The sequence below is a fragment of the Mycobacterium sp. Aquia_213 genome (assembly GCF_026625985.1).
GTDB lineage: Bacteria > Actinomycetota > Actinomycetes > Mycobacteriales > Mycobacteriaceae > Mycobacterium.
Genome location: NZ_CP113116.1, coordinates 57,672 through 173,014 on the forward strand (window position 1 = coordinate 57,672; position 115,343 = coordinate 173,014).

At 66.7% G+C, this 115,343-nt stretch carries 92 protein-coding genes and 2 pseudogenes (1 of these 94 only partly in view); 38 read left to right on the forward strand and 56 right to left on the reverse strand.

Going from position 1 to position 115,343, the window contains the following annotated elements; genetic code table 11:
* From eccD to LMQ14_RS00315, 14 genes are all read right to left on the reverse strand, one after another.
* Positions 1-1,109, reverse strand: the 5' portion of a protein-coding gene (eccD, locus tag LMQ14_RS00250; RefSeq protein WP_267732888.1) for a type VII secretion integral membrane protein EccD. Its footprint begins 460 nt before the window's first position; the window shows 1,109 of its 1,569 coding nt (coding positions 1-1,109); it begins with the start codon at positions 1,107-1,109; its stop codon lies off the left edge, out of view.
* On the reverse strand, positions 1,106-2,938 hold the full coding sequence (locus LMQ14_RS00255) for a MinD/ParA family ATP-binding protein (RefSeq protein WP_267732889.1): 1,833 nt from the start codon (positions 2,936-2,938) through the stop codon (positions 1,106-1,108). Before LMQ14_RS00255 ends, eccD begins: the two co-directional genes overlap by 4 nt.
* A 106-nt stretch (positions 2,939-3,044) precedes the next feature.
* Positions 3,045-3,338 (reverse strand): WXG100 family type VII secretion target, encoded by a 294-nt coding sequence (locus tag LMQ14_RS00260; RefSeq protein WP_267732890.1) that lies wholly within the window; start codon positions 3,336-3,338, stop codon positions 3,045-3,047.
* A gap of 43 nt (positions 3,339-3,381) precedes the next feature.
* Positions 3,382-3,684, reverse strand: a complete 303-nt coding sequence (locus LMQ14_RS00265; RefSeq protein ID WP_420714588.1) for a WXG100 family type VII secretion target — start codon at positions 3,682-3,684, stop codon at positions 3,382-3,384.
* A 97-nt stretch (positions 3,685-3,781) separates the two neighbouring features.
* Positions 3,782-5,020, reverse strand: a complete 1,239-nt coding sequence (locus LMQ14_RS00270; protein WP_267732892.1) for a PPE family protein — start codon at positions 5,018-5,020, stop codon at positions 3,782-3,784.
* Between the two features lie 280 nt (positions 5,021-5,300).
* Positions 5,301-7,055, reverse strand: coding sequence for a type VII secretion protein EccCb (eccCb, locus tag LMQ14_RS00275; RefSeq protein ID WP_267732893.1), 1,755 nt, complete (start codon positions 7,053-7,055; stop codon positions 5,301-5,303).
* Entirely contained in the window at positions 7,052-9,337 is a 2,286-nt protein-coding gene (gene eccCa / locus LMQ14_RS00280) for a type VII secretion protein EccCa (RefSeq protein ID WP_267732894.1), read from the reverse strand. Before eccCa ends, eccCb begins: the two co-directional genes overlap by 4 nt.
* Positions 9,337-10,779 (reverse strand): type VII secretion protein EccB, encoded by a 1,443-nt coding sequence (gene eccB / locus LMQ14_RS00285; protein WP_267732895.1) that lies wholly within the window; start codon positions 10,777-10,779, stop codon positions 9,337-9,339. The genes eccCa and eccB overlap by 1 nt, the downstream gene beginning before the upstream one ends.
* Before the next feature lie 3 nt (positions 10,780-10,782).
* The gene (gene eccA / locus LMQ14_RS00290; protein WP_267732896.1) at positions 10,783-12,504 is read right to left on the reverse strand and encodes a type VII secretion AAA-ATPase EccA; all 1,722 of its coding nucleotides are present in this window, start codon (positions 12,502-12,504) and stop codon (positions 10,783-10,785) included.
* On the reverse strand, positions 12,501-13,112 hold the full coding sequence (locus LMQ14_RS00295) for a hypothetical protein (protein ID WP_267732897.1): 612 nt from the start codon (positions 13,110-13,112) through the stop codon (positions 12,501-12,503). The genes eccA and LMQ14_RS00295 overlap by 4 nt, the downstream gene beginning before the upstream one ends.
* A 35-nt stretch (positions 13,113-13,147) precedes the next feature.
* On the reverse strand, positions 13,148-14,026 hold the full coding sequence (locus LMQ14_RS00300) for an ESX secretion-associated protein EspG (RefSeq protein WP_267732898.1): 879 nt from the start codon (positions 14,024-14,026) through the stop codon (positions 13,148-13,150).
* Entirely contained in the window at positions 14,026-14,343 is a 318-nt protein-coding gene (locus tag LMQ14_RS00305) for a type VII secretion target (protein WP_267732899.1), read from the reverse strand. The genes LMQ14_RS00300 and LMQ14_RS00305 overlap by 1 nt, the downstream gene beginning before the upstream one ends.
* A 73-nt stretch (positions 14,344-14,416) precedes the next feature.
* Positions 14,417-15,655, reverse strand: a complete 1,239-nt coding sequence (locus LMQ14_RS00310; protein ID WP_267732900.1) for an EspA/EspE family type VII secretion system effector — start codon at positions 15,653-15,655, stop codon at positions 14,417-14,419.
* 342 nt (positions 15,656-15,997) lie between these two features.
* Complete coding sequence (locus LMQ14_RS00315; RefSeq protein WP_267732901.1) at positions 15,998-17,146, reverse strand: FHA domain-containing protein; 1,149 nt, start codon at positions 17,144-17,146, stop codon at positions 15,998-16,000.
* Positions 17,147-17,562: 416 nt separating this feature from the next.
* Here LMQ14_RS00315 and LMQ14_RS00320 point away from each other — a divergent pair, with 416 nt between their 5' ends.
* Positions 17,563-17,841 carry a WhiB family transcriptional regulator gene (locus LMQ14_RS00320; RefSeq protein ID WP_267732902.1) on the forward strand — a complete coding sequence of 93 codons (279 nt, stop codon included), beginning with the start codon at positions 17,563-17,565 and terminating at the stop codon, positions 17,839-17,841.
* A 161-nt stretch (positions 17,842-18,002) separates the two neighbouring features.
* On the opposite strand, the gene LMQ14_RS00325 is transcribed toward LMQ14_RS00320, so the two are convergent.
* Together LMQ14_RS00325 and LMQ14_RS00330 are read right to left on the reverse strand one after the other, a co-directional pair.
* Positions 18,003-18,452, reverse strand: a complete 450-nt coding sequence (locus LMQ14_RS00325) for a nitroreductase family deazaflavin-dependent oxidoreductase (RefSeq protein ID WP_267732903.1) — start codon at positions 18,450-18,452, stop codon at positions 18,003-18,005.
* A gap of 21 nt (positions 18,453-18,473) precedes the next feature.
* Complete coding sequence (locus tag LMQ14_RS00330; protein WP_267732904.1) at positions 18,474-19,310, reverse strand: NAD(P)H-binding protein; 837 nt, start codon at positions 19,308-19,310, stop codon at positions 18,474-18,476.
* Positions 19,311-19,418: 108 nt separating this feature from the next.
* Between LMQ14_RS00330 and sigI the strand changes: the two genes are divergently transcribed.
* Positions 19,419-20,303, forward strand: coding sequence for an RNA polymerase sigma factor SigI (gene sigI / locus LMQ14_RS00335; RefSeq protein WP_267732905.1), 885 nt, complete (start codon positions 19,419-19,421; stop codon positions 20,301-20,303).
* An 11-nt stretch (positions 20,304-20,314) separates the two neighbouring features.
* Here the strand turns inward: sigI and LMQ14_RS00340 are convergent, their stop codons facing one another.
* Positions 20,315-21,577: a MinD/ParA family ATP-binding protein gene (locus tag LMQ14_RS00340; RefSeq protein WP_267732906.1), complete on the reverse strand. Its 1,263-nt coding sequence runs from the start codon at positions 21,575-21,577 to the stop codon at positions 20,315-20,317.
* A 651-nt stretch (positions 21,578-22,228) separates the two neighbouring features.
* Between LMQ14_RS00340 and gltB the strand changes: the two genes are divergently transcribed.
* Together gltB and LMQ14_RS00350 are read left to right on the forward strand one after the other, a co-directional pair.
* Complete coding sequence (gene gltB, locus LMQ14_RS00345) at positions 22,229-26,812, forward strand: glutamate synthase large subunit (RefSeq protein ID WP_267732907.1); 4,584 nt, start codon at positions 22,229-22,231, stop codon at positions 26,810-26,812.
* The gene (locus tag LMQ14_RS00350) at positions 26,805-28,271 is read left to right on the forward strand and encodes a glutamate synthase subunit beta (protein ID WP_267732908.1); all 1,467 of its coding nucleotides are present in this window, start codon (positions 26,805-26,807) and stop codon (positions 28,269-28,271) included. The genes gltB and LMQ14_RS00350 overlap by 8 nt, the downstream gene beginning before the upstream one ends.
* Positions 28,272-28,613: 342 nt before the next feature.
* On the opposite strand, the gene LMQ14_RS00355 is transcribed toward LMQ14_RS00350, so the two are convergent.
* Positions 28,614-29,468: an LLM class F420-dependent oxidoreductase gene (locus LMQ14_RS00355; RefSeq protein WP_267732909.1), complete on the reverse strand. Its 855-nt coding sequence runs from the start codon at positions 29,466-29,468 to the stop codon at positions 28,614-28,616.
* A 51-nt stretch (positions 29,469-29,519) separates the two neighbouring features.
* On the opposite strand from LMQ14_RS00355, the gene LMQ14_RS00360 reads away from it, so the two are divergent.
* Both LMQ14_RS00360 and LMQ14_RS00365 read left to right on the forward strand, forming a co-directional pair.
* Positions 29,520-29,951: a hypothetical protein gene (locus tag LMQ14_RS00360; protein ID WP_267732910.1), complete on the forward strand. Its 432-nt coding sequence runs from the start codon at positions 29,520-29,522 to the stop codon at positions 29,949-29,951.
* Between the two features lie 75 nt (positions 29,952-30,026).
* A complete protein-coding gene (locus tag LMQ14_RS00365; protein ID WP_267732911.1) occupies positions 30,027-31,034 on the forward strand; it encodes a PHP domain-containing protein in 1,008 nt (335 codons plus the stop codon).
* A 9-nt stretch (positions 31,035-31,043) separates the two neighbouring features.
* Here LMQ14_RS00365 and LMQ14_RS00370 read toward each other — a convergent pair whose 3' ends face one another.
* The 3 genes from LMQ14_RS00370 to LMQ14_RS00380 form a co-directional block, all read right to left on the reverse strand.
* A complete protein-coding gene (locus tag LMQ14_RS00370; protein ID WP_267732912.1) occupies positions 31,044-31,802 on the reverse strand; it encodes a YoaK family protein in 759 nt (252 codons plus the stop codon).
* Between the two features lie 149 nt (positions 31,803-31,951).
* Positions 31,952-33,151, reverse strand: a complete 1,200-nt coding sequence (gene dinB / locus LMQ14_RS00375; protein WP_267732913.1) for a DNA polymerase IV — start codon at positions 33,149-33,151, stop codon at positions 31,952-31,954.
* Positions 33,152-33,174: 23 nt separating this feature from the next.
* Positions 33,175-33,816: a TetR/AcrR family transcriptional regulator gene (locus tag LMQ14_RS00380; RefSeq protein WP_267732914.1), complete on the reverse strand. Its 642-nt coding sequence runs from the start codon at positions 33,814-33,816 to the stop codon at positions 33,175-33,177.
* Between the two features lie 77 nt (positions 33,817-33,893).
* On the opposite strand from LMQ14_RS00380, the gene LMQ14_RS00385 reads away from it, so the two are divergent.
* Complete coding sequence (locus tag LMQ14_RS00385; RefSeq protein WP_267732915.1) at positions 33,894-35,363, forward strand: flavin-containing monooxygenase; 1,470 nt, start codon at positions 33,894-33,896, stop codon at positions 35,361-35,363.
* On the opposite strand, the gene rraA is transcribed toward LMQ14_RS00385, so the two are convergent.
* From rraA to LMQ14_RS00435, 10 genes are all read right to left on the reverse strand, one after another.
* Entirely contained in the window at positions 35,360-35,839 is a 480-nt protein-coding gene (gene rraA, locus LMQ14_RS00390; RefSeq protein ID WP_267732916.1) for a ribonuclease E activity regulator RraA, read from the reverse strand. The genes LMQ14_RS00385 and rraA overlap by 4 nt on opposite strands.
* Positions 35,839-36,285 (reverse strand): nucleoid-structuring protein H-NS, encoded by a 447-nt coding sequence (locus LMQ14_RS00395; protein WP_267732917.1) that lies wholly within the window; start codon positions 36,283-36,285, stop codon positions 35,839-35,841. Before LMQ14_RS00395 ends, rraA begins: the two co-directional genes overlap by 1 nt.
* A 105-nt stretch (positions 36,286-36,390) precedes the next feature.
* Positions 36,391-36,903 carry a copper resistance CopC family protein gene (locus LMQ14_RS00400; RefSeq protein ID WP_267732918.1) on the reverse strand — a complete coding sequence of 171 codons (513 nt, stop codon included), beginning with the start codon at positions 36,901-36,903 and terminating at the stop codon, positions 36,391-36,393.
* Positions 36,900-37,568 (reverse strand): YcnI family protein, encoded by a 669-nt coding sequence (locus tag LMQ14_RS00405; RefSeq protein WP_267732919.1) that lies wholly within the window; start codon positions 37,566-37,568, stop codon positions 36,900-36,902. The genes LMQ14_RS00400 and LMQ14_RS00405 overlap by 4 nt, the downstream gene beginning before the upstream one ends.
* Positions 37,569-37,583: 15 nt before the next feature.
* Entirely contained in the window at positions 37,584-38,240 is a 657-nt protein-coding gene (locus LMQ14_RS00410) for a DUF6474 family protein (protein ID WP_267732920.1), read from the reverse strand.
* Positions 38,241-38,362: 122 nt separating this feature from the next.
* Positions 38,363-38,761 (reverse strand): transcriptional regulator, encoded by a 399-nt coding sequence (locus tag LMQ14_RS00415; RefSeq protein ID WP_267732921.1) that lies wholly within the window; start codon positions 38,759-38,761, stop codon positions 38,363-38,365.
* Positions 38,762-39,216: 455 nt separating this feature from the next.
* A complete protein-coding gene (locus LMQ14_RS00420) occupies positions 39,217-39,909 on the reverse strand; it encodes a TMEM165/GDT1 family protein (RefSeq protein WP_267732922.1) in 693 nt (230 codons plus the stop codon).
* Positions 39,910-40,164: 255 nt separating this feature from the next.
* Entirely contained in the window at positions 40,165-40,698 is a 534-nt protein-coding gene (locus LMQ14_RS00425; RefSeq protein WP_267732923.1) for a peptidase, read from the reverse strand.
* Positions 40,699-40,892: 194 nt separating this feature from the next.
* A complete protein-coding gene (locus LMQ14_RS00430; protein ID WP_163791486.1) occupies positions 40,893-41,516 on the reverse strand; it encodes a superoxide dismutase in 624 nt (207 codons plus the stop codon).
* Between the two features lie 165 nt (positions 41,517-41,681).
* The gene (locus LMQ14_RS00435) at positions 41,682-41,837 is read right to left on the reverse strand and encodes a hypothetical protein (protein ID WP_169718189.1); all 156 of its coding nucleotides are present in this window, start codon (positions 41,835-41,837) and stop codon (positions 41,682-41,684) included.
* A 564-nt stretch (positions 41,838-42,401) separates the two neighbouring features.
* On the opposite strand from LMQ14_RS00435, the gene LMQ14_RS00440 reads away from it, so the two are divergent.
* Positions 42,402-43,448 (forward strand): DUF4328 domain-containing protein, encoded by a 1,047-nt coding sequence (locus LMQ14_RS00440; RefSeq protein WP_267732924.1) that lies wholly within the window; start codon positions 42,402-42,404, stop codon positions 43,446-43,448.
* A 4-nt stretch (positions 43,449-43,452) separates the two neighbouring features.
* A complete protein-coding gene (locus tag LMQ14_RS00445; RefSeq protein ID WP_267732925.1) occupies positions 43,453-44,277 on the forward strand; it encodes a glycerophosphodiester phosphodiesterase in 825 nt (274 codons plus the stop codon).
* Here the strand turns inward: LMQ14_RS00445 and LMQ14_RS00450 are convergent.
* The 3 genes from LMQ14_RS00450 to LMQ14_RS00460 form a co-directional block, all read right to left on the reverse strand.
* Positions 44,274-44,831 (reverse strand): ferritin, encoded by a 558-nt coding sequence (locus tag LMQ14_RS00450; protein WP_267732926.1) that lies wholly within the window; start codon positions 44,829-44,831, stop codon positions 44,274-44,276. The genes LMQ14_RS00445 and LMQ14_RS00450 overlap by 4 nt on opposite strands.
* A gap of 179 nt (positions 44,832-45,010) precedes the next feature.
* Positions 45,011-46,249, reverse strand: coding sequence for an LCP family protein (locus LMQ14_RS00455; RefSeq protein WP_267732927.1), 1,239 nt, complete (start codon positions 46,247-46,249; stop codon positions 45,011-45,013).
* A gap of 51 nt (positions 46,250-46,300) precedes the next feature.
* Entirely contained in the window at positions 46,301-47,089 is a 789-nt protein-coding gene (locus tag LMQ14_RS00460; RefSeq protein ID WP_267732928.1) for a DUF2470 domain-containing protein, read from the reverse strand.
* A gap of 94 nt (positions 47,090-47,183) precedes the next feature.
* On the opposite strand from LMQ14_RS00460, the gene pheA reads away from it, so the two are divergent.
* On the forward strand, positions 47,184-48,137 hold the full coding sequence (gene pheA / locus LMQ14_RS00465) for a prephenate dehydratase (RefSeq protein WP_267732929.1): 954 nt from the start codon (positions 47,184-47,186) through the stop codon (positions 48,135-48,137).
* Positions 48,138-48,140: 3 nt separating this feature from the next.
* The gene (locus LMQ14_RS00470; protein ID WP_267732930.1) at positions 48,141-48,827 is read left to right on the forward strand and encodes a histidine phosphatase family protein; all 687 of its coding nucleotides are present in this window, start codon (positions 48,141-48,143) and stop codon (positions 48,825-48,827) included.
* Here LMQ14_RS00470 and LMQ14_RS00475 read toward each other — a convergent pair whose 3' ends face one another.
* The 3 genes and pseudogenes from LMQ14_RS00475 to LMQ14_RS00485 form a co-directional block, all read right to left on the reverse strand.
* Positions 48,828-49,019, reverse strand: coding sequence for a hypothetical protein (locus LMQ14_RS00475; RefSeq protein ID WP_267732931.1), 192 nt, complete (start codon positions 49,017-49,019; stop codon positions 48,828-48,830).
* Positions 49,016-49,441: pseudogene (locus LMQ14_RS00480) on the reverse strand (metallopeptidase family protein). The gene LMQ14_RS00475 and the pseudogene LMQ14_RS00480 overlap by 4 nt, the downstream one beginning before the upstream one ends.
* A gap of 4 nt (positions 49,442-49,445) precedes the next feature.
* Positions 49,446-50,828 (reverse strand): septum formation family protein, encoded by a 1,383-nt coding sequence (locus tag LMQ14_RS00485; RefSeq protein ID WP_267732932.1) that lies wholly within the window; start codon positions 50,826-50,828, stop codon positions 49,446-49,448.
* Between the two features lie 111 nt (positions 50,829-50,939).
* Here LMQ14_RS00485 and serS point away from each other — a divergent pair, with 111 nt between their 5' ends.
* Positions 50,940-52,193: a serine--tRNA ligase gene (gene serS, locus LMQ14_RS00490; protein ID WP_267732933.1), complete on the forward strand. Its 1,254-nt coding sequence runs from the start codon at positions 50,940-50,942 to the stop codon at positions 52,191-52,193.
* Here the strand turns inward: serS and LMQ14_RS00495 are convergent.
* Positions 52,190-52,684, reverse strand: a complete 495-nt coding sequence (locus LMQ14_RS00495) for a DUF2834 domain-containing protein (RefSeq protein ID WP_267732934.1) — start codon at positions 52,682-52,684, stop codon at positions 52,190-52,192. The two genes, serS and LMQ14_RS00495, sit on opposite strands and share 4 nt — an antisense overlap.
* A 69-nt stretch (positions 52,685-52,753) precedes the next feature.
* Between LMQ14_RS00495 and LMQ14_RS00500 the strand changes: the two genes are divergently transcribed.
* Both LMQ14_RS00500 and LMQ14_RS00505 read left to right on the forward strand, forming a co-directional pair.
* Positions 52,754-53,389: a TetR/AcrR family transcriptional regulator gene (locus LMQ14_RS00500; protein ID WP_267732935.1), complete on the forward strand. Its 636-nt coding sequence runs from the start codon at positions 52,754-52,756 to the stop codon at positions 53,387-53,389.
* A 49-nt stretch (positions 53,390-53,438) separates the two neighbouring features.
* Positions 53,439-54,995 carry a phytoene desaturase family protein gene (locus tag LMQ14_RS00505; RefSeq protein WP_267732936.1) on the forward strand — a complete coding sequence of 519 codons (1,557 nt, stop codon included), beginning with the start codon at positions 53,439-53,441 and terminating at the stop codon, positions 54,993-54,995.
* On the opposite strand, the gene LMQ14_RS00510 is transcribed toward LMQ14_RS00505, so the two are convergent.
* The 3 genes from LMQ14_RS00510 to LMQ14_RS00520 are packed head-to-tail and all read right to left on the reverse strand — an operon-like array spanning position 54,992 to position 57,664.
* Positions 54,992-55,324 (reverse strand): hypothetical protein, encoded by a 333-nt coding sequence (locus LMQ14_RS00510; RefSeq protein ID WP_267732937.1) that lies wholly within the window; start codon positions 55,322-55,324, stop codon positions 54,992-54,994. The genes LMQ14_RS00505 and LMQ14_RS00510 overlap by 4 nt on opposite strands.
* A complete protein-coding gene (locus LMQ14_RS00515) occupies positions 55,321-56,871 on the reverse strand; it encodes a Rieske 2Fe-2S domain-containing protein (protein ID WP_267732938.1) in 1,551 nt (516 codons plus the stop codon). Before LMQ14_RS00515 ends, LMQ14_RS00510 begins: the two co-directional genes overlap by 4 nt.
* Positions 56,872-56,908: 37 nt before the next feature.
* Positions 56,909-57,664 (reverse strand): phosphotransferase, encoded by a 756-nt coding sequence (locus tag LMQ14_RS00520; RefSeq protein WP_267732939.1) that lies wholly within the window; start codon positions 57,662-57,664, stop codon positions 56,909-56,911.
* Positions 57,665-57,724: 60 nt separating this feature from the next.
* Between LMQ14_RS00520 and LMQ14_RS00525 the strand changes: the two genes are divergently transcribed.
* From LMQ14_RS00525 to LMQ14_RS00555, 7 genes are all read left to right on the forward strand, one after another.
* A complete protein-coding gene (locus LMQ14_RS00525; protein ID WP_267732940.1) occupies positions 57,725-58,492 on the forward strand; it encodes a lysophospholipid acyltransferase family protein in 768 nt (255 codons plus the stop codon).
* 6 nt (positions 58,493-58,498) lie between these two features.
* Positions 58,499-59,248, forward strand: a complete 750-nt coding sequence (locus LMQ14_RS00530; RefSeq protein WP_267732941.1) for a lysophospholipid acyltransferase family protein — start codon at positions 58,499-58,501, stop codon at positions 59,246-59,248.
* A 21-nt stretch (positions 59,249-59,269) separates the two neighbouring features.
* On the forward strand, positions 59,270-60,055 hold the full coding sequence (locus tag LMQ14_RS00535; RefSeq protein ID WP_267732942.1) for a lysophospholipid acyltransferase family protein: 786 nt from the start codon (positions 59,270-59,272) through the stop codon (positions 60,053-60,055).
* Between the two features lie 45 nt (positions 60,056-60,100).
* Complete coding sequence (locus tag LMQ14_RS00540; RefSeq protein ID WP_267732943.1) at positions 60,101-60,928, forward strand: HAD family hydrolase; 828 nt, start codon at positions 60,101-60,103, stop codon at positions 60,926-60,928.
* A gap of 157 nt (positions 60,929-61,085) precedes the next feature.
* Entirely contained in the window at positions 61,086-61,706 is a 621-nt protein-coding gene (locus LMQ14_RS00545; protein WP_267732944.1) for a hypothetical protein, read from the forward strand.
* The gene (locus LMQ14_RS00550; RefSeq protein ID WP_267732945.1) at positions 61,703-62,869 is read left to right on the forward strand and encodes a glutathionylspermidine synthase family protein; all 1,167 of its coding nucleotides are present in this window, start codon (positions 61,703-61,705) and stop codon (positions 62,867-62,869) included. Before LMQ14_RS00545 ends, LMQ14_RS00550 begins: the two co-directional genes overlap by 4 nt.
* A gap of 31 nt (positions 62,870-62,900) precedes the next feature.
* Positions 62,901-63,371 (forward strand): DUF350 domain-containing protein, encoded by a 471-nt coding sequence (locus tag LMQ14_RS00555; RefSeq protein WP_267732946.1) that lies wholly within the window; start codon positions 62,901-62,903, stop codon positions 63,369-63,371.
* 13 nt (positions 63,372-63,384) lie between these two features.
* Here the strand turns inward: LMQ14_RS00555 and LMQ14_RS00560 are convergent, their stop codons facing one another.
* The 3 genes from LMQ14_RS00560 to LMQ14_RS00570 form a co-directional block, all read right to left on the reverse strand.
* Positions 63,385-65,310, reverse strand: coding sequence for an alanine racemase (locus tag LMQ14_RS00560; RefSeq protein ID WP_267732947.1), 1,926 nt, complete (start codon positions 65,308-65,310; stop codon positions 63,385-63,387).
* 47 nt (positions 65,311-65,357) lie between these two features.
* Positions 65,358-67,016: an LGFP repeat-containing protein gene (locus LMQ14_RS00565; protein WP_267732948.1), complete on the reverse strand. Its 1,659-nt coding sequence runs from the start codon at positions 67,014-67,016 to the stop codon at positions 65,358-65,360.
* A 132-nt stretch (positions 67,017-67,148) separates the two neighbouring features.
* Positions 67,149-68,135, reverse strand: coding sequence for a PirG (locus LMQ14_RS00570; protein WP_267732949.1), 987 nt, complete (start codon positions 68,133-68,135; stop codon positions 67,149-67,151).
* Positions 68,136-68,387: 252 nt separating this feature from the next.
* Here LMQ14_RS00570 and glf point away from each other — a divergent pair, with 252 nt between their 5' ends.
* From glf to LMQ14_RS00625, 11 genes are all read left to right on the forward strand, one after another.
* Entirely contained in the window at positions 68,388-69,584 is a 1,197-nt protein-coding gene (gene glf / locus LMQ14_RS00575; RefSeq protein WP_267732950.1) for a UDP-galactopyranose mutase, read from the forward strand.
* On the forward strand, positions 69,584-71,473 hold the full coding sequence (locus LMQ14_RS00580; RefSeq protein WP_267732951.1) for a glycosyltransferase: 1,890 nt from the start codon (positions 69,584-69,586) through the stop codon (positions 71,471-71,473). Before glf ends, LMQ14_RS00580 begins: the two co-directional genes overlap by 1 nt.
* The gene (locus tag LMQ14_RS00585) at positions 71,466-71,987 is read left to right on the forward strand and encodes a phosphatase PAP2 family protein (protein WP_267732952.1); all 522 of its coding nucleotides are present in this window, start codon (positions 71,466-71,468) and stop codon (positions 71,985-71,987) included. Before LMQ14_RS00580 ends, LMQ14_RS00585 begins: the two co-directional genes overlap by 8 nt.
* Before the next feature lie 11 nt (positions 71,988-71,998).
* The gene (locus LMQ14_RS00590) at positions 71,999-72,910 is read left to right on the forward strand and encodes a decaprenyl-phosphate phosphoribosyltransferase (RefSeq protein ID WP_267732953.1); all 912 of its coding nucleotides are present in this window, start codon (positions 71,999-72,001) and stop codon (positions 72,908-72,910) included.
* Positions 72,897-74,891 (forward strand): terminal beta-(1->2)-arabinofuranosyltransferase, encoded by a 1,995-nt coding sequence (gene aftB, locus LMQ14_RS00595; RefSeq protein WP_324291093.1) that lies wholly within the window; start codon positions 72,897-72,899, stop codon positions 74,889-74,891. Before LMQ14_RS00590 ends, aftB begins: the two co-directional genes overlap by 14 nt.
* Positions 74,892-75,215: 324 nt before the next feature.
* The gene (ag85B, locus tag LMQ14_RS00600; RefSeq protein ID WP_267732955.1) at positions 75,216-76,250 is read left to right on the forward strand and encodes a diacylglycerol acyltransferase/mycolyltransferase Ag85B; all 1,035 of its coding nucleotides are present in this window, start codon (positions 75,216-75,218) and stop codon (positions 76,248-76,250) included.
* 161 nt (positions 76,251-76,411) lie between these two features.
* Positions 76,412-77,308 carry an esterase family protein gene (locus LMQ14_RS00605; RefSeq protein WP_267735719.1) on the forward strand — a complete coding sequence of 299 codons (897 nt, stop codon included), beginning with the start codon at positions 76,412-76,414 and terminating at the stop codon, positions 77,306-77,308.
* 130 nt (positions 77,309-77,438) lie between these two features.
* On the forward strand, positions 77,439-78,449 hold the full coding sequence (locus tag LMQ14_RS00610; RefSeq protein ID WP_267732956.1) for a cutinase family protein: 1,011 nt from the start codon (positions 77,439-77,441) through the stop codon (positions 78,447-78,449).
* A 314-nt stretch (positions 78,450-78,763) separates the two neighbouring features.
* A complete protein-coding gene (fadD32, locus tag LMQ14_RS00615; RefSeq protein ID WP_267732957.1) occupies positions 78,764-80,680 on the forward strand; it encodes a long-chain-fatty-acid--AMP ligase FadD32 in 1,917 nt (638 codons plus the stop codon).
* Between the two features lie 82 nt (positions 80,681-80,762).
* Entirely contained in the window at positions 80,763-86,018 is a 5,256-nt protein-coding gene (gene pks13 / locus LMQ14_RS00620) for a polyketide synthase Pks13 (protein WP_267735720.1), read from the forward strand.
* Complete coding sequence (locus LMQ14_RS00625; protein ID WP_267732958.1) at positions 86,018-87,589, forward strand: acyl-CoA carboxylase subunit beta; 1,572 nt, start codon at positions 86,018-86,020, stop codon at positions 87,587-87,589. The genes pks13 and LMQ14_RS00625 overlap by 1 nt, the downstream gene beginning before the upstream one ends.
* A gap of 28 nt (positions 87,590-87,617) precedes the next feature.
* Here LMQ14_RS00625 and LMQ14_RS00630 read toward each other — a convergent pair whose 3' ends face one another.
* The 3 genes from LMQ14_RS00630 to LMQ14_RS00640 are packed head-to-tail and all read right to left on the reverse strand — an operon-like array spanning position 87,618 to position 90,101.
* Positions 87,618-87,917 (reverse strand): hypothetical protein, encoded by a 300-nt coding sequence (locus LMQ14_RS00630; RefSeq protein WP_267732959.1) that lies wholly within the window; start codon positions 87,915-87,917, stop codon positions 87,618-87,620.
* Positions 87,914-89,686 (reverse strand): acyl-CoA dehydrogenase family protein, encoded by a 1,773-nt coding sequence (locus LMQ14_RS00635; protein WP_267732960.1) that lies wholly within the window; start codon positions 89,684-89,686, stop codon positions 87,914-87,916. Before LMQ14_RS00635 ends, LMQ14_RS00630 begins: the two co-directional genes overlap by 4 nt.
* Before the next feature lie 58 nt (positions 89,687-89,744).
* Positions 89,745-90,101, reverse strand: a complete 357-nt coding sequence (locus LMQ14_RS00640; protein WP_267732961.1) for a hypothetical protein — start codon at positions 90,099-90,101, stop codon at positions 89,745-89,747.
* Positions 90,102-90,542: 441 nt separating this feature from the next.
* On the opposite strand from LMQ14_RS00640, the gene LMQ14_RS00645 reads away from it, so the two are divergent.
* The gene (locus tag LMQ14_RS00645; RefSeq protein ID WP_267732962.1) at positions 90,543-91,862 is read left to right on the forward strand and encodes a hypothetical protein; all 1,320 of its coding nucleotides are present in this window, start codon (positions 90,543-90,545) and stop codon (positions 91,860-91,862) included.
* On the opposite strand, the gene LMQ14_RS00650 is transcribed toward LMQ14_RS00645, so the two are convergent.
* Entirely contained in the window at positions 91,859-95,080 is a 3,222-nt protein-coding gene (locus LMQ14_RS00650) for an arabinosyltransferase domain-containing protein (RefSeq protein WP_267732963.1), read from the reverse strand. The genes LMQ14_RS00645 and LMQ14_RS00650 overlap by 4 nt on opposite strands.
* Positions 95,077-98,394 (reverse strand): arabinosyltransferase domain-containing protein, encoded by a 3,318-nt coding sequence (locus tag LMQ14_RS00655; RefSeq protein ID WP_420714589.1) that lies wholly within the window; start codon positions 98,392-98,394, stop codon positions 95,077-95,079. Before LMQ14_RS00655 ends, LMQ14_RS00650 begins: the two co-directional genes overlap by 4 nt.
* Before the next feature lie 147 nt (positions 98,395-98,541).
* Here LMQ14_RS00655 and LMQ14_RS00660 point away from each other — a divergent pair, with 147 nt between their 5' ends.
* On the forward strand, positions 98,542-99,681 hold the full coding sequence (locus LMQ14_RS00660) for a BTAD domain-containing putative transcriptional regulator (protein ID WP_267732964.1): 1,140 nt from the start codon (positions 98,542-98,544) through the stop codon (positions 99,679-99,681).
* A gap of 3 nt (positions 99,682-99,684) precedes the next feature.
* On the opposite strand, the gene LMQ14_RS00665 is transcribed toward LMQ14_RS00660, so the two are convergent.
* On the reverse strand, positions 99,685-100,170 hold the full coding sequence (locus LMQ14_RS00665; RefSeq protein WP_267732965.1) for an SRPBCC family protein: 486 nt from the start codon (positions 100,168-100,170) through the stop codon (positions 99,685-99,687).
* Positions 100,171-100,404: 234 nt separating this feature from the next.
* On the opposite strand from LMQ14_RS00665, the gene LMQ14_RS00670 reads away from it, so the two are divergent.
* Together LMQ14_RS00670 and LMQ14_RS00675 are read left to right on the forward strand one after the other, a co-directional pair.
* A complete protein-coding gene (locus tag LMQ14_RS00670) occupies positions 100,405-100,644 on the forward strand; it encodes a hypothetical protein (protein ID WP_267732966.1) in 240 nt (79 codons plus the stop codon).
* Positions 100,645-100,686: 42 nt separating this feature from the next.
* Entirely contained in the window at positions 100,687-101,037 is a 351-nt protein-coding gene (locus LMQ14_RS00675) for a hypothetical protein (protein ID WP_267732967.1), read from the forward strand.
* A gap of 3 nt (positions 101,038-101,040) precedes the next feature.
* Here LMQ14_RS00675 and LMQ14_RS00680 read toward each other — a convergent pair whose 3' ends face one another.
* The 6 genes from LMQ14_RS00680 to LMQ14_RS00705 are packed head-to-tail and all read right to left on the reverse strand — an operon-like array spanning position 101,041 to position 109,503.
* A complete protein-coding gene (locus LMQ14_RS00680) occupies positions 101,041-104,307 on the reverse strand; it encodes an arabinosyltransferase domain-containing protein (RefSeq protein ID WP_267732968.1) in 3,267 nt (1,088 codons plus the stop codon).
* The gene (locus LMQ14_RS00685) at positions 104,307-106,370 is read right to left on the reverse strand and encodes a galactan 5-O-arabinofuranosyltransferase (RefSeq protein WP_267732969.1); all 2,064 of its coding nucleotides are present in this window, start codon (positions 106,368-106,370) and stop codon (positions 104,307-104,309) included. Before LMQ14_RS00685 ends, LMQ14_RS00680 begins: the two co-directional genes overlap by 1 nt.
* Positions 106,371-106,372: 2 nt before the next feature.
* Positions 106,373-107,137 carry a decaprenylphospho-beta-D-erythro-pentofuranosid-2-ulose 2-reductase gene (locus tag LMQ14_RS00690; RefSeq protein ID WP_267732970.1) on the reverse strand — a complete coding sequence of 255 codons (765 nt, stop codon included), beginning with the start codon at positions 107,135-107,137 and terminating at the stop codon, positions 106,373-106,375.
* Positions 107,138-108,529 (reverse strand): FAD-binding oxidoreductase, encoded by a 1,392-nt coding sequence (locus tag LMQ14_RS00695; protein ID WP_267732971.1) that lies wholly within the window; start codon positions 108,527-108,529, stop codon positions 107,138-107,140.
* Positions 108,530-108,561: 32 nt separating this feature from the next.
* Positions 108,562-108,984: a GtrA family protein gene (locus LMQ14_RS00700; RefSeq protein ID WP_267732972.1), complete on the reverse strand. Its 423-nt coding sequence runs from the start codon at positions 108,982-108,984 to the stop codon at positions 108,562-108,564.
* Between the two features lie 39 nt (positions 108,985-109,023).
* Positions 109,024-109,503: a GreA/GreB family elongation factor gene (locus LMQ14_RS00705; RefSeq protein ID WP_267732973.1), complete on the reverse strand. Its 480-nt coding sequence runs from the start codon at positions 109,501-109,503 to the stop codon at positions 109,024-109,026.
* A gap of 155 nt (positions 109,504-109,658) precedes the next feature.
* Here LMQ14_RS00705 and LMQ14_RS00710 point away from each other — a divergent pair, with 155 nt between their 5' ends.
* Together LMQ14_RS00710 and LMQ14_RS00715 are read left to right on the forward strand one after the other, a co-directional pair.
* Positions 109,659-110,687, forward strand: coding sequence for a methyltransferase (locus tag LMQ14_RS00710; protein WP_267732974.1), 1,029 nt, complete (start codon positions 109,659-109,661; stop codon positions 110,685-110,687).
* A 295-nt stretch (positions 110,688-110,982) separates the two neighbouring features.
* Positions 110,983-111,747: pseudogene (locus LMQ14_RS00715) on the forward strand (PPE family protein); the annotation flags it as partial.
* Between the last annotated feature and the right edge of the window lie 3,596 nt (positions 111,748-115,343).

Genomic DNA, 115,343 nt, shown 5'->3' on the forward strand with positions numbered 1-115,343 from the left:
TCGGTGAGACGGGCGGCCGAATCGGGCACCGACGCGATGATCGCCTGCCAGGTCCGCGTCTCTTTGTCTTCCGGGGCCTCTTCGCCGGCAATGGGATCGAGCAATTCGTCGTGTTCCACGGTCTCGCCGGGAGCCGGGATGGGCGGCAGGGCGATCCGTGCGAAGACGACAGTCAACTTGGCCGCATTCGTCACGGTGAACAAGCCGAACACGATCGCCAGCGCCGGCACCCATTGCTGCCAGCCGTAGCCGTACGCGAAGGCGGAAGCGGTCAGCGTGATCGCCGTGACCGCGGCAAACGACGCCAGCTCGGTACGGTGGCGGGGGCCGCCGCGCGTGATCAGCGTCAAGAACAAAACAGCCGCGGCGCCCGCGGCGAGCTGTGGCGGCCCAAACGAACTCGTCATTCCGCGTGGCCGCGGGATGGCCATCGCGACGGCCACCACGATCAACGGGAACGCCGTCGCCAGCAGGCTCTCCGAGAGGTTCGGATTCCGGTAGAACTTGTTGGCGGCCCAGCTGCCCATCAGGACAATCAGTCCCGCGGCGCCCAGCCCGATCGGCCACCACATGTGGTGGCCGTTAGCCACCCACGCCACGGCACCGATTCCGGTGATTGCCATTGTCACGACCGGAATAGCCACCCCGACAAAGCGATTCAATGCCGCCCGGTCGAACTCCGGCGATTCGTCAAGCACCGCGATCGCGTCGATGACGTCTTCGACGAGCGGGCGGTACCGCTCGGTGCGACTCACCGAGACCAGGGTCAGCAGCGACCCATCGACGATTATCGCGTCATCCAGCGATTGGTCGGCGGGCAGCGGTGGGGCGCCCGGGCGGGCAAACGTCCACGCCCCCTGTGCGGCGAAGTCGAAACCGGCCAGCACGTCCGCCGGTGTTTCGCCCAGGAGTTCAGCCAGCACCGCGACGGTGTCGTCGATATAGCTTTCGATCGGCGCCGTCGACGGCAGCACGACATCGGTCATCCGGCGGCCCGTGAGGATCGTTACCCGCGTGGTTGCGGGCTTGGCGGGGGCCGCGCCCGCGGCGGCTGGAGCGGCGGCGGCTCCCGCACCGGCAGCAGATTCAGTAGCGGTGGGCGCGCTCAACGACGTTCACTCCTGTCGAAATCATCGGACAGTGCGGCGGCTAGTTCCAGGATCCTACGCTTGTAGATGGGGTCGAGCAGGCCTAACTGGATCTCGGTGCCGGCCGCGATGTGCTTGTCCCAGGGCAACACGATGACCCGACCGGACTGAACATACTGCTCGAATTGCCGCGACAGTTCAGCGACGGCGATATTGGTTTCTCCCGGTGACACATGGTTGATCACCACACATGCGCGGGCCAGCAGATCCTGGTGGCCGTGATTGCGCAACCAGTCGATCGCCACCGCGGCTTGTCGGACGGCGTCGATCGACGCGCTGGTGACGATCACCGCGGCGGACGCCGTCGAGAGCACGCCACGGGTCACCGGGTCGAAAAGGCCGGCCCCGCAGTCGGCCAGGACGAGGTTGTAGAACCTCGACACCGCGTCGGATGCGTAGTGCCAATCGGCTTCGCTGAATGCGCGTCGCGCGGTGCTGTAGTCCTCTCCCGGAAGTACTTCCAGATTGACCGCATTCGCACTGGTATGCGCTCGGATATCGTTGTAGTGAGTTAAGTCTTTGTCGGCCAACAGATCTGCGATGGTAGCGCCGGACTGATGTCCGGCTCGGTCAGCGAGGTTGCCGCAACTCGCGTCGGCATCGAAGGCCAGAATCCGATCGCGCCGCACCTGGGCGTACACCGAACCCAGGGCGACCGTCACGGTCGTCTTACCGACTCCGCCTTTCAGGCCCAAAACCGCGATCTGATACGCACCGCGCGGGCTGCGGCGAATCCGATTCCGTAGATCCAAGTCGTATTTCTCGTCGCGAGACAGTCCCACGTTGATACGCGTCAGCTTGTGGACCCACCGCCGCCAACCTCGGCGCGAAACCATCCGGGTAGCGGACTTCTTCGCGGGCTTGACCCCGATATGGGCAGCCGCGCCTGTGGCGGCCTGGTCGCCGGCGGGGTGCGGTGGGGCGGAATCAGGTTGCACCGCAACGCGTTGCGTGGGCGGCAACTGCGGTGGGGCGGGATGAGCCGTTGGCCCGGGCGGATTCGGACGCGGCCGCGGCGGCGGACCAGGCTTCCCGCGCCGCTGCTGTGCATTGGCCCCATGGCCGTGCGGCGCGTTGGCGGTGGGGGCGCGTTGGGTTTCGGCGGGATCGCGAGGGGCCTGGCGCGCGCGGCGTGGCGGTGGGGGAGCAGGCGCTGGTGGGCGGGGTTCGATCGGCGGCGGTTTAGGCCGGGCCGGCGGCGGCTGGTTGTTCCAGTCGACCGGCATTGGGGGCCGGGGAGTTTCGGGTCGGGCCGGTGGAGGTCGGTCCTCCCAGTCGACGGGCATGGGCGGCGGCGTGTGGCCATTGGGCGGGGGTGGGCTCGCCGGCATCGGGGGACCGCTGGTGTCGAAGTCCGAATTCAGATCGAAGTCCGGTCCCGCCTCGGGGATCTCGACCCCCGCGGGGTGGGCGAAGAGGTCGTCGTAGCTGACCGGCATGGGCGGTCGCGGCGGGGCGGGCCCGGCCGGTGGGGGTGGTCGGGTCCCGTCGACCGGCATTGGGGGGCGGTGGGTTTCGGGCCCGGCCGCTGGTGGCTGGTCACTCCAGTCGACCGGCATGGGCGGCGGCTGGGTTTCGGGCCGGGCCGGTGGAGGTTGGTCAGCCCAGTCGACCGGCATCGGAGGGGGAGCCTCGGCGTGGGGCTTGGGTATGCCCGCCGGCAGGGGCGGCGCGGCAGCGGGCGAGTCGATGTCGAATCCAGCATCGATATCGAATCCCGAATCCGCTGCTGTATCCGGGATTTCGCCCCCCGCGGGCGGCTGAAAGAGCCGGTCGTAGTCGGCCCCCATGAGAACCTCTCAGATATTCAATTCAGACGCCGAAAACACGAGAAGAGGCGAGTTCTCCCTTTTGGTTGAACTCGCCTGATCCCGTGGTTTCGGCGTTGTTTGCGTTCTAACCGCCGAACATGCCGCTGACACCGTGCTCGGTGCTGGCCATCGCCGCACTGGCCTCGGTGATGGTGTGCGACAGCGACTGCAACGAGTTGTTGAGTTCGTCCGACTTAGTCTGCCAGTCGTTCTGCACGGCCTGGTAGGCCTCCGAACCGGTACCGCCCCACGCCTCGGCAAGCTTGGCGAGGGACTGCTTTCCTTCGTCGAGAAGACCTTGGACGGTCTGCACCGACGATGCGATGGAGCTCGCACCGGCCTCGATGCCGCTGAAATTCCATGACTGAGCTTCCGACATGATTTGTCTCCGTTTCTTTCTGATGCTGAGGGGTTAGGTGGGCTCAGAAGCCCATGTTGCCGGCGCTCGACTGCAGAGCGTTGGCCTGCTCTTCGTTCGCCCGCGAGTACTGCACGCCGGCCTGGCTGATCTTCTCGTGAATGTCGGTGAGCGCCTTGATCTGCGCGTTGCCGGCCTCTTGGAAGCGCTGCAGCGCCGACTGTGCCGCCGAGCCGGCCTGGCCGGTCCAGTGGCTGGCCAACTCGCCGCCGGTGTGCTCTACGCCCTTGATGACGCCCTGAAGCTCGCCACCGATCCGGTCGAAGTTCCCGGCCTCGGCGCTGAGGGTACTGGCATCAGTTTTCATTTCTGCCATGTTGAACTACTTTCTGTGTGCTCTGTCCTCGCCAAGTGCTGGCAAGTCTTCCGGCCCGGGCGGCCGGGAAGTCTGTTGTGGCGGATGCTCACCAGTCGTCTCCGTCGTCGACGCCGTGTAGCTCGTCGTAGTGGAGGTTGGTGCCTTCTTCTTCTTCGCGCGCAAGCGCTACCGGGGTTGCCATACCCTGCTTGGCGCCCGCGCCGGATTGTGCACCGGCGCCCGCACCGAGCGGCGCGGCGCCGGCTCCCGCCGACGAGCCGGCTCCGGCGCCGGCAGGCGCGAGGGCGGCGCCGGGCTTGTCGAGCAACGAGCTCATCATCGACGTGCGGGGCCCGCTCAGGCCGGAACCCGGAAGTGTCTCCGCGTGCATCAGTCCCATGCCGACGCTCGGTCCCGAGCCGCCCAGCAGCGGATGGGACGACAACGGCGGTGCCCCGAGCAGGCCCATCTGCGCGCCACCTTTACCGAGCTCGCCGCCGAGTTTGCCGCCGCCGACCGTGAGGCTGTCGCCCAAGGTTGAACTGCCCATGCCGCCGGACTGGCCGGCCATGGATGTCAGCTGCTGCAGCGGCTGCATGAGCTGCTGCATGGGTCCGCCGAGTTGCCCCAGCCCGTTCATCAACTGCGAAACCTGGTCCATCCCAGAGGGTGTGGGGGTGAGGTCGTCCGCATCGTCGGCGGCGTTCGATGCCGCCGCGAGTAGCGCCGAGGACCCCAACGGCCCGGGGTCGGCGGCCGTGTCGGACAGCATGCCGACCGCCGTGGCCGCCTCCGCCTCGGCAGCCGCGTCCATTCCGGGTGCGAGAATCGGCGTCATCTCGGGAAGGGGTTCGAAGACGGTGTTGGCGGCGGTTTCGGCGGCGTAGATGTCCATCGCGCCACCGGCCTGGTTCCACATCCGGACGAAGTAGTCCGTTTCGTTGAACCCGATCGGCATCGTGTTGATACCAAAGAAATTGGTGGCCGTCAGAACCGTAGTGGTGATCCTGTTCGTCGCGATCTCGGGCAGCGACGGCGTCATTCCCAACGCCTTCATGTATGCGGCGGCCTGTGCCCCGGCCTGCATGCCGCGCTTGCGCGCGGCCAGCGCGGCGGTCTGTAGCCACATCACCATCCGCGTGGCCGCGGCCGTCGCGCGCTCGCTGCCGGTCCCGGTCCATGCTCCAGAAAGAGCGGTCATGCTCGCGGCCAACTCGGCGGCCTCGGCCTCGAGACCGGCGGCCAGCGCCTCCCACCCCGCGGCGGCCTGGAGCATCGGCGAAGGACCCGCGCCGGCCATCAGCCGTGCGGTGTTCAGCTCCGGTGGCATAGCGTGCCACAGCATGCTCGGCTCCCTTGGTCGCGAGGTATGTGGTGCGTTAGTTCTTGCGGTCTGCTGCTACGCGAAAATTTCGCTCGCGGGAACAATGCGGGGTGGGTTGCATTTTGCGGGACCCTTCTCGAATTGCACGTGAACGAATATCAAATTCTGCGTGAACGCAGTCCATTTCTGTCGCAGTGAAAATCTTAATCGCACATTGCAGTCACCGGCGCGGTTTATCGCGGTTTCAATCCCGGCTCCCGTAATGGGCGTTGGGATAATCCTAACCGGCTGCTGCGGGTGGTCAGTGCAGTTCTTCTGGAGGGTCGATGTAGGCGGCTTGGATGATGTCCTTGCCGTCCGGCGAGACCAGAATTCCCTGGCCAGGGGGCCGGCGCTTCACCGCGAACTCCCTCGAGGGGAAGTCGGCCTTGTCGCCGGAGAGCAGCAGGGTAGGAGATCCCGCTCCGTAGGCCGCACCGACGAACTTGTCCATGGTCGACTTATACGCGTGGCTCATTTGGCAGGTGACGATGATGTGCAATCCGATATCGGAAGAGGCCGGCAATAATGGAGCCAACGGCATCATTGGTGGCATCCCTCCAGACGCACCCACGATCATGTGCCAATCGTCGACCAAAAGCACCAGATCGAATCCTGTCCACCATGACCGGGACCGCAACTGCGTGGCGGTCAGATCGGACGGCGGCAGCCGCTTTTGCAGGTTGATCGCGAGCGCTTTGATCGACTCGTCGAGCGACTGGGCATTGCGGTTGATCGCTCCCGCAGCGAGTAGATGGCTCTCCGGCACCGCGTCCAGAAGTCCGGACCGGTAGTCGGCCAACATGAACCGCACCTGGTCGGGGCTGTTGCGGGCACAGATGGCCCGGGCGATCGCGTGGGCGATGGTTGTCTTGCCCGACTTGGCCGCGCCGAAAATCAGGATGTGGTTCGCCGCGTACAAGTGGGCGTAAGCCGGGGTGAGGTCCGTCTCGCGGATGCCGACCGGAATCGTCCAGCGAGTGCGGTAGTCGGACTCCGGCCCCGGCGGTTCCGGGTCGAGTTCATACAGATGGATGCGCTCCGGCAGCACCCGGACCCGCGGTGCTTCCTCCGTGGTGTGGGACGCAATGTGGTTCACCGCAACGGTGATTGCCTCGACCAGACCATCGGTGCTGTGCACGCCGTCGAGCCGGGGCGCACCCATCATCAGGTGGTGCTTCTCGATCGACATTCCCCGGCCCGGTCGGTTCGCCGGGATATCCCGGGTGGCGCGGTCCAGCTGGGTGTCGTTGACGTCGCCCAGCCGGAACTCGATCTTGGTACCGAGGTAGTCGCGGACGCGCGACTTCAGTTCGGTCCACCGGGGCGTGGTGATGATGGTGTGGATGCCGAACGACAGGCCCTGCGCCGCCAGCGTCTGGACATTTCCTTCGAGGTCGGGGAATTCACCGACGAAAGCCGGCCACCCGTCGATGACCAAAAAAACATCGCCGAACGGGTCGGCTGCGACGGGTTGGCTGGGATCCTCGCGCAACTCTCGGTACATCGCGATCGAGCCGACCCGATGCTCCTTGAAGGTGGCTTCTCGTTGCCGCAGAACGGCTTGCACCTCCGCGATCACGCGCATGACCCGGTCGGGCTCCGATCGGGTTGCCACCCCGCCGACGTGCGGCAGGCTGTCGAGGTACATCAATCCGCCGCCGCCGAGGTCGATGCAATAGAACTGGACTTGCCGCGGCGTGTGGGTGACAGCGGCCGACAGCATCAGGGTCTGCAGCAGCGTCGACTTTCCGGTCTGCGGCGCACCGCCAATGCCGATATTGCCGCCGCCGCCGGAAACGTCTACGCCCCAAGGCTCTTGGAGATGCCGCCGCGGCTCGTCCATGATCCCGAGCGGAAAGTACAGCTGTTGTAGATTGGCGCGCTTGACCAGTTCGTCGACCGGAGTGGGATTGATCAGCGGCGGCAGCCACATCTTGTACGCGTGCGACTCCGCGGTGCTGAGTTGGTCCAGCACCACCTCGCTCAGCGGTTTCCCCTTCGAATCGACGCTCACGCCGGCACTCCCCCGCCAGCGGGAGGTGCCCCCACGTCTTCGAGATCGTCGAGTAGCGGAGCCGCGGTGAACGGTCGGATTTGCAAACCCTTGGCGCCAGCGCGCGGGCCGTCCACGGTTTCGGCCTCGCCGTTGGTTTCGGCGTGCACCGGCGGAACGTACGTGGCACCGGTGTACAGCGTGCTGAACTTGACCGGGTCCTCCATGCCGACCCGCAAAAACCCGACACCGCTTTCCTTGTTGGTGATGTACTGCGCCTCGGGAGTTCCGATCACCGACTTGGATTCATGAGAGCTGGTGGTGCGCAGCGCGATTCGGTAGGTCAGGTTGGGCTCCAATTTGTCGATCCGCGCGCCACCGGTCTGCAGCGACTGGGTGGCGAGCAGCAGATGCACCCGCAGCGAACGGCCGACGCGGCAGATACGGTCGAATAGCCCGACGAAGTCCGGGTGACTTTGCAGCAATTCGGCGAACTCGTCGACCACAACGAAAAGCGTTGGCAGCGGTTTGAGGTCGGCGCCGCGCTCCCGGTACTTCTCGTACTCGGCCACACCGGATAGCGCCCCGGTCGCACCGACCTGGATTCCGGCCTGGCGCAGCAGGTTCTGCCGGCGGTCGAGTTCGCCGGTCAGCACTTCACCCATGCGGCCGACGAGCTCGGCTTCCTCGGCCATGTTGGTGATGACCGCCGCCGTATGCGGAAGGTTTTCCATCCCCAGGAATGTCGAACCACCCTTGAAGTCGGTAAGCAGCAGGTTCACCTGGTCGGGGTGGGTTATCGCCACCAGCGACAGGATGAGGGTGCGCAGAAACTCGGACTTTCCCGACCCGGTGGTCCCGATCAGCATGCCGTGCGGCCCGCCGCCGAATTCGGCACCCTCCTTGATGTCCAGAGTCATGATCTCGCCGGTCTTGAGCTGGTGACCGAACGGGATCTTGAGGCGGTCGAGGTCCTTGTCGGCGAACATCTTCCACCGCGACGGCGTGATGTCCTCGACGCTTTTGGCGCCCACCAGCTGGTAGAACTCGGTCGCCACCTTCTTCTTGGGGCCGCCCGTGCTGGCCTTCTTGTCGATGATGGTGCCGGTGATCGACCACCCGGCCAGCTTTCTCGCGACGCGTGCCGCCTGCTGGGCCGACATGTGGTCGGTGCTCGCCGTCACTTGGCGAAACTGTTGGCCGGGCAGCCGGTCGTCGGCCGTCCCGTCCGCGGCCACCCTGATCCGGTAGTTCGAGCCGCGGTGGTTGCCCAGCGTGAACACCGTGACGCCGGCCCTGCCGTCGGGCGGGACCCCCGCCTTGCCGCCGGTCAGATCCACCACGACGACGTAGGGTCCGCCCGGCGTCGAATCGGGTGAGTGCGGACCGCGCGCGGCGAGATCGGACAGGCTTTCCGGGTGGGCGGAGATCATCCGAACCGGACCGGCCGCATCGGTGTCGGTCGGATGCTGCACGTGCGGAAGCCATTTCAGCCAGGCCCAGTCCGGATCATCCGGGGTTTCCGTGAGCACCCGGATCGCCAGCAGGTCCGGCGGATGGAACACCGCCAGGTGACAAATCATCGCCGTGAGCAGCCCCGCGGACCCCGCCGGGTCGCCGCCGATGGCGATGGTCGGAAATGTCCTGAGCTGCAACAGTTTCGGGCAATCGTGGATCAGACCATGGGTGCGCAAGAACTTGACCGCCCACATGTTGGCGACCGGCTCCAAATACGGCTGCGGTGCGGCAGTCGGACCCGCCAGCTCGCCGCCGACCGACGGCTTCATCAGCCGGTCGACCGCCGGCTGGTCACCGATCCCGATGCGGGTGGCGGCGTAGAAGTCGGCACTGGCCGGCCGCGACCACTGCCGGGGGGTGCCGATGATCGACAGCAGATCGTCGGGGTGGGGTGCGTGGTAGCTGAAGAAGGCGACCTGCGCGGTGGCAGACGACGTCACCCGGGGGCGAAGTCCGGCCAGATACCGCAGGTACTCCTTGCGGTCGGCGTTGATCTCGGGCACCTTCTTGCCGCCGCCGCCCCCACCGGCGCCCACCATGCTCAACGACATCATGATCATCATCAGCGGCGTCATCATCATGTACGGCGATAGCGCCTTGGTGCCGGTGAACACCATGATGCCGATCATCCCGAGCATGCACACGCCCATGACATAAGGCATAACCCGCTGGACAAAGCTGGGCGGGACATCGACACCGAGGTCCTCGGGCGGAACGACGGCGATCTCACCCGGCGTCAATCGAGGGCCGCGGGCGACCGATGGGGTGAACTTTCTCGTCGACATCAACCGGCTCCGGGCGCTGCGGGTAACTTTCGCGGACTCGGGTCGGCGGGCAGCGTGTCGTGCTCCAGCAGGGCAGCTTCTTTCGACAGCACCGGACCGTCGACCAGTAGACGAATGATCTCCCACGGCGCAGGTTTTGGCGACTGCAGACCCAGCGAGGCTGCTGCCTTCGCGTCGGATACCCCGTACCGAACGCCTTGCGGGTCGACGTAGTACAACGATTCGCCATACCGCGGATCCGGTGACTGCAGCTGCAAGTACTTGCCACCGTCGATGTAAACGGTTGCCGGGCCCTGGATCTGCTTGATGCCCTGGCCCATCAGCGCTGTCGGTATCGGCAAATGCCGACCGGTCACCACCGCGGTCCTGGGTGTCTGCTCGCCGGGCTTGCGTTCCCACGTCCAGCACAACACCGGTTCGTTCGGTCGATTGACGATCTTGATCGATTGGTCGGGCAGCGGTGAGTTGTACACGCGTTCGGGGATTCTGACGACCAGGCTCGATACCACCGACGGCGGCTCGACCAGTCCGTGTGACTGGACCGCGCGCAACGCCACCGCGGTATTGGCGTTGATGGGTGCGACGCCGTCGGGCAACACCACAAAATATTGCGGCCCCGATTGCGCGTGGATCTGGAATACCGACCCGATCACCAGAAAGTCCGGCAGCCCAAGGGTATTGGGGGCACCGTCTTCCGGAATCGGGCTCAGCTGCCAGGATCCGCCGTCGGGCAGCGCGTTGAACACCGCGGTGGACAACGGGCTCGGCTTGGCGTTCACGGGTATGCCCACCGCCGAGGTGAGGGTGCGGTCGGCCAGATCGGTGGCGTGCCGCCCGGTCGACGTGATGATCCAGTCTTTGCCCTGGTAGTAGGCCAGCAGGGCCTCGTTGGGCTGCAGCGCATCCACCGAGGGGTCCAGGGAGAGCGGCATCGCGATCACCGACGTCTGCACGGTGGGATTAATGGTCTCGGCCTTGCTGACGGTGTCGCATAACGCCCAAACCGACGCCGGATCCGACGAGACCGGGGTGGCGTAAGGAGCGCCGGGGATGCCGACCGTCTGGCCCTTGGGGAACTTGCTCAGCTCAGCCGATTTCACGACCGTGGGCTCGGCCGGATTGCCCAACACCAGCCGCGCGGAGGTCAGGTTGTAGACGGGGTGCAACTGCCCGGACACCATCAGAAACAGCTGGTTGGTCGCGCGGTCGACGAACAAGTTCCCGCCACTGAGTTTGCCCTGTGGCTTGAAGTACGCCATCGCCAAGGCGCCCACCAGAATCACCACCGAGATGACAATGCCCAGCGCGGCCGCCCGCCCGTAGAAGGACAACGGATCGTCGAACATCCGGGTGTCTCGGCGAACGATGGCATGCTCTAACCGCCGGAGCAGAAAGCGCCAACCACTCACCTGGACCTTGGTGGTAAGCCGAATACCCGCCATGCGCTACTCGGTGATGGCGAGACGTGCGTGCACCGAGGCCACCGCCTCGGCCATGTCTTCGCCGTTGATCTCGCGTAAGAAGTCCGCGTCGAGGTCCTCGAAGTCGACGGCTTGGGTCAGGCGCATATCACGGTATTGTTCCGCGGCTTCCACCATTTGTCGTGCGTAGCGACCGTTACCGGCGATATCGATCCCGGCCTTACCGCGCACAGTCCGCTGGCTGAGCAGCTTCGCCGCCTCCAGCAGGTGCTCGGCGGCCTCCACGCTCAACGCCGAGTCGTTGTGCTTTGCAATGACTTTCGCGATTTCGAGAATCTCCTCGGGGGAGTAGGAGTCGAATTCGATACGGGTGGCGAACCGGGACCGCAGTCCTTCGTTGGTCTCCAGCAGTCTATCGATGTCATTGCTGTAACCCGCGATGATCACCACAAGGCGATCGCGGTCGTTTTCCATCCGTGCCAGCAGTGTGTCGAGCGCCTCTTGGCCGAACGGGTCGGACCGCCCCTCTCGTTCCTGCACCAGCGTGTAGGCCTCGTCGATGAACAGCACGCCGCCCAGGGCGCGATCGATCGTCTTCGCGGACTTGACCGCTGACTGCCCTTCGTATTCGGCGACGAAATCCTTACGGGCCGTCTCGATGAGTTTCGGTTCCTGGATGACGCCCAGCCCCGCGAGAATGTTGGCCACCACGCGCGCGATCGTCGTCTTGCCGGTACCCGGCGGTCCGGTGAAGATCATGTGCTTGCTCGCCTGCGCGACCTTCATGCCGCGGGCGGCACGAACCCTCGCCATCTGGGTCGCGGCGCGGTATCGCTCGACCTGATCCTTGACCCGGGTGAGCCCGATCTGCCGGCGTAGCTCGGTCTCCGCCTCGACGAGCAGCTTCTCCCGCCCCGAGGTGTCGGCCACGACACTGCCCGCATCCCAGGGGTCGGTGCGGGCGGCGATCTGCTCGGCGCTGGTTGTCGCGAGGCGGTAAGACGGATCTTTCAGTGCCGCCGTAACTTTGGGGCTCGGGTGGGTAGTCTGCAGCCACTCCAACAGGGCTACCGCAGCGTCTTCGTTGCCCTGGCCGCGGCGGGTCATGGCCAAATACCAGGCGATGGCCTGTGCACACGCCTCACCCGCGGGTGAGGAGTTCGCTTCCGTGAGGCGGCGCTCGGCTTCCGTGAACAAACCGAGATTGGCCGCCGCGACCCCATGCGCGACGCTGGCGGCGGCAGCCAGAAATGTGTCCGGCCACTTGCCGGCGGCCCGTACTTCGTCGATGACCTCGGTCCAGCGCTGCCCTTCCCCGTAGACCACCGCCTTGGTCCACGACAACAGGTGCTCGGCACCGGCGCTCGGACTGGCTTCGACGGCTTCCAAGGCATCCGCGTAGTTGCCCTGCGACGCTTCGTTCGCCGCGAAACCGATCGTGATCGCCAACGGCGAATTGACCGGATAGGTGATGTCGCCGTACAGGCCGCCGATCGGAACCCGCGCGCCCAGGGCGTTCATCGAGACTTGGGCCGAACCCGACAGCTGCCCGAAGTGCTTGCGCGAATACCAGGCTCGGAACAGGGTCACCCGGTCGTTGTCACCGCACCGGATGCGGCCGATCCATGCGTCGCACGCGGTTTCGTCGTAATTCGTGATCTCGGTGAAGATGTCGAGCGCCCGTGACTCCGAGACCGGCAGCATGCCGACCGCACTTTCGAACAGGCCGGCCAGATGATCGGTCATTTATCGGCGGTGTAGCGCGCGGCGAAGACTTCGGCCTGCGCCGTCTCGGCCTGTTCCTCGGTCGGCAGCCGCATGCCGGTGTCCACGAAGTCACGGAGCAGCTGGGTGCTGTCCAACCCCATGTCGTTCAGCTCTTGCAGCCCCGCGTTCTCGGCGGCGCTCTCCATCACGTAGGTGCGCTGGCCGGCCAGCCCTTTTTGCCGGGCCAGTTCGGCCAGGACGACGATCTCGTCCGCGAGTTCGGCTTCGGTCAGGTTGGTCGCGGTCGGCGACAGCGTGACCCGCTGCGTCCGGCCATCGATGAGCGCCGACACCGACACCGTCTCGGGAGGGTTGGTCACGGTGAACTGCGGGCCGGCCTCCTCTTCGTCGTCTTCGTCCTCGGTGGCCTCGGTGGTCGCGGCGATGGCGTCCAGCTCGGTGTCGACCTCTTCGGGCTCGGTCGGCGCGTAGGCGTCCAGAGCCTGGACGTCGGACTCCTCGGCGCTGTCGGCGGCGGCGGAGAAGTCGAGCGCGTCCGCGTGTTCGTGGCCGTTTTCGTCGGATCCGGACTGATAGGAGGAGAAGTCCAACGCGGAGAGATCGTCGTGCTCATCATGCTGGGACATGGGATCCATCTTTCTGAGATTGGTTACGGCAGAAATCAGCTTCGGTAGGAGGCGTGGGTGTGATCGGTGTGCGCGGACTCGTCATCAGAAGTCTGATCGAGCCAGGCGCGCGAGGGAAGGAATTCCAGCAGTCCGTCTAGTGTCCGCTGCAGATTTTCCTGGCTGCCGGAGAGAAAACTTCCGTACAGCTCGCCGTGGACACGGCGGGGCAGCGACACCAGTCTGCCCAGCGGTGAGTCGAGGACGCCCGCGGCGACGTCGGTCTGTGTGTAGGTGCCGCCGGGGTGGCGCTCGCCGGCGATGATCTCCACCCAGCTATCCGGGTTGCCGACGATCTCCGCGTAGACCCGGGCCGTGGCCGGCGCGACGCCGAGACCGGCCAGCTGGGCCGCCGTGGTGCATTCGGCCAGTTCCGTTGCCACACCGGTCAAAGGCTCGACGTTGGCCGGCGTCGCCGGGCCCAGCACGGCGGTCACCATGCCCGCCAGACCCACTTGCGCCGCTACCAGTTGTAGCGCGATCAGCTCGTCGTGCCGCGCGGCTATGACGTGACGATCGCCCTTGCGGCACACCGCAAAACGCACCATCACGCCACCGCCCACGTCGCTTCGCCACCACCGGCCTTCCAGCGTCCGGTCCGGCCGGCTGAGGGTGTCGACGATTGCCGCCACCGTCGGGTGGACCTGGCCCAGTTCGTTCAGCACCCCTTGCGCGGTGAGGTCGCGCTCCACCTGTTCCCAGACGAGTTTGCGCAAGTCATCCTGCGGGATGTTCTGCCGGATCCCCAGCGCCGCAGGGAATTCGATCAGGTGCAGCCGGTCGGCGATCACCAGCATGCCGTCGATAGTCACCTCGACGCCGACGACGTCGTCAACAAGACCGGCGCGGCCGGCGGCGAGGGGACCGGAATTCATTATTTGTCGAGCAGTTGCTTGTTGAGGTTGCCAGCCAGCTCGCTGTCGACGCCTTCGTACGCCGCCTTGGCGCTGCGCAGCTTCGCGGCCATCAGGAGGCTGGCGTCGCCCAGGGCCTTGCCCGCGGTCTTGCGGATGCCCTCGATCGTGTCGAAGGCACCATCGGAGCACCCGCTGATGACGCCGTGGGTAAGCCAGCAGTTGCTTCCGGTTCCGTTCAGTGCGTCGGCGGCAGCCTGGGCATCCTTCTGCGCCGCTTCCTGTTTGGTCGCCAGCGTCTCGAGGATCGCCGGTGAGACGAGTAGGTTATTTGCCATTGGTCGGTTCTCCTTAACGTTTAATTTCTGCGCTATGGTGTTGGCCCGCAATGTATTTCACGGGCGAGTGATATCAGAGGACGCGCTCGCGACCAGCTGCGGCCGGGGCGGCAGCGGGTGCCGCGGCGGGGGCCGCGGCGTCGACGGGTGCACGCTCGGTGCCACCGTCTTTACCGGCGGCGGCGCCGGCTTCCGCGTCCTTCTTCGCGTCCTCTTCCTTCTGCTTTTCCTCGTCCGTCTTGCCGTCGTCCTTGACGTCGCTGACGTCGTGCGCCGCGACCGGGGCAGCGGCGGGCGCCGAGCCCTTTGCGGATTGGGCGAGCGACTGTATCTGTTGCATGCCCTGGCCGAGGGTCTGCCCGACCTGGTTCATTCCCTGGGACGCCTGCCCAATCTGAGCCAGGCTGGGCGGCGTGAACGCCGCGGGGGTGGGCGTCTTGTCGCCTGTCTTGGTCGTGGTGTCCTTCTTGGTGTCGGTGGTCTTCGCGGCGGCGGCCTTGTCGCTCGAAGCGCCCAGCAGCGCCTTCTGCTCCGGCGAAACCTTGTCGCCCGCCGCGGCGGCCAATTTGTTGACACTCGGCGTAGCCGACGCGAAGGAGTAGTCCGTCAGGCCGTCGGAAACGGCGCGGAAGCCGGACAGCTTGGACGAGGTGTCCGAGGCAACCTTGCCCTGGATCCTCCCGAAACTCCCCGCCAGCTGCGACGTGACGTCCTTGCCCAGCTGGACGTATTGCTGGCCCAGGGTCGCGCACTGGTTGGAGATGCTCATCGAACTCGACAGCGTGAGCATCTCGACGACGAAGACTGCCGCGCAGCACGCGAAGGCAGCAATGATCTGCCACGCCTGCGAGATGCCCGGGCCCGCGATCGGGATCAGGTACAGGGCCAGGGCGATACCCGCGGCGGCGGTCAGCACGGCCACGTTGACGGTGCAGCACAGGTGTGCCTGCTTGACCTCGCCCGCCTGCTTGCTGAGGTAGCCCTTCAGGGTCTGGTCGTACGTCTTGAACTTGTCGACGAAACCCTTGAGCGTGTTGACCTGGGCGATATAGGCCGTCGCCGCGTCGCCGCTCCAGTCCCGCGGATCCGGAATGCTCGCGGGGTCCAAATCTTTGAGGAACAGGTTGAGTTTGTCCGCGGCGGTGGAAACGGCCGAACCCGAGTTGGGCGTTCCGAATCCGTTGAGCAAGTCCACGATGGTGACGGCCAGCGCGGCGGCATCGACAATGGCCGTCGGCGTCGGCAGACACTTTGTTCCGCTGTCTTTCAACGCCTTTGCTAGGACCGCGTTCTGCTTACCCGCGTAGATCATCCCTTTACCGAGGATCGTGGCGGCGCTCGCACCAAGGTTGGCCCAGTCTCCAGCCGAGGCAGCAGTAACGCCAGATCCAAAACTCTTCACACACGTCGCTAAATCTGTTGCACCGTTTAGCCAAGCCACGTCGGTGTTTCCCTTCAAGCTCGCAGATCCTGTGCACCGATCCTGTGCACGGTAGAACGAGCCTAACAGCGCTCAGAACTGGTCCAGTGCACGAATTTTTCGGCTAGGCAACAGCTTCCACCACCCGGCGCTCGGCCGCCACAGTAAACATTGCGGCAAGGTTGCCGAAAAGCGAACAATGAGAATTTCCGGCGGCCGCAGCCGCGCCGAAATTTAGTTGATGTGGCCTATCAGCGTTTCGATCGCAGCCGTTACGTGCGCGGGTAACGGCTCCTCGTCCTCCGCCCGCACGACCATTTCTTCGTCGACGCCGGCCGCTTGTGCAATTTCCAGCGTCGAAAGGTTAGCCCGGCGCCGGGCCGCGTACAACCGCTGCGCCAGTGGCGCATCCGGGGCATTGGCCCCGAGGGTCATTAATTCGTCGCGGTGCCGGCGAACCGCGCTCAGCGCCTTGATTAGTTCGGGAGTGATTTGGCTGATCCGGGTCGCCCGGACGGCGATCGTCTCGAGCTGGCGCAGATCGGCGAGGATGGGCGCCGAGCGCTCGGTGAACTCTGGGTCGTCGGCCGGCGGCAGCGCGGAGATGGCCAGGCTGCAACCGTCCACGGCGGCGACGACCGCCTGAGCGATCAGCGACGCGGCGCCGTCAGCCGGTGGGTGGTCGGGCGCGGCGGGACCGTCGACCGGCGCGGCTGGCGCGGCGGGGTCATCGGCGATGGGCTCCCCGTGCCGCATTCGATCGATGGTTCCGGCCGGCCACTGCAGGACTTCCTCGAGCTTCGCGCGGGTCCGTTCGCGCGGCCAACTGCGACCCTTTTCGAAAGCAATCAGTGCGCCGGCGTTGATGATCCCGTCTGCCGCGAGGCTGCGCTGGCTGATGTCGAGTTCACGGCGGCGGGCGGCTGCTGCGGCTCCGGCGCGAACCACGCCGGGATCCAGATCGATCGACGCGATGTTGTCCCCCTGCTCATCGGAATCGTCAACCTCTTGTAGGTCAACGGATTTCGGCGGCCTGACGACTTCAAACGTCAGGACTTTCCCCGCGGTCGGGTCCCCGAACCGGACGGTCGTCTTGTCGGTGACCGTCACGGAGGTTTTTCGTAGTCCGTCGACGAACATGCCGCTCGGGCTGCTGTCGACGATGCGCCACTCCCCATTGGTGGCCTCGGCCCGAAGGTGCTCCTGCGAGATCTGCGGATCATCGATCTGCACACCGGCCTGAGGTTCTCGGCCGATGGTCACCACACCGCGTCCCGGCTCGATCGCGTGCGACCTGTCGCCGCTGTGCACAACCAGCAGAGCCGGCAGGGCAGTTGACGCGGCGCTGGACATCGTCGGTGATTCCTCGCTCAACTTATTCATGTGGCGGCGGGCTGTCCGCCATCAGGATTCTAACTGCTGCACCCGTCAAATCCTATCGCGCCGCTACAGTTCTGCGTCAAGTTGTTACGGAATGGGCCCGCACGCGGCCCCCCGGGGTAACCGAGCCGTAACCGGTTCACCGCTACAGTTTGGCCCGCGGCTTGGCGGACGCCGATCGGGCCGGCCGCACTTGTGGGCGTATGGCCAGGTCGGCCCCACCATTGGGGCACCGTTTCGCCGCCGTTATCCACCAGTTAAACCAGGTGAAGCTTGCGGCGCGTGTGATATCCACCGAAGCGCCAGCGTACGGACCGATTGAAAAGTAGAGCATCAAACTGTTGCATCGCGACAGTTAGTGCTATACCCTTTCGAGTCATAGGACGCAGAACTGCAACGCTTTCTGGAGGAACGTAGCGATGACCGCAACTCTGTACAACATCCCGTTGGGCGCTTGCACCCAGGACCCCGACCGTTGGACGACGGCTCCCGACGCCGAGGCAAAGGCCCTGTGCCGGGCTTGCCCTCGCCGGTGGCTGTGCGCCCGCGATGCCGTTGAGTCAGCCGGCGCCGAAGGACTGTGGGCCGGTGTCGTGATTCCCGAGTCGGGCCGGCCGCGCGCGTTCGCGCTGAACCAATTGCGCTCGCTGGCCGAGCGCAACGGATACCCGGTGCGCGAGACGGCCAGATCGGCCTAACCCGGACCTCCCGAGGCGTCCGCAGTAGAGCAACGTCCGGGATCCGATGGAAGCAGTTGCGCGGCTCCGTCTTTGGAGCACCCCACTCGGACAGCCCGGACCGGCGAACAGACAGCGCGAGAACCACTCAAGGTCCTCGCGCTGTCTTGCGCTTGGGGGCGCTACGGCGAAGTGGCCGGATCGAACCGGAAAACGGCGAGCCGGCCCGCCAGCGCCTCGAATTCGTCAGAGGTTCCGTCGCGCACCATTCCCGAGCGCTTCGCGAACGACACCCCAACCGGCACCTTCTTCGGGAACTCCCGCAGCACCGGGCGGGCCTGATCGGCGGTCAGTTCGACGATTCTGACTTCCCGCGATCGTCGGCCCCGGGCCAGCGTGCCGGCACCCGCGGCACGGGCGTTCGCCGCCCAGTCCGCGCCCGGGTAACCCGCGACCACGTAGAGGCCGCCCTGGAATTCAAACGGCGTCATCGGGGTGCTGCGTGGTTGACCCGACTTGCGGCCGGGCACGGTGAGCACCATCGCGGGGCCGGTCGGTATCCCCAGTCTTTGCACCGCCATCATCATTTTGTTCATGGGCTTGAGATAGCGCGGCGGCTGTGGTTCGGACATTTCGGAATCTCCTGTCGGGATCTAGTTGGTGTACAGGTCGCGGTGCTCAGACACCCACTGCGCGAAGGACTGTGGCGCTCGGCCGAGGATCTTCTCGGCGTCGTGCGTGACAAGGGCGGGATGGTCCAGCGTTTCGGCGAGCATGGCCGTATACGCGCCGCCGAACTCGGCGCCGAAACCCAAGTCGATGAAGCGTTGCCGCACCGCCTCGGCAGGAATTTCGCGGTACTGCAGTGGGCGCCCCAGTTCGGCACCGATGACCTCCACCAGCTCCGAGTTGGTCAGCGCCTGGGGACCGGTCAACGGAACCCGCTGACCGACAAGCTCATCGGTGAGCAGGGCGCGCGCCGCGACCGCCGCGATGTCGCTCTCGACGATCGGTGCGGTCGATGCCGCTGCGTACGGCCCGGCCACCACGTCGCCGGCGCGGATCTGCGCGGCCCACATCCCCGCGAAGTTCGTCGCGAAGACCGTGGGCCGCAGGCTCACCCACGCCAGACCCGACTCGACGGCGAACTGCTCGACCTCGCGGTTGCGGTCGCCGCGAAAGCGCGATGGCTGTCGCGAGAAGTCGTCATCGGCGTTGATCGCCGACAGTGCAACCAATTTGGTGACTCCCGCGCGCCGGCATTCGGCCACCACCTCGGCCAGGCTTTCGCCGAGTGCGCGGGAGTTCAGGAATACCGCCGACGCTCCGGGCAGCGCCTCGGCCACCGCGTCGAGCGCCTCGACGTGCGAGGGAAACCGGGCGCTGTTCGGGGTGCGGGTGATGGCGCGTACTCGGGCGCCCGCGGCGACGAGTTCGGTAACAAGGGGGCGCCCGACATTGCCGGTCGCTCCGGTTACGACGATGGTCATGGTGTTTCCTCCTGAAAGTCGAAGATCTTCATCAACGACGGGGGCGGAGGAGGGAAAGTTACAGTCGGTAACACGTAACTTTTTCCGGCCCCAGATCGTCGATGTCTTATGAACCAGTCGCAGCCGCCATCCGACCTGCTCGCCGATGCCTGGCGTCGGCACCGGCCCTATCTGGTCAATCTCGGATATCAAATCCTCGGAGACGTCGGCGACGCCGAAGATGTTGCGCAAGAGGCATTTCTGAGGTTGTCGCGGACGGGTCCCGGCGAGGTCGACGACATTCGCGGCTGGCTCACCGTCGTCACCAGCCGGCTCTGCCTCGATCAGGTGCGCTCGGCGCGAACGCGTTACGAGCGGTTGAGCCATCCCGACCAGGGCGTGCCCGGCACCGAGGTCGCAGCATCGCGCAGCCTAGATCCGGCGGATCGGGTCACCCTCGACGACGAGGTCCGCACCGCGTTGATGGAAGTGTTGCGTCGGCTCAGCCCCGGCGAACGGGTCGCGTTCGTGCTGCACGACGTGTTCGGTGTCCCGTTCGACACGATCGCCGAAACCGTGGGGCGCCCGGTCGGCACCTGCCGTCAGCTGGCGCGGCGAGCGCGCTCGAAATTCACTGCGGCACAGCCGAAGCGTAGTGATGTGGCCCCCGCCGAGCATCAGCTGGTCACCGAGAAATTCATCACCGCCTGTGCCAACGGCGACATCGCCGCGCTGACCGCTGTGCTGGACCCGACGGTCTGGGGCGTGGGCACCGTCCTTGCCGACCCGGCGCTCCCGCCGCAGATCAACCACGGTCCGCATGCGGTGGCCACCAACCTGATGCGCTATCTGGGGCCGGGAGTCACGCTGGTCAGCGGTCCCGCCGGGCAGGCGGTGGTGCTCGCCTTCGCCGAGCGCCGGCTGTTCGCCGCCATTGTGCTGACCATCCGCGGCCCACTCGTCAGCAAGATCGAGGCGATCGCCGACCCGTCGGCCCGGATCGCGGCCACCTGAGGCGCGAAGCGTCAGCCCTGCTGGCCAGTCGGACGGGCGGGGCTCGCCCCGAAAAACCCGGCGATCATCGCGGTGGCCTGCAGCAACTTACGCCGCGTGGGGCCCGCCATCTCGTGCGTCACGTCGATGACGCCGCCCGGGCGCAGATGAGGGTCGTAGGGCACCTCGACCACCGGCTGTCCGTGATCGACGAACTCGCGGGCCAGCAGCGCCCGGGTGCGTTTGTCGGCGTGCCCGTCGGAGTCGTTGAGCACCACGATCGTGTTGTGCAACAACTCGGTCATGCCCTGATCCGAGAGCCATTCCATGGTCCGCGCCGCCGCGGACGCCCCATCGGCCCACGGCGAGGACACCACGATCAGCGCATCCAGGTCGCGCAGGACTTCCTGGGTGACGGGTGAATCCATCGTCGAGCCGCAGTCGATGACCGAGATCGTGAAATGGCGGTCCAGCCGCGACGCCGCTTCTCGGTAGATCGCGGGATCCAGCACCCGGCGCGGACCGGATGCCGGTTCGCCGGCCAGCACATGCAGGCCGACCGAATTGCGGCCCACCCGCCCGGCCACATCGGTGAAGGTCTCGAGGTTCTTGTCGGCGGTCAGTTCCCAGAACGAACTCGTCGAATGCGGGTCGATCCGGCTGCTCAACCGGCCGAACGCCGTGTCGGCGTCGATCGCCACCACGTGATCTTGCCCGCGACGGAGCTCGGCGAACAGCGATCCGACGCTGGCGGCGACGGAGGTTTTCCCCACCCCGCCCTTACCCACGACGCCGACCTTGTGGCTGCCGCGGAAACCGGTCCGGATGGCGGCTTCGAATTGGGCGTCTTGGCGTTGTGCGGGCGACGGGCCCAGGTTGACGAGGCCAAAGGTGAGCAGCCGCAGGATGCGTCGCCACCCGGTGTCGGGGAGTTCGGCCCCGGCGATCGGCACGAGGGCGGTGTCGGGCGCTGACGGCGGGATGACGGGCGTGGGGGGAGGAACCGGCGGCGCGGCGGGGCGCCGCGGGGGAGGGGGAGCGACGTGCTGGCGCTGGGGTGCGACCGGCGGCTGACGCGGCGCCGGCGGGGGTGCCGCGGGCGGCCGCGGTGGGGGTGGCTGGGGTGCCTGGCGTGGCGGATACGGCGGCGGGGCGGGTCGCTGCTGCGATGGCGGGGCAAAAGCGGCGGGCGGCGCGCTTCGGTGGTCCCTGGAACGCGGCTCCGCCGGGGCGGCGGGGGTGCCGGGCCGGTCGGGCTGCAGACGGTCCCGCAGGAATTCGTCGCGCTCGTTCATGGGCTCCTCGGTGCCGGGCGATCGATCGTCGCGCGTTGGCCGGCCGCAGGGGTGATACCCGACCAGTATCTCCGCACGTTCTCCTAATTAGTACCGCGCAAACTCGGGAGGCCCAAAGGGGGTGCCAGTGCGACGTCCAAGGCCCCCGCAGGGCATGTCGGCGGGGCGTACGGGCGCGGTGACTGCCACGCCTTATCGCGATCTGTGGCGCCGGTGCGCGGGGCGCACTGTGATCTCGGCCATCCTGGTGCCGCTGCAAGGCGGGGGCCACAGCTAACTCGAGTAGGCGCCGGCCCTATCGGCGCGCTGTCCGGGTCTGCGCTGTCGCAGGCGAAGTGTCGGCGGTTGAAGTACATTTCTCAGGGTTATCGAAGGCCGCCTGCAGCGAATTTACGTCGGCGCTACCTGCCGGGTTAGACTTGACGAAGTTGGCATGTCAGGCGGTTTTTGTCATATCGTTTTACGACTTGTCGAGACCGGGTACACGCCACCGTTCAGCGCCGCACGGACGATTCCCCCATCGGACCATTTTCCGCTTGGGAGACAGCCAATCGACAAGACCGAAGGGGCCAGCCCGCAACCTCCGGGTGCGGCCCCGTCGGAGCCACTGAATATGGCCGCGCAGCGGTTCTGGTGAAGAGGCAGGTGCATATGACGCCCACGCGCGTTGGGTTGTATAACCCCGCGTTCGAGCACGATTCGTGCGGGGTTGCCATGGTCGTCGACATGCACGGCCGACGCAGCCGCGACATCGTCGAAAAGGCGATCACCGCACTGGTCAACCTCGAGCATCGTGGCGCCCAGGGCGCCGAGCCGCGCAGCGGTGACGGCGCGGGCATCCTGATTCAGGTCCCGGACGCCTTCCTGCGCGAAGTCGTGGACTTCGAGCTCCCCGCGCCGGGCAGTTACGCCACCGGTATCGCGTTCTTGCCGCAGTCGTCCAAAGATGCCGCGGCGGCCTGCGCCGCGGTGGAGAAGATCGCCGAAGCCGAGGGCCTGACGGTGCTGGGCTGGCGCAATGTGCCCACCGACGACTCGTCGCTGGGCGCGCTGTCGCGTGATGCGATGCCCACCTTCCGGCAGGTATTCCTGACCGGGGCCTCCGACATGACGTTGGAACGCCGTTGCTACGTGGTCCGCAAGCGCGCCGAGCATGAACTCGGTACCAAAGGCCCGGGCCAAGACGGGCCCGGCCGCGAAACCGTGTATTTCCCAAGCCTGTCCGGCCGGACGATGGTCTACAAGGGCATGCTGACCACCCCGCAGCTCAAGGCGTTTTACCTTGACCTGCAAGACGATCGGATGACCAGCGCGCTGGGCATCGTGCACTCGCGGTTCTCGACCAACACCTTCCCGTCCTGGCCGCTGGCGCATCCGTTCCGGCGCATCGCCCACAACGGCGAGATCAACACCGTCACCGGCAACGAGAACTGGATGCGGGCCCGTGAGGCGCTGATCAAGACCGACGTCTTCGGGTCGGCCGACGACCTGGAGAAGTTGTTCCCGATCTGTACCCCGGGCGCCTCGGACACCGCACGTTTCGACGAGGCACTGGAATTGCTGCACCTGGGTGGGCGCAGCCTGCCGCACGCGGTGCTGATGATGATTCCCGAGGCCTGGGAGCGCAACGAGTCGATGGACCCGGCGCGCCGTGCGTTCTACGAGTACCACGCGTCGCTGATGGAGCCGTGGGACGGCCCCGCGTCGATGACGTTTACCGACGGCACCGTCGTGGGTGCCGTGCTCGACCGCAATGGCCTTCGCCCCTCCCGCATTTGGGTTACCGAGGACGGCTTGGTGGTGATGGCGTCCGAGGCGGGTGTCTTGGACCTGGACCCGTCGACGGTGGTGCGGCGGATGCGCCTGCAGCCGGGCCGGATGTTCTTGGTGGACACCACTTTGGGCCGCATCGTCGCCGATGAGGAGATCAAAGCCGAGCTGGCCGCCGAGCACCCGTACCAGGAGTGGCTCGACAAGAACCTGGTTCCGCTCGAATCACTGCCGCAGGGTGAGTACGTACGGATGGCGCATGAGCGACTCGTCATGCGGCAGTTGGCCTTTGGATACACCTATGAGGAACTCAACCTACTGGTGGCTCCGATGGTGCGCACCGGTGCCGAGCCGATCGGGTCGATGGGTACCGATACCCCGGTCGCGGTGCTATCGCAGCGTCCCCGGATGCTCTACGACTACTTCCATCAGCTGTTCGCTCAGGTGACCAATCCGCCGCTGGACGCCATCCGCGAAGAAGTGGTGACCAGCCTGCAGGGCACCACCGGCGGAGAGCGCGACCTGCTCAGCCCGGACGAGTACTCGTGCCATCAGATCGCGCTGCGTCAGCCGATTCTGCGTAACCACGAGCTGGCCAAGCTGATCAACCTGAATCCTGACGACGAGGTCAACGGGCGCCCGCATGGCATGCGCTCCAAGGTGATTCGCTGTCTGTACCCGGTCGCCGACGGTGGCGCCGGGCTGGCAGCCGCGCTGGAAGAGGTTCGCGAGCAGGCGTCGGCCGCGATTGCCGACGGCGCCCGGGTGATCATTCTTTCCGACCGCGATTCCAACGAGCAGCTGGCCCCGATCCCGTCGCTGCTCGCCGTCGCCGGGGTACACCACCACCTGGTGCGCGATCGGACCCGCACGCATGTGGGTCTGGTCGTCGAGTCCGGTGATGCCCGCGAGGTGCACCACATGGCGATGCTGATCGGCTGCGGCGCCGCCGCGGTCAACCCGTACCTGGCGTTCGAGTCGATCGAGGACATGCTCGACCGCGATGTCATCGACGGGATCGACCGCGACAAGGCGTTGAACAATTACGTCAAGGCCGCCGGCAAGGGCGTGCTGAAAGTCATGTCCAAGATGGGTATTTCGACGCTGGCCTCCTACACCGGTGCCCAGTTGTTCCAGGCCATCGGGATCTCCGAGGACGTGCTCGACGAGTACTTCACCGGGCTGGTCTGCCCGACCGGCGGCATCACGCTGGACGACGTCGCCACCGACGTCGCCGCGCGGCACGAGCTGGCCTATCTGGATCGGCCCGACGAGCGCGCGCACCGCGAACTCGAGGTGGGTGGGGACTACCAGTGGCGCCGTGAGGGCGAGTACCACCTGTTCAACCCGGAGACCGTGTTCAAGCTGCAGCACGCCACCCGCACCGGCCAGTACAAGATCTTCAAGGATTACACCCGTCTGATCGACGATCAGAGCGAGCGGATGGCGTCGCTGCGCGGACTGCTGAAGTTTCGCGGCGACGTGCGCCCCCCGGTTCCCCTGGACGAGGTCGAACCCGCCAGCGAGATCGTCAAGCGGTTCTCCACCGGAGCGATGAGCTACGGCTCGATCTCCGCCGAGGCGCACGAGACGCTCGCCATCGCGATGAACCGCCTGGGCGGCCGATCCAACAGCGGTGAGGGCGGCGAGGACGTCAAGCGTTTCGAGCCCGACCCCAACGGGGACTGGCGCCGCAGCGCGATCAAGCAGGTCGCGTCGGCACGGTTCGGCGTCACCTCGCACTATCTGACCAACTGCACCGACATCCAGATCAAGATGGCCCAGGGCGCCAAGCCCGGTGAGGGCGGCCAACTTCCGGGGCACAAGGTGTACCCGTGGGTGGCAGAGGTCCGGCATTCGACGCCCGGCGTCGGTCTGATCTCCCCGCCGCCGCACCACGACATCTACTCGATCGAGGATCTGGCGCAGCTGATCCACGACCTGAAGAACTCCAACCCGTCCGCACGGGTGCACGTCAAGCTGGTCTCCGAGAACGGCGTCGGCACTGTCGCGGCGGGCGTGTCCAAGGCGCACGCCGACGTGGTGCTGATCTCCGGCCATGACGGCGGCACCGGTGCCACGCCGCTCACCTCGCAGAAGCACGCGGGTGCCCCTTGGGAGCTGGGGCTGGCCGAGACGCAGCAGACGTTGCTGCTCAACGGATTACGCGACCGGATCGTCGTCCAGGTGGACGGACAGCTCAAGACCGGACGCGACGTGATGATCGGTGCGCTGCTGGGTGCCGAGGAGTTCGGTTTCGCCACCGCCCCGCTGGTCGTTGCGGGCTGCATCATGATGCGGGTATGTCACCTCGACACCTGCCCGGTCGGCGTGGCCACGCAGAACCCGTTGCTGCGGGAGCGCTTCACCGGCAAGCCGGAATTCGTCGAGAACTTCTTCATGTTCATCGCCGAAGAAGTCCGGGAGTACATGGCGCAGTTGGGCTTCCGCACCTTCAACGAGGCCGTCGGCCAAGTGGGCGCGCTGGACACCACGCTGGCGCGCGCGCACTGGAAGGCGCACAAGCTGGATCTGGCCCCGGTGCTGCACGAGCCGGAGTCCGCGTTCATGAACCAGGACCTGTACTGCAGCTCGCGTCAGGACCACGGCCTGGACAAGGCGCTGGATCAGCAGTTGATCGTGATGAGCCGCGAGGCGCTGGATTCCGGTAAACCGGTCCGGTTCTCCACCACGATCAGCAACGTCAACCGCACGGTAGGCACCATGCTCGGCCACGAGCTGACGAAAGCCTATGGCGGCCAAGGCTTGCCGGATGGAACGATCGATATCACCTTCGACGGATCCGCGGGCAACAGCTTCGGCGCCTTTGTGCCCAAGGGCATCACCTTGCGGGTGTACGGCGACGCCAACGACTACGTCGGCAAGGGCTTATCCGGCGGCCGTATCGTGGTGCGTCCGTCAGACAATGCGCCGCTGGAGTACGTCGCCGAGGAAAACATCATCGGCGGCAACGTGATCCTGTTCGGCGCCACCAGTGGGGAGGCCTTCTTGCGCGGCGTGGTCGGCGAACGGTTCGCGGTCCGCAACTCCGGCGCCCATGCCGTGGTTGAGGGCGTCGGCGATCACGGTTGCGAGTACATGACCGGTGGCCGAGTAGTGATTCTCGGCCACACCGGGCGTAACTTCGCGGCCGGTATGTCCGGCGGTGTGGCCTACGTCTACGACCCCGACGAGGAACTGCCGCAGAACCTGAACACCGAAATGGTGGATCTCGAGGCCCCCGACTCCGATGACGTGGAGTTCCTGCACGGCATTATCCAAGCGCATGTCGACGCGACGGATTCCGCTGTCGGCCAGCGAATCCTGGCCGATTGGCACGGGCAGCAGCGGCATTTCGCCAAGGTGATGCCCCGGGATTACAAGAAGGTGTTGCAGGCGATCGCCCAAGCGGAGCGCGACGGCGTCGATGTCGGCAAGGCGATTATGGCGGCGGCGCATGGCTGATCCGAGTGGCTTCCTCAAGTACACGCATCGGGAGCTGCCGCAACGCCGGCCTGTCCCGCTGCGGTTGAAGGACTGGAACGAGGTCTACCAGGAGTTCAACGACGACACCCTGCGCGAGCAGGCGACCCGTTGCATGGACTGCGGTATTCCCTTCTGTCACAACGGTTGTCCGTTGGGTAACTTGATCCCTGAGTGGAACGACTTGGTGCGCAGGGGCCGATGGCGCGATGCGATCGAGCGGCTGCACGCCACCAACAACTTCCCCGACTTCACCGGCCGGCTGTGTCCGGCGCCGTGCGAGCCGGCGTGCGTGCTGGGCATCAACCAGGATCCGGTGACGATCAAGCAGATCGAGCTGGAGATCATCGATCACGCCTTCGACGAGGGCTTCGTCGAGCCGAAGCCGCCTACGCTGCTGACCGGGAAGACGGTGGCCGTAATCGGTTCGGGCCCGGCCGGATTGGCCGCCGCCCAGCAGCTCACCCGGGCAGGACACAGCGTCACCGTCTTCGAGCGGGCCGATCGCATCGGTGGACTGCTGCGCTATGGCATTCCGGAATTCAAGATGGAAAAGCGCGTCCTCGACCGTCGACTCGACCAAATGCGGGCTGAGGGAACCGAATTCCGCGCGGGCGTGGACGTCGGAGTCGACATCACCGCCGAACAACTGCTCGCCGACTTCGACGCGGTGGTGCTGGCCGGCGGCGCCACCGATTGGCGTGACCTGCCGATTCCGGGGCGTGAATTGGACGGCATCCACCAGGCGATGGAGTACCTGCCGTGGGGCAACCGCGTGCAGGAGGGCGACGACGTGCTGGGTCCCGACGGGGAACCGCCGATCACCGCCAAGGGGAAGAAGGTCGTCATCATCGGCGGCGGCGACACCGGGGCCGACTGCCTGGGCACCGCGCACCGGCAAGGGGCGGCCAGCATCCACCAGTTCGAGATCATGCCGCGGCCACCGGAGGCGCGGGCCGAGTCCACGCCGTGGCCGACTTACCCGCTGATGTACCGGGTCTCATCGGCGCACGAAGAGGGCGGCGAGCGGGTGTTCTCGGTCAACACCGAGGAGTTCATCGGCAAGGACGGGCACCTGACCGCACTCAAGGTTCACGAAGTGGCGATGCAGGACGGCAAGTTCGTCAAGGTCGAGGGCTCCGATTTCGAGCTCGAGGCGGACGTGGTGTTCCTGGCGATGGGCTTCGTCGGCCCGGAGAAGGCAGGTCTGCTCACCGACCTCGACGTGAAGCTCACCGACCGCGGCAACGTCGCGCGCGGCGCCGATTACGAGACCTCGGTGCCCGGCGTTTACGTTGCCGGAGACATGGGCCGGGGCCAGTCGCTGATCGTCTGGGCGATAGCCGAGGGTAGGGCGGCCGCGGCGAGTGTGGACCGGTATTTGATGGGGTCAACCGCGCTTCCCGCGCCCATCAAGCCGACGGCCGCACCGCTTCAGTAGTCACACCAGTCACACTAGAAACACGCCGGCATTCGCTCGGCGAGTCTGCGGCAGTTTGCCAGAACGCGGGTGTCTAATAACGACTTGTGCGCTTCGTCACAACGGAGTCACGGTTAAGCAGATCGATCGCAGGAGTGGGTCACTGTGCATGTGAAACCAGTACCTCGTACGCGGGTGGGGCGAATGGCCTGGTCGTTCTTTCGGCACCCCGTGAAAAGTCGCGAGTTTCCCGCTAAGCAAGAGCGCCTGGTTACCGCCCAGGAGCTGTTGCTGTTCGGGACTTAGTAACCGAATCTCTCTACCCACGGTTCCACGACGAGTTTGCTCGGCGTCACGGAGTCGTCATTTCGCCGACAGCAACCCCGAATCCCGGATCGCCTCGGCCAGCGGTTCCAGCACGGCCGGGTCGTGCGGCGGGGGCAGGTAGACGATTCCCAAGTCCAGCCCCTCGGCCCCCAGCCCGGCCGCCGTCTCGATGACCTGTCCGTAGTCGAGGTCGTCGCCGAGGCGAACGTGGGCCGACATGGTGATTTCCTTCGGGTCGCGCCCGATGTCCGCGCAGCGCGCCGCCAGCACGTCGCGCTTGCGGGTGAACTCCTCGGGCGTCCCGCCGGCAAAATTCCAGTGCTGGGCATAGCGCGCGGTCAGCGGCAGCGTGCGCTTCTCCCCGCTGCCGCCGATGCAGATCGGCGGGTGTGGGCGCTGCGGTCCCTTGGGCTCGTTGCGGGCGTCCTTGAGCTGGTAATACTTGCCGTCGAAGTTGGTCGTCTCCTGGCTGAGCAGGCTGATCAGCACCTGACAGGCTTCCTCGAACCGGTCGAACCGTTCCCTGATGCTGCCGAGTTCGATGCCGTAGGCGCCGGACTCTTCCTCGTTCCAGCCGGCACCGATCCCGAGTTCGAGCCTTCCGTCGGAGATCACGTCGAGGGCGGCGGCCATATTCGCCAGCACCGCGGGGTGCCGGTAATGGACGCCGGTGACCAGGGTGCCCAGCCGCAGCCGCTTGGTGGCCTGCGCCAGCGCGGTCAGCGTGGTCCACCCCTCCAGGCACGGGCCGGTGCTGTCGGAAAAGATCGGGTAGAAGTGGTCGAACGTCCACCCTGACTCAAAGACGTCGATATCGTCGGCGGCCTGCCAGACGGCGAGCATGCCGGCCCAGGTGGTGTTTTGCGGTGAGGTTTTGAACGCGAATCGCATGACACCGACGCTAGCCGAAATTTATGAAGCGCAACTAAACTCATGCGGACGATGACTGTTGGCCTCGGGATCGACACCAAGATCACCCTGCTGTCCGCCGGTCTGATCTTTTTGCTCGCCCTGGTTCTCGGGGTCTGGAAGTACCGGCAGATCATGACGTCGGAGGACCACCGGGCGCATCCCTACGTCGACATCGCGCACCGGGCGGCGTTGCTCTACTCGTTCGCGACCCTGCTGCTCGCGGCGTTCGTCGAACTCAGCGCCTGGCCGACGTGGGTCAACCTGACGGCGGCGATGGTCGTCGTGCTCTTCTTCGTCGGGGCGATCGCCGCCTATATCGAACACGGTGCGCGGCGCGACACCGTCAACCAATTCGAGCAGCCGGTGCGGGGGACCGGGCTGCTGATGGCCATGCTGATCGTCGGCGAGATCGGCGGTTTCGGGGTGGTTTTCGCCGGGTTCATCGTCGCCCAGTTCTGCTGAACGTGGCGGTTTGGCGGTGACCTGCGGCGCCCGGCTCCGCCGCGCTTGCAGTCACCGCGCAGGCACACTAGAGCCATGGACCCGGTAGCCGCTCTTCGGCAGATCGCCTACTACAAGGACCGCAGCCGCCAGGACCCGAAGCGCGTCATGGCGTATCGCAACGCCGCCGATATCGTCGAGGGTCTCGACGACTCCGAGCGCGAGCGTCACGGGCAGGCCAACAGCTGGCAGACGTTGCCCGGCATCGGGCCCAAGACCGCGAAGGTCATCGCCCAGGCCTGGGCCGGCCGCGAGCCCGATGCGCTGGTTGAATTGCGGTCTGAGGCAACCGATCTTGGCGGCGGCGAGTTGCGTACCGCGCTACGTGGAGACCTGCACCTGCATTCGAACTGGTCGGACGGGTCGGCGCCGATCGAGGAGATGATGGCCACCGCGGCGGCCCTGGGCCACGAGTACTGCGCGTTGACCGATCATTCGCCCCGGTTGACGATTGCCAACGGCCTGTCGCCGGAGCGGTTGCGCAAACAGCTCGACGTGATCGACGGGTTGCGGGACAAGTTCGCGCCGATGCGCATCCTCACCGGTATCGAGGTCGACATCCTCGACGACGGCAGCCTGGATCAGGAGCCCGAACTGCTGGAACGCCTCGACGTCGTGGTGGCCAGTGTGCACTCCAAACTGTCGATGGATTCGGCGGCGATGACCCGCCGGATGGTGCGTGCCGTCTCCGACGGGCATGCCGATGTGCTGGGCCATTGCACGGGCCGGTTGGTTGCCGGCAACCGTGGCATCCGGCCGGAATCGAAATTCGACGCCGAGAAGGTCTTCACCGCCTGCCGCGACCACGGCACCGCGGTCGAGATCAACTCCCGTCCCGAACGCCGCGACCCGCCGACCCGGCTGCTCAACCTGGCGCTGGAAATCGGCTGCGTGTTCAGCATCGACACCGACGCGCACGCCCCCGGCCAATTGGACTTCCTGGGTTACGGTGCCCAGCGCGCGCTGAATGCCGGCGTCCCGGTCGAGCGGATCGTCAACACCTGGCCGGCCGACAAGCTACTTGCGTGGACCGGATCCAACTAGGCGGACGGCTCAGGCCCGCGCCGCTTCCGCCGCCTCGGGAACGGGTTCGTCGCTGCCGCCACGGCTGTGTAGCACGTTGGCTCCGGCCACGATCGCGCAGGTGGCGGCCGGTATGAGCAGCGAGTAGCCGCCCAAGTGAACGCCGAACATGATCCCGGCGATGCCGCCGCCCAAGAACAGCACCAGCGTCGTCACGAGGATCGCGGCCTTCCACTTCTGGATCCCGTCTTGCCGGCTGCGGCCGAGCATCAGACCCAGGTCGGTGACGGTGCCGGTGAAGTGGGTAGTGCGGATCGCCATGCCGCGAAAACTGGAAGTCATCGCATTTTGCAAGCCGAGTGCGGTGGCGGCGAACATGGCCTGCACGGCGGTTTGCTCAATCCCCAGCTCGTTGATCTCCGCCTTGACGAAGGTATCTTCGACGCCGGCCGCGGCCAGCACGAGCAGCGCCGCCTCGGTGAAGAGCACGACGGCGTGGCGCGGGCCCGCCAGGGCTTCGGTGGGGGCGAGAACCGCCCCGGCCATGGTCGCGCCCGCCAGGAAGCCGAACAAGATCGCGGCGAGCACGTGGCCTTCATAGAGCCAGGGATTGGCCGTGTTCATGCCCAGCTGGGTGGTGATCGCGGTGAGGTTGCCGACCGGCAACGCCAAAATCAGCAGGGCTACCGCGTTGACGAAGCCCGCGGATAGCGCGAGTACCGCGCTATAACCGAGCAGGAGACCTTCGCGAGGCAGGCCGCTTTCGCGGCCTTTGTCCGGCGGCGGCATCGTGTTCAGTTACTCACTTTCGGGGTCGGTTTTTTGCCAGCCTACAAGCGGGCACTCGGGCCCGCCGGGCTCGCGCGGCATCTCAAACAAAGCTCTTATCATCGAAATAGCATGGGTCAGAACGGAATTGGTTGGGCGATGGACATCTGTCAGTCTGGTAGTCGCGGCATCTCTATACCCGAATCGCGCCCGATTAACACCCCGCGGGTCAGGGCGGATTTTCCGAACCGCTGGCGGATCTGGTCGACCGCGGCGTCTACCGCAAGCGACTCCTCCTGAAACGGCAGCATCAGCTGCTGGGCACCGCTGCGATCGATGCCCGACACCGCAAAACCGACCAGGGTCAACCCGCGTTGGGCGATCGCGGGTGTGGCCGACGCGACCAGCTGCCGGGCGGCGGCCAGGATGGGCTGCGTCGACGACGTCGCCCACGGCAAGGTGTGCGACCGGGTTGCCCGGGTGAAGTCGTCGAACCGCAGGCGCAGCACCACGGTGCGACCCGTGCGCCCGGCGCCGCGCATCCGGGCCGTGATGCGGTCGATCAGGTTGACCACGACCGCGTCGATCTCGTTGGGCGACATGCGATTTCCGGCGCGCCCCAATGCCCGCTGGGCGCCCACCGACCGGCGATGCACCCCGGTGTTGACCCGGCGCCGGTCGATATTGCGCGACAGCGCATACAACTGGCGGCCCATCGCGCCGCCCAGCAACGAGGCCAGCGTCGATTCGCTGAGCTCGGCGACATCGGCCACCGTCGTGATGCCGTAGCCGTGCAGCTTGTCGGCGGTCACCGCGCCCACGCCCCACAATCGGCGCACCGGCAACGGTCGCAGGAACGCCAGCTCGCCATCGGGCGCCACCAGCAGCAGTCCGTCCGGCTTGGCCTCCTGACTGGCGACTTTGGCCAGGAATTTGGTGCGGGCGATGCCGACGGTGATCGGCAGTCCGACCCGATCCCGCACGTCGACTCGCAGTTGTTCGGCGATCTGGACCGGCGTGCCGGAGACCCGCCGCAAGCCGCCGACGTCGAGGAACGCCTCGTCCACCGACAGCGGCTCCACGATCGGGGTGACGTCGCGGAACACGTCGAAGACCGCGTCGCTGGCGCGCGAATAGGCCGACATGCGCGGTGGCACCACGACGGCATCGGGGCATAGGCGCCGGGCCTGCCTGCCGCCCATCGCGGTGCGTACGCCGTAGGCCTTGGCCTCGTAGCTGGCGGCCAGCACGACGCCGCCGCCCACGATCACCGGGCGACCGCGAAGCGTCGGATCGTCACGCTGTTCCACGGATGCGTAGAACGAGTCAAGGTCCGCGTGCAGGATGGACGCATCACACCGCACGAACATATGTTCGCACGCAGGTGTGACAACTAGCCGGATTCGCCGTAGATGCTGCTGAGCCAGATGTGGGTGAGGGTGTCGACGACTCGCTCCACCTCCACCGCCGGTGTCTCGGCGGACAGCGCGGCCATCATCGTGCGTTCGTTCATCTGGTTCAGCGATGTCGCCAGGTCCGCGGCCGGGATGGTGTCCGGGGCGGCGCCGCGTTCCCGCTCGGCGGTGATCATCGCGGCCGTTTGGTCGATCCATTTCTGCATGAACCCCGACCACACCGTCCGCAGCTCCGAGCTGGTGGCCATCGCCTCGGTCGCGGTCCGGGCCACGGCACGGTGCGTGCTGAATTCGGTGAAGAACGCTTTGATGCCGTTGCGCCATACCCGGCGCGGGTCGGTCGGAAGCCGCATCACCGCACCGTCGAACTCGGAGTCGGCGCGCGCGATCACCGGCTCGAGCAGCGACAGCAGCACGGCTTCTTTGGACTTGAAATAGAAGTAGAACGTCGGACGCGAGATGCCAGCGCCTTTGGCCAGGTCATCGACCGAAATGTCGGCCAGCGAACGGTCTTCGAGCAACCGCTCGGCGGTCGCCAGGATCGCCTGCTCACGGTCATCGCCCGACGGGCGCAGGGAGCGGCGGCCGCGCAGGGCGCGAGTCTGGCCGGCAGTCGTCACGCCCGTTACTTTACACACGGTTGAGGATTTCGACAGTGTGTTGACTAGATCAACACCGCGTTGATAACGTGGCCCTCATGACTGAGCACCTGGACGTCGTCATCGTGGGCGCTGGCATCTCCGGCGTGAGCGCGGCCTGGCACCTGCAGGACCGCTGCCCGACCAAGAGCTACGCCATCCTGGAGCGCCGCGACGATCTCGGCGGCACCTGGGACCTGTTCAAATATCCGGGCATCCGGTCCGACTCGGACATGTTCACGCTCGGGTTCCGGTTCAAGCCGTGGCGCTCGGCGAAGTCGATCGCCGAGGGTGCCGACATCAAGGCCTACATCAAGGAAGCCGCGGTCGAGAACGGCATCGATCGGCACATCCGCTACCGCCACCGCGTGGTGAGCGGGGATTGGTCCGACGCCGACAACCAGTGGACCCTGACCGTCGAGAGCGACGGCCAACAGCACGAGATCACCTGCTCCTTCTTGCTGGCCTGCACCGGCTACTACAACTACGACGAGGGATACTCACCGGCGTTCCCCGGCGCCGAAGATTTCGGGGGCACCATCGTCCATCCGCAGCATTGGCCGGAGGACCTCGACTACGCGGGCAAGAAGATCGTCGTGATCGGGTCCGGCGCGACCGCGATCACGCTGATCCCGGCCCTGGTGAATTCCGGCTCGGGCCATGTGACGATGCTGCAGCGCTCGCCGACCTACATCGGCTCACTGCCCGGGGTCGACCCCTTCGCCGAGCGGGCCAACCGGCTGCTGCCGGAGCGCTTGGCGCACATCGCAAATCGCTGGAAGGCCATCATCTTCAGCACCTTCCAGTATCAGCTGGCCCGTAAGCGCCCCGCCTACATGCGCAACCTGCTGATGACGATGGCGCAGCGACGCCTGCCCAAGGGCTACGACGTGGAGAAGCACTTCGGGCCGAGCTACAACGTGTGGGACCAGCGGCTCTGCCTGGCTCCGGACGGCGACTTCTTCCGGGCCATCCGGCACGGCAAGGCCGACGTCGTCACAGACACCATCGAGCGGTTCACCAAAAACGGAATCAAGCTCGCCTCGGGCGAGGAACTGCAAGCCGACATCATCGTCACCGCAACGGGTTTGAACATGCAGTTGCTCGGCGGGGTGCAGCCCACCCGCAACGGCGAGGCCTTCGATCTGACGTCGTTGATGACCTACAAGGGCCTGATGTTCTCCGGGGTGCCGAACTTCGCGATCACCTTCGGCTACACGAACGCGTCCTGGACATTGAAGGCCGACCTGGTCTCAGAATTCGTCTGCCGCTTGCTGAACTACATGGACGCCAACGGCTTTGACAATGTGGAGCCGCAGCGTCCCGGCAAGGACGTCGACGAACTGCCGTTCATGGACTTCAGCCCCGGCTACCTGCTGCGGTCGGTACATTTGCTGCCCAAGTCGGGATCGCGCGAGCCGTGGCGGCTCAAACAGAACTATCTGCTCGACATGCGCACGATCCGCCGCGGCAAGGTCGCCGACGAGGGCCTGCGATTCGCGAAAAAGCGTGCGCGAGTAACGGTTTAGGCGCTAACGACGACGATGCCGTCGTCGTCGCTGTAAGCGATCTCTCCGGGCGTGAACGCCACGCCGCCGAGGCTGACCTCCACGTCGCGCTCGCCGACGCCGCTCTTGCCGCTCTTGCGGGGATTGGTGCCCAGCGCCTTGATGCCGATGTCGATGCCGCGCAATGCGGCGGCGTCACGCACCGCGCCGTTGATGACGAGCCCGGCCCAGCCGTTGGAGCGGGCGAGTTCGGCGATCAGGTCGCCGACCAGCGCGCTGTGCAGCGAGCCGGCGCCGTCGATCACCAGCACTCCGCCCGCACCCGGTTGTGACAGTACGGATTTCAGCAGCGCGTTGTCCTGAAAACAACGCACGGTGCTGATCGGTCCGGCGAATTCGGTACGGCCGCCGAACTGGCGGAACTGAAGATCACAGCTGCGTACGTCGGGCCCGATGCGGTCGACGAGATCGGCGGTTGCCTCGAACGACACGCTCATCAGCGCCGCCGCAGCTGCCGGATCAGCAGGATCGCGAGCAGGCTTAGCGCGACGGCGATCACCAGCGGTAACGACGACTGGCCGGGTGCTGATTGCGGAATGTTCGTGGAGACTGGGTTGTTGGCGCCGTCCACTGTGGACTTCGCTTGTGCTGCAGCATCTTTAGCGGCGGCGGAAATTTCACCATTGGGCTCGAGCATGGGCTGTGGAGTCTGCTGCGCGTCCGGCGGCTTCGGCGGTGCGGGCGCAGTGCTTTTAGCGGGTGCCTTCTTTGCGGGTGCTTTCTTCGCGGGGGCCTTCTTTGCGACGGCCTTTTTCGCGGGTGCTTTCTTCGCCGGTGCTTTCTTTGCGGGTGCTTTTTTGGCGGCCTCGGCGGGGGGCGTGTGCTCCGGCGGCGTCGCTGCGCCGTTGGTTTCGCTGTTGGGTTGATCTTGAGGGTCTGCCATGCGGCCGCTCCTTCGCAGCTTTCTCCCGGCCATTTCTAGCGCCGCCAAAAGTTACTCGGACCCCATCATGCCAGCACGGCTGATCAAGCCTTGCCGGCCAGCCAGTCAGGGCTTGCGGCGCAGCGTCCACAACAGGCCCGCGCCGACGATCACGACGGCCACCGCGACGAACGGCCAGACGGGGATGCCGTGGCCGGCGTCGCTGGTAGCGGCCGCGGGTCCCGGTGTGCCGGTACCGGCCACTGTCAGCCGAAACGACCACGACCCGGACACCACATGGCCATCGGCGGACGTCACCCGGTAGTTCACCGTGTAGGTGCCCGTCGGTCCGAGCGGGCGCAGCGCGATGCCGACGACCGCGCCCTGCACCGTGGTGTCACCGGTGGACCAGACGTTGCCGTCCGGTCCGACGACGGTCATGGCGGCGAAGGTGGTCTGCAATCGCTCGTTGAAGGTGGCGCTGACTCGGTCCGGACCGGTCGCGAGAACCGCATTGTCGGCGGGCTCGGCGGACACCCGGGTGGCATGCGCCGACGCGACTTGTGCCGTCAGCGTCGCGGTCAACAGCATGGCGGCGAGCAGCAGGCCCGCCCAGGCGACGACGGCCAGCCGGGTCATGTCCTGGGACGGCGGACCAGCACCAGGGCGATGCCCAGCGCGGCCACGACCAAGGCGGCTCCGCCCAACACCCGCGCGATGTTGTCGCCGGACGTCGGTGCGCCGTGGTCGGAGGGCATGCCCGAATGGTGGTGCTCGTGCGGGGCGCCCGACCCGGCGCCGAGTGTCAGCATGGGTGCCGGATGCTCGGGCTCGCCGCCGTCGGGCAGTGGCTGCTGGTCCCATTTGACGACCGACCCGTCGGCATAGGTCTGGGTGGCCGGGAAGCTGACGGTATCGGTGTCGGGCAGTTTCACCGAGATCCGGAACAGCGCGAACTGGTCGGGACCGATGCCGCCCCCCGGCGCCGCGGTCCAGGTCACCGAATGCACGGTGCCGGCTGCCGCGTCGCGGTCGAGCTTGGCCGTCCACCCGGGCATGGCTTCGGTGCGCGCGGACGCGACATTGGGCAGCGTGACGGTCAGCGCCGTGGTTGCGGCGCCCTTGTCGGATTCGTTGGGCACCTGAAAGGTCACGATCGCCATGGCGCCGCGGGCAGGGTTGTCGCTGCTGGCATGGACGTGCGCCCAGGCCGGCGCGGTGGTGCTCGCCGCGCCGACGTAAAGCGTGGCGGCAGCCGCGACGACAATCAGGGCGCGCGGAATCAACTTGTCGCGGAATGGCATGTCAGAACACTACTTTCAGGTCAATCCGAGCCGAGCCATCAGATCTGCTTCGATGCCGTCGAGTTGCGATGAGATCGCCGAGTGCGCCGCGCGACGGCGCGCGGCCGGCATGTTCTCCGCGGCGGTGACGGCCGCCGACAAATCGGTGAGCCGCTCGGAGATGGCTGCCACGAACTGCTTGGTCTCGGCGTCCTTGGGCTTCTTGTCCAGCACCATTCGCAGGGACTTTTCCGAGCCGGCGATCCGCGCCGACAGCTGGGCGCCATGCCCGGAGAACTGGCCTATCTGCGCCAACGGGATCCCGAGTTGATCCGCGCGACGCTGGTCGATCAGCGCGCGAGCGGCCATCGCGGCCCGGTAGATCAGCGGCGTCAGGATCGGTGCCAGCAGTCGCGACACCGTCAACACCCGCCGGATCCGCGTCGGCGACAACACCTTGCCCTCGCGCGCCGCCTTGAGCTCGGTCTCGGCGACTTTCAACGCCGTGCGGTCGGTGTCGCGTTGCGATTTGAGCTGCGCCTTGAGGACCTTGTCGGCCGCGCGTCGATCGGCCCTGAACCGGCGCGCCTGGTTCTTGGCGGCGAGCTTGGCTTCCAGCTTGGCGCGGGCCTTGATCGCGCGGGCCTCGGCACGACGCGTAGCGCGGGTCTTTCGCTTGCGAAACAGGCCCATTCCCGGCCGCCTCCCGGTGTCTCGTGGACTATCGCTGTCGCGTGTACGCGATCCGTGGAGCCAACCCTAATCGGAACAGGCCGACGGCAGCCCAACAGGGCGGGCTGCGCTCGGGTAACCGGCTAGGCGTCGAGGTGTTCGGCGCGGCGCAGTTCGTTGACGCGCTCCACGATGTCCTGCTGGGCCTGGGCGGACAACCCTACGGCGCGCAAGGCGATGCGGCGGACACCGTCGTCGCGCAAGGAGGACATCCAGACCAGCTCCTTGTCGAGCTTCTCGTAGTACTCGTCGTCGGTGAAGTAGGCCGACTTGATACGGAAGAAGTTGGCCAGGGCGGCCATGGTCGCCGACGACGGGTTCGTGCGATTCCCGGAGCGTAGCTGCGACAGGTAGGGAGCCGACATCGTGATGCCCTCCGCCTTGAGTGCCGCGATCACCTCCGCGGAGGTGTGCGGCCCCCGCCCGGGTGGATACACCGTGTCGAACAAGCGGTTCAGGCGGGCGGAAAACGTCGTGCTCATCGATATGACCTCCACTGGGCTGTAGAAGTGAAACTATTACCTAAGTGTATTTGCTGACCATGGTAGCGAGTGTTTGAGTCCGCAACCAGGTGCAAAGGGGGGCGGGTTCGCTGGTGGCCTCCCCCGAGTTCGCTCAATCCACACTTGACGAGCGTCCAACTAAATGACGGCAGTGTCCATAAAGCGAACAAAACTCACAGGTTATCCGCAGAAAGCAAGTCTGGTGTCGGGGTGCGTCCGCGATCCGGGGAGGGGTGGCGCCGCGGCACGGCCGATGGTGTCGGGCGGATATCTCGCAACGGGCCGACAACGCAGACCCATTGAAAGCCTACTTTGCTGTCCGGTCTGATTTCGGCGACGCCAAGAGGGGAAGGGTGCAGTAAATGGCCCGCAGAGATACCTCTGGGGGCGACTGCCGGGCTCGGCCGGCCCGCGCGGAGGAGTGCCGCTGCACCTTAGACGGTTTCCGGTGACCTCCTGGCGATTGAAGCTTCGGTGTGACGGCGTCGCAGAGTTTGCGCCGTCGCCGCGGATAGGGCGGCCAATGCCATTGCCACGGAGGCCGCGATGGCCACCGGGCGCCAGCCCAGCGCGTTCTCAAACAGCATCCACAGGCCGAAAATTCCGAACAGCACGCCGGCCACCATGTGCAGCAGCTGCTGGGGCAGGCGGCGGTGCAACAGCATCCCGGCACCGAGCGCCAGCGCGTCAGCCAAGACCATGCCCAAGGTGCTACCGATCCAGACGCCGGCCCAGTCGTGATCGCTGGCCAACGTCACGGTCGCCAAGGTCGTCTTGTCGCTGATTTCGGCGAGCGCGAACGACGACACCACGGTCAGCAGCGCGAAGCGGGGTTCGGGCGCGTTCGAGACCTCGACGTCGGCGGAGCCCTCGCGCCACGCCAACCCGGCGAAAATCAGGAATGCGATCGCGGACGCGAAGGCCATCGGGCGCGCCGGCAGCGCGGCGCCGAGGAAGTGGCCGATCGTCACCGAAAGCCCGTGCACAGCGAAGGCGGCGATCGTCACTCCGGGTAGCACCACCCACCAGCGGAAGCGCAACGCGTAGGTCATCGTGATGAGCTGGGACCGGTCGCCGAGTTCGGCGAGGAAGACCACTCCAAGACTCAAGAGTGTCGCGGCAAGCACCTGGGTGACCTTTCGACGCGTCGTTGACAACCGCTGTGGTCATCGAACACCGGTCGAAGGTCTCGCCCACCGATCCGTTGGGACCGGTTCGCCGGCCGGGCTATTCGCCAGTATGTCGACGCGACGATTTGGGGCTACTCCCCTTCGCTAACGGTCCCAGGCTAGCGGGCAAATCGTGGGCACGCCAGGAAGGCAGCAAAGTTCGGATACCCGTATCTGTGGATTCGGGTATCGAATTAAATCGTTCGAATTCCCTTATGCCGCAAGCAGCATGGCCAGAATCGCGGTGTCGGGATGGCTGATGGGGTCGACGCCGACGCGGCTCACCATCGACGTGATGGTGCCGTCGGCTTCCGCTTCGACCCACGCCGCCCGGTGCTCTAGTCCGAGATACGGCAACCCCGGCAGCAGGACGCATCCCGACGCCGCTCCGGTGCATTCCGGCAACGACGGCGTGGTTTCCGAAGGGGGATGCAGCATGAGCAGCGCAGGAGGTTGATGATCCGCGAAATACCCTGGCTGGATTGCTGATTCACCGAATACGGTGCCCTCGGCCAGCACCAGGCCGACGGTGTTGGGCTCGGGCTCGTCGGGCAGTTCCTCGCGGGCGCCGAATACCGTTGTGGTGGAAAGCAATCCGGGCAATGAAGCGACCCGCACGGCAACCATCAACAGCTGCGCCCACTCCTTGGTCGAGTCAGGCCAACGGCCGGAGATCACGAACCCCTTCAGGGCACCACGAGCATGGAAGGGGGCAACCCCTATCGGCTGGCCTGACCCGGTTTCCATCTCGACCTCCCCGCGACGTCGTCGTCCGAAGTAACCACGCTGGTAGCTCGAATAGTTAAGAATGCCTGCGGTTTAGGCGCGGTGCAACTCGACACGGCCACTGGCGCTTGCCTTCCTGCAGCGACCCAACCGGGCCGGGGTAAAGGTAAGGGCGCCACGCGATCCGCGTGACGCCCCAGCCCTTCGAGATGGAATCAGCCGAAAATGAGGCCCTGGGTCTTCGAAGTTGCGGCCGCGTAACGCGACTGCACGTCTGCCCAATTGACGACGTTCCAGAACGCCTTGACGTAGTCGGCCTTGACGTTCTTGTACTGCAGGTAGAAGGCGTGCTCCCACATGTCGACCTGCAACAGCGGGATGATGCCCAGCGGGACGTTGGCCTGCTGGTCGTACAGCTGGAAGGTCAGCAGCCGGTCGCCGAGGGTGTCGTAGCCGAGCACCGCCCAGCCCGAGCCCTGCAAGCCGTTGGCAGCCGCGCTGAACTGAGCGCGGAATTTGTCGAACGACCCGAAGGCGTCGTCGATGGCGGCAGCAAGGTCGCCGGTCGGCTTGTCCCCGCCGTTCGGCGACAGGTTCTTCCACCAGATCGAGTGGTTGACGTGACCACCCAAGTGGAACGCCAGGTTCTTCTCGTTCAAGAAGATTGCGGCGTGGTCGTCGTTGGCGCGAGCGTCTTCCAGTTTGGCAATCGCGTCGTTCAAGCCCTTGACGTAGGTCGCATGGTGCTTGCTGTGGTGGATCTCGTTGATCTGACCTGAGATGTGTGGTTCCAGCGCTGCGTAGTCCCAGTCCAAGTCGGGCAGGGTGTATTCAGCCACGGCATTCCTTTCCTCGATGATCGTCTTAACGCGCATTCGCACGGAGTCCGCCACGCGACAGGCTCAGCGTAATCAACCCTGCTCCATGACTGCACGCGCCGCAAGGACGGCCACTATGGGCCGGTAAGCCGAATACCCATTCGGCATGGTTTCAAGAGGAAATAATCAAGACAAAACGATGAGGGCGAGAACCGCGAGCAACGCCAACGCGATCAAGCCGGCACGCAAGGCCGCGATGCTGTAACTGTGGTTCCAGGCAGGCGATCCGGAATACGAGTTCGACGCGGCCGGGGTACCCGGACCGAACGAATGCATCGCCATCAATCGCCTTTCACCGGTAGTTCACCTCGGTCGAGTGAGGTGAGTCACAACATTTTCGGTGATGGCGATCATAACCCTTTGTGATGGGGTTGAAAAATGCCCCGAGCAGCAAGACGCTGAGCTGCGGATATTCGCGACGAGCGGCAGGCGGGGATCCAGCCGAGCCAGGGCTCCGATCGAGCGGGTCCGATGACTGTGCAACGGGGCCGTCCATTCGCTCGGCTGCTCGTCTGGCCTGTCGATGGCGCACGAAAAATGCCCAGCGTTATCCACAGTTGGGGCCAGGGTTAACCGCTAGTTGCTGATTGATTGCGTCTATACCCCTACGGCCCATGTGGATAAACCTGTGGAAACTGTGGATAGTCATGAAGTAGCTGTGACCGGCGTAACAGGTGTCGATCCGCGACGCCGAACGCGGATTTCTACGCGCAAACGGTGCGCCTTTGCGAGGCACCCCGCGCTCCCGCAAACCCCGGGGCATCGCTGCTTTTCAGGAAGCCGGGCGCGGTGTTGCGATGGTCGCGTTGATGCGGCCCGCATCGTCGCCAGCGCTACTCTGGTCCGGTGATCCAGGTGTGCTCCCAGTGCGGCACTCGGTGGAACGTGCGCGAACGCCGGCGCGAGTGGTGCCCCCGCTGCCGCGGCGCCCTGCTCGCCCCGCTGGCCGATGTGCCGGCGGCCGATCCCCGCTGGAGTACGCACGGCGGCCCCACGGCGCCCGCTCGCCCGGTCGCGCCGCAACGCACCCCGCCGCGGTTGCCGCCGGGCTTCCGATGGATCGCGGTGCGTCCGGGGGCCGCACCCCCCGCGCGGCGGGGACGACGGGCCCTCGGCCCCACCCCCCGCTATGCGGTGATCCCGCGTTGGGGTTTGACCGACCGCGTCGAACACACCTCGTCCGGGGCGGAAGGTTCGGCACCGGACGGGCCGCCGGCCGCGGTGGTGCGCCTCGTGCTGTTCATCAGCGTGCTCTCGCTCGGCGGTGCGGCGCTGGTGTACGTCGCCCGGTACGCGTTGTTGGTCTACAACCGAAAGACCTTGCTGAACTCGCTGGTGGCGACCGCGGCGGACTGGTTGGGGGACTTGGCCAGTGTGGTGGCGCTAGTGGCGCTGATCACCTCCGGTGTGTTCCTGATCCGGTGGCTGATCGCACGGCGGGCGGCCGTGTTTGCGCATTACGGCCTGTCCGATCATCGGTCAGTCACGGCGTTGTGGGCCGGCTGCGTCGTGCCGCTGGCCAATCTGTTCTGGGCTCCGGTCTACGTCATCGAACTGGCCGCTCTCGAAGATCACTACAGCCGGGCGCGCCGGCCCATCCTGGAGTGGTGGATCGCCTGGATCTTCAGCTACCTGGTGTCGATCTGGGCCGTCGTCACCAGCTTCGCCACCGACCCCCAGGGCATCGCGAACAACACCGTCCTGATGGTGTTCGGGTATCTGTTCGCGGCGGCGACACTGGCCGCCGTCGCCCGGGTTTTCGAGGGATTCGAACGCAAGCCCGTCGCACGGCCCGCGCATCGCTGGGTCGTGGTAACCCCAGATCTCCCGGATCGGCCCGGCGAGTCCGCCGCTGCTCCGGTTGAGTTGAAGGGGGAGGAACCGGCAGCATAGGGGAATGACGTGGGCCGACGAAGTGGTCGCCGGGCATCCCTTTGTCGTTGCCCACCGCGGCGCATCGGCGGCTCGCCCCGAACACACGCTGGCCGCCTACGACCTCGCACTCAAAGAGGGCGCCGACGGCGTGGAATGCGATGTCCGGCTGACCCGCGACGGCCATCTGGTGTGTGTGCACGACCGCCGACTGGACCGGACCTCGACCGGCGCCGGGCTGGTCAGCACCATGACGCTGGCCCAGCTGCGCGAGCTCGAATTCGGTGCCTGGCACGACAGCTGGCGGTCCGACGGCACCCACGGTGATACCAGCCTGCTGACGCTGGATGCCCTGGTATCGCTGGTACTCGACTGGAACCGCCCGGTGAAGATCTTCATCGAGACCAAGCATCCGGTCCGGTACGGCTCGCTGGTCGAAAGCAAGCTGCTGGCGCTGCTGCACCGCTACGGCATCGCCTCGCCGGCGTCCGCCGCCCGGTCGCGCGCGGTGGTGATGTCCTTCTCGGCCGCGGCGGTCTGGCGAATCCGGCGAGCAGCACCGCTGCTGCCGACGGTGCTGCTCGGCCGGAATGCTCGGTACCTGACCAGCAGCGCGGCCACCGCCGTCGGGGCCACCGCGGTCGGGCCTTCGATCATTGCGCTGAAGGACTATCCACAGCTGGTGGATCGCGCCGCCGCCCAGGGCCGGGCCGTGTACTGCTGGACCGTCGACGGGTACGACGACATCGACTTCTGCCGGGACGTCGGGGTGGCCTGGATCGCCACCAATCACCCCGGCCGCACGAAAACCTGGCTGGAAAACTCGCGGACCCTCGACGGCAGGGGTTAGACCGGCGAGACGAGGTGGCCGCCCGCGGCCGGTGGAGCGCTCGCGCTGACTGCCTGAGTACCCACCTCGCGGGCGACGAAGTTTTCCAGATCGAACAGGTTGGCTCCGGCGCGATCGGACACCGTCACCAAGGTTTTCATCACCGCGACCTCTTCGACCTGCTCCTGCAGAAACCACTGCATGAACTGTTCGCCGAGGTAGTCACCCTCGTCGCGGGCCACCCGGGCGAGTTGGGTGATCTGGTCGGTGACCAGTCGTTCCTGCTCGAGGGCGAGGACCAGCGCGTCCCGTGGTTGCTCGAATTTATTGCGCACCGCGTCGATGCCCGCGATCTCGACGTCCACGTCACGGTCGAGCAGATGCTGCACCAGCATCATTGCGTGGTTGCGTTCCTCGAGCGCGCGTCCGTAGAAATGCCTCGCCAATTGCGGCAGCTCGGCGGCGCTAAAATAAACGGCAATCGCAACATATTGCTGAGAGCTGGTGAATTCGTGAGAAATCTGTTCCTGGAGTAATGAGTGGAACTTAGACTTCGGGGCTTCGGTTGCGGTCATGTCAGCAGCTTAGCGCAGGTAGAAGGGCAGTGCAAAGAGCGCGGGACCGACTCATGAAAAGCTCTTAGGCCGGTCTATGCGCCATTTGTTCAGACCCGGTTTACCTAACTCTAGAAAGGCATCATTTCACCGCGCGCATTCTGGAATTGGTGCCGCGCATTAGCGCCCAAAAATCGATATCACTGTCCGTCGAGTGCGGCGGCGGGCACCGGCGCGTCTGCGGCCAGCGCCTCGAAAAGCTTGGCTGCCACGTCGTGATTCCACACCACCACCGAGCCCGCGCTGTTGCTGGTGAAGTCGCCGATCGGAACGGTCAGCGTGGTGGTGGATTCGTGCAGCGCCCAGCCCAGCCGCGCCAGGTCCCACACGTGATCGCCGTCGTCGACCGTCAGCGCGTCGGCCGCGGCGTGCGGGACCGAGTACCAGCGCCACGGATTGAGCCACACCGACGGGCTGGCGGCGCGGTGCAACAGCGCCGAGATGAACTGCCGCTGGTTGACCATCCGGTCCAGATCCGCCCGGGGGGTGTCGCGGGTCCGGACGTATCCGAGCGCGCCGCGGCCGTTCAGCTGCTGGCAGCCGGCGGGCAGGTCGATGCCGGCCAACGGGTCGTTGATCGGCGCGGTCGGGCAGACGGTGACGCCGCCGAGGGCGTCCACCAGGACCGCGAACCCGCTGAACCCAATCTCGGCGTAGTGGTCCAGGCGCAGTCCGGTGGCCTGTTCCACCGTCTGGGTCAGCAGCGCTGCCCCACCCATCGCGAAGGCGGAGTTGATTTTGTCCTTGCCGTGCCCGGGGATCGGCACGAACGAGTCGCGCGGTATCGACACCATCGCCGTCGGGTTGCTCGACCCCAGCGCGGGGATGTGAATCAGCAGGATGGTGTCGGTGCGACTGCTACCGACATCGCCTCCGGTGGCCAGCTTCTCCTGCTGTTCGACCGATAGGCCTTCGCGACTGTCCGAGCCGACGAGCAGCCAGTTGGTGCCGCGGCTGGACGCAGGTCGATCGGCGTAGTTGGTCAGTACCGGCTTGCGATGCAGGGTGGTGTCCAGCCACATCCCGCCGCCCAGCACGCCGGCGCCGACCAGCAGCAAACCGATCAGCAACGTCGATGCGATGATGCGGCCCCACCGGCGTTTTTTGCGCTTGCGGTGCACTCCGGGCAGGTCCGACGGGGGCGCTGACCGGTCGCGTGGACGGGCGCGAGATCTCGGCTTGTCCCGCGCCGCCAGATGGCCGGGGACCGCCCTATCGGCGGGGGCCGGCGCGACGCGGGGGAGCGGCACGGTCTCGTCGGTGGGAGACGGCGCCGGATTGGTGGCGCGGTGAATCAGCGGAGGTGGTTCGGGACGCGAATCCCGCGGCGGCACCGGTCGCGGAGGCCGTCCACGGTGTGGTGGTCGGTCGCCGCTCACTCGGCTAACTTACGTGCCCCACTCACCGCAGCCGGCGCGCGGCACGCCCGGCTAGGGGCGAGCGCGCAGGCCGTTGATGAACGGGCAGCCCATCAGCACGCGAATGGCCTGGCTCAACCCGGTCATGTCGTCCACCGGCTTGTGGAAAGGCAGCCGGATGTCGTGGTCGTCGCCCTCGCTGCCCTCGACGCGGAACCGCACGCCGTAGCGGTCCAGCCCCAGCGGGCGGACGTGTCCGCGCCGCAGCGGCGCCGGGAGCCGGGACACCAGGCGGGCGACTACGTCGGCGTGGGCGTTGTCCAGATGCCACAACAGGCTCGACTCGATGTCGCAGAACGGGTCGGGCCGCGCCGCGAGCAGGTCCTCGATGCTGACGGGCTCGGCGCCGGTGGCGTCGGTAACCACGACGGATGCGACCTCGAGCCGCATCAGCGTGTACCTCTCCTCCCCGGGCGTGGGCGGCATGCATTTCGGCGTATCCACCTGCAGTAGTGCCGGGTGCGGGCACTCGCTCGCGATCACATCGAGGGTGGGATTGATCTCGGCCGGTGGGACCTGGCGCAGGCGGCCGCGGACCCACACCAGCGACCGGACCGGCTCCCGGAGCGGAAGCGGCGCGTAGTCGGTCAGCTCGAGCAGCGCTTGGGATCCACAAACCCGGCGATCCGCCGCGTTGTCGCTGGGCAGCGCTACCGCGAAGGATCCGTCGTGCAGCAGGTGGTGCACCGGCGTGGGCACCGGGTCCTCGCGCTCGACCGCAAGCAGGGCTCCGCCGGCCCGGGCACAGGCGCTGCGGATGCGTTCGGCAGTCGTCGGCGCGGCGCTGGTCAGCGGTAACATCGTTCTCCTTCGGTCCTTAGGTAAGCCTAAGTTAACTTAGATCAAAGGTCGAAGCAAGGCCTGTTTTCCGATCGACGCCATTAGGGTTGTGGTCGTGGTCGGCATCACTTACCTCGGTCCCGAAGGGACCTTCACCGAGGCGGCGCTCTTACAGATGACGTCCGCCGGTCTGATCCCGGACCAGAATCTAGGGCCGGTGCATCGGTTGCCGATCGATAGCACGCCCGCCGCGCTCGAGGCGGTCCGTAGCCGCGAGACCGACTACGCGTGCGTGCCGATCGAGAACTCGATCGACGGCACGGTGGTGCCGACATTGGACAGCTTGGCGAACGGATCGCCGCTGCAGATCTTCGCCGAGACCACGCTGGACGTGGCGTTCAGCATCGTCGTCAAACCCGGCCGCGACCCCGGCGAGATACGGACGGCGGCGGCCTTTCCGGTGGCCGCGGCCCAGGTCCGCCGCTGGCTGGCCGCCAATCTGCCCGGTGTCGAACTGCGGCCGGCGTACTCCAATGCCGACGCCGCCCGGCAGGTGGCGAAGGGGGAGGCCGACGCCGCGGTGACCTCGCCGCTGGCCGCCACACATTGGAAGCTTCAGGCGCTGGCCGAGGGCGTGGTCGACGAAGCCAACGCCCGCACCCGCTTCGTCCTCGTCGGCCTGCCGGGACCGCCGCCGGTGCGCACCGGCGCCGATCGCACGTCGGTGGTGTTACGGATCGAGAATGCGCCGGGCGCGCTGCTCGCCGCGCTGGGCGAATTCGGCATCCGCGACATCGACCTCACCCGCATCGAATCCCGGCCGACCCGAACCGAACTCGGCACCTACCAGTTCTTCGCCGACTGCGCGGGCCACATCGACGACGACGCCGTCGCCGAGGCACTCAAGGCGCTGCATCGTCGTTGTGTGGATGTGCGCTATTTAGGTTCCTGGCCCACGGGCCCGGCCGCGGGCATCGGGCCACCACCACCGGACGAGGCGTCGCGCTGGCTGGCGCGGCTGAGGGAGGGTAAACCTGAGCAGGCCGATGCTTCCGGCGGGGGGATTTAAACGATGAGTGGTCGGTTGGTGCTGCTTCGGCACGGCCAGTCCTTCGGCAATGTCGAGCGCCGGCTGGATACCCGGCCGCCCGGGGCGGATTTGACGCCGGAGGGGCGCGACCAGGCCCGGGCGTTCGCACTCGACGCGGGCCGGCCGGCGCTGCTTGCGCACTCGGTGGCCAACCGGGCGTCGCAGACGGCCGCGGTGATCGGCGACGCGGTGGACGTGGCTCGGCACGAACTGGCCGGGATACACGAGGTGCAGGTCGGCGCCCTGGAAAACCGCAATGACGACGAGGCGGTCGCGGAGTTCAACGCGATCTACGAGCGCTGGCAGCACGGCGAACTCGACGTGCCGCTGCCCGGCGGTGAAAACGCCAACGAGGTGCTGGACCGCTACGTCCCGGTGCTCACCGACTTGCGGATGCGCTATCTCGACGACCACGCCTTCAGCGGTGACATCGTCGTCGTCAGCCATGGTGCGGCGATCCGGCTGGTATCCGCGGTGCTGGCCGGAGTCGACGCAAACTTCGCGCTGGACAACCATCTGGGCAATGCCGAGTCGGTGGTGTTGGCCCCGATCACCGACGGGCGGTGGAGCTGCGTGCGGTGGGGAACCCTGACACCGCCGTTCTACCCCGAACTCGAAGCGACGCCCGTCGCCGAGGCGGTGCGGTCAGGCACCGATCCGATGGGCTGATCAGACCGCCAGCGCGACCAATTCCGGGCAGCTGCAGCCGACGGCGTCGCAGTCGACGACGAACGTGTGCGCCAGCAGCTCGGGGCTGACGCAGTCCGGTTCGGTGCATTCCGAACGGCGCAGCGAGTGGCGAATGATGGTGCCGTGGCAGTGTTCTAAGCCTGCCCGGCAGTCGCGGCATTCTGCGCTCATAGGCCGTTCCTAGCACCAGGTGGCGACAAATCCGCGCTGCCGCGCCCGAATGTCGGCGGTTTTGCCGGATCTTAGCCCCAGCCCAGTTCTTCCAGTCGGTCGTCATCGATGCCGAAATGGTGCGCGATTTCATGGATCACGGTGATCGCCACCTCCTCGACGACGGCGTCGTCGGACTCGCAGATGTCGAGCAGCGCCTCGCGGTAGATCGTGATCGCGTCCGGAAGCGATCCGCCGTAGTCGGAGTCGCGCTCGGTCAACGCCACCCCTTCGTAGAGCCCCAGCAATTCGGGCTCGTCGGGGTGACGGTCTGCAACGAGAATGACGACGTTGTCCATGGCGGCCGCCAGCTGGGCAGGGATCAGGTCGAGTGCGTCGGAGACCAGTTCGTCGAACCGCTGCGGATCCATCCGCACGGCCACGCGGCTAACCTGCCGGGGCCGGCTCGGCTGGCGCGGGCGGAGCGCCCGGTGGGGGTGCATCCGGCATGGGCGGCGGCGCCTGGTTGGCCGGCGGCTGGGGTGCCCCACCGTCGGCCGGCGGTGACGGAACATCCTGCGGCGCTTGGGAAGCCGGAGCCTGCGGCGCGGTCGCCCGCGGCGGCGTCACCACCGGCTGCTGCTGTGGCAGGTGCTGATTACCCTGCGGCATTTCCGGCGGAGTGTTGGATTGCTGGGGCGGACTCGCCGGGCTGGCCGGCAGCTGAACCGGCATCGACGGCATGGTGAGCCGCTCTTCGGGTATGTCGGGCGGGGGCACCGGTGCCAGACCGTTGATCAGCAACTGACCCTTGGCGCTGTTGATCAGGGTGGCCCAGCCCCCGTTGCCCAACGTGGCGCCGATGCTGCAGGCGACCTCGCGGCTACCCGCCGACCAACTGGGCAGCGACACGGTGGGGTAGATCAGCGTCAGCGTGGTGGTGCGCAATTTGATCGGCGCGAGGTAGGCGTCGGTCATCTTGGTGCAGGCGTCCTTGATATAGCCGTCCTGCTCGGGCTCGGCCGGCAGCGTACCGGGGAATTTCTCGGCCAGGTTGACCGTGCCGGTGACCTCCATCGCGTGCGGGGTCTTGCAGTCGACGGGGACGTCGATGGGCTGGTTCGCCGTCGAGTCAATGCCCAGGCAGGTTCCGGCGGGCCAGGCCTTGGACTGGTCGACGTCGGCGACCTTGCCCTTGAAGGCGGCCTGTTCGTTGTTAGAACCGGGCATCTGCAGGCCGCACAACATGCGGCGCTCGCCGGACTGGCGCCACGCCCGGTCGCCCGCCCACAGCAGGCTGACGCTGAATTTGCTGTTGGGGTCGTACTTGGGGCCGAGGTACCGGCGCACCGCCGCCTCGCATTGCTCCTGGCTGATCTGCTGGATGCGAGCCGGTGACGGCGGGGCGGCGTTGGGACCGTATTCCGAGCCGGGGAAGGTCCGCATATCGATCGACTCGGCGACCTCGAACTTGTGGTCGTCGGCGCACTTGACGATGCTCGCGGACTCCGGCGTGACGTCCGGCCACATCAAGCAGTCCCCGCTTTTGGCGCGGTTGAAGGCGGCGTCGGTCTTAGCTCCGGTGCTGGGCACGGGGTTGCTGTCGAGGTAGCCGGCAAGCCGACCCTGCCCCGGCCCGCTGACCGGCAGGGCGGTTACCAGGCCGGCGATCAGCAGCCCGCCGAGCGCGAAGAGCAGCAACGCCCGACGGGTCGCGGTCGCCTGCAATGTGCGCGGCAACTGGAGGCCGGCCAGCGGCTGCTCCGCCGCTGCGGCGGGCGGGCTGGGTGCGGCGACTTGCGTCTCGAGCGTGTCCGACATCGACTCCATTCTGACAGGACGCTCGGGCGAACGTGACAAACGTTACAGATGTGAGTCCTGGGATTAGCGCTAGCGGATGCTCCGCGCGGCGGGTGCCGACCCGAAAGTAGTCTTCAGGCCGTGATCGACCTCAAGTTGCTCCGGGAAAACCCCGACGCCGTCCGCCGTTCCCAACTCAGCCGTGGTGAGGACCCGGCGCTGGTCGACGCCCTGCTGACCGCCGACGCCGACCGCCGGGCCGCGATCTCGGCCGCCGACACGCTGCGCGCCGAGCAGAAGTCCGCCAGCAAGAGCGTGGGCGCCGCGTCGCCCGAGGAGCGCCCGGCGTTGTTGGCGCGCGCGAAGGAGCTCGCCGAGCAAGTGAAGGCCGCCGAAATCGCCCAGGCCGACGGGGAGAAGGCATTCACCGCGGCACACATGGCGATCTCGAACGTCGTCATCGACGGGGTTCCCGCGGGTGGGGAGGCCGACTTCGCGGTGCTCGACGTCGTCGGTGAGCCGCCGGCGATCGACAATCCGAAGGATCACCTGGAACTGGGTGAGTCGTTGGGCCTGATCGACATGCAGCGCGGCGCCAAGGTGTCCGGCTCGCGGTTCTACTTCCTGACCGGCCAGGGTGCACTGCTTCAGCTGGGCCTGCTGCAGCTGGCGCTGCGCCTGGCCGTCGAGAACGGATTCGTCCCGATGATCCCGCCGGTGCTGGTGCGGCCGGAGGTGATGGCCGGCACCGGATTCCTGGGCGCCCACGCCGACGAGATCTACCGGGTCGAAGCCGACGACCTGTATTTGGTGGGCACTTCGGAGGTGCCGCTGGCCGGCTATCACTCCGACGAGATCCTGGACCTGTCCGGCGGCCCGCTGCGCTACGCGGGCTGGTCGTCGTGCTTCCGCCGCGAGGCCGGCAGCTACGGCAAGGACACTCGCGGCATCATCCGGGTGCATCAGTTCGACAAGGTCGAGGGGTTCGTCTACTGCACGCCCGCCGAGGCCGAGGCCGAACACCAGCGGCTGCTGGGCTGGCAGCGCGAGATGCTGGCGCTCATCGAGGTGCCCTATCGGGTAATCGACGTGGCCGCGGGCGATCTCGGCTCGTCGGCCGCCCGCAAGTTCGACTGCGAGGCGTGGGTTCCCACTCAGCAGACCTACCGCGAGCTGACCTCGACGTCGAACTGCACCACGTTCCAGGCGCGCCGGCTGGCCACCCGCTACCGGGACGACAACGGCAAGCCGCAGATCGCGGCCACGCTCAACGGCACGCTGGGCACCACCCGCTGGCTGGTGTCGATCCTGGAAAACCACCAGCGGCCCGACGGCAGCGTGCGGGTGCCCGCGGCGCTGGTGCCGTTCGTCGGGACCGAGGTGCTCGAGCCTTAGGCGTTGACCGTCGCACGCTCTTGTTCGTGGCGGCGCTGGCGTTCCAGCGTCGCGAAGTAGAACGCGAAGGCGAACGCGAAGCTGGTGAACAGGCTGGCCACGAAGTACAGCCAGGGCCGTTTGTAACCCCGGCGGTACCCGTCGACGATCGAAAACAACGGCAGCAGAATGACATTGGCGATTGTGTAGTCCTGCCCCGCGGAACCGGCGGCGGGGTTGACGAACATCATCTGGATGTACTGCGTCCAACTGCCGGGGCCCCAGATCGGGTTGTGCGTCCCGGACAGCCCGTGCGGCGCGTATTCCTGCACGAAGCGGATGTTGAAGTAGTAACCCAGCGCGATCGAGGCGATCCCGACCACGTAGTACACAATTTCCAGCGGCGAGAACAAGGGGCCGCCCGCGGGCCGGGCGAAGACCGTCGAGTTGGACTTGACGATCCAGATGATGACCGCCAGTCCGAGTACCGCGTGGGCGATGAGGGAAACCATGGGCGCAGTCTCACCCCCGTCGCGAAGTTTTGTCAATATTGTCAAAAGAATTCTTGGTATCTTGCCTGAATGGTCCGGCCCGCACAGACGGCGCGCAGCGAGCGCACGCGCGAAGCCCTGCGCCAGGCCGCGGTGGTCCGATTCCTGGCCCAGGGCGTGGAAGACACGTCGGCAGAACAGATTGCGGCCGATGCCGGGGTATCGCTGCGGACGTTCTATCGGCACTTCAGCTCCAAGCACGACCTGCTGTTCGCGGACTACACCGGCCTGCACTGGTTTCGCGCGGCCCTGGACGCCAGGCCGGCAGAGGAACCGATCATCGATTCGGTGCAGTCGGCGATCTTCTCGTTCCCGTATGACGTCGACGCGGTGGCCAAAATCGCCGCCCTGCGCCAAGACGAACTGGACCCCGGTCGCATCGTCCGCCACATCCGCGAGGTCCAGGCCGACTTCGCCGATGCCATTGGCGCGCAGCTGGAACGGCGCAGCAGGGGGAGCGACGCCACGGTGGACCAGCAGGTGCGCACGGCGGTGACCGCACGGTGCATTGCCGCCGCGGTGTTCGGCGCGATGGAGGTCTGGATGGAGTCCGACGACCGCTCACTGGGCGAACTCGCGCGGCTGTGCCACGCGGCGCTCGAGTCGCTGCGCGCGGGGATCACCGACTCCTGGGTCACGGCGACGGCCGAGCAAGTTTCGTCATAATTGACAAAACTTTGCGACCGTGCGAGCCTCCTTTGCGGAGGGCAGGGACATGACTGGTTATGACGCGATCGTTATCGGTGCAGGGCATAACGGGCTGACCGCGGCCGTGCTGCTGCAGAAGGCGGGACTGCACACGCTGTGCCTGGACCCCAAGCTCTATGCGGGCGGCATGGCGTCCACCGTCGAGCTGTTCGACGGGTACCAGTTCGAGATCGCCGGGTCGGTGCTCTTCCCGACCTCACTCGAAGTGGTCAGCGAGTTGGGCCTGGACACCATGCCGACGATCGACTTGGACGTGATGTCGGTGGCGGTGCGCGGTGTCGGCGACGATCCGCTGATTCAGTACAGCGACCCGATCAAGCTGTTCACCCACCTCAATGAGGTACATGGGGCGGAGGCCGTCAACGGAATGGCGGGGCTGATGGGCTGGGCCCAGGCGCCGACCCGTGCCTTGGGCCGCTTCGAAGCCGGCCTGCCGCCCAAGAGCATCGACGAGATGTACGCCTGTGCCACAAACGAATTCGAGCGCTCGGCGATCGACGATATGTTGTTCGGATCGGTCACCGACGTGTTGGACCGCTACCTGCCCGACCGCGAGAAATTCGGCGCGATCCGCGGCTCGATGACCGTGCTGGCCGTCAACACGCTCTACCGCGGCCCGTCCACGCCGGGTAGCGCGGCGGCGCTGGCCTTCGGACTCGGTGTTCCCGACGGGAACACCATGCAGATGAAGAAGCTGCGCGGTGGCATCGGCGCGCTCACGGCGCATTTGCGCGAGGTGCTGGAGAGCAACGGCGGTGAAGTTCGGTTGCGTACCAAGGTGACCGAGATTCTGGTCTCCGACGGACAGGTGACCGGGGTGCGCACCGAGGCGGGCGAAACGTTCAACGCCCCGATCGTCGTTTCCGGCATCGCGCCGGACGTCACCCTCAACGAGATGATCGATCCCGCAGCGCTTCCCGCCGATATCCGGGAACGCTATGCGCGCATCGACCACCGCGGCAGTTATCTACAGATGCACTTCGCGCTGGACGAGGCCCCCGAATTCGCGGCGCCCTACGAGGCGCTCAATGAGCCGGCCATGCAGGCCTCGATCGGCCTGTTCTGCACGCCCGAGGAAGTCCAGCAGCAGTGGGAGGACGCCCGGCGCGGCATCGTTCCGGCCGATCCGACGGTCGTGTTGCAGATCCCGTCGCAGAACGACCCGGACCTGGCGCCCGAGGGTAAGCATGCCGCGTCGGCGTTCGCGCTGTTTTTCCCGATCGAGGGCGACGTGGATTACGGGCAGGCGAAGGTCGAGATGGGTCAGCGGGTGATCGACAAGATCACCCGGCTTGCACCGAATTTCGAGCGCAGCATCATCCGGCACACCACCTTCACGCCCCGGCACATGGGTGTGATGTTCGGCGCCCCCGGCGGGGACTACTGCCATGGCCTGTTGAATGCGAACCAGATCGGCCCCAACCGGCCCGGGCCGAAAGGCTTTCTCGGTCAACCGATCCCGATCAAGGGGTTGTACCTGGGCAGTGCGGGTTGTCACGGCGGACCGGGTATCACGTTCACCCCGGGCTACAACGCCGCGCGTGCGGCCTTGGACGACCGCTAGCCGATCCGGGCCAACAGCTCGTCGAACAGGGCGATGAATTCGTCCGGGCGCGCCGGGGTGAACGCGGGGCTCGGCCGGGTTCCCGGAACGTCCAGAGTGACCAACGTCGACCGCAAGGGCCGCTGCACGTCCAGCGGCAGCCAATGGCGCGGGTCCGTCCCGCCCCAGAAGGTGAACCGGGCCGTGAACCAGCCCAGCGGCTGAGCCTTGTAGCCGCGGATCGCGTTCAACGCGATGATCTTCGACGTGCCCGAGGGAAAGTGATACCGCTGCAACGTGATCGCTGCCCGATCCAGCTGCACCAGGCCATCGTCGTAGGTGTCGCTCATGCCCGGCGGCTCCGCAGCTCATGACCGCGGGTGGTCAGGCAGCGACCGTTTTCCAGGTTCCACTGCCAGCCGTGCAGGTTGCAGGTCAGCGTGTCGCCCTCGACCACACCGAACTTCGACAGGTCGGCCTTGAGATGGGGGCAGCGGCGCTGAATCTCCCAGCCGTTCAGGGTGATCGACGCGGAGTCGTCGTGGGTCTCGGCGAACCAGCCGTCGGCGTAGGCGATCCGTTCGTCGGTCAGGCATTTGAAGAATGTGTACAGGTATTCGTTGTAGCCGCCGACCCGCCATGCCTGAAAACGGGTGGACAAGAAGATGGTGTTGACCCAGTCCGGTTCCTGATCGCGCAACACGGTACGAACTAACTCTGGGGCGATCGCGAAGCCGTAGCGGAACTTCTCATCGGGAATACGTTCGCGCACAATCCGTTTCGGAAAGTCAAGAATCACGGTCTCGGGACCGATCACCAGCTCAACCGGGTAGCCGATGCCGTCGCATATCTCGTTGCTTTGCAGCATGATCGGCTCGAACAGCACGCGCAGCGGTTCCAGCAGCGGTTCGCCGGCCGCGGGCGCCCAGCTGGCCCGCTCGGCGGCCAGTACCGGGGCCATCCGGTCGGCATAGTCGGCGATGTAGGCCGCCTTGCCCGTGGTGAAGATGGCCTCCACGTCGTCGTCGGGCAGCGGATGTCGCAGCGAATTCAAGGACTTGCCAGTGAAATCGGCGACCGAGCCGGGAATCATCAGCAGGCCGCGGTCGTGCCCGTGGCGGCGCATCTGGTCGAGGAAGACCAGCTGGTCGGGGAAGATGTTGGCCGGATCGCCGTGGTCGTCGTTGAGGTGGCGCAGTTCGGGGTCCAAAAAACACGGCGGTCCCGCGGACGGCACCACCCAGGTCGCGTCCACCTGGGCGATGTACTGGCGGGCGCGATCCATTTGGCGCTGCCGCTTCTGGGTGCCGAACGACTCCTTGGCCCGGGCCGGCATGTCGTAGACCATCGGGTACCAGATGGCTCCGGAGTACTGCAGCAGGTGGACATCGATGTGCCCGAACTCGGTTGCCAGCATGTCCAGATCGACCGGCCGGGCGTCGTTCATGTTGAAAACCGTTGTCGCGCCGTCGGAGACGACGAGGGCCGAATCGCCGATCGGGCCGTCGGCGGGTGCCCGCAGCGCGATGACCATGACATCGAGGTCGCCCCTGGGTCCGCTGACTTGGTGCTTGACCGAGTCGCTGGTCTCAAAGAACCGGTGAAACCCTGACTTCTGCAGTTCATTTCGAAGATCCGGGACGGGGAAGTCGGGCAGCAGTACCACCGCGTCCTTGTTGACGTGATCGCGCAGATGGTTCGCGTCGAAGTGGTCTTTGTGTAGGTGTGAGACATACAGGTAGTCGCAGTCGCCCAGCGCGTCCCAGTCCAGGGCGGTGTTGTCCGGGAACGGGAACCACGACGCGAAGTAGGCCGGATTCACCCAGGGATCGCACAGAATGCTGCCCGCTTGGGTGTGGATCAGAAATCCGGCGTGGCCGACGCTCGTGACCTGCACAAATTCCTTTCGAATGGTTCGTGAAATCGTTTCGAGCTTAGCGTGAGGCGCCGTCGGAGGTGGTATCGAAGGCCTGCCACAGCCGGCGGTAGTAGGCGATGCGCGCCGGGTCCGGTTCGACGCCGTAGGCGGCGAAGAACTCGGTCTCCCAATTCCGGCCGGGATAGTTCCAGCCCAGCGAGAGCGTCGCCACCGCCAGATCGGCCCATCGGTCGGCGACCCCGAGTTCGCCGAGGTCGACGTGTCCGCAACAGTGGCCGTCGTCATCGATCAGCGTGTTGGGTGCGCATGCGTCGCCGTGACAGACCACCAGCCGATCGACCGGCGGCGGCTCGCCGACCCGTAGCCGGGCGGCCGGGGACAGCGCGGCCAGCCGGCTCGTCGCCGACCACTCGAAAGGGCATGCGGCCGTCGGCAATCCGTCGTGCAGGCCGCGCAGCCCCGCACCGATCGCGCGCACCGCCGTCTCGGGGGCCGCCAGCCACCGGGGGTGCACCGCGGACAGGCCCGGCAGCCCGCGGGTGTGCAGCCAGGCATGGCCGGAGTCGACCCCGAATCCCAGCACCCGCGGCACCGCCACGTGCCGTGCCGCCCAGCGCAGCCGCCGCACTTCGCCGCCGAAGTCGGTGCCGGCCGCGTTAGCTATCTTGACGAACTCCCGGCCCCAGGCGCCCGAGCCCAGCCGGAAAGTCACCCCGTCGTCCTCGTTGACCCAGACCGCGCGTACGGGCCGGCCGGCGGCCAAGCGGCCAACGATCGCGGGCACCGGGGGCTGTGACGGCGGGAAAGTCACGGGTCACCTCTTTTCACCACTTCAGGCGGCTCACGGCCGGGACCACTAGGCTCAGAAGCTGTGGAACCGGTATACGGCACTGCGATCCTGCTTGCGCGCACGATCTGGCGCATGCAGGGCCTGAAAATCACCGTCTCCGGTGTCGAGCATCTGCCGGCCAGCGGCGGCGCTGTCATCGCGATCAATCACACCGGCTACCTCGACTTCACGTTCGCCGGTCTGCCCGCCTACAAGCAGGGCCTGGGTCGCAAGGTGCGGTTCATGGCCAAGCAAGAGGTGTTCGACGACAAGATCACCGGTCCGATTATGCGCAGCCTGCGCCACATCCCGGTGGATCGGCAAGACGGTGCCGCATCGTATGAAGCGGCCGTCCGGAATCTCAAGGACGGCGAGCTGGTCGGCGTCTACCCCGAAGCGACCATCAGCCGCAGTTTCGAGATCAAGGAATGCAAGAGCGGTGCGGCGCGGATGGCCGTGGAGGCCGGGGTGCCCATCGTTCCGCACATCGTCTGGGGTGCGCAGCGGATCTGGACCAAGGGGCACCCGAAAAAGCTCGCGCGCCCGAAGGTGCCGATCATGGTGCTGGTCGGCGAGCCGATCGAACCGACCCTGGGCGTGCAGGAATTGCGCGGACTGCTGCACTCGCGAATGCAGCATTTGCTGGAACGGGCGCAGGAACAGTACGGACCGCACCCCGCCGGCGAGTTCTGGGTGCCGCACAGGTTGGGTGGCGGCGCCCCATCCCTGGCTGACGCCGCCCGCCTCGACGCCGAGGAGGCAGCCGCGCGGGCAGCACGGCGGGCTCAGGCCGCGGGGGCGCCGGAGTAGCTGCCGATGCCGGAGCCGACCTATCGCACGTTGGAGATCTTGTCCCAGTTGGGAGTCTTCGCCACGGGCACCAGGATCAGCTACGGCGGGGTCGAGAACATCCCCGACTGCGGGGGTGCGGTGGTCGCCATCAATCACACCAGCTACGTCGACTGGCTGCCGGCCGGGCTGGCCATGCGCCGGCGCGGCCGCCGGCTGCGGTTCATGATCAAGGCCGAGATGCAGCAGGTGAAGGTGGTCAACTTCCTGATCACGCGCACGCAGACCATCCCGGTGGACCGAAACGCCGGGGCGGGTGCCTATGCGGTGGCCGTGCGGCGGCTTCGCGAGGGGGAGCTGGTCGGCGTGTATCCGGAGGCCACCATCAGTCGCAGCTTCGAGCTCAAGGAGTTCAAGACGGGCGCTGCCCGGATGGCCCGCGAAGCCGACGTCCCGATCGTCCCCGTCATCGTTTGGGGTGCGCAGCGGATCTGGACGAAGGACCATCCCCGACGCATCGGCCGCCACAACGTGCCGATCACCGTGCAGGTCGGCCCGCCGTTGCACGCCGACGACGACATCGCGCAGACCGACGACGCGTTGCGCGACGCGATGACCAAGCTGCTTCACGAGGCGCAGCAGCAGTATCCCCATCCGGTCGGCGAGTACTGGGTGCCGAACCGGCTCGGCGGAGGGGCGCCGACGATGGCCGAAGCGGCCCGGATCGAGGCTGACGAGGCCGCGGCGCGAGCAGCCAATCGCACTCCGCGCCAGTAGCCTTAGAGCGAAGGAGAAGACATGGCAGAGGGGTTCTACCGGTTCGGGGAATTGATCGTTCCCTCGCTGGTCGCGATGAACGGCACCAAGTTCACGTTCCACGGGCTCGAGAACATTCCGCAGCGGGGCGGTGCGCTGATGGCGCAGAACCACACCAGCTACCTGGACTGGCTCCCGTCGCTGTTCGCCGCGCGGGAACGGGGCCGGCGCATGTACTTCATGATCAAGGCCGAGATGGCCGACGTGAAGGCCGTCGACTACGTGATCAAGCACGCCAGGCTCATTCCGGTGGACCGCCGCAATGGGCACGACGCTTTCGCGTTGGCGGTGCAGCGACTGCGCGCGGGCGAACTCATCGGAATGCATCCCGAGGCCACCATCAGCCGCAGTTTCGAACTCAGGGAATTCAAGTCCGGGGCCGCGCGGATGGCTTTGGATGCGCAGGTGCCGATCGTCCCGCTGGTTGTCTGGGGCGCGCACCGGATTTGGCCCAAGGATCATCCAAAGAAGGTGTTCCGCAACAAGATTCCGATCACGGTGTCGGCCGGACGGCCGATTCCCCCGCACGGCACCGTCGAGCAGCTCAACGCGACGCTGCGTGCGGCGATGAACGGGTTGCTCTACCGGGTGCAGGAGGAGTATCCGCATCCGGAGGGGGAGTTCTGGGTGCCGCAGCGCCTCGGCGGCAGCGCGCCGAACCGCGATGACTCCCAGCAGATCCGGCTGGTCGAACTGCAGCAGCGGGCCCAGAAGTACGGGACCGACGGGGTGACCCGCCCGGGTGACGCGCAAAGCGGACGGCATTGACGAGGGCGACCGGCTGGACGGGCGGATCGCCTGAGTGACGGCTCAATGACGGCGCCGACTTCGCGGCCGGCGCTCATCGCGTGCGATGTCGACGGCACGTTGTTCGACGACAACGAAACCATCACGCCACGTACTCGTGACGCGGTGTGCGCCGCCGTCGCCGCGGGCGCCAAATTCATTGTGGCAACCGGCCGCCCGCCGCGGTGGATACGTCCGATCGTGGAGGAGTTGGGGTTCGCGCCGATGGCCGTCTGCGCCAATGGCGCCGTCATCTACGACCCCGCCACCGACCGGGTGGTCTCGTCGCGCACGCTGCCCGTCGACACCCTGGCCGAATTGGCCGAGCTCGCGGCCCGCGTGATTCCGGGTGCCGGCCTGGCGGTGGAGCGGATCGGTCAAAGCGCCCACGACACCGCGACTCCGCAGTTCGTCAGCTCGCCGGGCTACGAGCACGCGTGGCTGAACCCGGACAACACCGAGGTGTCGATCGAAGACCTACTCAGTGCGCCGGCGATCAAACTGTTGATCCGCCAGGCCGGTGCCCGCAGCGCGGACATGGCCGCCGCGCTTGCCAAGCACGTCGGCATCGAGGGCGACATCACCTACTCCACCAACAACGGCCTGGTGGAGATCGTGCCGTTGGGAGTCAGCAAGGCCACCGGGATCGCGGAGATCGCCAAGCCGCTGGAGATCGTCAGCGGCGAAGTGGTGGCGTTCGGGGACATGCCCAATGACCTGCCGATGCTGCGGTGGGCCGGACACGGGGTGGCCATGGGCAATGCGCATCCCGAGGTGCTCGCCGTCGCCGACGAGGTCACCGCGCGCAACAGCGACGACGGGGTGGGACGCGTGCTGGAACGATGGTGGGGCTAGCCGGCCGCGCCGGTGCGTGATCTCTGCCGAAGCCGTAGCAAATGTGGCAGACTGCCCGCGTGCCCGCCTTTCGGCCCGTTGCCCCTCGTCAGGTGTTCGCTTGTGCGAAGGGTGAGGCCGCCGCCGCCGGCGAATTGTCCGGGTCGAAGGACCGGTAGTGGGGTCCGAAGTTGAGCCGCCGAAGGGCGGCGAGCCCGCGGACGACAAGGCGGAGCCGGATAAGCAAACCGGTGGTGATGCCGAGCAATCCGAGAACGAGTACGCGTCCGGCGGCAGTATCGAATTCCAGGATGCGGCGACCACGAAGCCGCGCCCGCCCACGCCCGCCGAACAGCGGGCCCGGGCGAAGTACGAAAAAAAGCAGAAGGAGCTCGAAGAGGCGCGCGTCGCGGCGGAGGAGAAGCGCCGCCGCCAGCGCCGGGTGCTGATGGGCTCCGCGGCCGCCGTCGGTGTGGTGGGCCTGGTGGCCGGCCTCGGATATTGGATGTTGTCGACGCCGAACGTCACCGCCCAATGCGTCCAGGAAGACCCCAACGGTCAGCCGGTCATCGTGCCGGACAACTACTGCACCGGTCACACCGAAGGCCTCAACGGCTTCTTCTTCTACGGCGGGCACCAGTATCACTACTACTACGGCAGCTCGGGGTCGGTGGGTTCCCGGCCGATCGGCGGGTCGACCACCGCGCCCAAGGGCGCCAATATCACCACCAAGTCGGGGTCCAGCATTTCGCGCGGCGGTCTGGGCGGCTCGTCGCCCGGGAAGAGCAGCGGCTCGTGAAGCGCGCCAAGCGCAAGCCGCGGCCGAACTGGCCGTCGATCGTGGAATCGCAAGGCCTGGTGTACGGGACGCCCGCGCGTGACGCCAGGGGCCGCGACCGGCCGTACTGGGACGAATCTGTCTACTACGAGTTCGAGATGGACGAGATCCTGGCGCTGGAAGCCGATGTCGAGCTGCTGCATTCGATGTGCCTGAACGCCGTCGAGCAGGTCGTCCTGATGGAACGCTACGCGGAATTCGGTCTGCCGGAATGGAGTTGGCAGCCCATCGCAGAATCGTGGCGGCGCAACGACCCACATGTGTATGGCCGCTTCGACTTACGCTACGACGGGCGACGGCCCGCGGTGCTGCTCGAGTACAACGCCGATACTCCGACGACGCTACTGGAAGCCGCGATCCTGCAATGGTATTGGCTCAAGGACTGCTTTCCCGACGACGACCAGTGGAACTCATTGCATGAGCAGCTCGTCGACCGCTGGAAGCAGCTGCGGGACCTGCTGCCCAGCGACGAGCTGCACCTGAGCTGGTCGGGTGTGGAAGCCACCGGCGAAGACCAGATCACGACGACGTATATGCAGGAAACCGCGGCGGAGGCCGGATTTCAGACCGTCGGCCTGACGATCGAGGACCTCGGCTGGGACTCCGCCCTGGAGCGTTTCGTCGATCTCGAAGAGTCGCAGATTCACGCGGTCTTCAAGCTCTACCCATGGGAATGGGTGCTCGACGACGAGTTCGGCAAGCACGTGGTCTCCAGCCTGCCGCAGACGGCGTGGATCGAACCGCTGTGGAAAACCTTGTTGTCCAACAAGGCAATTCTGGGCATCTTGTGGGAGATGTACCCGGGGCACCCGAACCTGTTGCCCGCCTACATCGACGATCCGCACGAGCTCACCGAGTACGTCCGCAAACCCAAGCTGGGGCGGGAAGGCTCGAACATCAGCGTCGTCGGCGCCGGCATGGAGACCGCCACCGGTGGCGTCTACGGCGAAGAGGGGTACGTCTATCAGCTGCTGGACCCGCTGCCGGAATTCGACGACATGCGTCCCGCCCTGGGTGCGTGGATCGTCGGCGATACCGCGGCCGGTCTCGGCATCCGCGAGACCGCGGGACTGATCACCGACGACGGCGCAGCCTTTGTCCCACACCGGATCCCCCAGAAGTGACTTCTGAGCAAGTGAACGGAGTTGATCATCGATGACACCTTCCATCGTGGCGCTGAATTCGGGCTATTGGGACGCCGGCTATTGGAATGTGCTCGCGCGTGGCGCGGGCGCGATCATCCTGTACGCGATCGTCGGGCTGGTGCTGATGTTGGTCGGGTTCTACGCCATCGACCTCACCACGCCGGGGCCGCTGCGCAAGATGGTCGACGTCGGAAAGCCGAACGCGATCATCGTGTCCGCCGCGGGCATGGTGAGCATGGCGCTCATTGTGGTGCTGGCGATCTATTCGTCGTCCGGAAAGCTGGCCGAAGGGCTGGTGGGGTCGGCGGTCTTCGGGTTGGTGGGCATCATCGCGCAGGTGGTGATGATGCGGATCGCGACCATGGTGATCGGCATCGACATGGACCGGTTGTTCAACGCCGACGAGTTCAAATACGAGGCGCTGATGGTGGCCGCGTCGCAGGTGGCGCTGGGCGTCGTGGTGGCGGTCGCGATTCTCTGACGCGACGGCCGAACTAGCGGGTGTCGTTGGTCCGCAGGCTTTTTGGCGGCACGGTGGATGCGGTCAGGGTGTCCGCGTCGATCGTCTGGGGGCGGTACGGCAGAGTCGGCAAGCGCGCCGACATCGTCGCGACGGGGTGGTCGCAGGTTTCGGTCAGCCCGGAAAGAAACGCCCATTCGTGTTCGTCGCTGCCGAAGTAGACGACGGTTGGGAAGGTGTCCCGAAATCGCTGCCATGACGCGTGCAGTGATTCGTTGCGCCACAGCGTAGGACAGCCGGCCTGGGCGACGACCACACGACCGATGTCTCGGCAGCGTTGCAGGAAGCCGGTCTCGTAGAGCCGATTGTGCTGAACGGGCTCGGTGCGCTCGTCGGGAAGATCGATCACCACGATGTCGTACGACGTGGTAGCGCGGTCCACGAATTCCCAGCCGTCGCAGTAGTGCATGGCAACCGGCCCGGATCCCGTTTCCGCCCTGCGGAGTTCGTCGTCGGTGTAGCCGTAGGGAAGGTACTGCGCGCACAGCCGGACGGCTTCGCGATCGATGTCGACGTGATCGACGTGCGTGGCGCCTGCCGATACCGCCTGCTGGCTGACCACGCCCTCGCCGGAGCCGATGACGAGTACCCGCTTGACCTCGCCGGCCAGTAGCAGCGCCGGCACCAGCAGCGCTTCGTGATAGACGAGCTGGCTGAATTCGGTGCTCTGCCGTTCGCCGTCGCTGAACAACGAGATGCCTTGGTGGGTGCGGCCGATCACCAGGTTCTGGAACTCGGTGTCGACATCGCAGATGACCTCGGAAAGTTCCCAGCTTCGGGTCAGCCCCGGCGCCAGCGGCTCGGCGATCTCCCATCGGTTGTCGGCAGGATCATCGAAATACGTTGGCAGCGCTGAGAATCCGTTGAAATTCACCGATGCGTAGCTCGCGGTGTAGGCGCCGGCATCGGCGATCTCGACCCGATCGCCTGGACTCAGGGTGACCGGAAGCGGATAGCTTTGGTAGAGCACGTCGTCGCCGTCGCACGTCGGTCCCGCGACGACCGCATCGCCGACGGGATCACCATCGCGGTCGGTCGCAAGCCGGTACCGGATGTACTCATTCTCCGTCTCGGCGAGACCGCCGTAGCGGCCGATGTCGAGGTACACCCAGCGCCGGGCATCGGTGCCGGTACGCACCGCCACCACCTCGCAGCTGATGATGCCGGCCGAACCCGCGATCACCCGCCCGGGTTCGATGGCCAGCTGCGGCGGGTTCGCGCCGAAATGGCGAGCCAGTGCCGACTGGATGGCCTCGGCGACGATGTCGAGGTCCGGTGCACCGACCGCATACGCCAGCGGGTACCCGCCACCGACATTGATCGTGCTGAGCTCGCCGACCTCAGCGAAAATTGATGCGGCGCAACGTATTCCCAGCTGCCACGCCGTCGGGTCGAGTTGTTGGGACCCGACGTGAAAGCACACGCCCTCGGTGTGCAGTCCCAGCCGCTGGGCGCGCCGCAACAGCCCGGCCGCGGCATCGGGCGCGCAGCCGAACTTGTGCCCGAACGGCGTCACCGACGATGGAAAGTCCGGTGCGATACGGCATTCCACCGCAGCGCCCGGGGCGTGCTCGGCGATGACGTTGATTCCTTGCCCGGTGTCGAACGCGAACCGCCGAACCCCGCGCGCATATGCCCGGGCGATGTCGGCGGGCTTCTTGACGGTATTCCCGAACGTCAGCAGGCCGCCGTCGATCCCGGCGGAGACGCAGGTGTCGATCTCGCCGACCGATGCGACGTCGAATGCGCAGCCCTCCGCCGCCAGCAGGCGCAGGATCGGTTCGGCGGGGTTCGCTTTGACCGCGTAGCGGATCTGCGCCTGGGGAAAAGCGGTGCGCAGTGCCCGGAAGTTCTTGCGCACCTGACCAAGATCGATGCTCAGATACGGCGTCTCGGGCACAGGTCGCAGACTAGTACGGCCGGCGGCGGTGTGCTCGGGGCCTACGGTCAGGCGTCCGGGTGCGTCGGCAGCGAGAAGTGTTCCGGCGGGACGCTGGGGGCGCTGGGCGTCTGCGACGACAGCGGTGTCGTGATCCCGTCGAGAACCTCGTTGACGTCGCCGGTGAGGCGGTTGTAGTTCAGCGTTCCGTGCTGGAAGTTCTGCGTGATCTGCAGCGGCTCTTGGATTTCGGCGCTGGTCGGCAAGCCGAGCGGACCGCGTTCGTAGCTCTGCGAGGCCCAGGCGTCATAGATCGCGCCGGTGACGGGCTGTGCTCCGGTCACGGGCGACCAGTACATGGCGCCCTTGGCAAAAGTGGAGTAGCGGGCGTCGCCGTCGGCGTTGTCTTCCGGCGAGGTGGGCGCGCCCAGCACGCTGTTCATGCCACCCAGCTCCTGCCAGTGCTGGTAGATCGCGCCGCCCTGCAGCGCCTTGATCAACTCCTCCGGAGGATCGTTGAAATGAGATGCGATATCCCGGATTTCGTCCATCAGCGCGTAGGCGGCGTTGCCCGGGCAGTCGGTGTTGCCGACGTCGCGGTGAGTGAAGATGGTCGGCAGCGTCGCGACGGCACCGGCCGGATACGTGGTGTAGTGGCTTCCGGCGGACTCCAGCGTCACCGTGCCCTTGGGGTCGACGCCGTCCAGGCCCAGCCGCCAGCCCAGCAGCCGCCCGACCGCACGAAGCTGAAGCGGGGTCGGCGGTACGTCGTCGAAGTTGCCGATCATCGCGACACCCCAGGTGTTGCGGTTGAATCCGCCGGTGTGGAAGCCCTCGACCGCCTTGGTGAGACCCCCGGCGCTGCCCTCGAACACCTGGCCGTACTTGTCGACCAGCGCGTTGTAGGCGATGTCGCACCAGCCCAGCGTCTTGCTGTGGTACGTGTAGATGGCCTTGACGATGCCCGCCGATTCGAGCGGTGAGTAGTCATTGCTGCCCGCGGTGTGATGGATGACGGCCGCCCGAATCCCGTTGTCGTACTGCGGACTACCGCATCGCAGTGCTTCGTCGGCTCCCCATTCCGCCCGGCTGATGATGGGCGGCGCCTGGCCGGGCATCAGGACTCCGGACGGCGGCGTCCACGTCGTCTTGGCCGGCGCCTGCGGTGGGGAGATGAGGATCGCGGAGATGTTCTGCCCGAACGGCTGTTCCCTGGAGGCGGGCCGGTAACCCAGATCGTCGGCCGGTGCCGCGGGCGGTGTTCCGAGGGTAGGCGCGGCATCGAGTGGGCGAGTCACCGCGATCTGCACGGTTGTCGTGGTGCCGACGAACACCGGATCGGTGCTACGGGGTCCCTCGGTCGGGCCGGCCGGCTGGGCTGATTCGCCGGCCGGCGGGCCGTTGTCCGGCGCCGCGGTCTCGTACTCGGTCTGATACCAGGGCCCCCACGAACCGTCGGGGCGTTTAGCCCGCACCCGGGTGGAGGTGCCGGCCAGGTCGCCGGTGAGCGCGACCAGAGAAAACGGCGTCTCCTGGGTGACTTCGCGAACCGTGACGCCGCCGGTAAGCCCGACCAGCGGCTGCTCGGTGAGCTGGGTGTCGTGCGCCGGCGGAGCGGCGGCGCGGGCGCCGTGGTCGCGGGTTAAGTCCGCGACCGCCGAGACGAGGACAACCGTGGCCGCGATGGCGGTGAAAAACATCGTTGGCGCGCGGCGACGAGACGACACCAGCTGATGTTACGTGTGTTTCTGATGTTATTAATGAGGCGACACGAGTTTCCACGTGCCCAAACTGTTCGACGGCACCGCAGAGGATTGGTGACTCTGCGGTGCCGTCGGGTAATCAGGACCCCCGAAGTTCTAGACGGGAGGCAGCGCCGGCGGGAGCGCTGCGGCCGCACCCGGCAGGGCACCAGCGGCACCCGGCAGGGCGCCGGCCGCGCCCGGCAGGGCACCCGCGGCACCCGGCAGCGCCGCGGCCGCATGCGGCAGGACACCAGCCGCACCCGGCAGGGCGCCGGCCGCACCAGGCAGGGCACCCGCGGCACCGGGCAGGGCGCCCGCGCCACCTTGAGCCTGCATGATGGCCGGCATCACGAGGCCCTTGAGCAGGTCGATGGCCTGACCAGCGCCGAGCTGGTTGGCGGCCTGCATCACGTCGTTGACGAGCCCGCCACTGCTGCCGGAGCCGCCGACCGGCGAACCGCCACCCAGCGTCGACGGGTCACCCAGGATCGGGTAGGTGCCGTCGACACCTGGGTCCAGCGGTGCGCTGATCGGCACTTCGCCCGGGGTACCCAGGCCGCCAGGAGTCAGTCCGGCCGGGCTGGTCAGCCCGGGGTTGGCCAGCGCCGGGTTCAGCCCCGCGCCTGGCATCGTCGGCATGCCGGGAGTGGTCGGCGTACCGGGCACGCCGGGCGTCAGTGCACCGGGCGCGGCGGCACCGGGCGTCAGACCCGGGCTAGTGAGACCCGGGGTCAGGCCGGGGCTGGTGAGACCCGGGGTCAGGCCCGGACTCGTCAGGCCCGTGGTGCCCAAGCCGGGAGTGCCCAGACCCGGGCTGGTCAGACCGGTGGTCCCGAGGCCCGTCGTGCCGGTACCGGTACCGCCCAGGGCGGGAATCGGCGGCAGGTTGACCCCGAACTGGGACAGACCCTGGGTCAGTGCACCCACGAGCTCGCCGGGCAGGTCGGTCATGACCGCTGCCTGCTTGAAATCGTGGTGCTCCACCGGCTTGCTGGTGGCGGTCGATTCGTAAACAAGGAAGTAAGCGCAAGGACTCGCCACTGCCAGGGCGGCGACCGCGCTCATGGCTGTCGAGAGCTTGCGACGGCGTCGGTTCGGCACGGAAGTCTCCTCAATTCATCGGTTGTGTCGGCGGATCCCGCCAGTCCGTACCCGGTGGGATCCACACAAAGTCGATGGTACGAGTGAGAAAGGTGTTACTAGAGTGGTGATATTGAATCGTGAGGTTTTTGCGACCCTGCGCGTTACGTGCGATTCGGGTCACTGCAAACCAGTCTTCACGTGCTCGAACTCCAACCCCACAGCCTCGTCAAATGGGGCGGCGGCCGTCGCGTCGGATACCCTAAGCAACCGATGACTGCACGCTTTGACCTCCTCGTCGTCGGCTCTGGATTCTTTGGCCTCACCATCGCCGAACGCGTGGCCAGCCAACTCGGCAAGCGGGTGCTTGTCCTCGACAGGCGCTCGCACATCGGCGGCAACGCGTATTCAGAAGCCGAGCCACAGACCGGGATTGAGGTCCACAAGTACGGCGCTCACCTGTTCCACACCTCGAACCAGAGGGTCTGGGACTACGTGCGCCAGTTCACCGATTTCACCAACTACCAGCACCGCGTGTTCGCCCTGTACAAGGGGCAGGCCTACCAGTTCCCGATGGGGCTGGGCCTGGTGTCGCAGTTCTTCGGCAGGTACTTCACCCCCGAGCAGGCCCGGCAGCTGATCGCCGAGCAGGCCGCCGAGATCGACACCGCCGATGCGCAGAACCTCGAGGAAAAGGCCATCTCGTTGATCGGCCGGCCGCTCTACGAGGCGTTCGTCAAGGGCTACACCGCCAAGCAGTGGCAGACCGACCCAAAGGAATTGCCCGCGGCCAATATCACCCGACTACCGGTGCGCTACACCTTCGACAACCGCTACTTCAACGACACCTACGAGGGCTTGCCCGTCGGCGGATACACCGCGTGGCTGGAGAAGATGGCCGACGACGACCGCATCGAGGTTCGGCTGGACACCGACTGGTTCGACGTCCGCGACCAACTGCGCGCCGAGAGCCCCGACGCCCCGGTCGTCTACACCGGACCGCTTGATCGCTACTTCGACTACGCCGAGGGCCGGCTTGGCTGGCGCACCCTGGATTTCGAGCTCGAGGTCTTACCCGTCGGCGACTTCCAGGGCACGCCGGTGATGAACTACAACGATCCCGACGTCCCCTACACCCGCATTCACGAGTTCCGGCACTTCCATGTCGAGCGCGACTACCCGACCGACAAGACGGTGATCATGCGGGAGTACTCCCGGTTCGCCGCGGACGACGACGAGCCCTACTATCCGATTAATACCGAGGCCGACCGCGCCCTGTTGGCCGCCTATCGAGCGAGGGCGAAGTCCGAGACCGCCGCTTCGAAGGTACTTTTCGGCGGGCGGCTGGGCACCTATCAGTATCTGGATATGCATATGGCGATTGCCAGCGCACTGAACATGTACGACAACACCCTCGCGCCACACCTGCGCGACGGCGTCGCCCTAGTCGAAGAGGAAGGCGCGCGCTGATGACCGCCGTGAGCTTGCTGTCCCGAATCATCCTGCCGCGTCCGGGCGAACCGCTCGACGTACGCAAGCTATACCTCGAGGAGTCGACCACCAACGCCCGGCGCGCGCACGCGACCAGCCGCACCTCGCTGGAGATCGGCAAAGAGTCCGAGGTCTCGTTCGCCACGTATTTCAACGCCTTCCCGGCCAGCTATTGGCGCCGCTGGTCGATCTGCGCCGCGGTGGTGCTGCGGGTCGAGCTGACCGGAACCGGACGCGTCGACCTGTACCGGACCAAGGCCACCGGGGTGCGGATCTCGGTGGAGGGCCGCCAATTCGTCGGCACCGACGATCAGCCGGCCGTCGTCGAGATCGAGGTGCCGCTCAAGTCGTTCGAGGACGGCGGCTGGATCTGGTTCGACATCACCACCGACACCGCGGTCAACTTGGTCAGCGGCGGCTGGTATGCGACCGAACCCGCTCCGGGCACGGCCAACATCGCCGTCGGTATCCCGACGTTCAACCGCCCCGCCGACTGCGTCAATGCGCTGGCCGATCTCACTGCAGACCCATTGGTGGACAAGGTAATTGGTGCGGTGATCGTCCCGGATCAGGGCACCCGTAAGGTGCGCGACCACCCGGACTTCGCGGCGGCGTCCGCGGGTCTGGGCAATCGGCTCTCCATCCACAACCAGCCCAACCTCGGCGGTTCCGGTGGTTACAGCCGGGTGATGTACGAGGCGCTGAAAAACACTGACTGCCAACAGATTCTGTTCATGGACGATGACATCCGCATCGAGCCGGACACGATCCTGCGGGTGCTGGCGATGAACCGCTTCGCCAAGACGCCGACGCTGATCGGCGGTCAGATGCTCAACCTGCAGGAGCCGTCGCACCTGCACATCATGGGCGAGGTGGTCAACCAGTCGAACTTCATGTGGACCGCCGCGCCGCACGCCGAGTACGACCACGACTTCGCCGAATTCCCGTTGGGCGACAAGAACGAGCGCAGCGCGCTGCTGCACCGTCGCATCGACGTCGACTTCAACGGTTGGTGGACGTGCATGATCCCGCGGCAGGTCGCCGAGGAGCTCGGCCAGCCGCTGCCGCTGTTCATCAAATGGGACGACGCCGAATACGGTCTGCGCGCCGGCGAGCACGGCTACCCGACGGTCACGCTGCCCGGCGCCGCGATCTGGCACATGGCGTGGAGCGACAAGGACGACGCGATCGACTGGCAGGCCTACTTCCACCTGCGCAACCGGCTGGTGGTCGCCGCGCTGCATTGGGATGGCGACATCACCGGCCTGGTCCGCAGCCACTGCAAGGCGACCCTGAAACACCTTGCGTGCCTTGAATATTCAACAGTTGCGATCCAGAACAGGGCCATCGACGACTTCCTCGCCGGCCCGGAGCACATCTTCTCGATTCTGGAATCGGGGCTACCGGAAGTGCATCGGCTGCGCAAGGAGTACCCGGACGCCGTCGTGCTGCCCGCGGCGAGCGAGCTGCCCCCGCCGTTGCACCAGAGCAAGGCGATGAAGCCACCGGTGAACCCGGTGTCCATCGGTTACCGGCTGGCGCGCGGGATATTGCACAACGCCACCAAGGCCGACCCGGAAAGCCATCAGCGCCCGGAGTTCAACGTGCCGACCCAGGATGCCCGCTGGTTCCGGCTGTGCACCGTCGACGGTGTCACGGTCACCACTGCCGACGGGTGCGGTGTGGTCTACCGGCAGCGCGATCGGCGCAAGATGTTCCGCCTGCTGTTCGAGTCGCTGCGCCGCCAGCGTCAGCTGTTGAGCCGGTTCGACGAGATGCGCCGGGTGTACCGGGGCGCGCTGCCGGTGCTGTCCAGCAAGCAGAAGTGGGAGACGGTGCTGCTCCCGGAAGCAAGCCAACATGGCTGAATCGGCGGTGCCACGCGGCGAAGTGGCCGCGATGGTGGCCGTTCAGTCGGCACTGGCTAACCGCCCCGGGGTGTTGGCCACCGCACGCGGAATGTCTCACTTCGGGGAGCACAGCGTCGGGTGGCTGATCGTCGAATTGCTGGGCGCCCTGTTGCGGGAGCGCCGCCGCCGGGAATGGCTGGTGGCCGCGGCCGGCACGTTCGCCGCGCATGCGGCCGCCGTGTTGATCAAGCGGGTGGTGCGACGCAAACGCCCACATGACCCCGCCGTCGCGGTCAATGTCGGCACACCCAGCCAGCTCAGCTTCCCGTCCGCGCACGCCACCTCCACGACGACCGCGGCCATCCTGATGGGCCGGGCCACCGGGCTGCCGCTGCCCGCCGTGCTGGTTCCGCCGATGGCCTTGTCGCGGATACTGCTGGGCGTGCACTATCCCAGCGACGTTGCTTTCGGCGTGGCGCTCGGCGCCGCGGTCGCGCGCCTTGCACTCTGGCTCGATAGAAAGTCGAGATAGGTGTGGCCGAAATGAGCGAAGACGTGGTGACCGGAAAACCTCCGGCGAACCTGATCACCGGCGTGATCAAGGCGATGCGCCCGCGCCAATGGGTGAAGAACGTGTTGGTGGTGGCCGCTCCGGTGGCCGCGGCCGGCCGCGGCGTCCGCTACGACTACGCCGAAGTGGCGACCAAGGTCGGCGTGGCGTTCGTGGTCTTCTGCCTGGCGGCCTCCGCGATCTACCTGATCAACGACGTCCGCGACGTCGAGGCGGACCGGGAGCACCCGACCAAGCGATTCCGGCCGATCGCGGCCGGCGTGGTGCCCGAATGGCTGGCCTACGCGCTGGCCGTGGTGCTGGGTGCGGCCTCCCTGGCGATTTCCTGGTGGCTCACGCCGAACCTCGCGGTGGTGATGGGCGTCTACCTCACGATGCAGCTGGCCTACTGCTTCGGCCTGAAACACCAAGCGGTGATGGACATCTGCATCGTGTCGTCGGCGTATCTGCTCCGGGCCATCGCCGGGGGCGCGGCCACCGACATTCCGCTGTCGCAATGGTTCTTGCTGACGGCGGCGTTCGCGTCGCTGTTCATGGTGGCCGGCAAGCGTTACGCGGAATTGCAGTTGGCCGAGCGCACCGGAGCGGCGATCCGCAAATCGCTGGAGAGTTACACCAGTACCTACCTGCGATTCGTCTGGACGATGTCGGCGACCGCGGTGGTGTTGTGCTACGGGATGTGGGCATTCGAGCGGGACCGCTATTCGGGTTCCTGGTTCGCGGTCTCGATGGTCCCGTTCACGATCGCGATCCTGCGCTATGCGGTCGACGTCGACGGCGGACTGGCCGGCGAGCCCGAAGACATTGCGCTGCGTGACCGGGTGTTGCAGCTGCTGTTCCTGGCGTGGATCGCAACAGTTGGTGCCGCCGTTGCCTTCGGCTAGCCCGGGTCTGGAGGCCATCAAGCGCGAGGTGATGCGCCGGCGGCCGAGGGTCGGGCGGGGTGGCCGGCGGCCGTTTCCGTACGACATCGTGGTTCGGGTCAGCCTGTGGGTGAGCGTGGCGGTGGTCGCCGTGCTGTTCGGTTGGGGAGCGTGGGAGCGGCGCTGGATCGCCGACGACGGACTGATCGTGCTGCGCACGGTGCGCAACCTGTTGGCCGGCAATGGGCCGGTTTTCAACCAGGGCGAGCGGGTCGAGGCGAACACCTCGACGGCGTGGACCTACCTGATGTACGTCGGCAGTTGGGTCGGTGGACCGGTGCGGATGGAGTACGTGGCGCTGGTGCTGGCGCTGGTTTTGTCCGTCTCGGGCGTGGCGCTGCTGATGCTGGGCGCCGGCCGGCTCTACGCCCCCAGCCTGCGGGGACGTCGGGCGATCATGCTGCCCGCCGGGGCGCTGGTCTACATCGCGCTGCCGCCGGCACGTGATTTCGCCACGTCGGGGCTCGAGAGCGGGCTGACGCTGGCCTATCTGGGGTTGCTGTGGTGGATGATGGTCCGCTGGTCACAGGCGCTGCGGAACCGGCCGGATAGCGACGTGTTCCTCGGGGTGCTGGCGTTTGTCGCGGGATTCAGTGTTCTGGTGCGGCCCGAGTTGGCGCTGATGGGCGGTCTGGCCCTGATCATGATGCTGATCGCGGCCCGGACCTGGCGCCGCCGGGTGCTGATCGTGGTGGCCGGCGGGTTCCTTCCGGTGGCCTACCAGATCTTCCGGATGGGCTATTACGGCCTGCTGGTGCCCGGGACGGCTCTGGCCAAGGACGCCGCCGGTGACAAGTGGTCCCAGGGCATGACCTACCTGTCGAACTTCATCTCGCCCTACGCGGTGTGGCTGCCGGTGCTGCTGCTGGTGCCGCTGGGGCTGCTGCTGATGGCGGCGCGGCGCCGGCCATCGTTCTTGCGCCCCATGCTCGCGCCCAATTACGGCCGGGTGGCGCGGGCGGTGCAAAGCCCGCCGGCGGCGGTCGCCTTCGTCCTGGTGAGCGGACTTCTGCAGGCCCTCTACTGGACCCGGCAGGGCGGCGATTTCATGCACGCGCGAGTGCTGCTGGCGCCCCTATTTTGTTTGCTGGCCCCGGTCGCCGTGATCCCGGTGCTGATCCCCGACGGGCAGGACTACTCGCGCGAAACGGGGTACTGGCTGGCCGGTGCCGCCAGCCTGCTGTGGCTCGGTGTCGCGGGCTGGTCGCTGTGGGCAGCAAACTCGCCGGGGATGGGTTACGACGCCACCCACGTCACCTACAGCGGCATCGTCGACGAGCGCCGCTTCTATGCCCAGGCGACCGGTCACGCGCACCCGCTGACCGCCGCCGATTACCTCGATTACCCGAGGATGGCGGCGGTGCTGGCGGCGCTGGACAACACCCCGGACGGGGCGTTGTTGCTGCCGTCCGGCAACTACATTCAGTGGGACATCGTGCCCCAACTGCAGCAGCCACCACCCGCTCCCGGCAGCCCTCCCGACAGCAAACCTCCGCAAAAGCCGCAACATGCAGTGTTTTTCACGAACTTGGGGATGCTGGGCATGAACGTCGGGCTCGATGTGCGGGTGATCGACCAAATCGGGCTGGCGAACCCGTTGGCTCAGCACACGCAGCGTCTGACGCACGGCCGGATCGGGCATGACAAGAACCTCTTCCCGGACTGGGTGATCGCCGACGGCCCCTGGGTGAAGATGTATCCGGGCATTCCGGGCTACCTGGACGCGAATTGGGTCGCCCAGGCGGTGGCGGCCCTGCAGTGTCCGGAGACCAAGGCGGTGCTGGCGTCGGTGCGCGCCCCGATGTCGCTGCACCGGTTCGTCTCAAACTTCTTGCACTCCTTCGCATTCACCGGGTACCGGATCGATCGGGTCCCGCTCTACGAGCTCGCCAGGTGCGGCCTACCGGTGCCGGAACCGATTCCGCCGCCGCTCCGCGAGTAAACATTGCGCGGATAAATCTCACAGATAGCGAACTCGTCACAATTTTTCGGGTCGCGCACTGACAGCAAATTCATATTTGCGCCTTCACCTGTGCGCGTGCACCGCCCGGCACATGCGGAAATGCCGTTTTCGGCCGTTGTTTCCGGCTTGAAAACCCCTCGAAATCCTCGTTGGAGGCGCGTTTGCGGAATCTGCTCGATGAGAGCGCGCGAGGGTTGGTGTGGTTCACTACAAGAGCACTGCTGCGCTTAGATCGCATGCAGTTCGACCCCAATCAACGACGCATCCCGATGACGGGCGCGCCGAGAGGATGAGGAAGCAAGAATGACGTTTGTTGACAGGTTTCGCGGCGCCGTGGCACGTATGCCACGCCGACTCGCAGTTGGAGCCGTGGGCGCGGCCCTGCTATCGGGTCTGATCGGCGTCGTGGGGGGCCCGGCGACCGCAGGGGCGTTCTCACGCCCGGGTCTGCCGGTGGAGTACCTGCAGGTTCCGTCCGCGGCCATGGGCCGCGACATCAAGATTCAGTTCCAGAGCGGTGGCGCCAACGCGCCCGCGCTGTACCTGCTTGACGGTATGCGCGCGCAGGACGACTTCAACGGCTGGGACATCAACACCCCCGCGTTCGAGTGGTACAACCAGTCGGGCATCGCGGTCGTGATGCCGGTCGGCGGTCAGTCCAGCTTCTACTCCGACTGGTACGCGCCCGCCTGCGGTAAGGCCGGCTGCACCACATACAAGTGGGAGACCTTCCTCACCAGTGAGCTGCCGCAATACCTGTCGGCCAACAAGCAGGTCAAGCCGACCGGCAGCGCGGCCGTCGGTCTGTCGATGGCCGGTTCGTCGGCGCTGATCCTCGCCGCCTACCACCCCGACCAGTTCCCATACGCCGGCTCGCTGTCGGCGCTGCTGGACCCGTCCCAGGGCATGGGGCCGACGCTGATCGGTCTGGCCATGGGCGACGCCGGTGGCTACAAGACGAAGGACATGTGGGGGCCGTCCAGCGACCCGGCGTGGCAGCGCAACGACCCGTCGCTGCAGGTCGCCAAGCTCGTCGCCAACAACACCCGGATCTGGGTGTACTGCGGTAACGGCAAGCCGTCCGACCTCGGTGGCGACAACCTGCCCGCCAAGTTCCTGGAAGGCTTCGTGCGGACCAGCAACCTGAAGTTCCAGGACGCGTACAACGCGGCCGGCGGCCACAACGCGGTGTGGAACTTCGACGCCAACGGCACCCACGACTGGCCCTACTGGGGCGCGCAGCTGCACGCCATGCTGCCCGACCTGCAGTCGTCGCTGGGCGCGACCCCGGGTGCCGGCCCGGCCACGGCCGCGGCTGCCCCGAGCCAGGGCACGTAACACCTTCAGAGCAATGCGATTAGCGGCGGGAACCCTTCGGGGTTTCCGCCGTTAGTCGTTTGCGGTGTGACTTGTTTCACTACCCTGCGGGTCGGCGGTACTTCGGCCGTGGTTACTGTGCAAACACAGCGACTACACGATGGAGGGTGGACATGGGTAGCGTGCGGGGTCTGTCAACGCTTCTGCGGGTGCTCTGCGTTGCCGCGCTGACACTCGGATTCGGCGGTGTGGCGGCAGGAATCACGGGTAAGGCTGCAGCGGCGAGTTACGAGACGCTGATGGTGCCGTCCGGCGCCATGGGCCGTGATATCCCGGTCGCCTTCCTGGGGGGTGGTCCGCACGCCGTCTATCTGCTGGACGCCTTCAACGCCGCCCCCGACGTCAGCAATTGGGTGACCGCGGGCAACGCGATGGGCACGCTGGGCGGCAAGGGGATCTCCGTGGTCGCACCCGCCGGTGGCGCCTGGAGCATGTACACCAACTGGGAGCAGGACGGCAGCAAGCAGTGGGACACCTTCCTGTCCAGCGAGCTACCCGACTGGCTGGCCGCCAATAAGGGCCTGGCACCCGGCGGCCACGCTGCCGTGGGCGCGTCTCAGGGCGGCTATGCCGCGATGGCGCTGGCCGCCTTCCATCCCGACCGCTTCGGCTTCGCCGGCTCGCTGTCGGGATTCCTCTACCCGTCGAACACCACCACGAACGGTTCGATCCTGGCCGGCCTGCAGCAGTTCGGCGGCGTGGACGGCAACGGCATGTGGGGAGCCCCGCAGCTGGGCCGGTGGAAGTGGCACGACCCCTACGTGCACTCCGCTCTGCTGGCGCAGAACAACACCCGGGTGTGGGTCTGGAGCCCGACGACCATGGCCGGAGATGCGGCCGCGATGATCGGGCAAGCCGGCGAGGCGATGGGCAACAGCCGCATGTTCTATCAGCAGTACCGCAGCAACGGCGGCCACAACGGGCACTTCGATTTCCCGGGCGGCGGCGACAACGGCTGGGGCTCGTGGTCGGGACAGCTGGGCGCCATGTCGGGCGACATCGTGGGAGCCATCCGCTAGTCACGCGGACCCGCTCGCAGGACGGACGGCGCCGCGCGCCGAGCCGGTACCGTGTATTGAGCAGCAGAGGGCGGGATGACCGCTTGCCTGGTGACAAGCTGCGACCTACCGACTCTGCTAGCGGGAGAACATGACCACGAACGCCCAGCGCAAGCGCCGCCGAATCCTGGCTTGGGTGGCCGCGCTGTCCATGGCCGGGGTCGTCTTGTTGGTCATCGTGGCCGTGGTGACGATGCTGCGCAGCGCCGAAGGTCCGCCCAGCGCGGTCCCGCCCGGCATCTTGCCGCCGTCCTCGACGACGACGCATCCGCACAAGCCCCGCCCGGCCTCGCAGGACGCTTCCTGTCCCGACGTGGAGTTGATGGTGATTCCCGGGACGTGGGAGTCGTCCCCGCAGGACGATCCGCTCAACCCGATGCAGTTCCCGAATGCGTTGCTGCACAACATGACCGGCGCGATCAGCCAGCAGTTTCCGCCTTCGCGGGTGCTGACCTACACCGTTCCCTACACCGCGCAGTTCAACAATCCGCTGGGCGGCATCAAGCAGATGTCCTACAACGACAGCCGGGCCGAAGGCACTCGCGCGGCGGTCCAGGCGCTGACCGACATGAATAACAAGTGCCCGCTCACCAGTTACGTGCTGGTGGGTTTCTCGCAGGGCGCGGTGATCGCCGGCGACATCGCCAGCGATGTCGGTAACGGTCGCGGGCCCGTCGACGACGACCTGGTGCTGGGCGTGACGTTGATCGCAGACGGCCGCCGCCAGCAGGGGGTGGGCAACGACGTCGGGCCCAACCCGCCGGGCGAGGGCGCCGAGGTCACCCTGCACGAGGTGCCGGTGCTGTCGGGGCTCGGTTTGACGATGACCGGCGCACGGCCCGGCGGCTTCGGCGACCTCAACAGCAAGACGAACGAGATCTGCGCGGCCGGCGATTTGATCTGCGCCGCCCCGAACGAGGCATTCAGCGTCGCGAACCTGCCGAATACACTCAACACGCTGGCCGGCGGTGCGGGCCAGCCGGTCCACGCCATGTACGCCACCCCCCAGTTCTGGAATCTGGATGGCGCCACGTCCACGGACTGGACATTGAACTGGGCGCGTAATCTCATCGAAAACGCGCCACACCCCAAGCACGGGTAACTGGCCGGGCACCGAGGACAACGCTGTCGGGCGCGCGAGGTGCTGGGCAACGGGACACAGCGGTTAGGTAGGCGGTACCGGGCGCAATCGGCGGTACCTTGAGATTTGGTCTGCCGCGCGCCGCCGCCTAACATTAAGAGAAAACTAAGAGCGATAAGAGTTTGGCGGTTCCCGACCGGGTCACAGCTCGGACGGACCGGCGCAAGTTTGCGCCGCGTACGAGGCCGGCCCACGCGCAGACGACATTGTCGGCAACGCCGACACCAGGACCGCCGGAGTAGCTGACCGGCGAGTGTGTAACAGGAGAGGGCGGCATGGCCTACCACAACCCGTTCATCGTGAATGGAAAGATCAAGTTCCCGGACAACACGAACTTGGTCAAGCACGTTGAGAAGTGGGCGAAGGTTCGCGGTGGCAAGTTGGCCTACCGGTTCATCGACTACTCCACCGAACGCGACGGCGTCTACCGCGACATCGTCTGGTCGGAATTCAGCACCCGCAACCGTGCCGTGGGCGCGCGTCTGCAGCAGGTCACCGAGCCCGGCGACCGGATCGCCATCTTGTGCCCGCAGAACCTCGACTACCTCGTCGCCTTCTTCGGCGCGCTGTATGCCGGCCGGATCGCGGTGCCGTTGTTCGATCCGGCCGAGCCGGGTCACGTCGGTCGCCTGCACGCCGTGCTCGACGATTGCGCGCCCTCGACGATCCTGACCACGACCGAGGCCGCCGAAGGCGTCCGCAAGTTCATCCGGGCCCGGGCGGCCAAGGAGCGGCCGCGTGTCGTCGCCGTCGACGCGGTGCCCGACGAGGTCGCCGCCACCTGGGTAGCGCCCGACGCCGACGAGGACACGATCGCCTACCTGCAGTACACCTCCGGGTCCACCCGGACCCCGACCGGCGTGCAGATCACCCATCTGAACCTGCCCACCAACGTGCTGCAGGTGCTCAACGGCCTGGAAGGCAAGGACGGCGACCGGGGGCTGTCCTGGCTGCCGTTCTTCCACGACATGGGGTTGATCACCGCGCTGCTGTCGCCGGTGCTCGGCCACAGCTTCACCTTCATGACGCCCGCCGCTTTCGTGCGCCGACCCGGCCGCTGGATCCGGGAGATGGCGCGCAAGCCGGAAGACGGCCCGGATTGCGAGGTCTTCACCGTCGCGCCCAACTTCGCCTTCGAGCACGCCGCGGTCCGCGGCCTGCCCAAGGACGACGAGCCGCCGCTGGACCTGAGCAACGTCAAGGGCATCCTGAACGGCAGCGAGCCGGTGTCCCCGGCGTCGATGCGCAAGTTCTACGAGGCGTTCGAGCCCTACGGTCTGCGCAAGACCGCGATCAAGCCGTCTTACGGGCTGGCCGAGGCGACGCTGTTCGTCTCCACCACGCCGATGGACGAGGCGCCCACCGTCATCCACGTCGACCGTGAAGAGCTGAACAAGCAGCGCTTCGTCGAGGTGGCAGCGGACTCGCCGAACGCCGTCGCGCAGGTGTCCGCCGGCGTCATCGGCGTCGACGAGTGGGCCGTCATCGTCGATCCCGATGCCGCCAGCGAGTTGCCGGACGGCCAGATCGGCGAGATCTGGTTGCACGGTAAGAACCTGGGCACCGGCTACTGGGGCAAGGAAGCCGAGACCTCCGAAATCTTCCGCAACATTCTCAAGTCGCGCATCAGCGCGTCGCACGCCGAGGGTGCCGAAGACGACGGGCTGTGGGTGCGCACCGGTGACTACGGCACCTACTTCAACGGCCACCTCTATATAGCGGGCCGCATCAAGGACCTGGTCATCATCGACGGCCGCAATCACTACCCGCAGGACCTCGAGTATTCGGCGCAGGAGGCCAGCAAGGCGTTGCGCACCGGATACGTCGCCGCCTTCTCGGTGCCGGCCAACGAGCTGCCGCAAGCGGTGTTCGACAATCCGCACGCCGGGCTCAAGTTCGACCCCGACGACACCTCCGAGCAGTTGGTGATCGTCGCCGAGCGTGCCGCCGGCACGCACAAGCTCGACTACCAGCCCATCGCCGACGACATTCGCGCGGCCATCGCCGTGCGTCACGGGGTTACCGTCCGTGACTTGCTGCTGGTGCAGTCGGGGACGATTCCCCGTACCTCCAGCGGCAAGATCGGACACCGTGCCTGCCGCGCCGCCTACCTCGACGGCAGCCTGCGCAGCGGCATTGGGTCCCCGACCGCTTTTGCCAATGAACAGACTGAATCCAGGAACCATGGCTGACACAGAATCTGACCTGCCGGACAACTCTGACCACGCGGCCGCTGCTGGTCCTGGCGGGGACGTGCCTGCCAAGAAGACCGACATGACGGTCCCCGAGATGCGGCAATGGCTGCGCAACTGGGTGGGCCGGGCCGTCGGCCAATCGCCCGACGCGATCGACGAGTCGGTCCCGATGGTCGAGCTGGGCCTCTCATCGCGGGATGCGGTGGCGATGGCCGCCGACATCGAAGACATGACCGGTGTCACGCTGTCGGTCGCGGTGGCCTTCCAGCACCCGACCATCGAATCGCTGGCCACCCGCATCATCGAGGGCGAGCCCGAACGCCCCGACGACGACTTCGAGGGTGTCGACTGGACGCGCCCCGGCCCGGCCGAGCGCGTCGACATCGCGATCGTCGGGTTGGCCACCCGGCTGCCCGGCGATATGAACAGCCCGGCCGAAACCTGGCAGGCCCTGATGGAGGGCCGCGACGCCATCACCGACCTGCCCGAGGGTCGTTGGTCGGAGTTCCTCGAAGAGCCCCGGCTGGCCGCGCGCATCGCGAAAGCCCGCACCAAGGGCGGCTACCTGAAGGACATCAAGGGCTTTGACTCGGAGTTCTTCGCGGTGGCCAAGACCGAGGCCGACAACATCGACCCGCAACAGCGGATGGCGCTGGAAATGACGTGGGAGGCGCTCGAGCACGCCCGCATCCCGGCGTCCAGCCTGCGCGGCGAGGCCGTCGGTGTCTATGTCGGCTTCACCAACGCCGACTATGGCTTCCTGGCCATCTCGGACCCGACCCTCGCGCACCCCTATGCGATCACCGGTAACTCCCACGCGATCATCGCCAACCGGGTGTCGTACTTCTACGACTTCCGCGGCCCCTCGGTCGCCGTCGACACGGCCTGCTCGAGTTCGTTGGTGGCGACGCACCAGGCGGTGCAGGCGCTGCGCAACCGTGAGTGCGACGTGGCGGTGGCCGGCGGTGTCAACGCACTGATCACCCCCGCGGTGACGCTCGGTTTCGACGAGATCGGCGCGGTGCTGGCACCCGACGGCCGGATCAAGTCCTTCTCGTCGGACGCCGACGGCTACACCCGCTCCGAGGGCGCCGGCATGGTGGTGCTCAAGCGAGTCGACGACGCTCGCCGCGACGGCGACCAGATCCTGGCCGTCATCGCCGGTAGCGCCATCAACCACGACGGCCGGTCCAACGGCCTGATCGCCCCCAACCAGGACGCGCAGGCCGAGGTGCTGCGCCGGGCGTACAAGGACGCCGGCATCGACCCGCGCAACGCCGACTACATCGAGGCGCACGGAACCGGCACCATTCTCGGTGACCCGATCGAGGCCGAGGCGCTGGGTCGGGTGGTCGGCCGCGGCCGCCCCGCCGATCGGCCGGCGCTGCTGGGCGCGATCAAGACCAACATCGGTCACCTGGAATCGGCGGCCGGCATCGCCAGCATAGCCAAGGTGGTGCTGGCGCTGCAGTACAACAAGCTGCCGCCGTCGATCAACTTCGCCGGGCCCAGCCCGTACATCGATTTCGATGGCATGCACTTGAAATTCGTTGATACCGCGACGGATTGGCCGCGATACGGCGGCTACGCCGTGGCCGGGGTGTCGAGCTTCGGCTTCGGTGGGGCCAACGCGCACCTGGTCCTGCGTGAGGTGTTGCCGCGCGACTATTACGAGCGCCCAACCGGGCCCGAGGTAACGCCGGCCGCCGAAGCCGACCTCGCGGAAGCGCCTGCGGCCGAAGGGCATTCGCTGCGGTTCGACGATTTCGGCAACATCATCACCGACGAGTTCGTGTTCGACGAGTCGGAGCCCGACCTGCCGGAAGTGACCGAAGAGGCGCTGCAGCTCAAGCAAGCGGCCTTGGAAGAGCTTGCGGCACAAGAGGAGTCAGAGCCGACCACGCCGCTGATTCCCCTTGCGGTGTCCGCGTTTTTGACGTCGCGCAAGAAGGCCGCCGCCGCCGAACTGGCCGACTGGATGGAAAGCCCGGAGGGCCAGGCGTCGTCGCTGGAGTCGATCGGCCGGTCGCTGTCGCGGCGTAACCACGGCCGCTCGCGCGCGGTGGTGCTGGCGCACAACCACGAGGAAGCCATCAAGGGCTTGCGCGCGGTGGCCGAGGGCAAGCAGCGGCCCAACATGTTCAGCGTCGACGGGCCGGTGACCAACGGCCCGGTGTGGGTGCTCGCCGGATTCGGTGCGCAGCACCGCAAGATGGGCAAGAGCCTGTATTTGCGCAACGAGGTCTTCGCCGAGTCGATCGAGCAGGTCGACGCCCTGGTGCAGGACGAGCTGGGTTACTCCGTGCTCGAGCTGATCCTCGACGATTCGCAGGACTACGGCATCGAGACCACTCAGGTCACCATCTTCGCGATCCAGATCGCGCTGGGTGAGCTGCTCAAGCATCACGGCGCCAAACCCGCCGCGGTGGTGGGCCAGTCGCTGGGTGAGGCCGCGTCGGCCTACTTCGCCGGCGGATTGTCGTTGCGCGACGCCACCCGGGCGATCTGCTCGCGCTCGCACCTGATGGGTGAGGGCGAGTCGATGCTGTTCGGTGAGTTCATCCGGCTGATGGCGCTGGTGGAGTACTCCGCCGACGAGATCAAGACGGTGTTCTCCGATTTCCCCGACCTGGAGGTGTGCGTCTACGCCGCGCCGACCCAGACCGTCATCGGCGGTCCGCCCGAGCAGGTGGACGCGATCATCGCCCGGGCGGAATCCGAGGGCAAGTTCGCCCGCAAGTTCCAGACCAAGGGCGCCAGCCACACCTCGCAGATGGACCCGCTGCTCGGCGAGCTCGCCGCGGAGCTGCAGGGCATCAAGCCGATGAGCCCGACGGCCGGGATCTACTCGACCGTGCACGAGGGCAGCTACGTCAAGCCGGGCAGCGAGCCGATCCACGACGTCGACTACTGGAAGAAGGGGCTGCGCCACAGCGTCTACTTCACCCACGGGATCCGCAACGCGGTCGACAGCGGGCACACCACATTCCTGGAGCTCGCCCCGAACCCGGTGGCGCTGATGCAGGTGGGTCTGACCACCGCGGACGCCGGTCTGCACGATGCCCAGCTGATCCCGACGCTGGCCCGCAAGCAGGACGAGGTCGAGTCGATCACGTCGACCCTGGCGCAGCTCTACGTGTTCGGCCACGACCTGGACATGCGCACGCTGTTCAGCCGTGCCCACGGGCCGCAGGACTACGCGAACATCCCGCCGACCCGCTTCAAGCGCAAAGAGCACTGGCTCGACGCGCACTTCTCCGGCGACAGCTCAATCCTGATGCCCGGCAACCATGTCGCGCTGCCGGACGGTCGCCACGTGTGGGAGTACGCACCCCGGGAGACGACCGACCTCGCCGCGCTGGTGCGCTCCGCCGCGACGACGGTGTTGCCGGACGCCCAGCTGACGGCCTCGGAGCAGCGGGCGGTGCCGGGCCTGGGTGCCCGTTTGGTGACGACGCTGACACGTCACCCCGGCGGCGCGGCGGTGCAGGTGCATGCCCGCATCGACGAGTCGTTCACGCTGGTCTACGACGCGCTGGTCGCCCGGGGTGGTTCGGCATCGGTGTTGCCGGCCGCGGTTGGCGTCGGCACGGCGATCACGGGTGAGACCTCGGTGGCCAGCCCGGTCGCGGCGCCGGTTGCCGACGAGTTCGTCGCGGATGACGGCGCCGAAACGCTGGGCGACAGCCTGACCACTCGCTACATGCCGGCCGGTTTCACCAAGTGGTCGCCGGAGTCCGGCGAGACCATCGCCGAGCGGCTGGGCGCGATCGTGGCCGCGGCCATGGGCTACGAGCCCGAGGACCTGCCGTGGGAGGTGCCGCTGATCGAGCTGGGCCTGGACTCGCTGATGGCGGTGCGGATCAAGAACCGCGTCGAGTACGACTTCGACCTGCCGCCAATCCAATTGACGGCGGTGCGCGACGCCAACCTCTACAACGTCGAGAAGCTGATCGAGTACGCGCTCGAGCACCGCGACGAGGTCGAGCAGCTGCACGAGCACCAACGGACGCAGACCGACGAGGAGATCGCCCGGGTGCAGGCCGGATTGCTCAGCGGCGCGCCGCCGGAATCCGTTGTCCCAGCGGTCGATCCGGAGCCTCAGGGCCCGCCGCCGTCGGATACACCGATTCCGCCGCCGCCGACGGATCCGTCCGGCCCGAACGGCAATGGCGCCAAGCCGAATCTGGCCGGCGCGGCCGAGGCGCTCAGCCAGGAGACCGTCGCCAAGGCGCTGAACTCCGACGTGCCGCCGCGCGATGCCGCCGAGCGGGTCACCTTCGCCACCTGGGCGATCGTCACGGGCAAATCGCCGGGCGGCATCTTCAACACGCTGCCCAAGCTGGACGACGCCAGTGCCGCCAAGATGGCGGAGCGGCTTTCCGAGCGCGCCGGGGGACCGATCAGCGCCGAGGACGTGCTTACCTCGGAGAACATCGAAGCGCTGGCCGAGAAGGTCCGCCAGTACCTGGAGGCCGGCGTGGTCGACGGGTTCGTCCGCACGCTGCGGGCGCGTCCCGACGACGACTCGAAGGTGCCGGTGTTCGTCTTCCACCCGGCCGGCGGGTCGACCGTGGTGTACGAACCGCTGCTCAACCGCTTGCCCGCGGACACGCCGATGTACGGCCTGGAGCGCGTCGAGGGCACGATCGAAGAGCGTGCGGCGCAATACGTTCCGAAGCTGATCGAGCTGCAGGGCGATGGGCCCTACATCCTGGCCGGCTGGTCGCTGGGCGGTGTGCTGGCCTACGCGTGCGCGATCGGACTCAAGAAGATGGGCAAGGACGTCGCCTGGGTGGGTCTGATCGACGCGGTGCGCGCCGGCGAAGAGGTGCCGCAGACCAAGGAGGAGGTCCGCAAGCGCTGGGACCGCTACGCCCGCTTCGCCGAGAAGACCTTCCAGGTCACCATCCCGGCGATCCCCTACGAGCAGCTCGAGGAGCTCGACGACGAGGGTCAGATCCGGTTCGTGCTGGAGGCCGTCAGCCAGAGCGGGGTGCAAATTCCGGCCGGAATCATCGAGCACCAGCGCACGTCGTACCTGGACAACCGCGCGATCGACACCGCCGAGATCCAGCCTTACGACGGGCATGTGACCCTGTATATGGCCGATCGCTACCATGACGACGCGATCATGTTCGAGCCGCGATACGCCGTCCGTAAGCCGGACGGCGGTTGGGGCGAGTATGTGGCCGACCTCGAGGTCGTGCCGATCGGTGGCGAGCACATCCAGGCCATCGACGAGCCGATCATCGCCAAGGTCGGTGCGCATATGAGCGAGGCGTTGGACACGGTCTCCGCAGAGCACCGCCGGACAAGTGAGGTAGGCAAGTAGTGACGGGTGAAGTTCCTTCTCGCGCACACACGACCGCCGAGAAGCTGGCCGAGCTCAATGCTCGCCTGGAACTGGCCAAGGAGCCCGGCGGCGAGAAGGCCGCCGCCAAGCGCGACGCGAAGGGCATCCCCAGTGCCCGCGCCCGCATCCACTCGCTGCTGGACCCGGGTACGTTCTTCGAAGTCGGGGCGCTGGCCAAGACCCCGAACGACCCGAACGCGCTCTACGGTGACGGCTGCGTCACCGGCCACGGCCTGATCGACGGCCGGCCGGTCGGGGTGTTCTCCCACGACCAGACCGTGTTCCAGGGCACCGTCGGCGAGATGTTCGGCCGCAAGGTGGCCCGGCTGATGGAGTGGTGCGCGATGGTCGGGTGCCCGATCGTCGGCATCCAGGATTCGGGTGGTGCCCGCATTCAGGACGCGGTCACCTCGCTGGCGTGGTACGCCGAGCTGGGCCGCCGGCACGAGGCGCTGTCCGGCATTGTGCCGCAGATCTCCCTCATCTTCGGCAAATGTGCTGGGGGAGCGGTGTATTCGCCGATCCAGGACGATCTGCTCGTCGCGGTGCGCGATCAGGGCTACTTCTTCGTCACCGGGCCGGACGTGATCCGGGAAGTCACCGGGGAGGAAGTCACCCTCGACGAGTTGGGTGGCGCGGATGCCCAGGCCCGCTACGGCAATATTCATCAGGTCGTCGACTCCGAGGCCGAGGCCTTCCAGTACGTGCGCGACTTCTTGTCATTCCTGCCGTCCAACATCTTCGACAAGCCGCCCATCGTGAACCCTGGGCTGGAACCGGAGATCACGCCGACCGACCTGGAACTGGACACGATAATTCCGGATTCGGACAACGCGGCCTACGACATGCACGAGATCCTGTTGCGGATCTTCGACGACGGCGACTTCCTCGACGTCGCCGCGCAGCACGGGCCGGCCATCATCACCGGGTTCGCCCGGGTCGACGGATATCCGGTGGGCGTGGTCGCCAACCAGCCCATGTACCTGGCCGGCTCGATCGACAACGAAGCCTCCGACAAGGCAACCCGTTTCATCCGGTTCTGCGATATTTTCGAGATCCCGCTGGTCTTCGTGGTGGACACGCCGGGATTCCTGCCCGGTGCCGAGCAGGAGAAGAACGGGATCATCAAGCGCGGTGGCCGGTTCCTGTCCGCCGTGGTGGAGGCCGACGTACCGAAGGTGACTATCACGATCCGCAAGTCCTACGGCGGCGCCTACGCCGTGATGGGCTCCCGGCAGCTGACCGCCGACTTCAACTACGCCTGGCCCACCGCGCGCATCGCGGTGATCGGCGCCGAGGGAGCCGCGCAGCTGCTGATGAAACGCTTCCCGGACCCCACCACGCCCGAAGCGCAGCAGATCAAGAAGGACTTCATCGAGGGCTACAACCTCAACATGGCGATCCCGTGGACGGCCGCCGAGCGCGGGTTCATCGACTCGGTCATCGACCCGCACGACACCCGGCTGCTGATCCGCCGTTCGCTGCACCTGTTGCGGGACAAGCAATTATGGTTCCGCGTCGGACGCAAGCACAGCCTGCTTCCGCTCTAGCCCTTCGATTCACACCTGATGTGATCGGCTATTGGGCGGGCTCGACCAGCGTGAGCCGCGGTCCCACCACGTCGTAGTCGAACCGCACCGGAGTGCCGTTCGTCAGGCTGCGTTGCAGGATCGCCAGCCACGCCGTGAAATTCGGGTCGTCGCGCGCCAATTGGTAGATGGCCGCGTGCCGGCCGAACGCCACCCCCACCGGGACATTGGGGTTGGTCGTGCTGAGGCTGGCAACGACGTCCTGTTCGACGACCGCGTTGGCGACGTTTCCGGACGTGAATACGAAGAGCGCCAACACAATTGCGAGGACTATGCGCAGCCGCCTCATCGCGCCAGCGCCCCGTCCGCCAACTCGTCGAAGCGCTCCAGCGCGGCCTCGGAGTCGGCATCGATGCCGCGTAGCGGTCCACGGTCGGCGAGGTAGCGTTGCGCGTACAGCGCGGCCACCAGCGCCTTGCGCTCACCGCCACGATTCTCCCGCTCCCAGGCCGCCTGCTCGATCAGCAACGCCCCCGCGTAGACGTCGCCCATGAATTGGGCCAACGGGAAGAGCCGTGCCTCGGCGACGGTGCTGTCGAGTTTGGTCCAGGCCGTCACCGCGGCGTCGAGGTCCTCGATGCGGCGGGCCACCAGGGCCGTGGTTTCGTCGTCGTCGGCGACCGACACCGCGTCGTGCAGCCGGGCCAGCAATGTCTCGTGCGCCTGCGTCTGCTCGATGCCGCGTCGCACGTCAAGGCACAGGATGTTGTCGGGGCCCTCCCAAATCGTGTTCACTTGCGCGTCGCGCAGCAGCCGCGCCACCGGCCACGTCTCGATATAGCCGTTGCCGCCGTGGATTTCGATCGCATCCGAGGCCGCGGTGATCCCCAGCCGGCACACCTTGAGTTTGGTGACGGGCACCGCGATGCGCTGCCGCACGCTGCGCGGCTGGCGATGGTTGGCCGCTCCGGTGCCGTCGAAAACCATTGCCTGCGCGGCTTCGACGTCGACGATCAGTTCGGCCAGCTTGCGCCGCATCAGCGGCTTGTCGATCAGCGCACCACCGAACGCCTGCCGCTGCCGCGCGTAGCACAGCGACTCGACCAAAGCGCGGCGCGCATTACCGAGCCCGAACAAGGCGATGCCGAGGCGCGCGGCGTTGGTCAGCTCCATCATCCGGCCCAGGCCCTTGCCGTCGGACGGGCCCGAGTCGCCGCTGGGTTCGCCGGACAGCAGGAACGCCTCGGCGTCGACGAACTCGACCTCGCCCGAGGCCACCGAGCGGGTGCCGAGCTTGTCCTTCAACCGCCGCACCCGCACCCCGTTGCGCGAACCGTCGCGGCGGGTGCGCAGCACCAGGAAGTTGGCGATGCCGCGGGTGGAGTCGGGTGCCCCCTCGGGCTTGGCCATCACCACGAAGGCCTCCCCGGCGCAATTGGACGCAAACCACTTGAAGCCGTTGAGCAGCCACGCGTCGCCGCTGCGGCGGGCCGTCGTCTCGAGCGCGCCGAGGTCGGAACCGCCGGTGCGTTCGGTCAACAGCTGCGCGGTCTCGCCGGCCCACTCGCCGGAAGCGAACTTGGCCTGCACGTGCTCGGCCACATCGGGCGGCGCGTATGCGGCCACCAGCGACTGGACCATGCCGCCGCCGGTGCCCAGCGCGCAGCCCATCCCGATGTCGGCCTGGTTGAGCAGATAGTTGGACGCGAACAGCGCCAGCCCGGAGCTCACTTTCGCGGCGCGCGCGTCGGTGCGCAGAGCCTGCTGGGCATCCAGGACCGCGCGCTTGGACTGCGTGAACGATGCCGGCATGACGACCTGGCTGACGTCGTGTCCCCACCGGTCGTAGCGCTCCAGCCGCGGTGGGTTGCGGTCCGTCTCGTCGGCCCAGCGGGCCACCGGCCCGCCCATCAATTCACCGATGCCGGTCAAATGTGGCTCTACGACTGCTAATTCGTCGGGCCGCAGGTAGTAGGCCATCGTGAACCGCAGCGTGGGGTCGCTCAGATACCAGTTCAGGCCGACCGCGCCGGTGTAGTTGTCCGTCTGGTAGCGCTGCGACTTCTCCGGGGTGGAGAAGGGCAGCCGGTCCACGGCCTCTACGTCGTAGTCGCTCATGCCGCGACGGTATTACAGCCGGGACGCCGGGTGAAGACGCGGCGCCGACGGGCTGGTCTTATACCGGCGCGACAAACTCCGACGTGTAGTACTCGGCCGGGTTTTGGGAATTCGGATTCGGGCGCTCGATAATTACCCACACGCCCGTCGTGCCCGGCCGGATATTGTCCGAAACGGTCACCGCTCCGCCGCCTGCCGCATCGGTGTCCAAACCGGAAAAGGCGGTGCCCGGATCTCCGGGGCCGCAATTGCCCGCCGCCGGCCGAGGTTCCTGAATCAGGCCCACGTCGAAATGGGTTCCCGGGGCGGGTCCGTCGGACAGCTGCACCTCCGCGATCGCTTTGCCCCCCGACGAACGAACGATGACCTGGCCGGTGCCCAGAGCGGACCGCGGCACCATCGGCACGGTGCTCACCAGGCTGAAATCGCACCGCCGAAGCTTGCTATCCAGAACGACAACTGTTCCGGATTCGGCCCCGGCCACCGCGGTTCCCGCGGTCGCTACCGTCGCACATGCCGCCCCCCATGCCGCTATACGCCTGCACGTGTGCATCGAGTCACTGTTCCTCCCCTGGGTTAGCTGCATCACAGCGGAGTAGATATTGACCTTTCTTCGCCCGAATTAAACCAATTGCATTGAATTACTCAAACGTCAATTGATGCCCGGTTATTCAACCGATGACTAATTAATTCAGTCGGTCGAATCGGGCGGCAAGTTTGTCCGCGTTACGAGCAGCGACGCACCGCACCCGCGGCCGCGCCCTACGCGAATGACCGACTTTTTGCCATCACGGAGCCGGACTCGGTTTATCGTTCCTGGTAACAGGGGGTCGCCGACAGGTCACCGGGAGGTGTCGTGCAGGACGCAACCTCGCGCTACCGATTGCTGGAATGCGTCGGCCGCAGTGACAAGGGCGAAACGTGGCAGGCCTTCGACAACCTCACCCAACGCGTTGTCGCGGTGACGGTCGTGGTCAGTGGCGGCGGCGCCGTGACGGTCGTCGAAGATGACGGCGGCGTCACCGTCGCCAAGGACATTCCCCCGGCGGCCGGGGGATCTGCCCCGGTGCTGGATTACCCAGCATATGGACCGCAATCCGACTCTCTCGTTGAATATCGCGCGTACTGGTCGGGCACACCTGTTCCCAGCAGTCCCACCGGCGAAGGGCAGCAGCAGGACGATCAGAAGTCTGCGGGCCCAAAGAAATCCCGCAAACGCCGGCTGATTGTCTTGTCGAGCGTCGCCGTCGTCGCGGTCATTGCGGTTGTCGCCGCGATCGTCCTGATCGACACCAGCCAGCACGGTGGCACGACGCAGGCGTCGTCGGCCATGGTCGTGCCCGCCCCGCCCGCCGACACCGGCCCGCTGACCGGAACGTTCACCGTGCACATGGATCAGGCATACCTGGGCGGCGGCGACCCGGACACGGAGGTCGAAGCGAAGCCATGGACGGAACCGTGGCAATTTCGTTCGGCATGTAGTGCCAATGGCTGCGTCGCCACGGCGACGGGCGGTGATCACGCCGACGTTTCCAGCATGGTTTTCGACAGCGTTGGTGGCCGCTGGCTCGAAGTCGGCCTATCGCATATCGATTGCGGAAACCCCAATGACGAAGCGTGGAATGTGATCTCGCTGGCCCCACAGCCGGACGGGACGCTGTCCGGCGAATCGACCCGGGCTTCGGCCGGCGGGTGCTTCATGAAACGGAACGTGACGTTCACCCGAAAAGGCGATGCCGATATCTCGCAGCTGCCTGACCCCACTCACCTCGACCCACGCGTGGTGTCACCGGCAGAAGCGCTGCACGGCAGATACGACTTTCAAACGACATACGCGGACGGTTACAAGACGGGTGTGAACAACTACGGTGTGCGAACCGACTGCCTGCGTACCGGTGATCGGTGCATGAGCTTCTTCCTCGCCCCGGGCGGCTCTTATGAGCCGTATGTCTTTGCAAACGGGACATGGACTCTCAACGAGGAGTCGCCGCACGTGCACTGCTCGTCGGGCGGCACTTTCTCGACCACCTACACCGCCACCATGGCCCTGCCGCAGCAGCCGCAGAACCCCATCACGTCGCTCATCGCGCACGGTTACGACAATGTGTCACCGGGGTCAGGCGTCAGATGCCCTCGTCAAGCGTACGACGAAACCTACACGCGCACGGGCGATTAGGGCTTGATCCGGATCTGACCGGGTGACCACCATCCGGTGCGGGTCGCCGTGCCCAAGTCGAGTTGGGCGGGCTGAGCGTCGGCGATGGTCTCGAACCGACGCAGTGAGCCCCAGTCGCGGCCCCAGTCATGGGACAGGTAGGTCGACATCACGTGCGCGCGCAGCAGCAAGTCGGTGATGCCCAGCAGGCCGCCGTTGACGCCGTCTTGCCAGGTGTCGGTGTCCTGCTTCTTCGCGTTGTAGTCCGGCGTGATGCGGAACCTCGGGATCTCGGTGACGCCGTTGACGTGCAGCATCGGCTGCTGGCACGGGAATGCCAGCCCGACCGCCCAGTCCATCAGCACCGGCTGCGTCGAGCCGACGTACTCCTGTAGGGAACGCAGTTCCGGTACCCGCGGCGGGGTCAGCGCGATCCAGTCGTCCGCCGTCAGGGACAGGTCCTCGGCGACCACTCGCACCGCGATCGAATCGGCAGGCATCTGCGAGCGCGCGAAGCGCAGATTGCGCCACACCTTCGGTTGCTCTCCGTAGAGGTCGTAGGGCACCAGGCGACCGCCCGGCAGCACGGAGCCGTCGGGTCCGGGCATGCCGAATTCCAATTCCACGGTCTGCCCGTTGGTGTGGTGGTGCAGGATGCTGTTGCCGGCGATCGTGCCGGCGGCGGTCACCACCACGAGCGGATGCCCGGAGTCGGGTTTCGGCAGCTGATACCACGCCGAGGTGAGCCTGCTCTGCTGTTGTGCGCCGCTGGTGTAGCTGCCGGCCACCGGAACCTTCTTGGGGTCGAGGCCGTAGGGCAGCGGGAGTAGTGACCCGTTGATACCCGGCGCGGACAGCTTGGTCGGCCCGTACCAGTCGTAGTCGGTACCGGGTTGCGGCACGGCCGTCTCCCGGACCGCTTCGGCCAGCGTGCGGTCCGGGACGCCGTTGGGGCTGAACCCCGTTGGGTCGATTCCGCCCAGCGCACCCAGCGGGCTGTAACTGCCGGGATAGGGCGTCATGAAGCCGGCGTTGCTGTCCGGCTCGACGAGTACGTCGTCGGCCAGTCCGCAGCCGCCGCTGAACTCGCGCAGGTTGTCCCAGGCATTGGAGTAGGTGGGGTACTGACGCACGATCCCGGCCACCATCGACGCCACGAACACCAGCGCCATGAAGCCGGCCGCGAGCGGGATCGGTGCTGCCGTCAGCGCCCGCGCCAGTCTGCCCTCGCCATGGCTCGGGTCCGCGAAGTGTAGCCAGGCCGCGTACACAGCGGTGATCGCGAAGAGTGCGAAAAAGATTGTGCTGATTGAGATTCCGCCGACCTTCGGCATCGAGCTGTTGAACGGGACGCCGTAGCTCGAGACGTACCACCAACCGTTGGTGGTGGCGAAGCACAGCGCCAGCACGAACATCACCGCCGCCAGGAATGCCATCCGGTTGCGCGACCAGCGCAGCACCTTCGGCGACACCAGCACTGTCGTCAGGGCGGCCATCGCCGCGCCCACCGCGGCGAACAGCCCGAAGTGGTGCACCCACTTGGTCGGGGTGAACATCAGGAAGAACATGGTGCCGAAGATGACGCCCATCAGCCGCCACGCCGGCCCACGCGCTACTCCGGGAACTCGCTTGCGCCGCAACATGATGAACAGCGACGTGAACAAGCACAGCGCGGTGATCAGGAAGCCGAACCGGCGGGACAGCGAGCCGTCGACGGTGGGCAGGATCAGATAGTAGTAGCGCAGGTTCTCGGTGTACCACGCCTGGCTCGGCCCGATATCGGTACGAATCCTGGTGGCTTCCAACACCGTTGACAACGTCTGGTCGGCGAACACCACGGTGAGGATGACGAATCCGGCGGCCAGTATCGGGGCCACCAGCGGCCAGGTCCCGACCAGCCGATGCCGTCGCACCAGAATCCGCAGGATCGGTCGGCCACCGGCGACCAGCGCGGCCACCGCGATCAGACCGGTGGGCTGCACGCCCAGCGTGAATGCCGCGGTGACCACCGCCAGTGCCGCCGGGGTCAGCCGGGACGCGCACATCGAGCGCTCGATCAGCACGTAGGTGATCAGCGAGCCGACCGCGATGATGGGCTCGGGCCGCAGCCCGTTGTCGAACGGCATCCACGCGGTGAGTAGCACCAGGCCCGCCGCCCAGTTCGCGGCCTTGCTCGACGTCACCGCGGGCCCCAACCGGGGCAGCACCTCACGCGACAGCAGCAGCCAGCAGACCAGCCCGGCGACCAGGTCCGGCAGCCGCATCCACAGGCTGGCGTCGCTGACGTGGGTCATCAGCGCCAGCAGGTTGTAGTACCAACCGAACGGGTCCTCCGGGCTGCCGAACCAGCGGAAGTAGTTCGACATGTAGCCGGCGCGGTCGGCGACCCGGGCCATGCCCAGGATGTAGCCGTCGTCAGACGAGTTCGCCCCGATCACATGCCACAGCACGAATCCGAAGATGACCGCGGCGTCGGCGAGGGTGAACTTTTTCCAGCGAGTCGGGATCAGCCGGTGCATCCGGCGCCCGTCGAGCTGGTCCAGTCGCCACAGCGCGACCAGCGAAACGATCGTGGCCAGGATGGCGCCGACCATCGCCAGCAGCTTCAATGTTGTTGGAGTGGTGGAGAACCGGGTGTCGATGGTCGCCGAGAACCGCAGCCCGGGCGGCGCGGGACCGGCCAGGTCGGTAAACACGCCGACGATCTGCGGGCGCAGGTTAGGGTCGGGGAAACCGCCGCCGAGCGGCTTGCCGGTGGGGTCGGTCAACCCGACGAAGGTGGCGAAAGTGCCGGCGCGCGTGGAGGTTATCTCGATGCGCTGACATTGCGCGGACTCGACCTGCTCGCGTGACGCGCTGGCGATCACCACATTGCGGTCGGTGACGTCGACGCGCTTGGCGTTGACGACGACGAACAACGCGTTGAGCGCCGCGTCCTTACCCTTCTTGGGCGCGGTGCTCAGCACCACGCCGCCCTCGGGCGGCAGGCCGTGCACCGCGTCGCACGGCACGGTGGCCGTCACGTCGACCGGGCTCAGTGAAATGAGCGGGGCCGTAACGCTATTCAGTTGGCCACTCTGCGGCCAGTTCAGCATTGCGGTGGTCTGCACGACGGGCAGTAGTGGTGTCGCGACCGACAACACGAAGCCGATCAGCCCGGCGATCGTGGCGACCCACCGGGTGACCCGGACGTCGTCGCGGGGGGCAGCTACGGCTGGTCTGTCGACGACGACGCTCATGGCAGCGCCCGAATCGGTCCCTGGCGGCTCCAGCCGTTCACGGTCATCACACCCTGTTCGATCACGGCATTCGGCGCCTGATCACTCGGCACCAGCGGGGAATACTGCTCGACCGATCCCCAGTCGCGATACCAGTCGCCGCGCAGGTAGGTCGAGATCGTCGTCGTCCGGAGCATCACTTGGGTGAACAGGAACGGCCCGCCGGTCTCGCTGGCCTCCCACCCGTTCGATGACGACGCCGTCTGCTTGTGGTCGGGCAGGATGCGGTAGCCGGGGAGTTCGGCAACGCCGAGGTGTTCGGAGAACGGCCGCTGGCACGGGAAGTTCGCGGCGGTGGCGATGTCCATCAGCACGGGCGTCTGCGAGCCCATCAATTGCTGCAGGGTCTGCAGCACCGGGACGCGCGGCGGCGTGAACGCGAACCACTGATCCTCACTCAGGTTCGGGTCGTAAGCCACGATGCGAGCCACGTTGGCCTCCGGCGGCGCCCACGTCAGCGGAAACCGCAGATTGCGCCACGCCGGCTCGGGCCCGATGTCGATGGGCTGCACCTCCGCGAGCGGCTGGGTGGTCCCATCGGGGCGGGTGACACCCCACTGCAGTTTCAGCGACTGCCCGTAGGTGAAGGTGCCGTCCTCCTTGTACGACCAGATGGCGCCCGCGGCGGAGACCACCACCACTGGCCGGTCGGGCCTTCGTGGCGGCAACTGGTACCAGGACGAGGTCGCGGTGGCCGCCAGCGAATTCTCGCCGTAGCTACCCATCACCGGCGTGCGGGCCGGGTCGAGACCGAAGGGCAGTGCCACGTTCGATCCGTTCACCCCGATCGGGCCCTTCCCGCCGGCCGTGCCCGCGGAGTCACTCATCGCGGCGTTGGGTTTGTTCGGTGAGGCGTCGGAATTCACCACCCCCGGCTTGGTCACCACCGGATACGACCTCAGGTCGTCGCCCACCCCGTCCGGTTTGAACCCGACCGGGTTACTCCCGCCGAGCGGGCCGTCCGGTCCGAACGTCTGTCCCGGAACCGGTTGCAGCAGACCAACATTGGGGTCTGGCTCGGTCAGCACGTCGTCGGCCATCGCGCAACTGGTCGGCGACAGCCCGGACTCCAGCGCGGCCAGGTTGGCTTTGGCGGTGGTGTAGAGCGGGTAGCGGAACACCGCACCCTTGGCCAGTGAGCCGACCTCGCCGAGGACCATGATCGTCGCGACGACCAGTAGGGGAGTGGCGGCCAGCACGCGGTTACGCCGGTTCTCCTTGATCTCGGTGTGCCCGGTGTAGTCCATCCGGAAGTGCTGCCAGGCGGCCAGCAGTCCGGCCGCGATCGAGAGCGCCAGGAACATCGACGTCACCGGGTGGCTGGCGACGACGGGCTGAATGTCGAACCACGGCACCCCGTAGTTGCCGACGTAGAACCAGCCGTTGATGCCCGACGTGGCCACCGCCAGCACGAACAGCAGCGCCGTCACATAGAGCGTCAGGTTGCGCCGGCTGTGCAGACCGATCCGGGCCAACGCGAAGGCGGTGACCGCGCCGAGCGCGCCGGCCAGACTGGCGAACGCGCCGAACTGCACCGCCCACTTCGTCGGCGTGAATGTCAGCAGCAGCAGGCCGAGCGCGGTGGTGCCGATCAGGCGCCAGGCCGGACCGCTGGCCAGCCCGGGCACCCGGCCGCGGCGCAGCAGCACCATCACCATGCCGAACAGGCACAGCAGCAGCACCAGGACCGCGAATCGCCGCGCCATCGATCCGTCCGGGTTGGATTCGACCGTCAGGAAGTAGTAGCGCAGCCAATCCTGGTACCAGGCGATCGTCGGCCCGACCTTGTATTTGATCCGGGCCGACTCGGCGATTGTCGCCAGCGTCTGGCTGCGGAACACCACCACCAGGATCAGCGATAGCGACGCCGCCAGCACGGCCAGTGGGGCCAGGAGTCCGTCGGTTGCCCGGCGGCGCCGGATGATCGTCGCGATGGCCCGGGCGCCGGTCAGCAGCGCGGCGACGGCGATCAAGCCCTGCGGAGCGAGCGTCACGGTGAGCATCGCGACCACGATGGCCACCGCGGCGGGAGCCAGCCGCTGCAGTCCGATCGCGCGCTCCACCAGCATCCAGGTGACGATCACGCCGAGGGCGATCAGCGGCTCGGGGCGCAGGCCGTTGTTGAACGGCAGCCACGCGGCCAGGAAAACCATGCCGCCGGTCAGCACCGCCACCGTGTTGGATCCCAGGCCACCCTTCCCGGGGCCCAGCCGGCGCAGTCCCCAGTGGCTGATGATCAGCCAGCAGGCGATCCCGGCCAGCGTGGCGGGTAGCCGCATCCACACGCCCGCGGTGCTGACCGACGCCAGTTTGGACAGCACCGAGAGATACCAGTCGAACGGCGCGTCGGTGGTGCCGAAGTAGCGGTAGTAGTTGGCCACGTAGCCGGCCTTCGGTGCCACCCGCGCGATGGTCAGGTTGTAGCCGTCGTCGGACGACGTGGCGCCGATGATGTGCCAGACCAGCAGCGTCGCGATCACGCCCACATCGGACAGCCAAGTGGCCCAGCCGATCCGCCACCATGAGGCCCGCTGCTCGCGGGGGCGGTAACGCGACAGCCAGGCGATCGGGGAGCGCCAGTTGACCAGCGTGCCGCCGCGGCTATGGCGGTCCAGCACGGCCAACGCGACGATCGCGACCAGCACCGCCAGCACGCCCGCGATCATCACCAGCTTCTTCAGCGCGGTCGGCGTCGTGATGAACCGGGTGTCGATGTCGACCCGCGCCGACAGCCCCGGCTGGGCGGCCACCTTCAGGTCGGTGAAGATGCCGCCGACCTGCGGTTTCTTCTCGGCCGGCAGGGTCCCGTCGGCGCCCGGTATCCCGACGAAGTCCGCGCCCGCCGCGCCGGCGTCGGCCCAGACGTGCAGCACGCTGCAGGCGCCCGCAGCGATCGCCGAGCGCTTCGCCACCGCGGCCACCGTGTCCCGGAACGCGACGACGACCACGTCCTTGTCGGCACGCACGAACAGGCCGTTCTTACCCGGGTCCACGCCGCCCGTCGGCAGCGTCGAGACCACCAATCCGCCGCTGGCCGGCAGGGTGGCGATCGCCGGGCAGGGGATGGAGATGTCGAGCGCGCGCGGCGCCCCGGATACCAGGGGTGCGGTGATCTGGGTGATCTGCCCGTCCGCGGTGCCCTGCGGCCACACGATGGTTGCCGTGGTCTGCCTGACCGGGAGCAACGGCACGACCAGGCACAGCAGCAGACCCGCGAGCCCGGCGACGATGGCGACTATTCGCAGGATCGGCTGCGATCGCTCGTCGGGGGGCACGGGGATCGATGGTAAGCGACGGCCCTTGGTCGGGTGAGGATGCGGGGCCGCGCGACGGGCGGGTTAGCGCGCGGAAGTCTCGCGGACCTGCTGGGCACCTTCAAAGATCCGCACATTTCGGTGCCAGGTCTGAAACCATTAATTGCGATGACGGACTCAAGTCTCGGGTTCGGTGTGTTGGGGCCCTTACAGGTGACCGCCCATGGCACCCGGATGAACTTGGGCGCACCGAAGCAGCGCGCGGTGTTGGCGATGCTGGTGATCAACCGCAACCGGCCGGTATCCGTCGATTCGTTGATCGACGCGGTGTGGGACGAGGATCCGGTGCCGGCGGCGCGCATCAGCATCCAGTCCCACGTGTCCAACCTGCGGCGGCTGCTGCGCACCGCCGAGGCCGACCCGAACCAGATGCTGGCCAGCGTCCCGCCCGGTTACCAGCTCAGCATCGCCGACGCGGACTGCGACCTCGGGCGCTTCGGCACCGCAAAGGCCGCCGGCTCCCAGGCCGCCGCCGCGGGCCGATTCGAGGAGGCCAGCAGCCACCTGTCCGCCGCGCTGAGCGAATGGCGCGGGCCGGTCCTCGACGACTTGCGCGAGTTTGGGTTTGTCGACGCGTTCGCCAAGGCCCTGGTGGAGGAAAAGGTGGCCGTCCACACCGCCCGCGCTGAGGCCGAGATCGCCTGCGGGCGCGCGGAATCCGTCATCAGTGAGCTCGAGGCGATCACCGCCGAGCATCCGTACCGGGAACGACTGTGGGCGCAGTTGATGACCGCCTATTACGTGACAGAGCGGCAATCCGATGCCCTCGGCGCGTATCGGCGATTGAAGACGGCGCTAGCCGAGGGGCTCGGCATCGATCCCGGGCCGACGGTCACCGAGTTGCACGAGCGGATCCTGCGCCAGGAACCCCCGGCCGCCACGCGGGCGGCACTGACCACCCTGAAGGTCAGCGTCGACGCGCCGGCCGTCGAGTCCGCGGCGATTCCCGTCGACGGGTCGGTCGTTGTGTTGTTGCGCGACAAGGCCGGACGCGAGTACCGGCTGAACAATGCCACCATCCGGATCGGCCGCTTCACCGACAACGACATCGTTCTCGACGACAACGATGTCAGCCGCTATCACGCCGTGATCACCGACAGCGGGCCCGGTTTCGTGATCACCGATCTGCGCTCCACCAACGGAGTCGAGGTACAAGGCAAGCGCATCCGGGGCAGCGTTGTTCTGGGCGACGGCGATCAAATCCGCATTGGCAGCCGCGAGTTCACCGTCGAGATCCGTTCGGGCTGACTACTATTCCCGTACTGCGGCCGTCAGGCCGACGTAGCGGTGCAGGTACCACGGCCATCCGGCCTCGCCGTCGACGCCGTCGGCAATCGTCTGCCAGCCGGGGCCGTGCCGGTCGAGGTGGCGGTGATCCAGGTCGACGCGCGTGCGCGATTCGGACTCCGCGGTGAAGCGCACCTCGACCTCACTGGTTCGCGATTGGTCGGGCTCCAGTTGCCAGGACGGACTGATGTCCCAGGTGAACAACAGCCGGTGCGGAGGCTCACAGGCCAGCACGCGCGCCCATCGGCACTCGCTGCCGTCCACGCCACGATCGTAAATGTGGCCGCCCGCGTGAGTTTCGAACACCGTCTCGGCGATCGGGACCGCCAGCAGGTTGTGCTCACGCGGTTTGAAGTCGCCGAACTGTTCGGTGAAGACGGCGAACGCGCGCTCGATCGGGGCGTTGACGATGACCTGGTGCTGAACTTCGGAGCTTCGCGGCGGGGTCATGACGCCTCTCCTTCGATCTCGGTGAACGTGGCTCACCACAACCCGTAATTTTGCGCTTACCAACGGCCGGGCGGCAATGCCGCCGAGCCCTAAAAGCCCCGGTCAGCGGCGCATGAATTTCGCAAGGATCTCGCAAAGACCCTGCAAGCGGCGCGCGTGAAACTACCGGCGTCGGCAACACAAACCGAGAGAGTGTCGCGAGCCGGCGGCGACGAAAGCGCAAAGGAATCGATCATGAACCTCACTCAGAACTGGATGCGGCTGATTGCCGCGGCGCTGGTGTCGGGTGGCATCGCGGCGGCCGGATGGGGCTTGGGTGCGTTCGCCACGTCCGGCGGACCCCACTACTGGTGCCCCGGGGACGCCTTGCCGGCCTCGAACCCCGCCATTTCCTGGGACATGACCCTCTGCCACCAGTACCACCAGCTATCCGGCGGCCAAATCGCCGAGGGGCCGGTGCCCGGGAATCGCTGAGATTTGGGATCGGTAGCAACCTTGACCGGATGCACTGGCGCCATGAACACCTTTCCCAACATGAAACGAGTGCTTGCCGGTGCGGTGCTGTCGGGCGGCTTCGCCGTCGTCGGCCTGGGCTTGGCCGTGGGAATCGGCCACGCTCAGCCCGCCCCGATGGTGTGCCAGGACCCAACCCGGGGGGCCAGCCCCACCAACAGCTGCACCTATCAGTGGTGCCCGGGCTCACCGGTCATGAAGCACATGCCGGACTGGGACAGGAATACTTGTCACCCTTGGTATTTCGACAAGAACAGTCCGCCGACCGACTCGACGATCATTGAGGGCTTCCCGCCGCCCTACCCGCCGTCGCCGCCGTGCATCCCGTTCATCAACTGCCTGCCGGGGCTGTAGCGACTAGCCGCGGCGCAGCGGGGCCGGATCCCACAGGCCGCTGCGGGTCGCCGTCCCCAACTGGAGACGGGCGGGCTGGGCGTTGGGGTAATACGGCGTCAGGCGCTGCAGCGAGCCCCAATCGCGGGACCAGTCGTCTTTCAGGTAGGTCGAGATCGTGGTCGCCTTGACCAGCAACTCGGTGACACCCAATGGGCCACCGCCGTTGTTGTCCATCACCGGCGAGTTGGCCTCGGCGCCGAATCGGTCCGGCAGGATGCGCCATTTGGGTGTTTCGTCGACGCCGTTTTGATGGCCGAACGGCCGCTGGCACGGGAACGCCAGGCCCACCAGCCAGTCCAGGAACACCGGGTCCGCCGAGCCCACCACCTGCTGCAGCGTGTGCAGTTCGGGAATCCGCGGCGGGGTGACCGCGATCCAGTGCTGCGGCGCCAGGTCTTCATCGTTGGCGACCAATCGGACCTGGGTCGCGTTATCGGGAATCCATGACAACGGCATCCGCAGGTTGCGCCACGCGGGGGATGCGCCGACGTCGAAGAGCTGGAACGACCCGCCCGGATGTCCTGCGGCCGCCTCGGCATCGGTGGCCCACTGCACCTGTACCTCGCGTGGATCGAACCGGCCGGCCGCCGACACCACCAGCAGGGGCTTCGCCTTGTCGCGCGGCGGCAATCGGTACCAACCCGAGCGCAGCATGGCGGGCACCTGGATGCCGGGCCGCCAGCTGCCCAGCACCGGAGTGTGCGCCGGATCAAGGTTGTAGGGCAGCTGGGCGCGCGAACCGTTGATTCCGGGTGCGGCGCTGGTGCCGCCCTCGGTGCCGGCCTCGCTGGTGGTCGTCTTGCCGTCTTCGTTGACGAAGCTACGGTCGCCCGGACGCTCCATCACCGGATCGGCCGAGACGTCGGCGGGAATACCGTTGGGCGTGAAGGCTTCCGAGAGTCCGGCGCCCAGCGCGTCGCCCACCGGCCCGGACATCGGCGACAGCATGCCGGGGTTGGGGTCCTGCTCCACCATGACGTCCTCGGCCAATCCGCAGGACTTGCCGGTCAGCGCCTCCAGGTTGGACCGGCCCACCGACCAGGCGGGGTATTGCCCGGTCATCGCCAGCGTCAGCGAAACGACTTCGAACGTCACTAGCGCCCATGCCGCAATTGCCAACGGGGACTGGATGATTCCCTCCATCCGTGCCCCGGCGCGGGTCTTGGGAGGCCCGTTGTCGGGCGCCATGAAGTGAAACCACGCCGCCAGCAGTAACACCAGCACGGTCAGCCCGAGCAGCATCGTAGTGAAGCCGAACTTCCATGCTGGGAATGAATTCGACCATGGCACACCGAAATTGGAGACATACCACCAGCCGTTGACGCTGGCGAACGACAATGCGACCAAGAACAGCACCGTCGCGGCGAACACGGTGCGGTTGCGACGTGACCGCATCGCCACGCTGGTCACCGCGACCGCGGCCAACGCTCCCAACGACCCGGCAAGCCCGGCGAACACCCCGAAGTGGTGTGTCCATTTGGTGGGGGTGAACATCATTGCGAGGAACGAGATGATCGTGATCCCGACGATGCGACGGCTTGGTCCGGCGGCCGTGCCCGGAATCCTGCCCTTGCGCAACGACATTGCCACCGTGATGCCGAGCGCGAGCAGCACCGCCAGCACCGCGAAGCGCCGGGCGATCGATCCGTCGGGGCTGGCCATGAACAGCCGCTCGTAGCGGATGTGCTCGTCGAACCAGCTCAGGCTGGGACCGAGCGCGCGCTTGAGTGTGGTCGCCTGCATTTCGCCGGCCAGGGTCTGGTCGCGGAAGATCAGGATCACGGTGACGGTGGCCGCGGCCAGGATGGGCGCCAGCAGCGGCAGCGCCCCGTACTGTCTGGATCTGCGGTGGATGATGGTGCGCAGCGGCCCGACGGCGACCAGCAGGGCGCCGATGGACGCAATGCCGGTCGGCCCGGAGAACAGGGTCAGCGCGCCGATGATGCAGGCGATCGCCACCGGCAGCAACCGGTTGGTGGCCACCGCCCGCTCCACCGAGCACCAGGTGAGCAGGATGCCGAGCGCGATGATCGGCTCGGGGCGCAGCCCGTTGTCCAGCGGCAACCAGGTTGCCAGGAACAGGCCCGCGGCCGTCCATGCCGCCGCCCGGGTGGTCTTCACGGCGTGGCCCAGCCGGGGGATGACCTCGCGGCTGATCGCCCACCAGCAGGTCAACGCCATCGCCAGGGTGGGCAGCCGCATCCAGACGCTGTTGGTGCTGACGTGTGCCCACACCGCCAACAGGTCGTAGTACCAGCCGAACGGCGCCTCGGGGGTGCCCAGCCAGCGGTAGTAGTTGGCCATGTAGCCGGCGTGTTCGGACACCCGGGCCATGGTCAGGATGTAGCCGTCGTCGGAGGTGTTGGCGCCGACGAAGTGCCACCACACCAGCACGGCGATGACGAGCGCGTCCAGCGCGCCGATCGACCACCATCGCGACGGCAGGAACCGGCGGTGCCGGGTGCCGTCGGCGGTGTCGAGGACGTGCAGCGCGATCAGTGCGAGGGCGGTCAGTACGACCCCGAGGATCATCGCGGCCATCTTCAGGGCCGTGGGGCTGCTGCTGTACCGGGTGTCGACGGTCGCCGAGAAGGTCAGACCCGGCGGCGTCGGGCCGGCCAGGTCGGTGAACACCCCGACGATCTGCGGCCGGAAGTCGTAGCCGCTCTTCTCACCGCGCAGGGGCGCGCCGGGGTGTTCGGCGTTGGGCCCGAAATTCAGCCCGACGAATTCGGCGGTGACCCGCTCCGCGTGCGCGGTGAAGGTCAGGCGTTGGCAGGCCGGGCTGAGGACCTGGCTCAGCGGCGCGGTGACCACCGGGACGTTGCGCACCACTACGACCAGTTCGTCGTTGGCGCGCAGGATCAGCAGCCCGCGGTCGATGGCTTTGGGGGCCTGCTTGGGCACCGTCGACAACAGCACCGTCTTGCCGGCGTTCTGCGGTCCGGCCAGTCCGGCGGCGGCCGCACACGGCACCGAAATGTTCAGCTCGGGAGCCACATAGCCGATCAGTGGCGCCTCGACGCTTTCGAAGGTGCCGTGCTGCGGCCAGTTGAGTTGGGCGGTGGTTTGGTTGACCGGCAGCAGGGGTGTGGCGATCGCCAGCAGGGCTCCGAGCAGTCCGGCGATGACGGCGACAACGCGAGCGGTCCGGTGGCTAGCTCCCGCGACCTTCACGGACCTAGATGGTAGTTCTTCGGCCAAGTCGGGTGAGGTGTCGGTGGCCATCAGCGGCTTGCCGCCGATTGGGCCGGCGGCCGGCGGATGGCCAGCACAAACGGGCCGACGCTTTGCACGGCGAACCGCGGGTCGTCGAAGAGCGCGGCCCGCAGCTCGACGGTGTAGCGACGAACGTTGGGCTGGTTGGGGTAAACGTCCTCGGCCAGCCGCAGTGTGTAGTTGTTGTTCGCGCCCCGGCGCATCAGGAACACCGTCGGCGGCGGCCACGGCGAGGTGTCCAGCGCCTGGATGAACTCGTCGGGACTCTTGAGGTTGGACCACTTCTTGATCTGCGCGGCCCGCAGGTCGAACTGGGCCAGCGGGTTGGCGTAGTGCGACGTCAACCCCTGGAAGCCCCAGTACGGGTAGTAGGACAAGAAGCTGTAGTCGGCGGTCATCACCACGGTTTCATCCCGCGGCTTCCCGGTGACCTGCGCGATCGCGGCGTCGATGGCGGAATAGAACTTCTCGGAGCCCGGCGGGCGCCGGTCGCCGCGCTGGCCGTGGCCGTCGGTGTCGGTGTAGGCGATCGTGAGGTCCGGTCGCAGCACGTCGGGAATGTCCTGGCTGAACGCGATCGCGGCGGTCAGCCCGATCGCCCCGGCCACCGGCACCACGGCGCGGCCGCGCTGCTGCAGCGCAAGCGTGGCCTCGATGAAGCCGAACACCCCGGCGGCGACCAGCAGCACGCTCAGCGTCGGCTGCAGCCGGAACGACAGCAGCGTGGTGCGTGCCAGCGTGGTCAGCATCGACAGCAGCGACCACAGGTAGATGGCCAGCACGCCGATCGTCAGGGCACCGGCGCGCACCGACGAACGCGTGCGCACGACCAGCCACAGCGTGCCCAGCATGCAGATCGCTCCCAGCAGCGAGAACTGCAGCATCGGGAAGGTCAGCTCGGCGCCGTCGGCCGGCAGGTAGTGGAATGCGCTGCCGCTGTTGCTGACCGGGTTGCTCGCCGCGCGCACCAGGAACGGCAGCCAGGTCACGGCCGCGATGGCCGCGGCGATCACGGCGATGACGGCCAGCCGGCGCAGCGGGTCGAGCGCGGCCTGCCACCCGGCCCGCCGCCAGCGTGACACCACCAGCACCAGCGCCATCAGCGCCACCGTGAATGCGGTGAAGACGAACAGCAGCGAGTACCAGGTGGCGGTGAAGCCGACGAACAGCCCGGCGCCGACCACCGCGGCCCAGCCTTGGGCCCCGGGCTCCTCCTCGCCGAGCACACCATCGCCGAGCACGCCATCGCCGAGCACACCATCGCCGAGCACACCATCGCCGAGTGCACCATCGCCGAGTGTGAAGTTAGCTTCACGTTGGGGATCGAGCGTGAAGTTAGCTTCACGTTCGGGCTCGAGAGGGGCCCCCAGCGCGCGCTCACCGGCCCGCAGGCCCGACCAGGTCAGCACCAGCACCGGCGGCAGCAGCACGGTGATCATCGCCGCGTAGGGCTCCGGCGAGCCGTAGGCCAGCGTCACCGCGGCGGTCGCGGTCGTCACGATCAGCGCGTACTCGAACCGGATCAGCCGCCACCACAGCACCAGCGCGACGGCGATCGCGACGGTGATCGAGGTGATCGCCCAGGGCTTGTACAGCTCCCACGCGGGCATCCCGGTCAGGGCCGCGGCGCGCCCGCCGATCCAGAACCAGCCCGGCGGGTAGAAGGACGGCAACCCGAGATAGGTCATGTCGTGCAGGGCGGGGCTGTCGGCGAGCCGCGTCAGGTACTCGGTGCGGAACTGCTGGTCGACGGAGATGCCGAACAGATACAGCTTGGTCGCCCCCAGCGGCATGCCCAGCGTCACGATGCTGAATGCCGACACGAACACCAGGCCGCCGAGCTGGGCGGCCAGCCGGGGGTACCGGCCGCCGCGCCGCCACAGCCAGCCGACGCCGAGCAGCCCGATCAGGCAACCGACCTGCCCGACCGTGGTCAGCGCGTGCAGCTGGTTCGACGACGGAAAGGCGGGCCACTGGACCCGAGCGATGGCGATCAGCGAGACCACCGAGACGCCGACGGCCACGACCACCGCCGCGAACATCTGGCCGAGGCTGGCCAGCGCGTTTCGCATGATCAGATGGGCAGCTTGCGGAAGATGGGTCGCGGGATGTGTCGCAACACCACCATCACGTACTTGAATGCTGCTGGCGCCCAAACCAATTCCTTACCTTTTGCGGCCGCGGTCACCGCGAGGTTGGCAACATACTCTTTGTCGACGGTCAGCGGCGCTTCCTTGACATGCGCGCTCATCCGGGTACGTACCTGGCCGGGGCGGATCACCAGGACGCGAACTCCGAACTCGCGCAACGCCTCTGAAAGCCCGAGGTAGAAGCCGTCCAGTCCGGCCTTGGTGGAGCCGTAGACGAAGTTGGACCGCCGCACTCGCTCGCCGGCCACCGTACTCATCGCGATGATCTGGCCGAAGCCCTGGGCGCGCATCTTCTCGCCCAACAGCACGCCCACCGAAACCGCTGCGGTGTAATTGATCTCGGCGGCGAGCACCGCCTTGTGCTGGTTTTGCCACAGCTCTTCCGCGTCGCCCAGGATGCCGAACGCGACGATGGCCACGTCGACGTCGCCGTTGGCGAAGGCCGCGTCGATCATCTTGGGATGGCTGTCGGGCTGGGTGGCCTCGAAGTCGATCAGCTCGACCGAGCGTGCGCCCGCTGCCTTCATCTGCGCGACCGCATCGTCGCGTCCCGGGTCGCCGGGCATGGCGGCCAACAGGATTCGCGCGTGTGCGTTCTGCAGGTAGCGCCCGCAGATCGCGAGCCCGATCTCGGAGGTGCCGCCCAGCAGCAGGATCGTCTGCGGGTTTCCTACGGCGTCGAGCACCATTTAGAGCAGCTCCAAACGTCGGGCCATGTCGGAGGCGAAGACCCGCAACGGGTCGACCTTGCGGCGCAAGGCGATCCACTCGTCGATGCGGGGGTACATGGCGTGAAAAGTCTCGGCGGTGGTGCGTGAGTCCTTGGCGGTGTAGACCCGCCCGCCGAATTCGAGTACCCGGTGGTCGAGTTCGTTGAGGAACTCGTTGATCCCGGGCTTGTTGGGGAAGTCCATCGCGACATTCCAGCCGGCCATCGGGAAACTGAGCGGTGCACGGTTGCCCGGGCCGAAAAGTTTGAACACGTTCAGCGCCGAATAGTGGCCCTGGGTTTGGATCCAGCGAATGATCGCCTTGAATTCGTCCATCGCGTCCGGTGGGACCAGGAACTGATGTTGTGCGAAACCCGTTGGGCCGTAAGCGTTATTCCAGCCGCTGACCAGGTCGAGCATGTGGTAGAACTGCGACAGATTCTCGATCTTGCCGGTGTAGGTTCCGCCCAGCCGGTAGTACACCTCTCCGATCGCCATGAACGACAGCTTGTTCATCGCGCTGAGCGGAAATACGTTCGGCACCGTCAACAGGTGTGGCGCATCGAATTTCAGCGGATTCTTGGCGAGCTTTTTCGGCAGCTGATCGATCTTCGCCAGGCTGCCCCGGCTGACGGCGGCGCGGCCGAGCTTCGGCGGCGGGCTGATCAGGTCGAACCACGCGCTGGAGTAGGTGTACCGACTTTCGCTGCCGTCGACGTGCAAGGCGACGGTTTCATCGAGGTCCTTGGTGGCCACGCCGTCGGCGATGAAGTACGCCGTCTCCGTCGGCGTCATCGCGATGGTCGCGCGCAGCACGATCCCGGTCAGGCCGTTGCCACCGACGGTGGCCCAGAACAGCTCGGCGTCCGAGGCTGTCGGGCCGTCGGGGGTGATCGTGCGCACCGAGCCGTCGGCCATCAGCAGATCCATCGACCGCACATGGCTGCCGAAGCTGCCCGCGCTGTGGTGGTTCTTGCCGTGGATGTCGGACGCGATTGCGCCGCCGATGGTCACTTGCCGGGTTCCCGGCAGCACCGGAACCCACAGCCCGAACGGCAGCGCCGCCTTCATCAGTTGGTCCAGGCTGACGCCGGCGTCGACATCGACCAATTGGGTGTCGGCGCTGATCGAGTGGATGCGGTTGAGCACCGTCATGTCGATCACCAGGCCGCCGCCGTTTTGCGCGTTGTCTCCGTAGGACCGGCCCAGCCCGCGCGCGATCACGCCCCGCCCGCCGGCGTCGGCGACCCGGGCCACTGCCTTGGCAATCACCTCGGGATCGGGCGTCGAGAGCACGTGCGCCACCGACGGCGCGGTGCGGCCAAAGCCCATCAGCCGGGTCGGGGTGGTCGGAAAGTCGGCGCTCAACATCGTCAAAGAGGGTACCGCTTGCACGGGTGGGGTCAGTGAATGCGGAAGATTACGACTCGCTGCACGATGAAGTTGATCACCGTGGCGGTGCCCTGGGCGATCACGAACGCGACGACGGCCGCCACGGCCGTGTAGTGCATCAACACCAGGCAGAGATGGTTCAGCCCGACCTGGACCGCGAAGGTGATGGCATAGAGAACCATGACCGCGACGAACCGCGCGGTGCTCGGCTCCGCCTGGAAGGTCCATCGGCGGTTGATCAGGTAGGCCGTGATGGTTCCCACCACGAAACTGATGGCCTTGGATAGGTCGACCTGTACGCCCAGCACCTTCCAGAGCAGCAGGTAGAGCCCGAAGTCGACGACGGCGGCCATCCCGCCGGTCACCACGAAACGCGTGATCTGGGTGGTCAGACTCAGGCGCGCCGGCGCGGTATCGGACTCGGGGGGAAGCATTGGGCGAGTTTATCGGGGGCGCGCGTGCCCCAGTGGCCGCTACTTGGGCAGCTTGACCGCGATCAACTCGACCTGGCTTTCGCCCTGCGGGGTCGAGTAGGTGACCGTGTCGCCGGCTTTGTGCCCGGCCAGCGCCTGCCCCAGCGGGCTGTGGGAGGTCAGCGTCTCGGCCTCACGACCGACAGGCGTCTCTTCGACTATGGAGATCACGTGCATGGTGACGACTTCACCGTCGGCGAACTTGAGGGTCACCTCGGTGCCGCCGGGCAGCGAATTGTCCTCGTCGGAGTGCGACGGCCCGGTCCGCAGCCGCCGGTCCAGCTCGTTGATCCGGTCGCCGAGGACGACCAGTTCCTCGGCCCGCTGGATGGCCTCCGCCGCGTCGCCGTGATCACCGGTCATCCCGCGGTCGTCCTTGACCTCGGCCTCGAGGAGTTCGCGCCGCTGCCGCAGCCGGTCCAGCTCCGCGGCCAGGCTCTCCCGCGCCGCGTCCGCCACTGATTGGACTTTTTTCGTCACGTCCGTCGACCTTTCGCAGCGGGTCCGCGACTGCCGTGTCGCGATGCGCCCGGTTGGTTTCGCCAATTATCCATTCGTACGCTGCAAACCGCGTCGCGGCGTGTCAGTCTGACACGCGCACCAGCCCACTGTGGGCTTGGTTGAGGAGACGCAGCATGACCGACGACCGGCCGGAGCCGTCGCGCCTGATGGATATTGGTATGGGCTTTTGGCCGGCTAAGACCCTGCTATCGGCGGTCGAGCTGGACGTTTTCACCCATCTCGGTGCCGACTCGATGTCCGGCGAAGAGATCGGCGATCGGGTGGGGCTGCACGCGCGCGCGATCTATGACTTTCTCGACGCGTTGGTCGCGCTGAGAATCCTGGAGCGCGACGGGGACGGCCCGGCCGGCCGCTACCGAAACGGCGTAGAAGCGGCAGCGTTCTTGGACAAGAAGAGCCCAAGCTATCTCGGTGGATTCTTCGAAATGGCTAACACGCGGTTGTACCGATTCTGGGCGGACTTGACCGAGGCGCTCAAGACTGGCCGACCGCAGAACGAAGTCAAGCTCACCGGTAAGCCGATGTTCGAGGAGCTCTACCGTGATCCCGCTCGGTTGGAGCAGTTCTTGAGTGCCATGTCGGGGGTGTCGGGGGCGCCCTTCCGGGAGCTGGCCGAACGCGTGGACTTCTCGCCTTATTCGACGCTGTGCGATATCGGCGGCGCCACCGGGCAACTCTGCATGATCCTGGCGCGAAGGTATCCGCAGCTGCGGTGCACGACTTTTGATCTGCCCGAAGTGGCGCCGATTGCCGAGAAGGCGATTGCCGCGGCCGGGATGAGCGACCGGGTAGCGGTTGCTGCGGGGGATTTCTTCGCCGGTCCCTTTCCGCGGGCCGATGTGATCACGATGGGCATGATTTTGCATGACTGGAATCTCGAGCGGAAAGGACGACTTATCGCCGCGGCCTATGACGCCCTGCCCAGCGGTGGTGCACTCGTCGTTGTCGAGCACCTGATCGATGATGCTCGCCGCGAAAACGTCTTCGCACTGATGATGTCGCTCAACATGCTGGTCGAGTTCGGTGACGCCTTCGACTTCACCGGCCGCGAGTTCGGTGGCTGGTGTAAGCAGGCGGGCTTTCGCGATGTCGAAATCCTGCCGCTCGCCGATCAGCGCAGCGTGGCGATCGCCCACAAGTAGCTCGGGTTCATCAGCGCACTGCGACCGGACGGCAGCACGTTTGCGGCGCCGGGGTGCGGATTCGTGCTGGGGGTCACGGCCGGGGGGCAAGCCGACTTCCAGGCCCGGTGCGGGCGAGTGTTCGTGGGCTGCGAGCCACTACATACGCGAAAAAGAATTGCCTTACGCGTCAATTATTTCCAGCAACCATACCCACGGGATTATTTCGGTGCGTTTTACATGAACTGGGTCGGATCGGCGTTAGCATTTCGACTGGGGGAAGCGGCTTGCCGCCTGTTTTGAGAGGGCAAGGCCGATGGACTTTGGGTTGCTGCCCCCAGAGGTCAACTCCGGGCTGATGTACACCGGCCCGGGCTCGGGACCCCTGCTTGCCGCGGCCGCAGCCTGGGAGGCGGCGGCCGCAGAGCTCGAATCCGCGGCCGCGGGCTATTCGTCGGAGTTGTCGGGCCTGACGGGCCTCGCGTGGTTTGGGCCCTCGTCGATGGCAATGAGCGCGGCGGCGGCCCCCTATGTGGCGTGGTTATTTGCCGCGGCTGCTCAGGCCGGGGTGACTGCCGAGCAGGCGTATACCGCGGCGGCGGCCTATGAGGCGGCGTATTTGATGACGGTGCCCCCGCCGATAATCGCGGCGAACCGGGCGCAGCTGATGGCGTTGATCGCCACCAATTTCTTTGGGCAGAACACCGCGGCGATCGCGGCCACTGAGGCCCAGTACATGGTGATGTGGGTTCAGGACGCGGTCGCGATGTACGGGTATGCCATCGATGCCGCGGCCGCCAGCGCATTGCAGTCGTATGCCGAGCCGCCGCACACCACCAACCCGGCGGGCCAGAGCGCTCAGAGTGGTGCGGTAGCGCAAAGCGCCGCCAATACCGTTGGCACGCAGACCCAGTCGGTGATCCAGCAGCAGCTGACCTCCATCGCGTCGCAGCAGTTGGGCTCGACGGCGCAGACTCAACAGCTGGGTTCGACGGTGGAGGCGGAGCAGCTGACCTCGAACGCCGCGACGCAGCAGCTGGGCATGCCCGTCAGCGCCCAGCAACTAAGCGCCACGGCCCAGACCGAGCAACTCGGCTCGAGTGCCGTGTCTCAGCAACTGGTAACACCCGCGACCTCCCCGCAGTCGGTCACGCCGGCGGCCAGTTCCCCGCAGTCGGTCACGCCGGCGGCCAGCTCGCCGCAGTCGGTCACGCCGGTGACCACTTCCTCGCAGTCGGCCGCGCCCGCGGCGTCCTCGCAGTCGGTTACGCCGGCGGCCAGCTCCTCGCAGTCGGTCACGCCGGCCGCCACCTCGCCGCAGTCGGCCGCACCGGCGGCATCTACGCAGTCGGTTACGCCGGTGACCACTTCCTCGCAGTCGGCTGCACCGGCGGCGTCCACGCAGTCGGTCGCACCCGCTGCCACAACTCCACAGTCGGTCGCGGCCGCCGAGCCCACCGTCACCATCAACGGCGTCACCTACATCGATCCGACGCTGCCGTCCACCATCACCAACGGTCAAACCATCACCATCGCGAACGGCTTTGCCTACGACGTCCCCGTCGGCGGAACCACAATTCAGAGCGGCGGCTCGCTTGTCATCCAGCCGGGCGGCATGCTCACCGTCGACAACGCCCTGACGATTAACGCGGGCGGCTCCCTGACCGACAACGGCGGCTTGATCGTCAATGCCGCAACCACCCTGTCCGACAGCGGCAGCCTGACGGTGAGTGGTGGCGGCATTTTGACCGATGGCGGGACGATCACGGTCAATAGCGGCGGCACGTTGACCGTGAGCACTACCACCACCGGTGATACCGGTTTCCTCACCGTGACCGGCGGTGGTGCTTTGTCCGATGCCGGCCACTTGACTGTCAACACTGGCGGCTTGCTGACTGTGAGCCAGGGTGGCACCGACACGGGCAGCCTCACCGTGAGCAACATTCTGAACGACGTGGGCACGATCACCGTCAACGCCGGCGGCACCCTCACCGATAACGGCAGCTTTTTCGTCAACGCCGGCGGCACCCTCAACGTCGGCGGCACCCTCACCGACCCCGGCACCCTCAACATCAACCATGTCCTGTCGACCTTCGGCGCGGTGAACGTGGACAGCGGCGGGGTTGTCAACGACGCCAACACAGTCTCGGTCGGTCTCAATGGCACCCTGACTGTCGACCCTGGCGGCATTTTCACGGTCGACAACAACGGCTTCCTGCTCAGCAGCCAGGGCACGATCACCGACTCCGGCACGCTGGTTGTCGACAATGGCGGCACCGCGGTCTTTAACGGCAGCTTTAACGTCACCGATGGCGGCGCGCTGACCATTGAGTCCGGCGGCGTGTTCAGCGACAACGGCACCATGCTGGTGAGTTCCGGCGGTACCGTGACCGACTCCGGCTCGTTCACGGTCTTGCAGAACGCCACGCTGACCGTGAGCCAGGGCGGCACCGATACCGGTGGTTTGACGGTGACCGGTGGCGGCACGTTGTCCGACGGCGGGACGGTCACGGTCAACAGCGGCGGGACGCTCGCGGTGAGTACCGGTGGCACCGATACGGGCGGTTTGACGGTGACCGGTGCTGGCACTTTGTCCGACGGCGGGACGCTGACGGTCGGCCACGGTGGAACGCTCACAGTCGGGACGGGTGGCACGAACACTGGCAGCCTGACGGTGACTGGTGGCGGCTCCTTGTCCGATGGCGGGACGGTGACCGTCAACAGCGGTGGCACCCTCACCGTCAGCCAGGGTGGCACCGACACGGGCAGCCTGACCGTGACCGGCGGTGGTGCTTTGTCCGATGCCGGCCACTTGACTGTCAACACTGGCGGCTTGCTGACTGTGAGCCAGGGTGGCACCGACACGGGCAGCCTCACCGTGAGCAACATTCTGAACGACGTGGGCACGATCACCGTCAACGCCGGCGGCACCCTCACCGATAACGGCAGCTTTTTCGTCAACGCCGGCGGCACCCTCAACGTCGGCGGCACCCTCACCGACCCCGGCACCCTCAACATCAACCATGTCCTGTCGACCTTCGGCGCGGTGAACGTGGACAGCGGCGGGGTTGTCAACGACGCCAACACAGTCTCGGTCGGTCTCAATGGCACCCTGACTGTCGACCCTGGCGGCATTTTCACGGTCGACAACAACGGCTTCCTGCTCAGCAGCCAGGGCACGATCACCGACTCCGGCACGCTGGTTGTCGACAATGGCGGCACCGTGGTCTTTAACGGCAGCTTTAACGTCACCGATGGCGGCGCGCTGACCATTGAGTCCGGCGGCGTGTTCAGCGACAACGGCACCATGCTGGTGAGTTCCGGCGGTACCGTGACCGACTCCGGCTCGTTCACGGTCTTGCAGAACGCCACGCTGACCGTGAGCCAGGGCGGCACCGATACCGGTGGTTTGACGGTGACCGGTGGCGGCACCTTGTCCGATGGCGGGACGGTCACGGTCAACAGCGGCGGGACGCTCGCGGTGAGTACGGGTGGCACCGATACGGGCGGTTTGACGGTGACCGGTGCTGGCACTTTGTCCGACGGCGGGACGCTGACGGTCGGCCACGGTGGAACGCTCACAGTCGGGACGGGTGGCACGAACACTGGCAGCCTGACGGTGACTGGTGGCGGCACTTTGTCGGATGGCGGGACGGTGACTGTCGGCCATGGCGGCACCCTCACCGTCAGCAACGCCAGCATCACTGGTGACACGGGCAGCCTGACCGTGACCGGTGGCGGCTCCCTGTCCGACGCCGGCCACTTAACCGTCAACACCGGCGGCACGCTCACCGTCAGCACGGGTGGCACCGACACGGGCAGCCTGACCGTGAGCAACGGCATCCTGACAGACGTGGGCACGGTCAATGTCAACGTCGGTGGCACCTTCACCGATGACGCCGGCGGCAGCGTTTTCGTCAACGCCGGCGGCACCCTCACCGACTCCGGCACCCTCAACGTGAATGGTGGCCTCCAGGTCTTTGGCGCCCTGGACGTGGACAGCGGCGGGGTTGTCAACGATGCCGGCTCATTCTCGGTGGGTCTCAACGGCAGCCTGACCGTCGAGAATGGCGGCATTTTCACGGTCGACAACAACGGCTTCCTGCTCAGCAACTCGGGCACCATCACCGATTCCGGCGCGATGTTTGTCGACAATGGCGGCAACGTGGGCTTTGCCAATACCGGCTTTAACGTTACCGATGGCGGCGCGCTAACCATTCAGTCCGGCGGCGCGTTCAGCGACAACGGCACCATGACAGTGAGCTCTGGCGGCACGGTGACGAACTCCGGCGCATTGACAGTCCAGCAGGGCGCCACGCTGACCGACGCCGGCAACCTGACCATCGCCGGCAGCGGCACTCTCACGGACGGGGGCACCGTCACCGTCGACTCCGCCGGCACCGTCACCCTCAACGGCACCAGCACTTTGACCGTCGGCAACGCCGGCACCCTGATGGTCAACGACGGTGCGCACGTGACCGTCAATATCGGCGCCACCCTGCCCATCCAGCAAGGGGGCATTTTGACCATCGGCCCCAACGAGGCCATCACCCTCGGCCCGGGTGGCTCGGCCGGGCCTCAGGGGCTTGTCGGCACTGCCTATATCGCACCGGCGGTACCGACGCCCCCCACGGATCCGGCCCTCAGCGCGCTGGCGTCACCGGGTCTGGCGGGAAC

Bases quoted from the DNA above. Each gene is read 5' to 3' on its own strand.
- LMQ14_RS00630 (WP_267732959.1), bottom strand. From the start codon at position 87,917: ATGAGGCGGCTGCGCATAGTCCTCGCAATTGTGTTGGCGCTCTTCGTA.
- LMQ14_RS00405 (WP_267732919.1), bottom strand. From the start codon at position 37,568: ATGCCATTCCGCGACAAGTTGATTCCGCGCGCCCTGATTGTCGTCGCG.
- rraA (WP_267732916.1), bottom strand. From the start codon at position 35,839: ATGAGCGTGTCGTTCGAGGCAACCGCCGATCTCGTCGACCGCATCGGG.
- LMQ14_RS00500 (WP_267732935.1), top strand. From the start codon at position 52,754: ATGGTCCGGCCCGCACAGACGGCGCGCAGCGAGCGCACGCGCGAAGCC.
- LMQ14_RS00315 (WP_267732901.1), bottom strand. From the start codon at position 17,146: ATGAATAAGTTGAGCGAGGAATCACCGACGATGTCCAGCGCCGCGTCA.
- sigI (WP_267732905.1), top strand. From the start codon at position 19,419: ATGAACCAGTCGCAGCCGCCATCCGACCTGCTCGCCGATGCCTGGCGT.
- LMQ14_RS00310 (WP_267732900.1), bottom strand. From the start codon at position 15,655: ATGATCTACGCGGGTAAGCAGAACGCGGTCCTAGCAAAGGCGTTGAAA.
- LMQ14_RS00340 (WP_267732906.1), bottom strand. From the start codon at position 21,577: ATGAACGAGCGCGACGAATTCCTGCGGGACCGTCTGCAGCCCGACCGG.
- LMQ14_RS00660 (WP_267732964.1), top strand. From the start codon at position 98,542: ATGACGGACTCAAGTCTCGGGTTCGGTGTGTTGGGGCCCTTACAGGTG.
- LMQ14_RS00260 (WP_267732890.1), bottom strand. From the start codon at position 3,338: ATGTCGGAAGCTCAGTCATGGAATTTCAGCGGCATCGAGGCCGGTGCG.
- LMQ14_RS00410 (WP_267732920.1), bottom strand. From the start codon at position 38,240: ATGGGCCTGTTTCGCAAGCGAAAGACCCGCGCTACGCGTCGTGCCGAG.
- LMQ14_RS00610 (WP_267732956.1), top strand. From the start codon at position 77,439: ATGACCACGAACGCCCAGCGCAAGCGCCGCCGAATCCTGGCTTGGGTG.
- LMQ14_RS00665 (WP_267732965.1), bottom strand. From the start codon at position 100,170: ATGACCCCGCCGCGAAGCTCCGAAGTTCAGCACCAGGTCATCGTCAAC.
- dinB (WP_267732913.1), bottom strand. From the start codon at position 33,151: ATGTTCGTGCGGTGTGATGCGTCCATCCTGCACGCGGACCTTGACTCG.
- LMQ14_RS00415 (WP_267732921.1), bottom strand. From the start codon at position 38,761: ATGAGCACGACGTTTTCCGCCCGCCTGAACCGCTTGTTCGACACGGTG.
- LMQ14_RS00535 (WP_267732942.1), top strand. From the start codon at position 59,270: ATGGCAGAGGGGTTCTACCGGTTCGGGGAATTGATCGTTCCCTCGCTG.
- LMQ14_RS00365 (WP_267732911.1), top strand. From the start codon at position 30,027: ATGGACCCGGTAGCCGCTCTTCGGCAGATCGCCTACTACAAGGACCGC.
- LMQ14_RS00695 (WP_267732971.1), bottom strand. From the start codon at position 108,529: ATGTTGAGCGCCGACTTTCCGACCACCCCGACCCGGCTGATGGGCTTT.
- LMQ14_RS00580 (WP_267732951.1), top strand. From the start codon at position 69,584: ATGACCGCCGTGAGCTTGCTGTCCCGAATCATCCTGCCGCGTCCGGGC.
- eccCa (WP_267732894.1), bottom strand. From the start codon at position 9,337: ATGTCGACGAGAAAGTTCACCCCATCGGTCGCCCGCGGCCCTCGATTG.
- LMQ14_RS00400 (WP_267732918.1), bottom strand. From the start codon at position 36,903: ATGACCCGGCTGGCCGTCGTCGCCTGGGCGGGCCTGCTGCTCGCCGCC.
- fadD32 (WP_267732957.1), top strand. From the start codon at position 78,764: ATGGCCTACCACAACCCGTTCATCGTGAATGGAAAGATCAAGTTCCCG.
- LMQ14_RS00295 (WP_267732897.1), bottom strand. From the start codon at position 13,112: ATGTCCCAGCATGATGAGCACGACGATCTCTCCGCGTTGGACTTCTCC.
- LMQ14_RS00325 (WP_267732903.1), bottom strand. From the start codon at position 18,452: ATGTCCGAACCACAGCCGCCGCGCTATCTCAAGCCCATGAACAAAATG.
- LMQ14_RS00450 (WP_267732926.1), bottom strand. From the start codon at position 44,831: ATGACCGCAACCGAAGCCCCGAAGTCTAAGTTCCACTCATTACTCCAG.
- LMQ14_RS00530 (WP_267732941.1), top strand. From the start codon at position 58,499: ATGCCGGAGCCGACCTATCGCACGTTGGAGATCTTGTCCCAGTTGGGA.
- LMQ14_RS00395 (WP_267732917.1), bottom strand. From the start codon at position 36,285: ATGGCAGACCCTCAAGATCAACCCAACAGCGAAACCAACGGCGCAGCG.
- gltB (WP_267732907.1), top strand. From the start codon at position 22,229: ATGACGCCCACGCGCGTTGGGTTGTATAACCCCGCGTTCGAGCACGAT.
- LMQ14_RS00270 (WP_267732892.1), bottom strand. From the start codon at position 5,020: ATGCTGTGGCACGCTATGCCACCGGAGCTGAACACCGCACGGCTGATG.
- LMQ14_RS00255 (WP_267732889.1), bottom strand. From the start codon at position 2,938: ATGGGGGCCGACTACGACCGGCTCTTTCAGCCGCCCGCGGGGGGCGAA.
- LMQ14_RS00300 (WP_267732898.1), bottom strand. From the start codon at position 14,026: ATGAATTCCGGTCCCCTCGCCGCCGGCCGCGCCGGTCTTGTTGACGAC.
- LMQ14_RS00320 (WP_267732902.1), top strand. From the start codon at position 17,563: ATGACCGCAACTCTGTACAACATCCCGTTGGGCGCTTGCACCCAGGAC.
- LMQ14_RS00355 (WP_267732909.1), bottom strand. From the start codon at position 29,468: ATGCGATTCGCGTTCAAAACCTCACCGCAAAACACCACCTGGGCCGGC.
- LMQ14_RS00460 (WP_267732928.1), bottom strand. From the start codon at position 47,089: ATGTTACCGCTGACCAGCGCCGCGCCGACGACTGCCGAACGCATCCGC.
- LMQ14_RS00590 (WP_267732953.1), top strand. From the start codon at position 71,999: ATGAGCGAAGACGTGGTGACCGGAAAACCTCCGGCGAACCTGATCACC.
- LMQ14_RS00555 (WP_267732946.1), top strand. From the start codon at position 62,901: ATGACACCTTCCATCGTGGCGCTGAATTCGGGCTATTGGGACGCCGGC.
- LMQ14_RS00680 (WP_267732968.1), bottom strand. From the start codon at position 104,307: ATGGCCACCGACACCTCACCCGACTTGGCCGAAGAACTACCATCTAGG.
- LMQ14_RS00700 (WP_267732972.1), bottom strand. From the start codon at position 108,984: ATGCTTCCCCCCGAGTCCGATACCGCGCCGGCGCGCCTGAGTCTGACC.
- LMQ14_RS00540 (WP_267732943.1), top strand. From the start codon at position 60,101: ATGACGGCGCCGACTTCGCGGCCGGCGCTCATCGCGTGCGATGTCGAC.
- LMQ14_RS00670 (WP_267732966.1), top strand. From the start codon at position 100,405: ATGAACCTCACTCAGAACTGGATGCGGCTGATTGCCGCGGCGCTGGTG.
- LMQ14_RS00675 (WP_267732967.1), top strand. From the start codon at position 100,687: ATGAACACCTTTCCCAACATGAAACGAGTGCTTGCCGGTGCGGTGCTG.
- LMQ14_RS00635 (WP_267732960.1), bottom strand. From the start codon at position 89,686: ATGAGCGACTACGACGTAGAGGCCGTGGACCGGCTGCCCTTCTCCACC.
- eccA (WP_267732896.1), bottom strand. From the start codon at position 12,504: ATGACCGATCATCTGGCCGGCCTGTTCGAAAGTGCGGTCGGCATGCTG.
- LMQ14_RS00360 (WP_267732910.1), top strand. From the start codon at position 29,520: ATGACTGTTGGCCTCGGGATCGACACCAAGATCACCCTGCTGTCCGCC.
- LMQ14_RS00690 (WP_267732970.1), bottom strand. From the start codon at position 107,137: ATGGTGCTCGACGCCGTAGGAAACCCGCAGACGATCCTGCTGCTGGGC.
- LMQ14_RS00470 (WP_267732930.1), top strand. From the start codon at position 48,141: ATGAGTGGTCGGTTGGTGCTGCTTCGGCACGGCCAGTCCTTCGGCAAT.
- LMQ14_RS00485 (WP_267732932.1), bottom strand. From the start codon at position 50,828: ATGGAGTCGATGTCGGACACGCTCGAGACGCAAGTCGCCGCACCCAGC.
- LMQ14_RS00495 (WP_267732934.1), bottom strand. From the start codon at position 52,684: ATGGTTTCCCTCATCGCCCACGCGGTACTCGGACTGGCGGTCATCATC.
- pks13 (WP_267735720.1), top strand. From the start codon at position 80,763: ATGACGGTCCCCGAGATGCGGCAATGGCTGCGCAACTGGGTGGGCCGG.
- eccB (WP_267732895.1), bottom strand. From the start codon at position 10,779: ATGGCGGGTATTCGGCTTACCACCAAGGTCCAGGTGAGTGGTTGGCGC.
- LMQ14_RS00685 (WP_267732969.1), bottom strand. From the start codon at position 106,370: ATGCGAAACGCGCTGGCCAGCCTCGGCCAGATGTTCGCGGCGGTGGTC.
- LMQ14_RS00435 (WP_169718189.1), bottom strand. From the start codon at position 41,837: ATGGCGATGCATTCGTTCGGTCCGGGTACCCCGGCCGCGTCGAACTCG.
- LMQ14_RS00385 (WP_267732915.1), top strand. From the start codon at position 33,894: ATGACTGAGCACCTGGACGTCGTCATCGTGGGCGCTGGCATCTCCGGC.
- LMQ14_RS00445 (WP_267732925.1), top strand. From the start codon at position 43,453: ATGACGTGGGCCGACGAAGTGGTCGCCGGGCATCCCTTTGTCGTTGCC.
- LMQ14_RS00475 (WP_267732931.1), bottom strand. From the start codon at position 49,019: ATGAGCGCAGAATGCCGCGACTGCCGGGCAGGCTTAGAACACTGCCAC.
- LMQ14_RS00650 (WP_267732963.1), bottom strand. From the start codon at position 95,080: ATGAGCGTCGTCGTCGACAGACCAGCCGTAGCTGCCCCCCGCGACGAC.
- ag85B (WP_267732955.1), top strand. From the start codon at position 75,216: ATGACGTTTGTTGACAGGTTTCGCGGCGCCGTGGCACGTATGCCACGC.
- LMQ14_RS00425 (WP_267732923.1), bottom strand. From the start codon at position 40,698: ATGGAAACCGGGTCAGGCCAGCCGATAGGGGTTGCCCCCTTCCATGCT.
- LMQ14_RS00710 (WP_267732974.1), top strand. From the start codon at position 109,659: ATGACCGACGACCGGCCGGAGCCGTCGCGCCTGATGGATATTGGTATG.
- LMQ14_RS00330 (WP_267732904.1), bottom strand. From the start codon at position 19,310: ATGACCATCGTCGTAACCGGAGCGACCGGCAATGTCGGGCGCCCCCTT.
- glf (WP_267732950.1), top strand. From the start codon at position 68,388: ATGACTGCACGCTTTGACCTCCTCGTCGTCGGCTCTGGATTCTTTGGC.
- LMQ14_RS00350 (WP_267732908.1), top strand. From the start codon at position 26,805: ATGGCTGATCCGAGTGGCTTCCTCAAGTACACGCATCGGGAGCTGCCG.
- LMQ14_RS00305 (WP_267732899.1), bottom strand. From the start codon at position 14,343: ATGGCAAATAACCTACTCGTCTCACCGGCGATCCTCGAGACGCTGGCG.
- LMQ14_RS00510 (WP_267732937.1), bottom strand. From the start codon at position 55,324: ATGAGCGACACCTACGACGATGGCCTGGTGCAGCTGGATCGGGCAGCG.
- LMQ14_RS00505 (WP_267732936.1), top strand. From the start codon at position 53,439: ATGACTGGTTATGACGCGATCGTTATCGGTGCAGGGCATAACGGGCTG.
- LMQ14_RS00265 (WP_420714588.1), bottom strand. From the start codon at position 3,684: ATGAAAACTGATGCCAGTACCCTCAGCGCCGAGGCCGGGAACTTCGAC.
- LMQ14_RS00370 (WP_267732912.1), bottom strand. From the start codon at position 31,802: ATGCCGCCGCCGGACAAAGGCCGCGAAAGCGGCCTGCCTCGCGAAGGT.
- LMQ14_RS00585 (WP_267732952.1), top strand. From the start codon at position 71,466: ATGGCTGAATCGGCGGTGCCACGCGGCGAAGTGGCCGCGATGGTGGCC.